The 111,554-nt window shown below is 71.1% G+C and carries 110 protein-coding genes and 1 riboswitch (1 of these 111 running past the window's edge); of the genes, 60 read left to right on the top strand and 50 right to left on the bottom strand.

Annotation, left to right across the window (positions count from 1 at the left end):
• The first annotated feature begins 665 nt into the window (after nucleotides 1-665).
• Entirely contained in the window at nucleotides 666-872 is a 207-nt protein-coding gene (locus AB0C19_RS24415; RefSeq protein ID WP_357188930.1) for a hypothetical protein, read from the top strand.
• Nucleotides 873-1,070: 198 nt separating this feature from the next.
• A complete protein-coding gene (locus tag AB0C19_RS24420) occupies nucleotides 1,071-1,565 on the top strand; it encodes a DUF6228 family protein (RefSeq protein WP_357188932.1) in 495 nt (164 codons plus the stop codon).
• Between the two features lie 87 nt (nucleotides 1,566-1,652).
• On the opposite strand, the gene AB0C19_RS24425 is transcribed toward AB0C19_RS24420, so the two are convergent.
• The 7 genes from AB0C19_RS24425 to AB0C19_RS24455 all read right to left on the bottom strand — a co-directional run bounded on the left by AB0C19_RS24425 (nucleotide 1,653) and on the right by AB0C19_RS24455 (nucleotide 7,784).
• Complete coding sequence (locus AB0C19_RS24425) at nucleotides 1,653-1,805, bottom strand: hypothetical protein (protein WP_357188933.1); 153 nt, start codon at nucleotides 1,803-1,805, stop codon at nucleotides 1,653-1,655.
• A 129-nt stretch (nucleotides 1,806-1,934) separates the two neighbouring features.
• Complete coding sequence (locus AB0C19_RS24430; protein ID WP_357188935.1) at nucleotides 1,935-3,200, bottom strand: glycosyltransferase; 1,266 nt, start codon at nucleotides 3,198-3,200, stop codon at nucleotides 1,935-1,937.
• 8 nt (nucleotides 3,201-3,208) lie between these two features.
• Entirely contained in the window at nucleotides 3,209-3,829 is a 621-nt protein-coding gene (locus tag AB0C19_RS24435) for a tetratricopeptide repeat protein (protein ID WP_357188937.1), read from the bottom strand.
• A complete protein-coding gene (locus AB0C19_RS24440) occupies nucleotides 3,829-4,176 on the bottom strand; it encodes a hypothetical protein (RefSeq protein ID WP_238687486.1) in 348 nt (115 codons plus the stop codon). The genes AB0C19_RS24435 and AB0C19_RS24440 overlap by 1 nt, the downstream gene beginning before the upstream one ends.
• Complete coding sequence (locus tag AB0C19_RS24445; protein ID WP_357188939.1) at nucleotides 4,131-5,495, bottom strand: hypothetical protein; 1,365 nt, start codon at nucleotides 5,493-5,495, stop codon at nucleotides 4,131-4,133. The genes AB0C19_RS24440 and AB0C19_RS24445 overlap by 46 nt, the downstream gene beginning before the upstream one ends.
• Before the next feature lie 684 nt (nucleotides 5,496-6,179).
• The gene (locus AB0C19_RS24450) at nucleotides 6,180-7,055 is read right to left on the bottom strand and encodes a patatin-like phospholipase family protein (protein WP_357188941.1); all 876 of its coding nucleotides are present in this window, start codon (nucleotides 7,053-7,055) and stop codon (nucleotides 6,180-6,182) included.
• Nucleotides 7,056-7,139: 84 nt separating this feature from the next.
• On the bottom strand, nucleotides 7,140-7,784 hold the full coding sequence (locus AB0C19_RS24455; protein ID WP_357188943.1) for a class I SAM-dependent methyltransferase: 645 nt from the start codon (nucleotides 7,782-7,784) through the stop codon (nucleotides 7,140-7,142).
• A 71-nt stretch (nucleotides 7,785-7,855) separates the two neighbouring features.
• Between AB0C19_RS24455 and AB0C19_RS24460 the strand changes: the two genes are divergently transcribed.
• A complete protein-coding gene (locus tag AB0C19_RS24460; protein WP_357188945.1) occupies nucleotides 7,856-8,263 on the top strand; it encodes a VOC family protein in 408 nt (135 codons plus the stop codon).
• Nucleotides 8,264-8,294: 31 nt separating this feature from the next.
• Nucleotides 8,295-8,843: a DUF4240 domain-containing protein gene (locus AB0C19_RS24465; RefSeq protein ID WP_357188947.1), complete on the top strand. Its 549-nt coding sequence runs from the start codon at nucleotides 8,295-8,297 to the stop codon at nucleotides 8,841-8,843.
• A 15-nt stretch (nucleotides 8,844-8,858) separates the two neighbouring features.
• On the opposite strand, the gene AB0C19_RS24470 is transcribed toward AB0C19_RS24465, so the two are convergent.
• Nucleotides 8,859-10,307, bottom strand: coding sequence for a hypothetical protein (locus AB0C19_RS24470; protein ID WP_357188949.1), 1,449 nt, complete (start codon nucleotides 10,305-10,307; stop codon nucleotides 8,859-8,861).
• Nucleotides 10,308-10,610: 303 nt separating this feature from the next.
• Entirely contained in the window at nucleotides 10,611-11,228 is a 618-nt protein-coding gene (locus tag AB0C19_RS24475) for a pyridoxamine 5'-phosphate oxidase family protein (protein ID WP_357188951.1), read from the bottom strand.
• 166 nt (nucleotides 11,229-11,394) lie between these two features.
• Between AB0C19_RS24475 and AB0C19_RS24480 the strand changes: the two genes are divergently transcribed.
• The 3 genes from AB0C19_RS24480 to AB0C19_RS24490 are packed head-to-tail and all read left to right on the top strand — an operon-like array spanning nucleotide 11,395 to nucleotide 13,564.
• A complete protein-coding gene (locus AB0C19_RS24480; RefSeq protein WP_210783963.1) occupies nucleotides 11,395-11,898 on the top strand; it encodes a DUF2231 domain-containing protein in 504 nt (167 codons plus the stop codon).
• Nucleotides 11,898-12,449 carry an Hsp20/alpha crystallin family protein gene (locus tag AB0C19_RS24485; RefSeq protein ID WP_357188954.1) on the top strand — a complete coding sequence of 184 codons (552 nt, stop codon included), beginning with the start codon at nucleotides 11,898-11,900 and terminating at the stop codon, nucleotides 12,447-12,449. Before AB0C19_RS24480 ends, AB0C19_RS24485 begins: the two co-directional genes overlap by 1 nt.
• Nucleotides 12,450-12,457: 8 nt before the next feature.
• Nucleotides 12,458-13,564 carry a glycosyltransferase family 9 protein gene (locus AB0C19_RS24490; protein WP_357188956.1) on the top strand — a complete coding sequence of 369 codons (1,107 nt, stop codon included), beginning with the start codon at nucleotides 12,458-12,460 and terminating at the stop codon, nucleotides 13,562-13,564.
• A 1-nt stretch (nucleotide 13,565) separates the two neighbouring features.
• On the opposite strand, the gene AB0C19_RS24495 is transcribed toward AB0C19_RS24490, so the two are convergent.
• A complete protein-coding gene (locus AB0C19_RS24495; RefSeq protein WP_357188958.1) occupies nucleotides 13,566-14,444 on the bottom strand; it encodes a glycosyltransferase in 879 nt (292 codons plus the stop codon).
• Nucleotides 14,441-16,276, bottom strand: a complete 1,836-nt coding sequence (gene rfaE2, locus AB0C19_RS24500) for a D-glycero-beta-D-manno-heptose 1-phosphate adenylyltransferase (protein WP_357188960.1) — start codon at nucleotides 16,274-16,276, stop codon at nucleotides 14,441-14,443. The genes AB0C19_RS24495 and rfaE2 overlap by 4 nt, the downstream gene beginning before the upstream one ends.
• 154 nt (nucleotides 16,277-16,430) lie before the next feature.
• Between rfaE2 and AB0C19_RS24505 the strand changes: the two genes are divergently transcribed.
• Both AB0C19_RS24505 and AB0C19_RS24510 read left to right on the top strand, forming a co-directional pair.
• Complete coding sequence (locus AB0C19_RS24505; RefSeq protein ID WP_357188962.1) at nucleotides 16,431-16,973, top strand: type 1 glutamine amidotransferase domain-containing protein; 543 nt, start codon at nucleotides 16,431-16,433, stop codon at nucleotides 16,971-16,973.
• A 196-nt stretch (nucleotides 16,974-17,169) separates the two neighbouring features.
• Nucleotides 17,170-18,846, top strand: a complete 1,677-nt coding sequence (locus tag AB0C19_RS24510) for an MDR family MFS transporter (protein ID WP_357188965.1) — start codon at nucleotides 17,170-17,172, stop codon at nucleotides 18,844-18,846.
• Nucleotides 18,847-18,910: 64 nt separating this feature from the next.
• Here AB0C19_RS24510 and AB0C19_RS24515 read toward each other — a convergent pair whose 3' ends face one another.
• Nucleotides 18,911-19,543, bottom strand: coding sequence for a TetR/AcrR family transcriptional regulator (locus AB0C19_RS24515; protein ID WP_357188968.1), 633 nt, complete (start codon nucleotides 19,541-19,543; stop codon nucleotides 18,911-18,913).
• Between the two features lie 125 nt (nucleotides 19,544-19,668).
• Here AB0C19_RS24515 and AB0C19_RS24520 point away from each other — a divergent pair, with 125 nt between their 5' ends.
• Nucleotides 19,669-20,703 carry an aldo/keto reductase gene (locus AB0C19_RS24520; RefSeq protein WP_357188971.1) on the top strand — a complete coding sequence of 345 codons (1,035 nt, stop codon included), beginning with the start codon at nucleotides 19,669-19,671 and terminating at the stop codon, nucleotides 20,701-20,703.
• Nucleotides 20,704-20,738: 35 nt separating this feature from the next.
• Here the strand turns inward: AB0C19_RS24520 and AB0C19_RS24525 are convergent, their stop codons facing one another.
• Nucleotides 20,739-21,230 (bottom strand): NUDIX domain-containing protein, encoded by a 492-nt coding sequence (locus tag AB0C19_RS24525; RefSeq protein ID WP_357188973.1) that lies wholly within the window; start codon nucleotides 21,228-21,230, stop codon nucleotides 20,739-20,741.
• 71 nt (nucleotides 21,231-21,301) lie between these two features.
• Here AB0C19_RS24525 and AB0C19_RS24530 point away from each other — a divergent pair, with 71 nt between their 5' ends.
• Nucleotides 21,302-22,936, top strand: a complete 1,635-nt coding sequence (locus AB0C19_RS24530; protein ID WP_357189177.1) for a fatty acid--CoA ligase — start codon at nucleotides 21,302-21,304, stop codon at nucleotides 22,934-22,936.
• A 183-nt stretch (nucleotides 22,937-23,119) separates the two neighbouring features.
• On the opposite strand, the gene AB0C19_RS24535 is transcribed toward AB0C19_RS24530, so the two are convergent.
• The 6 genes from AB0C19_RS24535 to AB0C19_RS24560 form a co-directional block, all read right to left on the bottom strand.
• Nucleotides 23,120-24,130, bottom strand: coding sequence for an NADPH:quinone reductase (locus AB0C19_RS24535; protein ID WP_357188976.1), 1,011 nt, complete (start codon nucleotides 24,128-24,130; stop codon nucleotides 23,120-23,122).
• A gap of 28 nt (nucleotides 24,131-24,158) precedes the next feature.
• A complete protein-coding gene (locus tag AB0C19_RS24540; RefSeq protein WP_357188979.1) occupies nucleotides 24,159-24,812 on the bottom strand; it encodes an HAD family phosphatase in 654 nt (217 codons plus the stop codon).
• 32 nt (nucleotides 24,813-24,844) lie between these two features.
• The gene (locus AB0C19_RS24545) at nucleotides 24,845-25,672 is read right to left on the bottom strand and encodes a hypothetical protein (RefSeq protein ID WP_357189179.1); all 828 of its coding nucleotides are present in this window, start codon (nucleotides 25,670-25,672) and stop codon (nucleotides 24,845-24,847) included.
• Between the two features lie 189 nt (nucleotides 25,673-25,861).
• The gene (locus AB0C19_RS24550; RefSeq protein WP_357188982.1) at nucleotides 25,862-26,533 is read right to left on the bottom strand and encodes an FKBP-type peptidyl-prolyl cis-trans isomerase; all 672 of its coding nucleotides are present in this window, start codon (nucleotides 26,531-26,533) and stop codon (nucleotides 25,862-25,864) included.
• Between the two features lie 146 nt (nucleotides 26,534-26,679).
• Nucleotides 26,680-27,318 carry a DUF4241 domain-containing protein gene (locus tag AB0C19_RS24555; RefSeq protein WP_357188985.1) on the bottom strand — a complete coding sequence of 213 codons (639 nt, stop codon included), beginning with the start codon at nucleotides 27,316-27,318 and terminating at the stop codon, nucleotides 26,680-26,682.
• 75 nt (nucleotides 27,319-27,393) lie between these two features.
• Nucleotides 27,394-28,419, bottom strand: coding sequence for a Ku protein (locus AB0C19_RS24560; RefSeq protein ID WP_357188988.1), 1,026 nt, complete (start codon nucleotides 28,417-28,419; stop codon nucleotides 27,394-27,396).
• Between the two features lie 85 nt (nucleotides 28,420-28,504).
• On the opposite strand from AB0C19_RS24560, the gene ligD (AB0C19_RS24565) reads away from it, so the two are divergent.
• Entirely contained in the window at nucleotides 28,505-29,446 is a 942-nt protein-coding gene (gene ligD / locus AB0C19_RS24565) for a non-homologous end-joining DNA ligase (protein WP_357188991.1), read from the top strand.
• A complete protein-coding gene (ligD, locus tag AB0C19_RS24570; protein ID WP_357188994.1) occupies nucleotides 29,436-30,350 on the top strand; it encodes a non-homologous end-joining DNA ligase in 915 nt (304 codons plus the stop codon). The genes ligD (AB0C19_RS24565) and ligD (AB0C19_RS24570) overlap by 11 nt, the downstream gene beginning before the upstream one ends.
• 83 nt (nucleotides 30,351-30,433) lie before the next feature.
• Here ligD (AB0C19_RS24570) and AB0C19_RS24575 read toward each other — a convergent pair whose 3' ends face one another.
• Both AB0C19_RS24575 and AB0C19_RS24580 read right to left on the bottom strand, forming a co-directional pair.
• Nucleotides 30,434-32,740 (bottom strand): esterase-like activity of phytase family protein, encoded by a 2,307-nt coding sequence (locus tag AB0C19_RS24575; RefSeq protein ID WP_357188997.1) that lies wholly within the window; start codon nucleotides 32,738-32,740, stop codon nucleotides 30,434-30,436.
• A 54-nt stretch (nucleotides 32,741-32,794) separates the two neighbouring features.
• Nucleotides 32,795-33,847 (bottom strand): hypothetical protein, encoded by a 1,053-nt coding sequence (locus AB0C19_RS24580; protein WP_357189000.1) that lies wholly within the window; start codon nucleotides 33,845-33,847, stop codon nucleotides 32,795-32,797.
• Nucleotides 33,848-33,990: 143 nt separating this feature from the next.
• Between AB0C19_RS24580 and AB0C19_RS24585 the strand changes: the two genes are divergently transcribed.
• The 4 genes from AB0C19_RS24585 (at nucleotide 33,991) to AB0C19_RS24600 (ending at nucleotide 36,329) form a co-directional block, all read left to right on the top strand.
• Nucleotides 33,991-34,743, top strand: a complete 753-nt coding sequence (locus tag AB0C19_RS24585; RefSeq protein ID WP_357189002.1) for a TIGR03089 family protein — start codon at nucleotides 33,991-33,993, stop codon at nucleotides 34,741-34,743.
• A gap of 39 nt (nucleotides 34,744-34,782) precedes the next feature.
• Complete coding sequence (locus AB0C19_RS24590) at nucleotides 34,783-35,028, top strand: toxin HicA (protein ID WP_357189006.1); 246 nt, start codon at nucleotides 34,783-34,785, stop codon at nucleotides 35,026-35,028.
• The gene (locus tag AB0C19_RS24595) at nucleotides 35,028-35,372 is read left to right on the top strand and encodes a toxin-antitoxin system HicB family antitoxin (protein WP_327036526.1); all 345 of its coding nucleotides are present in this window, start codon (nucleotides 35,028-35,030) and stop codon (nucleotides 35,370-35,372) included. The genes AB0C19_RS24590 and AB0C19_RS24595 overlap by 1 nt, the downstream gene beginning before the upstream one ends.
• 237 nt (nucleotides 35,373-35,609) lie before the next feature.
• Entirely contained in the window at nucleotides 35,610-36,329 is a 720-nt protein-coding gene (locus tag AB0C19_RS24600) for a hypothetical protein (protein ID WP_357189010.1), read from the top strand.
• Between the two features lie 104 nt (nucleotides 36,330-36,433).
• Here the strand turns inward: AB0C19_RS24600 and AB0C19_RS24605 are convergent, their stop codons facing one another.
• Nucleotides 36,434-36,805, bottom strand: a complete 372-nt coding sequence (locus AB0C19_RS24605; protein ID WP_357189013.1) for a DUF4267 domain-containing protein — start codon at nucleotides 36,803-36,805, stop codon at nucleotides 36,434-36,436.
• An 89-nt stretch (nucleotides 36,806-36,894) separates the two neighbouring features.
• Between AB0C19_RS24605 and AB0C19_RS24610 the strand changes: the two genes are divergently transcribed.
• Complete coding sequence (locus tag AB0C19_RS24610; RefSeq protein ID WP_357189016.1) at nucleotides 36,895-37,470, top strand: TetR/AcrR family transcriptional regulator; 576 nt, start codon at nucleotides 36,895-36,897, stop codon at nucleotides 37,468-37,470.
• 109 nt (nucleotides 37,471-37,579) lie between these two features.
• Here the strand turns inward: AB0C19_RS24610 and AB0C19_RS24615 are convergent, their stop codons facing one another.
• Entirely contained in the window at nucleotides 37,580-39,259 is a 1,680-nt protein-coding gene (locus AB0C19_RS24615) for a DNA repair helicase XPB (RefSeq protein WP_091395299.1), read from the bottom strand.
• A gap of 172 nt (nucleotides 39,260-39,431) precedes the next feature.
• On the opposite strand from AB0C19_RS24615, the gene AB0C19_RS24620 reads away from it, so the two are divergent.
• Nucleotides 39,432-40,310 (top strand): L,D-transpeptidase family protein, encoded by an 879-nt coding sequence (locus tag AB0C19_RS24620; RefSeq protein WP_357189020.1) that lies wholly within the window; start codon nucleotides 39,432-39,434, stop codon nucleotides 40,308-40,310.
• 97 nt (nucleotides 40,311-40,407) lie between these two features.
• A complete protein-coding gene (locus AB0C19_RS24625) occupies nucleotides 40,408-40,644 on the top strand; it encodes a hypothetical protein (protein ID WP_091395293.1) in 237 nt (78 codons plus the stop codon).
• Nucleotides 40,645-40,674: 30 nt separating this feature from the next.
• Here AB0C19_RS24625 and AB0C19_RS24630 read toward each other — a convergent pair whose 3' ends face one another.
• Nucleotides 40,675-43,158: a helicase-associated domain-containing protein gene (locus tag AB0C19_RS24630; protein WP_357189023.1), complete on the bottom strand. Its 2,484-nt coding sequence runs from the start codon at nucleotides 43,156-43,158 to the stop codon at nucleotides 40,675-40,677.
• Nucleotides 43,159-43,241: 83 nt separating this feature from the next.
• Between AB0C19_RS24630 and AB0C19_RS24635 the strand changes: the two genes are divergently transcribed.
• Nucleotides 43,242-43,865 carry an HAD hydrolase-like protein gene (locus tag AB0C19_RS24635; protein ID WP_357189026.1) on the top strand — a complete coding sequence of 208 codons (624 nt, stop codon included), beginning with the start codon at nucleotides 43,242-43,244 and terminating at the stop codon, nucleotides 43,863-43,865.
• A gap of 27 nt (nucleotides 43,866-43,892) precedes the next feature.
• Nucleotides 43,893-44,279, top strand: coding sequence for a cold shock domain-containing protein (locus AB0C19_RS24640; protein ID WP_124816498.1), 387 nt, complete (start codon nucleotides 43,893-43,895; stop codon nucleotides 44,277-44,279).
• Here the strand turns inward: AB0C19_RS24640 and AB0C19_RS24645 are convergent.
• Nucleotides 44,240-45,088 carry a 1,4-dihydroxy-6-naphthoate synthase gene (locus tag AB0C19_RS24645; RefSeq protein WP_357189029.1) on the bottom strand — a complete coding sequence of 283 codons (849 nt, stop codon included), beginning with the start codon at nucleotides 45,086-45,088 and terminating at the stop codon, nucleotides 44,240-44,242. The two genes, AB0C19_RS24640 and AB0C19_RS24645, sit on opposite strands and share 40 nt — an antisense overlap.
• 630 nt (nucleotides 45,089-45,718) lie before the next feature.
• On the opposite strand from AB0C19_RS24645, the gene AB0C19_RS24650 reads away from it, so the two are divergent.
• On the top strand, nucleotides 45,719-46,588 hold the full coding sequence (locus tag AB0C19_RS24650; RefSeq protein WP_357189032.1) for a helix-turn-helix transcriptional regulator: 870 nt from the start codon (nucleotides 45,719-45,721) through the stop codon (nucleotides 46,586-46,588).
• 43 nt (nucleotides 46,589-46,631) lie between these two features.
• Here the strand turns inward: AB0C19_RS24650 and AB0C19_RS24655 are convergent, their stop codons facing one another.
• Both AB0C19_RS24655 and AB0C19_RS24660 read right to left on the bottom strand, forming a co-directional pair.
• The gene (locus AB0C19_RS24655; protein WP_357189035.1) at nucleotides 46,632-47,282 is read right to left on the bottom strand and encodes a futalosine hydrolase; all 651 of its coding nucleotides are present in this window, start codon (nucleotides 47,280-47,282) and stop codon (nucleotides 46,632-46,634) included.
• Nucleotides 47,279-48,880, bottom strand: a complete 1,602-nt coding sequence (locus AB0C19_RS24660) for an MFS transporter (RefSeq protein WP_238659646.1) — start codon at nucleotides 48,878-48,880, stop codon at nucleotides 47,279-47,281. Before AB0C19_RS24660 ends, AB0C19_RS24655 begins: the two co-directional genes overlap by 4 nt.
• An 88-nt stretch (nucleotides 48,881-48,968) precedes the next feature.
• Between AB0C19_RS24660 and AB0C19_RS24665 the strand changes: the two genes are divergently transcribed.
• Complete coding sequence (locus tag AB0C19_RS24665; RefSeq protein ID WP_357189039.1) at nucleotides 48,969-49,808, top strand: DUF3027 domain-containing protein; 840 nt, start codon at nucleotides 48,969-48,971, stop codon at nucleotides 49,806-49,808.
• Nucleotides 49,809-49,843: 35 nt separating this feature from the next.
• On the opposite strand, the gene AB0C19_RS24670 is transcribed toward AB0C19_RS24665, so the two are convergent.
• Nucleotides 49,844-50,089, bottom strand: coding sequence for a DUF2530 domain-containing protein (locus AB0C19_RS24670; RefSeq protein ID WP_091395273.1), 246 nt, complete (start codon nucleotides 50,087-50,089; stop codon nucleotides 49,844-49,846).
• A gap of 88 nt (nucleotides 50,090-50,177) precedes the next feature.
• On the opposite strand from AB0C19_RS24670, the gene AB0C19_RS24675 reads away from it, so the two are divergent.
• The 5 genes from AB0C19_RS24675 to thpR all read left to right on the top strand — a co-directional run bounded on the left by AB0C19_RS24675 (nucleotide 50,178) and on the right by thpR (nucleotide 54,764).
• Nucleotides 50,178-51,656, top strand: coding sequence for an NCS2 family permease (locus AB0C19_RS24675; RefSeq protein ID WP_357189043.1), 1,479 nt, complete (start codon nucleotides 50,178-50,180; stop codon nucleotides 51,654-51,656).
• Nucleotides 51,657-51,769: 113 nt separating this feature from the next.
• A complete protein-coding gene (locus tag AB0C19_RS24680; protein ID WP_030486369.1) occupies nucleotides 51,770-52,219 on the top strand; it encodes a MarR family transcriptional regulator in 450 nt (149 codons plus the stop codon).
• 72 nt (nucleotides 52,220-52,291) lie between these two features.
• The gene (locus tag AB0C19_RS24685; protein ID WP_357189047.1) at nucleotides 52,292-53,575 is read left to right on the top strand and encodes an MFS transporter; all 1,284 of its coding nucleotides are present in this window, start codon (nucleotides 52,292-52,294) and stop codon (nucleotides 53,573-53,575) included.
• A gap of 87 nt (nucleotides 53,576-53,662) precedes the next feature.
• A complete protein-coding gene (locus AB0C19_RS24690; RefSeq protein WP_357189050.1) occupies nucleotides 53,663-54,172 on the top strand; it encodes a hypothetical protein in 510 nt (169 codons plus the stop codon).
• 13 nt (nucleotides 54,173-54,185) lie between these two features.
• Entirely contained in the window at nucleotides 54,186-54,764 is a 579-nt protein-coding gene (gene thpR, locus AB0C19_RS24695; RefSeq protein WP_357189053.1) for an RNA 2',3'-cyclic phosphodiesterase, read from the top strand.
• Here the strand turns inward: thpR and AB0C19_RS24700 are convergent.
• The gene (locus tag AB0C19_RS24700; protein WP_357189056.1) at nucleotides 54,734-55,501 is read right to left on the bottom strand and encodes a helix-turn-helix domain-containing protein; all 768 of its coding nucleotides are present in this window, start codon (nucleotides 55,499-55,501) and stop codon (nucleotides 54,734-54,736) included. The two genes, thpR and AB0C19_RS24700, sit on opposite strands and share 31 nt — an antisense overlap.
• 239 nt (nucleotides 55,502-55,740) lie before the next feature.
• Here AB0C19_RS24700 and AB0C19_RS24705 point away from each other — a divergent pair, with 239 nt between their 5' ends.
• Complete coding sequence (locus AB0C19_RS24705; protein WP_357189059.1) at nucleotides 55,741-56,406, top strand: DUF4097 family beta strand repeat-containing protein; 666 nt, start codon at nucleotides 55,741-55,743, stop codon at nucleotides 56,404-56,406.
• A gap of 15 nt (nucleotides 56,407-56,421) precedes the next feature.
• On the top strand, nucleotides 56,422-57,252 hold the full coding sequence (locus tag AB0C19_RS24710) for an alpha/beta fold hydrolase (protein ID WP_357189062.1): 831 nt from the start codon (nucleotides 56,422-56,424) through the stop codon (nucleotides 57,250-57,252).
• Between the two features lie 54 nt (nucleotides 57,253-57,306).
• Here the strand turns inward: AB0C19_RS24710 and sepH are convergent, their stop codons facing one another.
• The 3 genes from sepH to AB0C19_RS24725 form a co-directional block, all read right to left on the bottom strand.
• A complete protein-coding gene (gene sepH / locus AB0C19_RS24715) occupies nucleotides 57,307-58,386 on the bottom strand; it encodes a septation protein SepH (protein WP_196920761.1) in 1,080 nt (359 codons plus the stop codon).
• Between the two features lie 186 nt (nucleotides 58,387-58,572).
• Nucleotides 58,573-59,700 (bottom strand): phosphoserine transaminase, encoded by a 1,128-nt coding sequence (gene serC, locus AB0C19_RS24720; protein ID WP_357189066.1) that lies wholly within the window; start codon nucleotides 59,698-59,700, stop codon nucleotides 58,573-58,575.
• Nucleotides 59,701-59,926: 226 nt separating this feature from the next.
• Nucleotides 59,927-61,033: a citrate synthase 2 gene (locus AB0C19_RS24725; protein ID WP_091395245.1), complete on the bottom strand. Its 1,107-nt coding sequence runs from the start codon at nucleotides 61,031-61,033 to the stop codon at nucleotides 59,927-59,929.
• A 280-nt stretch (nucleotides 61,034-61,313) separates the two neighbouring features.
• Here AB0C19_RS24725 and pdxH point away from each other — a divergent pair, with 280 nt between their 5' ends.
• The 7 genes from pdxH (at nucleotide 61,314) to AB0C19_RS24760 (ending at nucleotide 67,452) form a co-directional block, all read left to right on the top strand.
• The gene (gene pdxH, locus AB0C19_RS24730; protein WP_357189181.1) at nucleotides 61,314-61,943 is read left to right on the top strand and encodes a pyridoxamine 5'-phosphate oxidase; all 630 of its coding nucleotides are present in this window, start codon (nucleotides 61,314-61,316) and stop codon (nucleotides 61,941-61,943) included.
• Nucleotides 61,940-63,238: an MFS transporter gene (locus tag AB0C19_RS24735; protein ID WP_357189070.1), complete on the top strand. Its 1,299-nt coding sequence runs from the start codon at nucleotides 61,940-61,942 to the stop codon at nucleotides 63,236-63,238. Before pdxH ends, AB0C19_RS24735 begins: the two co-directional genes overlap by 4 nt.
• A gap of 18 nt (nucleotides 63,239-63,256) precedes the next feature.
• Nucleotides 63,257-64,186, top strand: a complete 930-nt coding sequence (locus AB0C19_RS24740; protein ID WP_357189073.1) for an aldose 1-epimerase family protein — start codon at nucleotides 63,257-63,259, stop codon at nucleotides 64,184-64,186.
• Nucleotides 64,186-64,788 carry a nitroreductase family protein gene (locus tag AB0C19_RS24745; protein ID WP_091395235.1) on the top strand — a complete coding sequence of 201 codons (603 nt, stop codon included), beginning with the start codon at nucleotides 64,186-64,188 and terminating at the stop codon, nucleotides 64,786-64,788. The genes AB0C19_RS24740 and AB0C19_RS24745 overlap by 1 nt, the downstream gene beginning before the upstream one ends.
• A gap of 187 nt (nucleotides 64,789-64,975) precedes the next feature.
• Nucleotides 64,976-65,281, top strand: a complete 306-nt coding sequence (locus AB0C19_RS24750; RefSeq protein WP_030329612.1) for a type II toxin-antitoxin system VapB family antitoxin — start codon at nucleotides 64,976-64,978, stop codon at nucleotides 65,279-65,281.
• A 44-nt stretch (nucleotides 65,282-65,325) separates the two neighbouring features.
• Entirely contained in the window at nucleotides 65,326-66,489 is a 1,164-nt protein-coding gene (locus AB0C19_RS24755; RefSeq protein WP_357189078.1) for an acyl-CoA dehydrogenase family protein, read from the top strand.
• 99 nt (nucleotides 66,490-66,588) lie between these two features.
• Entirely contained in the window at nucleotides 66,589-67,452 is an 864-nt protein-coding gene (locus tag AB0C19_RS24760; RefSeq protein WP_357189081.1) for a DUF4230 domain-containing protein, read from the top strand.
• A gap of 165 nt (nucleotides 67,453-67,617) precedes the next feature.
• On the opposite strand, the gene AB0C19_RS24765 is transcribed toward AB0C19_RS24760, so the two are convergent.
• Entirely contained in the window at nucleotides 67,618-67,827 is a 210-nt protein-coding gene (locus AB0C19_RS24765; RefSeq protein WP_030486383.1) for a PspC domain-containing protein, read from the bottom strand.
• A gap of 396 nt (nucleotides 67,828-68,223) precedes the next feature.
• On the opposite strand from AB0C19_RS24765, the gene AB0C19_RS24770 reads away from it, so the two are divergent.
• The 10 genes from AB0C19_RS24770 to AB0C19_RS24815 all read left to right on the top strand — a co-directional run bounded on the left by AB0C19_RS24770 (nucleotide 68,224) and on the right by AB0C19_RS24815 (nucleotide 81,799).
• On the top strand, nucleotides 68,224-69,594 hold the full coding sequence (locus AB0C19_RS24770; protein ID WP_357189085.1) for an L-serine ammonia-lyase: 1,371 nt from the start codon (nucleotides 68,224-68,226) through the stop codon (nucleotides 69,592-69,594).
• Nucleotides 69,595-69,666: 72 nt separating this feature from the next.
• On the top strand, nucleotides 69,667-70,494 hold the full coding sequence (locus tag AB0C19_RS24775) for an ABC transporter permease (RefSeq protein WP_357189088.1): 828 nt from the start codon (nucleotides 69,667-69,669) through the stop codon (nucleotides 70,492-70,494).
• 1 nt (nucleotide 70,495) lies between these two features.
• Nucleotides 70,496-71,242 carry an ABC transporter ATP-binding protein gene (locus AB0C19_RS24780; protein ID WP_238683795.1) on the top strand — a complete coding sequence of 249 codons (747 nt, stop codon included), beginning with the start codon at nucleotides 70,496-70,498 and terminating at the stop codon, nucleotides 71,240-71,242.
• Between the two features lie 26 nt (nucleotides 71,243-71,268).
• A complete protein-coding gene (locus tag AB0C19_RS24785) occupies nucleotides 71,269-73,299 on the top strand; it encodes a DUF5941 domain-containing protein (RefSeq protein WP_357189183.1) in 2,031 nt (676 codons plus the stop codon).
• A gap of 14 nt (nucleotides 73,300-73,313) precedes the next feature.
• Nucleotides 73,314-75,524, top strand: a complete 2,211-nt coding sequence (locus tag AB0C19_RS24790; protein ID WP_357189092.1) for a bifunctional glycosyltransferase family 2 protein/CDP-glycerol:glycerophosphate glycerophosphotransferase — start codon at nucleotides 73,314-73,316, stop codon at nucleotides 75,522-75,524.
• A 126-nt stretch (nucleotides 75,525-75,650) separates the two neighbouring features.
• A complete protein-coding gene (locus tag AB0C19_RS24795) occupies nucleotides 75,651-76,949 on the top strand; it encodes an ABC transporter ATP-binding protein (RefSeq protein ID WP_357189096.1) in 1,299 nt (432 codons plus the stop codon).
• 93 nt (nucleotides 76,950-77,042) lie between these two features.
• A complete protein-coding gene (locus AB0C19_RS24800; RefSeq protein WP_238683792.1) occupies nucleotides 77,043-78,041 on the top strand; it encodes a hypothetical protein in 999 nt (332 codons plus the stop codon).
• 61 nt (nucleotides 78,042-78,102) lie between these two features.
• Nucleotides 78,103-78,567, top strand: a complete 465-nt coding sequence (locus AB0C19_RS24805) for a DUF4442 domain-containing protein (RefSeq protein WP_357189100.1) — start codon at nucleotides 78,103-78,105, stop codon at nucleotides 78,565-78,567.
• A 59-nt stretch (nucleotides 78,568-78,626) separates the two neighbouring features.
• Nucleotides 78,627-79,430 (top strand): beta-phosphoglucomutase family hydrolase, encoded by an 804-nt coding sequence (locus AB0C19_RS24810; RefSeq protein WP_357189103.1) that lies wholly within the window; start codon nucleotides 78,627-78,629, stop codon nucleotides 79,428-79,430.
• Nucleotides 79,427-81,799: a glycoside hydrolase family 65 protein gene (locus AB0C19_RS24815; protein WP_357189106.1), complete on the top strand. Its 2,373-nt coding sequence runs from the start codon at nucleotides 79,427-79,429 to the stop codon at nucleotides 81,797-81,799. Before AB0C19_RS24810 ends, AB0C19_RS24815 begins: the two co-directional genes overlap by 4 nt.
• Before the next feature lie 73 nt (nucleotides 81,800-81,872).
• Here the strand turns inward: AB0C19_RS24815 and AB0C19_RS24820 are convergent, their stop codons facing one another.
• Entirely contained in the window at nucleotides 81,873-82,067 is a 195-nt protein-coding gene (locus AB0C19_RS24820; protein ID WP_091395197.1) for a hypothetical protein, read from the bottom strand.
• Nucleotides 82,068-82,260: 193 nt separating this feature from the next.
• Here AB0C19_RS24820 and AB0C19_RS24825 point away from each other — a divergent pair, with 193 nt between their 5' ends.
• Nucleotides 82,261-82,911 carry a dienelactone hydrolase family protein gene (locus tag AB0C19_RS24825; protein ID WP_357189110.1) on the top strand — a complete coding sequence of 217 codons (651 nt, stop codon included), beginning with the start codon at nucleotides 82,261-82,263 and terminating at the stop codon, nucleotides 82,909-82,911.
• Nucleotides 82,912-82,914: 3 nt separating this feature from the next.
• On the opposite strand, the gene AB0C19_RS24830 is transcribed toward AB0C19_RS24825, so the two are convergent.
• A complete protein-coding gene (locus AB0C19_RS24830; protein WP_357189114.1) occupies nucleotides 82,915-84,015 on the bottom strand; it encodes an AI-2E family transporter in 1,101 nt (366 codons plus the stop codon).
• Nucleotides 84,016-84,216: 201 nt separating this feature from the next.
• Here AB0C19_RS24830 and AB0C19_RS24835 point away from each other — a divergent pair, with 201 nt between their 5' ends.
• Nucleotides 84,217-84,399 carry an antitoxin gene (locus tag AB0C19_RS24835; RefSeq protein WP_091395189.1) on the top strand — a complete coding sequence of 61 codons (183 nt, stop codon included), beginning with the start codon at nucleotides 84,217-84,219 and terminating at the stop codon, nucleotides 84,397-84,399.
• Between the two features lie 70 nt (nucleotides 84,400-84,469).
• On the opposite strand, the gene AB0C19_RS24840 is transcribed toward AB0C19_RS24835, so the two are convergent.
• Nucleotides 84,470-85,075, bottom strand: coding sequence for a hemerythrin domain-containing protein (locus AB0C19_RS24840; protein ID WP_357189117.1), 606 nt, complete (start codon nucleotides 85,073-85,075; stop codon nucleotides 84,470-84,472).
• Between the two features lie 84 nt (nucleotides 85,076-85,159).
• Here AB0C19_RS24840 and AB0C19_RS24845 point away from each other — a divergent pair, with 84 nt between their 5' ends.
• Nucleotides 85,160-86,563 carry an FUSC family protein gene (locus tag AB0C19_RS24845; protein ID WP_357189120.1) on the top strand — a complete coding sequence of 468 codons (1,404 nt, stop codon included), beginning with the start codon at nucleotides 85,160-85,162 and terminating at the stop codon, nucleotides 86,561-86,563.
• 10 nt (nucleotides 86,564-86,573) lie between these two features.
• On the opposite strand, the gene AB0C19_RS24850 is transcribed toward AB0C19_RS24845, so the two are convergent.
• The 8 genes from AB0C19_RS24850 to eccB form a co-directional block, all read right to left on the bottom strand.
• Nucleotides 86,574-87,218, bottom strand: a complete 645-nt coding sequence (locus AB0C19_RS24850) for a C39 family peptidase (protein ID WP_091395184.1) — start codon at nucleotides 87,216-87,218, stop codon at nucleotides 86,574-86,576.
• A 223-nt stretch (nucleotides 87,219-87,441) separates the two neighbouring features.
• A complete protein-coding gene (locus tag AB0C19_RS24855; RefSeq protein WP_112639689.1) occupies nucleotides 87,442-87,849 on the bottom strand; it encodes a TIGR03618 family F420-dependent PPOX class oxidoreductase in 408 nt (135 codons plus the stop codon).
• Nucleotides 87,850-87,880: 31 nt separating this feature from the next.
• Entirely contained in the window at nucleotides 87,881-88,222 is a 342-nt protein-coding gene (locus AB0C19_RS24860; protein ID WP_357189124.1) for a YkvA family protein, read from the bottom strand.
• A gap of 33 nt (nucleotides 88,223-88,255) precedes the next feature.
• Nucleotides 88,256-89,074: a hypothetical protein gene (locus tag AB0C19_RS24865; RefSeq protein ID WP_357189127.1), complete on the bottom strand. Its 819-nt coding sequence runs from the start codon at nucleotides 89,072-89,074 to the stop codon at nucleotides 88,256-88,258.
• Between the two features lie 156 nt (nucleotides 89,075-89,230).
• Complete coding sequence (locus tag AB0C19_RS24870; protein WP_357189130.1) at nucleotides 89,231-89,551, bottom strand: hypothetical protein; 321 nt, start codon at nucleotides 89,549-89,551, stop codon at nucleotides 89,231-89,233.
• A gap of 244 nt (nucleotides 89,552-89,795) precedes the next feature.
• The gene (locus AB0C19_RS24875; RefSeq protein WP_357189133.1) at nucleotides 89,796-91,091 is read right to left on the bottom strand and encodes a hypothetical protein; all 1,296 of its coding nucleotides are present in this window, start codon (nucleotides 91,089-91,091) and stop codon (nucleotides 89,796-89,798) included.
• The gene (locus tag AB0C19_RS24880) at nucleotides 91,084-91,494 is read right to left on the bottom strand and encodes a hypothetical protein (protein ID WP_357189136.1); all 411 of its coding nucleotides are present in this window, start codon (nucleotides 91,492-91,494) and stop codon (nucleotides 91,084-91,086) included. Before AB0C19_RS24880 ends, AB0C19_RS24875 begins: the two co-directional genes overlap by 8 nt.
• Before the next feature lie 46 nt (nucleotides 91,495-91,540).
• Complete coding sequence (gene eccB / locus AB0C19_RS24885) at nucleotides 91,541-93,133, bottom strand: type VII secretion protein EccB (RefSeq protein WP_357189138.1); 1,593 nt, start codon at nucleotides 93,131-93,133, stop codon at nucleotides 91,541-91,543.
• A 163-nt stretch (nucleotides 93,134-93,296) separates the two neighbouring features.
• Between eccB and AB0C19_RS24890 the strand changes: the two genes are divergently transcribed.
• Complete coding sequence (locus AB0C19_RS24890) at nucleotides 93,297-94,484, top strand: type VII secretion protein EccE (protein ID WP_357189140.1); 1,188 nt, start codon at nucleotides 93,297-93,299, stop codon at nucleotides 94,482-94,484.
• Nucleotides 94,485-94,503: 19 nt separating this feature from the next.
• On the opposite strand, the gene eccD is transcribed toward AB0C19_RS24890, so the two are convergent.
• Complete coding sequence (eccD, locus tag AB0C19_RS24895) at nucleotides 94,504-95,901, bottom strand: type VII secretion integral membrane protein EccD (RefSeq protein ID WP_357189142.1); 1,398 nt, start codon at nucleotides 95,899-95,901, stop codon at nucleotides 94,504-94,506.
• A 166-nt stretch (nucleotides 95,902-96,067) separates the two neighbouring features.
• On the opposite strand from eccD, the gene eccCa reads away from it, so the two are divergent.
• The 3 genes from eccCa (at nucleotide 96,068) to AB0C19_RS24910 (ending at nucleotide 100,851) form a co-directional block, all read left to right on the top strand.
• Entirely contained in the window at nucleotides 96,068-100,033 is a 3,966-nt protein-coding gene (eccCa, locus tag AB0C19_RS24900; protein ID WP_357189144.1) for a type VII secretion protein EccCa, read from the top strand.
• Nucleotides 100,034-100,238: 205 nt separating this feature from the next.
• The gene (locus AB0C19_RS24905) at nucleotides 100,239-100,547 is read left to right on the top strand and encodes a WXG100 family type VII secretion target (RefSeq protein ID WP_030329557.1); all 309 of its coding nucleotides are present in this window, start codon (nucleotides 100,239-100,241) and stop codon (nucleotides 100,545-100,547) included.
• 25 nt (nucleotides 100,548-100,572) lie between these two features.
• Nucleotides 100,573-100,851 (top strand): WXG100 family type VII secretion target, encoded by a 279-nt coding sequence (locus AB0C19_RS24910; RefSeq protein WP_030329555.1) that lies wholly within the window; start codon nucleotides 100,573-100,575, stop codon nucleotides 100,849-100,851.
• 86 nt (nucleotides 100,852-100,937) lie between these two features.
• On the opposite strand, the gene mycP is transcribed toward AB0C19_RS24910, so the two are convergent.
• A complete protein-coding gene (gene mycP / locus AB0C19_RS24915) occupies nucleotides 100,938-102,167 on the bottom strand; it encodes a type VII secretion-associated serine protease mycosin (protein WP_357189147.1) in 1,230 nt (409 codons plus the stop codon).
• Between the two features lie 50 nt (nucleotides 102,168-102,217).
• Nucleotides 102,218-102,553: a MarR family winged helix-turn-helix transcriptional regulator gene (locus AB0C19_RS24920; RefSeq protein ID WP_266303812.1), complete on the bottom strand. Its 336-nt coding sequence runs from the start codon at nucleotides 102,551-102,553 to the stop codon at nucleotides 102,218-102,220.
• Between the two features lie 227 nt (nucleotides 102,554-102,780).
• Between AB0C19_RS24920 and AB0C19_RS24925 the strand changes: the two genes are divergently transcribed.
• On the top strand, nucleotides 102,781-103,518 hold the full coding sequence (locus tag AB0C19_RS24925) for a carbonic anhydrase (protein ID WP_357189149.1): 738 nt from the start codon (nucleotides 102,781-102,783) through the stop codon (nucleotides 103,516-103,518).
• A gap of 56 nt (nucleotides 103,519-103,574) precedes the next feature.
• On the opposite strand, the gene AB0C19_RS24930 is transcribed toward AB0C19_RS24925, so the two are convergent.
• Complete coding sequence (locus AB0C19_RS24930) at nucleotides 103,575-104,594, bottom strand: hypothetical protein (RefSeq protein ID WP_357189151.1); 1,020 nt, start codon at nucleotides 104,592-104,594, stop codon at nucleotides 103,575-103,577.
• Nucleotides 104,595-104,598: 4 nt separating this feature from the next.
• Nucleotides 104,599-104,729, bottom strand: a riboswitch (cyclic di-AMP (ydaO/yuaA leader).
• Nucleotides 104,730-104,895: 166 nt separating this feature from the next.
• Entirely contained in the window at nucleotides 104,896-106,266 is a 1,371-nt protein-coding gene (locus tag AB0C19_RS24935; protein WP_357189153.1) for a YibE/F family protein, read from the bottom strand.
• 362 nt (nucleotides 106,267-106,628) lie between these two features.
• Between AB0C19_RS24935 and AB0C19_RS24940 the strand changes: the two genes are divergently transcribed.
• On the top strand, nucleotides 106,629-108,656 hold the full coding sequence (locus tag AB0C19_RS24940) for a heavy metal translocating P-type ATPase (protein ID WP_357189155.1): 2,028 nt from the start codon (nucleotides 106,629-106,631) through the stop codon (nucleotides 108,654-108,656).
• Between the two features lie 7 nt (nucleotides 108,657-108,663).
• Here the strand turns inward: AB0C19_RS24940 and AB0C19_RS24945 are convergent, their stop codons facing one another.
• Nucleotides 108,664-108,960, bottom strand: a complete 297-nt coding sequence (locus AB0C19_RS24945) for a metal-sensitive transcriptional regulator (protein ID WP_030329541.1) — start codon at nucleotides 108,958-108,960, stop codon at nucleotides 108,664-108,666.
• A 94-nt stretch (nucleotides 108,961-109,054) separates the two neighbouring features.
• Between AB0C19_RS24945 and AB0C19_RS24950 the strand changes: the two genes are divergently transcribed.
• The 3 genes in view from AB0C19_RS24950 to AB0C19_RS24960 are tightly spaced (at most 13 nt apart) and all read left to right on the top strand, a layout consistent with a single transcriptional unit that may run on beyond the window.
• Nucleotides 109,055-109,264 carry a copper ion binding protein gene (locus AB0C19_RS24950; RefSeq protein ID WP_357189157.1) on the top strand — a complete coding sequence of 70 codons (210 nt, stop codon included), beginning with the start codon at nucleotides 109,055-109,057 and terminating at the stop codon, nucleotides 109,262-109,264.
• 13 nt (nucleotides 109,265-109,277) lie between these two features.
• A complete protein-coding gene (locus AB0C19_RS24955) occupies nucleotides 109,278-110,228 on the top strand; it encodes a hypothetical protein (protein ID WP_357189159.1) in 951 nt (316 codons plus the stop codon).
• A 12-nt stretch (nucleotides 110,229-110,240) separates the two neighbouring features.
• A protein-coding gene (locus AB0C19_RS24960; protein ID WP_357189161.1) for a heavy metal translocating P-type ATPase crosses the window boundary here: on the top strand, nucleotides 110,241-111,554 show its 5' portion. It continues 933 nt past the right edge of the window; the window shows 1,314 of its 2,247 coding nt (coding positions 1-1,314); it begins with the start codon at nucleotides 110,241-110,243; the stop codon falls past the right edge of the window.

Genomic DNA, 111,554 nt, shown 5'->3' on the forward strand with positions numbered 1-111,554 from the left:
ACACCCCCCGGATCATCCGAACGACAGGGGCAGGAAGTCATACCGGGCCGGGCGACCGAGGGTCCCCGGCTGGGGACGATCAAAAAGGTAACGGGCACGCCTCGTTGTTCACGGTCAGTGACGCGAGCAGTCTGCGGGCGCGTATCACCTTCAGGTCGGTGAGGACGTCTTGATCGTGCAGCCCGAAGGGTGCCCCGGGGCGGGACCATCAGGCGTCGGCGAGGAGGACTTGGTGGTGCGCGGCGGTGGTGGCCAGGACGATGTCACCGCCGACGGTGCGGACCGCGCGGGGGACCGCCCGCAGTGCGTCATCCGAAAGTCAGCGGGTCGTCAGCGAGCGCCGTGCCACATGGCGAATCTCAATCGTGCTTGACAGCACGACCGCTACGTCTGACCCACGCGGCACGGCACACACTCGCTGCTAGGTCAGGTCACTCTCCCTCCGACGGGGGTCGGCGCGGGTCGCCGGCCGAATGGCTGTCGACAGCAGCGATGACAGCAACCGCGCCGGACGGCGGCACGCTGACGTGGGCTGGCATGGACGAGGCTCCGAGCGTGCGGCCGTTCCCGGACGAGGGCGGACGCGCTGCACAGAGCTTGTAAGCGAGGCGTCAGCCCGGCCCGTGGCTGTTCCGGGCAGTTAAGGCGTCGGGGATCCTGGTCAGGTGGACAACCAGAACCTCGACGAGCTGATTCGGGCCGGGCGCAACATACAAGCGCTTGCAGTGATCCGCGAGCAGTTCGGCTGCAGCCTGACAGAGGCGATTGACGTGCTGAGCGAGCATCACCTGCGGTTGAAGGCCGAGCAGCCAAGCGAGCAGCCGAACCAGCGATCGTCGACGGACGATGACGAACCCGGACACCAGGTGTAGCGCGAGGACTAGGCGGCGAACCAGCGCCGGGCAGCCGACTCGTAATGCGTAGGTCGACGGTTCGATTCCGTCAGGCGGCTCCACTGAAAGGCCCAGGTCACCGGCTTGATCGCCGATCATGACCTGGGCCTTTTCTATTCCGAGAGCGCAGCCGTTGCTGGACGGGTGCGGACGCGACGCACAGGGCTTGCAGACAAGATGTCCCTGGCTCAGCCGGGAGGCCGGGCCACCGCCGACATGGGCATAATGCGAGTCACTATGAGCGAACCGTTCGTCCTTCAGAGGTCTGACGACCAGCGCTGGCTTGTTCATCCTCCGCAAGATCCGTACGGCGACGGCTACGTCTACACGATCGCGACGGAGTTGCACGAGCTGGGCATGACAGCATCGACGATTGCCAAGATCGATGGGCTGTACGAGCCTGCGGACTCGACGCTGCCCGGGTTCGTGGAGAGGCTCGCGGCCGACTGGGAGGGTTGGAGCGGCACCCGTACCTGGACATCGATGGAACGCCAGCTCGTGATCGACGCTCGGCACGACGGTCGAGGCCACGTGTCACTGGGGGTGACTCTTCGAGCTGCCGGCCCCGACTGGGACGACACGGCCTGGTCCGCCAGAGCGGTCTTCGTCCTCGAAGCAGGGGAGGAGCTGACCCACTTTGCCGGCGACCTCACACACTTCCTCCGCACATAGCAGCGGTCGCACCAGATCGTTCCTACCGCAGCATGTCGGCGTCGCCCGTTTCCTGATCGACAGCCACCCGCAGCGGCCACCCAAAACTCACGACGTGGCAAAGCCGCACCCGGTCGCTGTCGTCACCTGCTCGATGGTCGCATCCTGCACGCTCGGCGGTTCGCGCAGATCTTGACGCTCGGCGAGGCGGCCGGCCAGGAATCGCATCGCGATCTGGACCGCCTCATCAGTGTCGACCACAAGAAGACAGTACGTAGTGGAAGACCGCGTCGGTGCCCGACGACCTGTCGCTCGGGGCAACGGCGGTACCCGTGGAGCCGACCGGGATCGCCTGAGCGGCGGACGCCGTCCGTCAGTGTCCGCCCGATATCAGATGTTCAACAGGCCGCCGTTGCGCACGGCGTCGTCCTTGATTGCTATCAGATTCGCCGAAACGTACGGGATGTTGTGCGCCTTGTGCCATTCACTCGGGAAGTACGTGACCAGCCGCGACGCCTGGAATCGGCATTCGATTTCAGGTACGAACCGCGAATATCTGGCGTCCGTGAAGTACCAGAAGGAGTTCTCGTTGTAAAACGCCACGTGTGTTGGGTCCTGGTAGGCGCCTCGACCGTCGGTGCTGGGGGTCAGCGACAACAGCATCCCGTTCGGTGCGAGCAGTCGGTACAGCTCGTTGAACAGCGCGATCTTGTCCGGGATGTGTTCCAGGAAGTCCACCGCCCGAATGACTCCGACGCTGTTGTCCGGCAGGTCGACACCTTTTCTGATGTCGCAGACAATGTCCACACCCGACCCGTCGTGGTAATCCAGCCCGAGATACCCTTCCGGCTTGTTGTGCGCGGAGCCCAGGTCGAGGGCCAGAAGTCCCTGCCGACGTGACCAGGCCAGCACGTTGTGTTGAATGTTCCGGTCGTAGATCTCCACCGTGCGCTGCTGGATGCGAGCGTTGACATCTGGGATGCGCTGCGTGTTCTTGGCATGCATGCGTTGGAGGTACAGGCACTTCTGAATGTGATGGAACTCGCTCACCTGGTACATCCGAGCCATGAGGTCGGCATCGTCCGCAACGTCGAGCGACTCGTCGTACCCGCCGACCTTCTCGTAGATGTCCCGACGGAATGCCCGTACGTGGTTCGGTGCGTACCAGATGTAGCTAACGTTGTGTGGCGTCGGCGGCAACGCCCGGCAGACCAGCACCTCGCGGCCGTCCACCTTGTCGTCGTAGTGCCGCCAGCCGAACGAACTCGCGAAACGGTCCTCAGAGCGGCCGCCGTCCTCCTGGATCTGCGCGGTGTCGCTGTAGACGAACCCCACCTCCGGGTTGGCGTCGAAGGCGTCGACGATCTCTTGCAGGCAGTCGCTGCTGAGCAGGTCGTCGTCGTCAAGCTCGACCAGGATGTCACCGGCGGCCTCGGCGCAGGCGTACCCCTTCACGGCACCGACGCCGTTCAGGTTGTCCTGGACAATGAGCCGGATACGGTCGTCATGCCTCTCGGGCCGCCAACGCGACCCCTGATTCAGGACGACCACCCATTCCCAGTCGACGAAGGTCTGCGCAACGAGCGATTCGAAGCACTCGTCGATGAAGCGGGTGCGGTTGCTTCCAGTGAAGACCGTTACGCGAGGTGTGCGCATGGAGCCAATCACCTACCCGCTGGAGTCGAGGACTTAGAGGTAGGGGTCGGGCGGTACTTTGCTGGAACCGCTGAGGTGAGCCCCTTGTCCAGACGGATCGCCGTCTTGAACGCGTCCCGCGCTGTCGCGTCCTCACCGGACTGGGACAGCATCATGCCCAGTCGCAGGTAGGCGGTCGACGCCTTGTTGTCGATCGACACGATCTTGCGATAGATGTCTATCGCCGTGGTCGGTGCCCTACCTTCCAGGACGATGGCCTTGTTGTAGAGGGCCGGCTTGTAGTTGGCGTCGGCCTCCAGCGCCTTGTCGTAGTTGCTGATCGCCTCGTCGGCCTGGTTGCGGGACTGGGCGATGTAGCCCAGGTTGAACCAGGCGAACTTGTTGTCGGCCTCGGCGTCCAGCAGTTTCTCGAAGGTGGCCTTCGCCGCGTCGAAGTTACCGGCCTGGCCCTGCTCAAGACCGAGCTTGAGCAGATCAGCCGGCGTTTCGGTGCCGCCGTTCGTCTTGTCGGTGCTGCCGGCGTTGTTCGTCTGCGGCTTCTCGGCAGGCTTGTCGCTGCTGCATGCCGTGACTCCGGTCAGCAGGACCGCGCCGCAGGCGAGCGACCCGAATATCTGACGCATGTTCATTACTCCTCCTCGACCGTAACGGGGCTGTTCGACCTGCTGTTCGGCCGGTTGGCCTCGCTACTGTTGGACGTCGCCCGGCCCGACGTGTTGGACGGAGCCCCCAACATCAGCGGTGTGGCGAGTGAAATGCAGGAGACCCAGATATCGGCGCCCCCGCCGGTGAAGGTGAACTGGTAGCCGCTGGTGGTGAGCGGCTGGATGAGCACCGGGTTGACGCCTGCACCCGAGAGTTGATAGCCGGTTCCGACAGCAATGTCTCCAGGCTCGCAGCCGAAATCGACAGGGGTGTCTGCGATCACGGTCAGCGGGCCCTGAATGTAAGCGGCCTGGATTCCGTTGCCAGCCACGCCCTGCGTGCCTTGGGCGCCCGTGGCGCCCTGCGGTCCTGGCACCCCCTGAAGTCCCTGCGCCCCCGTGTCTCCCTGGGCCCCCTGTGCACCTTGGGCGCCCTGGAAACCCTGGGCACCGGTCGCGCCCTGGGCGCCTGCGTCCCCCTGAGCACCTTGAGCGCCTTGGAAGCCTTGCGCTCCTGCGTCGCCTTGCGCGCCCTGGGCGCCGGTGGCGCCTTGGAAGCCTTGGAAGCCTTGGACGCCTTGTGCGCCTGTGTCGCCTTGCGGGCCTTGTGCGCCGGTGGCGCCTTGGGCCCCTGCGTCGCCTTGTGGGCCTTGGGCGCCGGTGGCGCCTGCGTCGCCCTGCGGTCCCTGAGCGCCGATGGCGCCTTGTGCGCCTGCGTCGCCCTGCGGTCCCTGAGCGCCGGTGGCGCCTTGTGCGCCTGCGTCGCCCTGCGGTCCCTGAGCGCCGGTGGCGCCTTGGAAGCCTTGAGCACCTTGTGCGCCCGCGTCGCCTTGCGGGCCTTGAGCGCCGGTGGCGCCTTGAGCGCCTGCGTCGCCCTGAGCGCCGGTGGCGCCTTGAGCGCCTGCGTCGCCCTGAGCGCCGGTGGCGCCTTGAGCGCCTGCGTCGCCCTGAGCGCCGGTGGCGCCTTGGAAGCCTTGAGCACCTTGTGCACCCGCGTCGCCTTGCGGGCCTTGAGCGCCGGTGGCGCCTTGAGCGCCTGCGTCGCCCTGAGCGCCGGTGGCGCCTTGGAAGCCTTGAGCACCTTGGGCGCCCGCGTCGCCTTGCGGGCCTTGGGCTCCGGTCGCGCCTTGGGCGCCTGCGTCGCCTTGCGGGCCTTGGGCTCCGGTCGCGCCTTGGGCGCCTGCGTCGCCTTGCGGGCCCTGAGCGCCGGTGGCACCTTGGGCGCCTGCGTCGCCCTGAGCGCCCTGAGCGCCGGTGGCACCTTGAGCGCCTGCGTCGCCCTGAGCGCCCTGAGCGCCGGTGGCACCTTGAGCGCCGGTGGCACCTTGAGCGCCTGCGTCGCCCTGAGCGCCGGTGGCGCCTTGGAAGCCTTGAGCACCTTGTGCGCCCGCGTCGCCTTGCGGGCCTTGGGCTCCGGTCGCGCCTTGGGCTCCTGCATCGCCCTGAGCGCCGGTGGCACCTTGAGCGCCCGCGTCGCCCTGCGCGCCGGTAGCGCCTTGAGCGCCTGCATCGCCCTGAGCGCCGGTAGTGCCTTGGAAGCCCTGCGCGCCGGTAGCGCCTTGAGCGCCCGCGTCGCCCTGTGCACCTTGGGCTCCGGTAGCACCTTGAGCTCCTGCGTCGCCCTGGGCACCCTGGGGGCCTTGAGCGCCATGCTTGTCGTGCGGGTAGTCGCCCTTGTCCTTGTCGTGGCCACCCCAGGGGCTCTGCCAGCCCTGCGGACCGTAGTCCTTCTGCCCATCGGGGTACTGGTCCCACGAATCGCCGGGTCCGTCGCCGTCTTGGCTGACTGTTGACCAGAACCCGCCGTGCTGGCCCAGTGGACCGGGCGTACCGATGTGTGCGTCCTGTGCGGACGGCTTCGTTTCCACCGGCTGCGCTGCGGCTACGGGCCCACCGGTCATCCCGACCACCAGTAGGGCGGAGCTGAGCCCTGAAGCGGCCCGGCCATGGTTCCGGCTGCGTCGCAGCCGTCGGTTGTTACTCATGACCCCTCCAGAGCCACCCGATGCACCCAGGGCTACCTGCTAGTCACCTGGCGTCGTTCAATGGGCGAGTCGTAGCGTATTCGACTGATTGATCGGTCGAGAGGGGTTTTGGTGGGATCTGGGTGCATTTAGGAGAAGGCGGAACTTATTTGCGATAGAGGGCATAAAGCCTGGCCATCGCGTTGTGGACCGCTGATCCAAAGACTTGTCACGTTCGACGGTGAATGACCGCCACGACCCGAAGGTTTGTCGGGGCCTTGGGTTGGACTGCGGTAGGCGGCGGCGTCCGTGCGGAAAACCGCCACCGCGCCGGCCGGTACGGAGGACGGCACGCGGAGGCCTGGGGGGTGTCAGCCTCGTGCTTCTCGCCCTGGCATTGTCTCCGCGAGTGCGGCGGCCACCCGGGACGCCTCGCGTCGGCCCTGATCGCGGGCTGCGGCCACGAGTGCGGGCACGACGGATCGGTCCATCACGCTGGTCCCCTGCGCTCGTTTGGAGGCCGGGTCCCGGAGCAGCAACTCCACCCGGCGACCGGTTCCCAGCGCGGCTCGCTGCTTGTCGATGCGTGCCCAGGGTCCGATCGCGGCGGTGCTCGGCGCGAGGGCGATGACGGGGCCGCTTCCGGGGGCGAGGTCGAGGTTGACTGTCGACCGCATGCCGCCGTCCATGTAGCGGCGGTCGCCGATGCTGACCGGGGCCGCGGAGATCGGCATGGCGCAGCTCGCGGCGACGGCGTCCACCAGGGGGACGCCGTCGTGCCGGGTGATGGTGCGGCTGGCGCCGGTCTCGGTGTCGACGACCACGATGCGAAGGCCCATGTCGTTCGGCCAGGAGTGGTTGGGCAGGCGGGCTTCGGCAATCCGGCGCTGCCGGGACGGGTCGTCGATGCGTGCGCCGAGGGCGAGTCGGCCGAGGCGGCGAGCGGCCTGCTCGGGGCTGCGCGCGAACAGTTGTGCCCGCGCGAGCCGAAGCAGGTGGAGAGGGCCCAGTGCGGGTGAGGTTTCGTGGGCGACGCCGCCGCGCTGGCGCTCGAAGAGTTCCGCGAGGGGGGTGCCGCTGCCGAGTTGGGCGCCGACAACGGCACCGGAGCTGGTGCCGATGACGACAGCCGAGGGAGCCACCGTCACTCCCTCGTCCGCGAGCCCGGTGAGGATGCCGACCTCCCAGGCGATGCCAGCCACTCCACCACCACCGAGCACCCAGACGGGCCGCACGTCGTCCGTCATCAGTCGCCTCATTCGACGTCGAATACTGCTAACACTGTACGCAATTTAGGCTGACTATGACGAGGAAGAATTGACAACGGGCGATCAGGGCTCCCGTCGTCCGACGAGGATGCCGCCGAGCCGGCTCTCCGCCGAGGCGACTGTCGTCTGCGAGTCGACAGTGAAGCCGCTCTTGCGTAGCCAAGCCGCCACCTGGGTTGGTTGCCGACGATGGACGCGCACGTTCATCGGGTGCCCGCCGTAGCCCTCGGTCTTGACTGTCGTTCCGTCGCCCACGTGGAAGCCGAGCAGCAGCGGGCCACCGGGGCGCACCACCCGCCGGAAGTGGGCCAACACGACGCCGACCTCGTCGTCGGGGATGTGGATGAGGGAGTACCAGGCGACCAGTCCGGCGACCGAGCCGTCGGCCAGTTCGAGGTCGGTCATCGAGCCGACCTCGAACCTCAGCTCCGGGTGGTCACGGCGGGCCACGTCGATCATTCCGGGCGAGAGATCGATCCCGAAGGCGTCGACGCCGAGCGTGTGCAGGTAGGCGGTGATTCGACCCGTGCCGCAGCCCACGTCCGCGACCGGCCCGCCGCCGGCACCCTGTACGAGTTCGGCGAACGATGCGAGGGCGGCTCGTTCGTACGGTGCCTCCGCCAGGAGGTCACGTACCAGGTGCGCGTAGCTGACCGCGACCGTGTCGTAGGAGGTGCGAGTCGCTGTCAACCAATCGTCTACGGTCACGAGTCCAACGCTAATTCAGCGACACACTGATGCCTGACCGTGCCGGACCGACAGTTTGGAGGCGTCCACCCATGACTTTTGCGCCGGTGATCGTGAGTTTGCCCATCGCCGACCGGGCCACCTCCTACCGCTTCTATCGCGACGGACTCGGCCTCGACGCGGTGGGTGAGTTGGCCGACGACGGCATCCCGGAACCGTTGCAGTTCGTCATCAACGACGGGCTGCGGCTGATGCTCATCCCGACCGGTGGCTTCGGTTGGGTGATCGGCCGGCACGAGGTCGCCCCGAGGGGCCAGAGCGAGTGCCTGTTCAATCTTGGTATCGCTTCGCCGACCGAAGTGGATGCGCTCGTCGAGCGGGCGCGCGCTGCCGGCGCCGAGGTCATCACCGAGGCGACAGACCAACCCTGGGCGTACGCGGGTGTCTTCGCGGACCCGGACGGCCACTTGTGGATGGTGTCCGCCGATTCGAAGTCCTGAAACTGTCGGCGGTGGTCGATATGTTCCGAGGGTGACCGTGACCACCGATGCCCCTGGAACGCTACCCACCCCCGCTGACGAGGCCCGGCTGTGGGCGCTCATCGAGGCGGCCTGGGCCGAGTTGGGCGCCGAGCCCTTGGCGCTGCGGCAGGCCCTCGTCGAGCGCGACCCCGCCGGCGACGACGGCGATGACGGCCCGCCCTACGCGATCGAAGCCTGGCTTGATGCCTTCCTGGACCACCTCGGGCAACTGACCGCCGAGCTGACCGGGCAGGAGTTGACGGATCTCGACCGGGTGGTGGAGCGCAAGCTGTACGACATCGATCGGGAGGACATCCACGAGGTGACCGACGGGTCGGACGACGGCTTCCTCTACGCCCGAGGTTTCATCGTGGCCCTGGGGCGGTCGTACTACGATGCGGTCCTCGCCGACCCCGCGATGGCGCTGCTGGACGCCGACTGCGAAGGCATGTGCTACTTCTTCGCGCACCTGCACAACGACCGGTTCGGTTCGTGGCCGGAGACCGGCTCCGGGATCTCCCGGGAGTCGTTCGGCAATCGGGTCGGCTGGTCCGCCTGAACGATGCCATCCGCCTCAGCCCGGTTTGCGCTGCTGGGGTGGGGCTGCTTCCGTCGCCGGCAATTCGATCCGGCGGAGGCTGACCACCGAGACACCCGGCGGAGCGCTGGTATACCGCTCCAGGTTCTCCAGCAGGCCCTTGTGCCGCGCGTGTGCTTTGCAGACGCTGTCCAGATACTCCTGCCGGATCCGCGCGGTGCCCATCACGATGCCCTGGCGTGCCCGGTCCACCTGTTCCTGCCGCCCGGTGTAGATCCACACGACGTCGGGCACCACGGTGTCGGCCGGCACCGAAAGCCCGGTGGTGAGCACCGTGCGGTGGTAGTTGCCCTCACGTTTGTCCAGTTCGATGAGTTGCTCTCCCCGTACCAGGATCAGGATTCCGTCGAGAGCTGCCGGCGCAGCCGCGTCCGGCTCGGCATTGAGGAACAGCACCTGGATTTCGGGTTCGTCGCCGCTCGCCAGGTCCTGGTAGCGGATACGGCCCGGTCCGGTGTTGTCGGTGCAGACACTCCACGTCCGGCGCCAGCCGTTCAGGGTGGCCCGGCAGTAGTCGACGCCCTCCCGAGCGGGCCGACCGAGCAGGTCGCTGACCGTTTCGGGCGCGACCAGTGAGCCGTACGCGAAGATCCCGTACGTCGCCGGCTCGTCGAAGCGATCCCAGCCGCGCCAGTCGCGAGGCCGTCGGGTCAGGTCCGGTTCGATCGGCACCGCCCTACCCTCGTGGAAATCCTTGCCCAGCGCATAGCTGTGCTGGTCGTGGACGCTGATGTTCAACCCGGCGACCCTGGCTTCCACCACCACGAAGATGTGGTAGGTGCGGCTGTCGAGCTGCCGGCCCTGCACACTCGTCGCCCGCCCGTCGCGCAGAGGCGCCTTGAGCGGGATCCAGAGGGTCAGCGGCATGCACGAGTCGACCCGAGGCCACACCCGTTCCTCCACCTCGGTGGCCTCCGGGCTGAGCACCTGGAGCTGCTCGCGTTTGAAGAAGGTGCTGCCGTCGATGAGCGACGTGGAACGGAAGGCCAGGTAGGCCCGTGCCCGGATGTCGCTCAGCGCGACGCCGTGGATCTTCTTGTAGAAACGGATCGCGATGATCCCGTCCGTGCTGACCTGCACCGGCCCGGCGGTGTCCGAGCGCAGCTCGGCGAGGCTGGACAGACTTCCCTTGGACCGCCAGGTGAAGAATTCGGTGGCGAAGATCCGGATCATGACGATGCCGATGATCGCGGCCGGGGTGACCGCGCCGAGAAGGCTCGCCAGTGTGGCGAGGAATTCGTGCCAGGTGTTCCCGTTCTGCCGGGGAAAGTCCTCCGCACCGAGGAGCGACCGAGCGGTCGCCAGCCAGGTCTGCGGGAAACCTTTCGGTCCGCCACGGTCGGTCGGCTCGGGGCCGGCGGTGAGCATCGCGGCAACGGTGAAGGCCGCCGAGACGGTCGCGACGAAAAGGACCAGCACCGTCACCAGCTGCCAGGCTGAGGCACGAGCGACCCAGAAGCGGCCGGCCCTGCGGATGACGGGGTGCGACCCAGGCCAGTTCGTCCTCATTGGACCCCCTCCCGTGGGGGTCCAGCGTAGGCATGCGAGCGTCATCGGTGAGTGTCATTCAACGGACATGTCGCTCGCGACGACATCGCCGCGGCCGCGGCGCTGCCGGCTCACCGCACCATAAGTGGGCGGGCGGAGCGTTACGCCTTCTCAAGCACGATCAAGTGGGTACTCCAGCCAACGCCGTGACAATCGAGCCCTTCCGGTCGTGCAGCGGGATCAGACGTAGATCTTCGTGGCGTACGCGTGGCCGTAGTGCCGTTCCAGGTCTTCGAGGCTCTCCGTCGGTGCCTCGACCTCCTTGATAAGGCGTGCCCGGGACGGCAGTGCCTCGGGCTGCCAGGTCTCCGGCCGCCACAGCGCGGACCGCAGGAACGCCTTCGCGCAGTGGTAGAAGATCTGCTCGATCTCCACCACCACGGCGAGCACCGGCCGGTGCCCCTTGACCACCATGTCGTCGAACCAGGGCGCGTCGCTGACCAGGCGGGCCCGCCCGTTGATCCGCAGCGTGTCGGTCCGTCCGGGGATCAGGAAGAGCAACCCGATGTGCGGGTTGTCGAGGATGTTGCGGTAGCCGTCGGCCCGCTTGTTGCCGGGCCGCTCGGGCAGCGCGATGGTCGTGTCGTCCAGCACCAGGGCGAACCCGGCCGGGTCGCCCTTGGGCGAGACGTCGCAGCTGCCGTCCGCGCCGGCCGTGGCCATCAGACAGAACGGCGAGGCACCGAGCCACTCGCGGTCCCGCTCGTGCAGCCGCGTGCGTTCCTTGGTGGCGGCCCGCGCGTTCGGCACGCCGAGAAGCGCGCGCAACTCCTCGTGCGAGGTGATCTCCACCGTCACGTTGGTCCTCCCTCAGCCGTTGACCCGGTGGCGGGCACCACCGTCGTCAGCCTAGGCCGCCGTGACCAGCGCGAGGTTTGTGCCTGGTTGCCGGGGGTACGGCCTCACCCGACGCGCTCGCCGCACGAGACCGTTCCGCAGGACGCCGACCAGTGGAGGCCGGGAGATGGAGAGCCGACTCAAGGTGCTGGGTCACCCAGTCCATCCGATGCTGGTGATGTTCCCGGTCGCGCTGCTGGCCACGGCTGTGCTGTTCGACGTGGTGGACACCGTCGGCGGTCCCGACTTCCTCGGCGAGGTCGCGTACTGGAACATCACCGTCGGCCTGATCGGCGGCCTGCTCGCCGCGGCGGCCGGCACGTTCGACCTGCTGGCGATCCCGACCGGCACCCGCGCGAAGCGGGTGGGTCTGCTGCACGCGGGCGCCAACGTCGCGGTGATCCTGCTCTTCGCCGCCGTGTGGGCGGTGCGGCTCAATGCTGATTCCCGGGCCGCCGGCGGGGCACTGGTCGCCATCGAGGTGGTCGCGCTGGCGATTCTCGGCATCAGCGCCTGGCTCGGTGGTGAGCTGGTCGACCGGCTCGGTGTGGGCGTCGACAGTGACGCCGGCCTGGATGCGCCCAGCTCACTACGGCCGCCGACGGCCACCCAGCGGATCGGAGAGGTGTGATGAGCGAGCAGCAGTTTGGCGGCTTCGGCCGGGGGTGGCGCGGCGGCCGGCAGCAGGGCTGGGACCCGATGGGGGAGTTGCAGTCGCTGCGCTCCGAGTTGAGTCGCCTGGTCGGTGGTCGCGGCGGGGCGTCCGACGTCGAGTTGACCGAGACCTCGGACGGCTGGGAGGTCGTCGTCCGGTTGCCCGGAGTGGCGCCGGAGGAGGTGGCCGTCGAGTTGGACGACCGCGAGTTGTGCGTGCGGGCCCGCTCGGAGGCGGAGGTCAACGCCGACCACGGCATCCCCGGAGGCTTCGAGACGCGCGGCTTCGAATACCGGGTCAACCTGCCGGCGCGGGTCGACCCGGACACCATCGACGCGGTGATGGACCACGGCCTGCTCCGGGTTCGGCTGCCGCGGGCGACCCGGCCCGCGCCGCGCACCATCACCGTCGGCCGCACCGGGCCGCGCTCCGGCGACCTTTCCACTGGTACGTCGATGCCGGCCGATCCCGCAGCGGACCGGGAGTTGCACCGCCCGGACACCGCCGGCGAGATCGACCGGCCGTAGCGGGCCGGATGGTCACCTCGTCCGTGCTCGGCCCGACCGCCGAGCGCCTTCCCGACGTGCGGCGGATCGCCGTGCTGCGCGCCAACGCGCTCGGTGACTTCATCTTCGCCCTGCCCGCGCTGGACGCGCTGCGGAGCGCGTACCCCTCGGCGGAGATCGTGCTGCTCGGGGCGCCGTGGCACGCGAAGCTCTGGCGCGACCGGCCCGGCCCGGTGGACCGGGTACTGGTGGTGCCGCCGGCTGCCGGCATCCGTACGCCGGAGCCGGGCGAGCCAGAGTCGTCGATCGACGACTTCGTGGCCGCTGCCGCCGGTGCGGAGTTCGACCTGGCGGTGCAGATCCACGGCGGGGGTGCGAACTCCAACCCGTTGATCAGTCGGCTCGGTGCCCGGTTGACGGTGGGCCTGCGCGCCGACGACGCGCCGCCGCTGGACCGGTGGCTGCGCTACGTCTACTACCAGCATGAGGTGATCCGCTACCTGGAGGTGGTGGCGCTGGCGGGAGCGCCGGCCATCACCATCACGCCGACGTTGGCGGTGACCGACGCCGACCGGGCCGAGGCCGCCCGGGTGCTCGGCCCGGCAAGCCGTCCCCGGGTGGCGTTGCATCCGGGTGCCACCGACACCCGCCGCCGCTGGCCCGCCGAGCGCTTCGCCGAGGTGGCCCGGGCGCTGCACGAGGACGGCTACGAGGTGCTGGTCACCGGAACGCCCTCCGAGCAGGAGGTGGTGGACCGGGTCGTCGCCGCGGCGCAGGTGCCGGTGCGCCCACAGGTGGGCACGCTCAGCCTGGGCGGGCTGGTCGGCTGCTACGCCGACTGCGCGTTGGTCGTCTCGAACGACACCGGCCCGCTGCACCTGGCCGCCGCGGTGGGCACGCCCACCGTGGGCATCTTCTGGGTCGGAAACCTGATCAACGGGGCCAGCCCGCTGCGGGCCCGGCATCGGCCGATCAGCTCGTGGACTGTGCACTGCCCGGTCTGCGGGGTCGACTGCACACCGGGCATCTATCCGCACCGGCCCGGCGACGGCGACTGCCCGCATCGGGACTCGTTCGTGACCGACGTACCGGTGATCGAGGTGCTGGAAGCCGCCCGGGAGTTGCTCACCCGGTAGTTCAGGCCGGCTGCGGGGTGTCCTCCTCGGCGAGGACTACCTCCCACGCCTCCACGTCCCGGTCGGTGACAGTGGTGGGGGACTCCAGGTGGTACGCGCCGCTGGGCAGGATGCCCGCGCCGCCGTGGCGGGACAACACGGCGAGCTGCGCGGCCACGTCCTCGCCCTGGTGCTTCTCCTGCACCCGACGCCAGAAGTCGAAGCCGCCGGCGTCGACGAGCTTGGCCCGGTCGTAGAGCACGCACCCGCCGATCCAGGAGACCTTGTACGCCCGCCACGCGCCCGGAGGCAGCGCCAACTGCTCGGTGATGTGCAGCAGGTTCGCGGCCGAGTGGATTCGGGCCCGGTTCCACTCCGGAGTGTCGGGTCGGATCCGCTCCGGTGTGGGCGGCCCGGCCCACTCCTCGTAGTGACAGTGCGATTCCGGCCGCACGTCATCGGTGTACGAGAGCCCGTGCACTCCGTTGCCGACGAACCCGCAGCCCAGCTCACCGATCGCGGTGACCAGTCGGTGCAGCGCGCCCGGTTCCAGCCAGATGTCGTCGTCGAGGCTGAGGACGTACCGGGCAGCCGAGGCGGCGAGCAGGTACGCCCGGTGTTCGGCCAACCCTCGTCGGGGCAGCCGGCGGGTCAGCAGCACCGGGTGGCCCCTGTGGCGCAGCGCCCGGACCATTGTGGCCGCGGCCGGGTGCGTGTACGCCGGTTCCCCGTCCGACTGGTCGCTGACGACCACGCCGAAGCCGGGTACCCCGTCCTGGGCGGCGAGCCCGCCCAGGGTGACGGCCAGCTCGGCGGGCCGGTTCCGGGTCGGAATCAGCACGTCCACCAGCCGGTCGGCGCGGAACTCCTCCGGGGTGCCGAGGTCGAGGGGGCGGTTCACGACGCCTGGGTGCGGGTGGGCAGCGACGGGTCCGGTTCCCGGTCGTCGATGTGTGGCGACGGGTCCTGGCTGTGCGACCGGATCCGCTCGATGATCGCGGAGGTGGACCGGTCCGGCACGTACCCCAGGGTGCGCACCTGGCCGCCCAGCCGGCGCACCAGCGGCGCCTCCGGCACCAGCTCCGGCGGATAGTCGCCGCCCTTGACGTACACGTCCGGTCGGACCGCCTCGATCAGCGCGGCCGGTGAGTCCTCCTCGAAGACCACCACGTGGTCCACGCAGGCGAGCGCGGCGAGCAGGGCCCCTCGGTCCTCGACCGGGTTGACCGGCCGGTCCGGGCCCTTCAGCCGTCGTACGCTGCCATCCGAGTTGACCGCCACGATGAGCAGGTCACCCAACGCGCGGGCCTGCTCCAGGTAGCGCACATGCCCGCGATGCAGCACGTCGAAGCAGCCGTTGGTGAAGACCACCGACCGTCCCGCCTCGCGGTACTCGGCGACGATCGCGTCCAACTCGTCGCCGCCGACCAGCGCGGGGTGGCTCGTGGTGTCGGTCGGCTGGTCCAACGCGGCGAGCAGGTCGTCCCGTCGGCACACGCAGGTGCCGGTGTCCGACACGGTGATGGTGGCCGCGAGTTGGGCAAGTTGGGCGGCGGTGGGCAGGGGCGCGTCGGCGGCCAGGGCCAACGTCATCGCCGCCAGGTACGCGTCGCCGGCACCCACGGCGTGGCTCGCCGGCACCGGAGTGCTGTGGCTGCGTCGTGGCTCCCCGTCGGCGCCGCCGACCACGGCGCCCTCGGTGTCCAGGGTCACCGCGACCACGTCGGCACCGGTGTGCGCACGCAGTTCGGCCAGCCGCGACTTGGCCAAGACGGCACGGTCGACGCCCTCTCCGGCCCGGGTGTTCACCGTTACGCCGGTGCCGGTGACGCTGAGCCCGTCACCGGTGAGGGCGACCCGTCCCTCGCCCGGGGTGGGCTCGCCGACCGGCCCTGGGCGGTCGGCCCGGGTCAATTCGACGGCGGTGTCCTCGGCGCGTACCGCCCCCGGGGCCGCGCCAGCTGTCATCTCGGATGGTCCGTCGACGGGTTCGCCGTCCGGGTGTTCCAGGTGCAGTTCGGTCCCGCCGGTCGGTCGGGTCGTACCGCCCGCGCGGGCCAACAGTCGGGTCGCCTCGGCGAAGCTGGGGGTGACCACTGTCGGCGCGAGGCCCCGCCAGTCGGCCAGGTCGTGGGCGTCCAGCGCGACTGTGGCGTACCGCTGGCGGTTCTCGACCAGCCACGCGCGGACCGGCGCGGGCAGCGCGCCCAGGCCGTAGTCGCAGACCACCAGGGTCGGGGCCTCCCCACCGGCGGCGGCGCGCAACTCTTCGGTGGCGCAGCTCAGGGCGGTGAGCAGCCGGCTCACCCCGTCGTGGTCCAGGGCGTCCTCCGGGTCGCCGGAGTCCTCACGCAGCAGGATCTGGTTGCCGGCCAACATCCGCCGCTTGACCGGTGTGGGTCGCCCGGGCTGGTTGACGGTGCGGTCCCAGACGCTCGCGCGGTCCAGGCAGTCGTGCAGTTCGTCCCCGGCGACGTCGGCACCGACCGGTGCCACCAACACAGCCCGGCCGCCGAGGGCGGCGACGTTGACGGCGGTGTTCGCGGCCCCACCGGCGGCGGAGATCCGCCGACGCAGGGTCAGGACCGGGGCGGGCGCCTCCCGGCAGAGCCGGTCGGAGTCGGCGAACCGCCATTCGTCCAACATGGCGTCGCCAACGATCAGGACTGGGCGTCCGAGCCAGCTCTCCACGACGGTGGCGAACCGGCGCTGCTCCGCTGCTGCTCCTGCCATGCCTCCCCGGGTCCCCAGCGGCCTGGCGGACAAACCTGCGCGGTGTCTGACCTGTGGCTACGTCACCGGCATGCCCTCCGTGCCCGGATGGGCCGTTTCGGACGTTCGGTGTCGGGAAGGGAATTGAGGTACCCCGGAAAGGAGATGTACCGAGATGGCAGCGACATTGCAGGGCAAGCGGATCGCCTTCCTGGCCGCCGACGGCGTCGAGGAGGTCGAGTACGTCCAGCCACGCGAGGCGGTGGAGACCGCCGGCGCGACGGCCGAGCTGGTCTCGCTGAAGCCCGGCTCCATCCAGTCCTTCAACCACCTGGACCACTCCAGGACGTACGACGTGGACGTGACAGTCGACAAGGCCGACGCCGCCGGCTACGACGCGTTGGTGCTGCCCGGAGGGGTGGCGAACCCGGACTTCCTGCGGGGCGACCCGGACGCGGTGCGGTTCGTGAAGGCGTTCTTCGACGCGGGCAAGCCCGTCGGGGTGATCTGTCACGGCCCGTGGACGCTGATCGAGGCGGACGTGGTGCGCGGCCGGCGGATCACCTCCTGGCCGACACTGCGTACCGACCTGACCAACGCCGGGGCCACCTGGGTGGACGAGGAGTGCGTCACCGACGGCAACCTGACCAGCAGCCGTAAACCCGACGACCTCCCCGCCTTCTGCGCAGCGATAACCACAACCTTCACCACCCCCTGACCCCAGCCACCCTCCCCCGGGGCCCTTGCCCCGGTGATCAAGAGGTTTGCGTCATGACGCACGGCGTTCCTGACGCAAACCTCTTGATCAACGCCAGGAGGCGGGAGCGCGGGAACGCTGGCGGAGCGGGTGCGGTACGGGGTTGGTTTTTTGGTGGTTCGGCGCATGTTCTGCGGGTGGCGGGATAGAAGGCCACATGACCACCGAAGCCTCAGACGCGCCGGTGCTGAACCGTCGGCAGATCCGGTTGCTCATGTTGGGCCTGATGACCGGCATGCTGCTGGCCGCACTCGACCAGACCATCGTCGGTACGGCGCTGCCGACCATCGTGGGCGAGCTGGGCGGGATCAACCACTACTCCTGGGTGGTCACCGCGTACCTGCTCGCCTCGACCGCGTCGACGCCGCTCTACGGCAAGATGGCCGACCTGTACGGGCGTCGGCCGGTCTTCCTCTTCTCGATCGGCACGTTCCTGCTCGGGTCGTTGCTGGCCGGGCTGTCGCAGAACATGACCCAGCTGATCGTCACCCGGGGTATCCAGGGTCTGGGCGCCGGTGGTCTGCTGACGCTCGCGTTCACCATCATCTCGGACGTGGTGTCACCCCGGGAGCGTGGTCGGTACCAGGGCCTGTTCGGCGCGGTCTTCGGGATCTCGTCGGTCGCCGGGCCGCTGGTGGGTGGTTACTTCGCGGAGACCGACTGGCGGTGGATCTTCTACATCAACGTGCCGCTGGCGATCCTGGCCATCGTCGTCTGCTACCACGTGATGCGGTTGATCCCGTTCGAACGTCGGGACCACTCGATCGACTGGCTCGGCGCCGGCCTGCTGGTGGCCGGGGTGAGTTCGCTGCTGCTCGCGCTGAGCTGGGGCGGCAACGAGTACGCCTGGGGCTCCGGCGTGATCATCGGGCTCTTCGTGGCCGGCGTGGTGCTGGGGGTGCTCTTCGTCCTCCAGGAGGCCCGGGTGGCCGAGCCGATCCTGCCGCTGCGGCTGTTCCGGAACGCCACCTTCGCGTTGGCCAACTCCGCCCTGCTCATCATCGGTCTGGTGATGTTCGGTTCGATCATCTTCATCCCGCTGTACCTGCAGATCGTGAAGGGTGCCTCGCCGACACGCAGCGGTCTGCTGATGCTGCCGATGATGGCCGGCATCATCATCACCTCGATCCTGACCGGCCGCGCGATGACCCGGATCGGCCGCTACAAGTGGTTCCCGGTGGCCGGTTCGGTGACGCTCCTGGTCGGCATGTTCCTCTTCACCCAGTTGGAGGTGGCCACCTCGCTCTGGGTGGCGTTCGGGTACATGGTGGTGATCGGCGTCGGCCTGGGCCTGTGCATGCAGTCGCTGATCCTGGCGGTACAGAACGCGGTTTCGGTACGCGACCTGGGTGCCGGCACCTCCTCGGCGACGTTCTTCCGGTCGCTGGGCGGTTCGTTCGGTGTGGCGATCCTCGGCACTGTGCTCTCGTCCCGGCTGACCGGCGGGCTCGCCGACCGGCTGCCCGGCGCGATCGCGCAGCTCCCGCCGCAGGAGCAGGCCGCGGTGGCGGCGAGTGGTGGCGCCAACATCTCGATCAACGATCCGGCCACCATCCTGGCCCTGCCGGGGCCGGTGCGTGCGGCCATCCAGGGCGCCTTCGTCGACGCGCTGGACATGGTCTTCCTGACCGCCGGCCTGATCGCGATCGTGGCGGTGGTGGTCACACTGACGCTGCCCAACACGCAGCTGCGGGGTGCCGGCCCGAAGGGTGCCACCGGTGGCGCCGACCCGCTCGGCGGGGAGGCCCCGGCTCCGGGCGGCAAGCCGTTGACCCGCGAGTCGAAGGAGGAGGCCGCCGCCGACATGGAGGCCAAGTCCCAGACGATGATCTGAGCGTCTCGACGCCGACCGCCCCGGACCGCTCCGGGGCGGTCGGCGTCAGCGGAGCCCCGGGTGGTCAGGCGGGGCGGCGGTAGGCGCCGTACCACCAGGTCGCGGCCAACTCCCGGGCGGCTGCCGCGTCGGTATCGGGGTCGGCCGAGGTCGTGCTGACGTGGTCGGCGAGGAAGCGGTCGCCGCCGACCACTATCAGCCGGCTGGCCGTCGTCACGTCCAGGCCGGCGGGGGTACGCCCGGCCTGCTGCTCGATCCGGAGCACGTCGACTGTGCGGGCAACGAACCGCTCCAGCCCGGCCGCCCAGTACTCCCGGACCACCTCGTCGTACGCGGCGACCTCGCTGACCGCGGCCAGCACCGGGGCGTACGTCCGGTATATCCGGATCACGTCGGCGAACACCTCGGTGAGCCGAGCGAGCGGGTCGCCAGGGCCACCCGGGTCCCATTCGCCGGTGCGGTCGAACGAACTCTCCCGCATGGTGCCGGCGAGGCGCATGAGCAGTTCGGTCTTGTCCCGGAAGTGGGTGTAGAAGGTCGACCGCGCCACGCCGGCCTCGGCGGCGATCCGCTGCACGCCGAGGTCGGTGAAGCGGATCCCCTCCTTCAGGAGCCGCTCGGTGGCCGCCAGCACCCGCGCTTCGACGGCCGCGCGTCCGTCGGGGTTGCGCGGGCGGCGGCGGGTGATCGAGGGCATAGCCGGAATCCTAGGTGGCCGGGGGTCGGGGCGGCGACGTACGCTCGTTGCCGGACACAGTGTCCGACATAGTGACCACGGAGTGCCTGACCTCGGCCTCCGACCCACCATGAGGAGCAACACACGTGAAGTACCGACTGCTGGGCACCACCGGGGTGTACGTCTCGGAGATCTCGCTCGGCGCGATGACCTTCGGCGGCAGCGGGCACCCGCTCTGGGGCACCCTGGGTGGGCTGGCGCTGCCAGAGGTGCAGCGGCTGGTGGACACCGCGCTGGACGCGGGCGTCAACTTCGTCGACACCGCCGACGGCTACAGCGACGGCGAGAGCGAGGAGCTGCTCGGCAAGGCGCTCGGCAAGCGGCGTCGCGACGTCGTACTGGCGACGAAGGTGCACTCCCGGACGGGCCCCGGCCCGAACGACGTAGGCACCTCCCGGCTGCACATCATGCAGAACCTGGAGGACAGCCTGCGCCGACTGGGCACCGATCACATCGACCTGTACCAGATCCACAACTTCGACCACATCACTCCCATGGAGGAGATGCTGCGCGCGCTCGACGACGCGGTCCGGCAGGGCAAGGTCCGCTACATCGGCGCCGCGAACTTCGCCGCCTGGCAGATCTCCAAGGCGCTGGGTATCTCCGCCCGGGAGAAGTTGGCCGGGTTCGTCTCGGTGCAGGAGTACTACTCGCTGCTGGGTCGGGACGTGGAGCGCGACGTGGTGCCGATGGCGCTCAACGAGGGTGTCGGGCTGACCGTCTGGAGCCCGCTCGCCGGTGGTTTCCTCTCCGGCAAGGTCAGCCGGGACGGTGCCGTCGCCGACAGTGGCGCGCGGAGCGCCCAGCCCGGTTACGCCAGCTTCACCCCGTTCGACCCGGAGTACGCCTTCGGAGTGGTCGACGTGCTCAAGGGTGTCGCCGAGCGGCACGAGGTGAGCCCGGCCCGGGTGGCCGTCGCCTGGCTGCTGTCCCGACCGGCCGTGACCAGCGTGATCGTCGGTGCCCGCAAGCACGAGCAGTTGGTCGACAACATCGCCGCCTCGGATCTCACGCTGACCGAGCAGGACCTCACCGAGCTGGACGAGGCCACCAAGCTGCCCGTCGCGTACCCGAACTGGATCCAGGAAGGGTTCTTCGCCGGGCTCCGGCTGCCGCAGTGAGGCACGGCCCCGGGGTCGGTGACCCCGGGGCCGCCCTACTTGAGGATGAGCCGGTTCGTCTGCTCGAAGACGTCCAGGTCGGCAAGGGTCTCGATGACCGAGGTGGAGAGTGGGGCGGGAAACCGGTCCCGGGGGAAGAAGCCGGCGTCGGTGGTCTCGTCGGTGACCCGGGCCAACTGCCCGTCCCACTCCTCCACCTTGAACGCCGTCGTGAACACCTGGTACGTGTGGCCGTACATGTTGGTGCTCGTCCGGTCCGGGCCGGTGTAGAGGGCGAACGCGCAGACCCGCAGCGCGCGCAGCCCGGTCTCCTCGCGGACCTCGCGTACCGCGCAGTCGGCGATCGACTCGCCCAGCTCCATCGCGCCGGCCGGCATGGCCCACTGGCCGTTGTCCGAGCGTTTGATCAGCAGGATGCGTCCGGCGTCGTCGTTGACCACGGCACGGGCGCCGACGAACATCAGCGTCCGGTCCCCGGCGAGCGCGCGCAACTGCCCCACGTACGAGTCGGCCCAGGAGATGCTCACCTGCGACAACTTACGGGGGTTCCCAACGTGTGACCGCCGACACTAGCTTGTTACCCATGCGTAGCACGATGATGGACGCCCCTCTGCAGATCTCCCGGATCCTCGACCACGGTGCACTGGTACACGGCACGGCCGAGGTGGTCACCTGGACGGGCGCCGAACCCCGTCGGATGACGTACGCCGAGGTGGGCCGGGCCGCCGCCCGGCTGGCACACGGGCTGCGCGACGAGTGCGGGGTGACCGGCGACGAGCGGGTCGCGACCTTCATGTGGAACAACAACGAGCACCTGATCGCCTACTTCGCGGTGCCGAGCATGGGCGCTGTGCTGCACACGCTCAACATCCGGCTCTTCCCCGACCAGGTCGTCTACATCGCCAACCACGCCGAGGACCGGGTGGTGCTCGTCGACAGCACGCTCATCCCGCTGCTGGCCCGGGTGATCGGTGAGCTGACCACTGTGCGGCACGTCGTGGTGGTCGGCGGTGGTGACCCGGCGCCGCTGGTGGCGGCGGCCGGCGACCGGATCACGGTGCATCACTGGGACGCGTTGCTCGCCGACCGGCCCGACACGTACGACTGGCCCGAGGTGGACGAGCGCGACGCCGCCGCGCTCTGCTACACCTCGGGCACCACTGGCAACCCGAAGGGCGTGGCCTACTCGCACCGGTCGATCTATCTGCACTCGTTGCAGGTCTGCATGCCGGAGGGTTTCGGCCTCGGGCCGACCGACCGCGAGTTGGCCATCGTGCCGATGTTTCACGCCATGTCCTGGGGCCTGCCCTACGCGGCCTTCCTCTCCGGCGCGTCGCTGATCATGCCGGACCGGTTCCTCCAGGCCGCGCCGATCGCCGAGATGATCGCCGCCGAGCGGCCCACACTGGCCGGCGCGGTGCCGACCATCTGGACCGACCTGCTGGCCTACCTGGACACCCACGACGTGGACACGTCCTCGCTCGGTGAGGTCATCGTCGGAGGCTCGGCGTGCCCGCCGGCGCTGATGCACGCGTTCGACGAGCGGCACGGAATCGACGTCATCCACGCCTGGGGAATGACCGAGATGTCTCCGCTGGGGTCGGTCTCGCGTCCGCCGGCCGGTGCGACCGGTGATGAGGCCTGGCGCTACCGCTACACCCAGGGGCGGGTGCCGGCGGGCGTGCAGGCGCGGATCGTCGGCCCGTCGGGCGACCCGATGCCCGCCGACGGCACGGCGGTGGGCGAGTTGGAGGTCCGAGGGCCGTGGGTGACCGCCCGGTACGTCGGTGACGACGCCCCGGACGAGGAGAAGTTCCGCGACGGCTGGCTGCGGACCGGCGACGTGGGCACCCTCTCACCGGACGGGTACATCAACCTGACCGACCGTGCCAAGGACGTGATCAAGTCCGGTGGCGAGTGGATCTCGTCGGTGGAGTTGGAGAACGCGCTGATGGCCCACCCGGCGGTGCTGGAGGCGTGCGTGGTGGGGGTCCCGGACGAGCGGTGGGACGAACGTCCGCTGGCCACGGTTGTGGTCCGGGAGGGCGCTTCGGTGACCGCCGAGGAGTTGCGGGACTTCCTGGCCGGGTCGGTGGCGCGCTGGCAGTTGCCCGAGCGCTGGGCGTTCATCGACACGGTGCCGAAGACGAGCGTCGGCAAGTTCGACAAGAAGGTCGTCCGTTCGCGGTACGCCGAGGGTGAGCTGACTGTCCGGGAGCTGACAGCCCCGTAACGTTTTCCCCGGCACTGTCGCCTGTTGGGGCGGGAGTACTCCTAAACCCTCCCCAGGGGCGGCCCCGGCGTTCGCACCGCGCCGGGGCCGCCCGCTCCACGCGGGGTGACCCGCACCGTCATTGTTGCGAAAGTTGTTCGCTTCTGTCCTGCTGACGGGGAAATCGGGTGGTCAGCGACCCGATCAGGCATCGCTGGTCGTGATGAGCACCTTGCCCACAGTCGAGTCCTCCACCGCCTGGTGCGCAGCGGCCGCCTCCGCCAGCGGGTAGTAGTGCAGCGGCAGACCGGCTTCCGCGCCGACCCGGATGCCACCCTGGCTCGCCGCCGCCGCCACGTCCTTCACGCCCTGCGCCTTGGCCGCCTTCGGCTCGGTGTAGACCAGCACGAACTGCCAGCGGGCGTTCGGCGCCATCATCGCCCGGATCGGGATGCTCACCTCGTCCCCGCCGTTGTCGGCGTACATGCAGACCGCGCCGCCGTGCCGCAGCACCCGTACGTCGACCGAGGCGTTGCGGGCGGGGGAGACCTCCACGATCGTGTGCACCCCGTCGGGGGCGATCTTGCGGACCTCCTCGACCACGTCCTGCTCCCGATAGTTGATCACGAAGGAAGCGCCTGCCGAGGCCGCGAGCTGTGCCTTCTCCGCGCTGCTCACAGTGGCGATCACAGTGGCGTCGGCCCACCGGGCGAGCTGGATCGCGGCGTTGCCGACAGCGCCCGCGCCGCCCTGCACCAGCACCGTGTGATCCGCCAACGCGCCGGCCCGCAGCGTGTCCGGCATGAACTCGCCGGCGGTCAGACAGCGGTGCGCGGTGAGGAACGGGATGCCCAGGGCCGCGCCCAGCTCGAACGGGGCGGCGCCGAGGCGTACCGCCTGCCGGACCGGCACCAGCGTGTACTCCGCCGTTGTGCCCCACTGTCGCTGCCAGGCGGCCTCCCAGACCCACACCCGCTCACCGATCAGGTCGGGGTCGACCCCGTCGCCGACAGCCTCGACCACCCCCGCGCCGTCCTGCCCGGGGATCTGCCACCCGTTAGGCGGGGCGTTGCGGCGGGACTTCCAGTCGGTCGGGTTCACCCCGGAGACCGCCATCCGCACCAGGACCTCGCCCGCACCCGGCTCCGGCACCGGCCGGTCGACCAGATCGAGCACCGAAGGGTCGCCGTTGCGCTCGTACACGATGGCCTTCATCCGTGGTCTCTACCCGGCTCGACCCCTGTCAACCCAGCTCGTCCACCAACTCCGGGGTCAGCTCACCGATCGCGTTCAGCGTCGCCGCCGCCAGCCCGGCGGCGTCCGGATCGAGCGGGTACGAGCCGTGCGGCACCGCCACCACCCGCATCCCCGCCGCCGCGGCGGAACGCACCCCGTTGGACGAGTCCTCCACCGCAGCACAGCGGGTCGGGTCGACGCCGAGACGCTCCGCCACGCTCAGGTACACGTCCGGTGCGGGCTTGCCCCGCTCGGTCTGCTCGGTGGAGAGGGTCGCGCCGAACGCGTCGGTCAGGCCGGTCGCCGCCAGCGCCGCCTCGATCAGCCGGGTCGGCGACGAGCTGGCCAACCCGAGCGGCCACCGCGCGGCCAGCCGGCGGACGACCTGATCGGCGCCGTCGATGAGGGGTACGTGGTCCCGGTAGCGTCGGGTCATCTCCTCGACCACCTCGACGGCGACCTGCTCGGCGGTGCGGTCGACGCCCAGCTCTCCGCTGAGGTAGTGGGCCCACTCCCCGGTGCTCATCCCCATGAGTCGGCGTTGCGTGTCCGGTTGCCACGTCCCGCCGTGCGCCGCCACGTACGCCCGGCGGACCTCCTCCCACACCGGCTCGGAATCCACGATCACGCCGTCCAGGTCGAAGACCACCGCATCAGTCACGGACCCATCCTGCCCGACCGGTGGGTGCCCGGTCAGCCGGGCAACGCGGGCAGACCGAGCGGGCTGCCCTCGGGAAGCAGTGTGTGACCGGACCGGGCGATGGGCTCCAGCAGCTCCCGGAGCCGGTCCGTGTCGTGGACGCCGAGCGCCTGCCACGGGTGCGCGGCGGCGCGGTCGGTGGCGTCCTCGATGGCCTGGAACTCGGCCCGGGCGTGGTCGGTGGCCGCGCCGCCCCCGGTCAGCCAACCCCGCTCGATGAGCCGCTCGCGGGCGGCCTGCCACTGGTCCTCGGACCAGCCTCGGCCCAGCAGGTACTGCGGCGACGAACCGTCCAGCGCGACCCGCCCGGTCAGCGTCTCCACCGGGTCCAGGCCGGCGGCCACCAGCGCCGCCACGTGCCCGTCCCCCCGGTGCTCGCGCAGCGTGGTGGCGGCCTGCCAGAGCCGCGCCAGTGGGTATTCGCCGGCCGGGAGGGCCGCGTTGGCAGCGCCGAGAACCCGGCCCGCGGTCTGCGCCGCCGAGGCGGCCCGCTCCAGCAGGTCGGCGGCCTCCACCAGGTGCGACTCCGGAAGCTCGTAGGTCAGCTCGGCGAGCGCCTGAACGGCACCGGTCAAACGGGCGCGCAGCGCCTCCTGCGGGGTGGCCAACCGCCACACCGCCGGCAGCGCGCGAGCCACCATCGGCGGTGCGAAGTTGAAGAAGGCGGCGATCACCGGGGCCGCCTCGGCGGCGCCCAGCGGCGCGGCCCGGCCGGCGAAGTAACCGCGCCAGTAGCCGCGCAGCCCTACCGCCTCGTACGCGGCCCGGGCCCGGGGGTGCAGATAGGTGACGGTGTGCACCGGCTCGAAGTACGACCACATCGACCGGGCAGTCCGCCCAGGCTCGTCCAGCGCCGTCACATGCACCTCCGCGTCCCGGTTCCGGATGCTCACCCCGGGCGGCGAACCGCCCGGGGTGACGCCGAACCTACTGCCGCAGGGTGACGGGCCGGAAGCCCCATGTGAACAACTCCATCGCGTCCCGGCGACAACCGGGACGACGTGGACAGGTCACTGGGCGGCGAGCACGTCCACAACGAAGCGCAGCGGACCGGTGGGACGTCCACCGGCGGCGGCCTCGTCGTTGCCGTACGCCAGCTCGCCCGGGATGTCGAGCTGCACCCGGCTGCCCACAGTCACCCCGACCAGACCCTGGTCCCAGCCGGGGATGACCTGGCCGACGCCGATCGGGAAGGTGGCCGGCTGCCCGGCCTTCCAGGAGGAGTCGAACTCCTTGCCGTCCTTGAAGAACACCCCCACGTAGTTGGTGGTGATGTTCTGGCCCTTCTGCACTGCCGGACCCTTGCCCTTGATCAGCGGGGTGACGGTGAGCTTCTTGAGCTCACCGGTGCCCGGCGTCACCGTCGGCTTGGTGCCCAGCGCCGGGTCGGAGCCCTCGGGCAGCTGCGGAGCGGGGGGCGCGCCAGCCTCGTCGGGGGCCGGGGCGGAGGCGGACGGGGTCGCATCGGCCTGGTTCTTGGGCTTGTCGTCGCCCCCGCCGATCGTCACGAAGACGCCGATCAGCACCCCGACCACGGCGACGGCGGCGAGGCCGCTGGCCCACGCGTTGCGCTTGCGCCTCGCGTCGGCGGCCTTCTTCTCCGCCAACTGGGCGGCCAGGCGGCGCCCCGACTTGGTTGCCGGGCTCTGGTCCGGGCCCGTCTGCTGCGTCCGCTCGCTCACGTCGTCGACTCCCTGCTGCGAAGTGTGGCCGGCACCCGGTGCCGGGGGGAAAGCCGACGCACACGGTACCCGCACCGCGGCCTACCGTGCCCGCCGCCGACGCCTCGGATCGCCCAGCGCGACAGTTCCGGGGCTTTCCCGGGCGGTTATTCCGGGACGACCATGAAGTCGGTCACGAACGACGTGATCCGTCCGTCGGCGGTACGGCCGATCCAGGTGCCGTAGCAGCCGTCGCCCCAACCGGTGGCCACTGTGACGACGTTGGCACCGCTGGCCTCGTCCAACACGGCGGTGATCAGCCCCGGGACCGGGGACGAGGGCAGCTCGGTCGGGATGAAGACCTCCTCGACCCGGTCCTCGTCCCAGGTCTCCAGGACGGCGAGCGCTGTCGGATCGGCGAGGGTGCCGACGCCGGCGTCCACTCCGTAGCCGAAGTAGTCGTCCGCGCCGAGCGTGGCGACGTCCTGGTCGCCCGCGACGGCCGGCTCCCAGCGGATCGTCGGCTCGGCTGAGACGACCAGTTCCAGCGCGGCGACCCGCCGGTCCACCTCGGCGTCCTCCCGGAGCACCACAGCCACCCAGGCGCGCGCGGGATGCCGCCCCGGCGGCACTGTCACTGTGAACGGCTCCGCCTCCGGGCAGACCAGCGGGTCACACCCGACCACACGGCCGGTCGGCAACACGATGTCGCCCACCGGGTGAACCTCGATCAGGTACCCGCCGTGCTGGTCGGTGAAGCGGGCGCCGGGCGTCAGTAACCGGTCCAGATCAGGGGTGTACGGCATGGGGGCTCCTCCGGTCGCCAGCGGCCGGCGGAGCGTACCCGGCGAGGCGGACACCGCCGCCGCTGCCGTACCCGGTCAGGCGCTCTTGCGAGGTGCGGTCTTGCGTGCGGCGGTCTTCTTCGCCGGCTCCGCCTTCTTCGCGGCGGTCTTCTTGGCGGCGGTCTTCTTCGCCGGCTCCGCCGCCTTCTTCTCGGCCGTCTTCTTGGCCGCGGCCTTCTTCGCGGGTGCCTTGGCCGCCTTCTTCTCGGCTGCCCTCTGCGCCGACCGGGCCGACGAGATGGGCGTCGGCTCGCCGCCGCCACCACCGCGGGCGGGCTGCTCGCCACGAGCCGCCTTGGCACGCTCCACCGAGGCCTTCAACGCTGCCATCAGGTCCACCGCCGCAGCCGGGGCCTCCTCGACCTCCTCCGGCTGGACGACCTCCCGACCCTCCACCTTGGCGTCGATGACCTCCTGCAACGCGGCTCGGTAGTCGTCGGTGAAGACGTCCGGCTCGAACTCGCCGGTCATCGAGTCGATCAGAGAGCTGGCCATGGCCAGCTCCGGTGGGCGCACCTTGAGGTCCTCGTCGAGGAAACCGAAGTCCGGTGTGCGGATCTCGTCCGGCCAGAGCATGGTGTTGAGCAGCAGCACACCTTCGCGGACCCGCAGCGTGGCCAGCTGCTCCCGCTGGCGCAGCGCCACCTTGACGATGGCCACCCGCTCCGAGTCGATGAGCGCGTCGCGCAGCAACACGTACGGCTTGGTCGCCGCGCCCTCCGGCTCGAGGAAGTACGCCTTGTTGTAGAGGATCGGGTCGACCTGCTCGGCCGGCACGAACTCCAGCACGTCGATGGCACGGGAGCTGGTCAGCGGCAGGTCGGCGAAGTCCTCGTCGGTGAGGATCACCATTTCGCCGCCGCCGATGTCGTAGCCCTTGGCGATGTCGTCGTAGGTGACCTCTTCGCCGCAGACCGAGCAGGTGCGCTTGTAGCGGATTCGACCGCCGTCCTCGCGGTGCACCTGGTGAAACCGAATGTCCTTCTCCTCGGTCGCGGAGTAGAGCTTCACCCCGATCGAGACGAGCCCGAACGACACGGCTCCCTTCCAGATGGCACGCATCCTGCGCTCCCTTCCCCGGTATCGACCATGCTCGCATCCGAAAGAACCGGACGCGAGGTGTTCGGGCTGCTACTACAGTCGGGTCGTGCCCGGCGCGCCGCTCAAGCCGATGCTCGCGATGACCGGGCCGCTCCCGGCGGGTGACGGCTGGGCCTACGAGTTCAAGTGGGACGGCGTCCGCGCCCTGGCCGACATCTCAGGTGGCGGTCAGCACCTGTATGCCCGTTCCGGCGTGGAGATCACCGCCGCGTACCCGGAGTTGGCCACCCTGCCCGAGCAGGTCGACGACGCGCTGCTCGACGGCGAGGTGGTGCTGCTCGGCCAGGGCGGGCAGCCGTCGTTCACCGCGCTGGCCGAGCGGATGCACGTCCGGGATCGGGCCAAGGCGGCCCGGTTGGCAGCGGTCATGCCGGTGACGTACATGATCTTCGACCTGCTCCGGCTGAACGGCGACGACCTGACCGGCTGGCCGTACGAGCGCCGCCGGGAGGCCCTCGAGGCGCTCGCGCTCGGTGGCCTCCGCTGGGCGGTGCCGCCGATGTTCGCCGACGGGCCGGCCACCTACGAGGCGGCCGGGGAGCACGGCCTGGAGGGGGTGATGGCCAAGCGGGTCGGGGCCGTCTACCGCCCGGGGGTGCGTTCGCCGGACTGGGTGAAGGTCAAGCTGGAGGTGACCGGCGACTTCGTCATCGGTGGTTGGCGACCGGGCGCGCGCCGCATCGGCGGGCTACTGGTCGGGGTGCCCGGCCCGGACGGCCGACTGATCTACCGGGGTCGGGTCGGCGGTGGCATCGGCGCGGCCATCGAGCGGCAGCTCCTCGCCGAGCTGGAGCCGCTGCGCTCCGGCGTGTCACCGTTCGCGCCGGGGATGCCGCGCGAGGATGCGCGGGGCGCCATCTGGGTAACACCCCAGGTGGTGGTGGAGGTGAAGTACGGCCAGCGCACCCCTGACGGCCGGCTGCGCTTCCCCCGGGTGCTGCGGTTGCGCCCGGACAAGCCTCCCGAGGAGGTCGACGATGCCGGGTGAACGGCTACGGGTGGACGTCGAGGGCCGCGCGCTGGAGTTGTCCAACCTGGACAAGGTGCTCTACCCGGCGGCCGGGTTCACAAAGGGTGAGGTGATCGACTACTACACCCGAATCTCCCCGGTGCTGCTGCCGCACCTGCGGGACCGACCGGTCACCCGGATCCGCTTCCCCAACGGGGTGGACGACAAGTCGTTCTTCGAGAAGAACACGCCGGCCGCGACCCCGGACTGGGTACGGGTGGAGAACCTGCCAGCGCCCGGGTCGACGAAGGGCCGGGAGACCATCGACTACGTGGTCGCCGACGACCTGCCCACACTGGTCTGGCTGGCCAACCTGGCCGCCTTGGAGCTGCACACACCGCAGTGGAAGGTGGGCGAGCACCCGGACATGATGGTCGTCGACCTGGACCCGGGCCCGCCGGCCGGGCTCGCCGAGTGTTGCCCGGTGGCGGTCCTGATGCGCGACCGCCTCGCCGACGACGGCATCGAGTCGTACCCGAAGACGTCCGGCAAGAAGGGCATGCAGCTCTGCTGCCCGATCGCCGGCACCCAGCCGTCCGACCTCGTCTCCGACTACGCCCGGCGGATCGCCCAGGAGCTGGAGAAGGCCCACCCGAAGCTGATCGTGTCGAAGATGGCGAAGAACCTCCGACCGGGCAAGGTCTTCATCGACTGGAGCCAGAACAACGCGGCGAAGACCACTGTTGCGCCGTACTCGCTACGCGCCCAGTCGGTGCCGTCGGTGTCGACGCCGCTGACCTGGGACGAGGTCGAGGCCGGCGCGCGCGGCCGGAAGCCGGCCGTCCGCCAGTTCACCGCCGCCGAGGTCCTGGCCCGGGTCGAGGAGTACGACGACCTGCTCGGCCCCCTGCTCGACGGCGGCCCGGAACTGCCCACCCGCTGACGGGACCGACAACGGTCGGCGGACGCGAAGCAGCGCGGCCCGGCGTCCACGTTTGTGGACGCCGGGCCAGGTCGGCTGCCGGATCAGCGGCGGCCGAAGACCTTGCGGCTGGAGCCGAGGCGCAGCAGCACCGTCTCGCCGGTGGCGTCCTTGACCCCGTCGTTGTCGGTGATCGCGTACACCTCGCCGTTGCCGGCCACTGTCAGACCCTCCAGCTTCTCCTGCGTCCATCCGTTTGTGGCGCGCAGCGCGGGCAGCACGTCGACGGCGAGCGTCTTCGGCAGCACTGTCAGCGGCCCGGTGGCCGCCGCACCGGGCAGTGGCACCGTGTAGATCCGCTTCACAGCGGCGGCCGGGCCGTTCAGCTTGTCCCGTTCGATGACCGCGAGCCGGTCGCCGACGACGGTGATCTCGGAGAGGCCCATCCAGTCGCCAGCCACTGTGGTGGTCCCCAACTGGTAGCCGAACCAACTCCAGGTGCCCGCCGCGACGTCGTAGCGGCCGAGCCGGACGATGCCGACCGGGTCGGTGCTCAACTCCCGCTGCACGGCCACCCAGACGATCTCCCGGCCCTGCCGGTCGCTGGTAGCGGTGACGCCCTCCAGGCCCTGCTTGCCGAGGCCGGCGGCGACCTCGGCGGGCAGTGCGACGGTCTGCCGGGTCACCCCGGCGGCGTCGAGCCGGACCAGCTTGTTCTCCGCGCCCTTGGCACCCTCCACGGCGAGCCAGAAGCCGCCCTGCGGGCGGGCGAAGATGCCCTCCGCGTCGTATCCGACCGGAGCGCCGGCCGCGTCCCGCACCGGCAGTGCGCCGGTGATCACGGCCGGCGTCCGCTTCGCGTCGATGTTGAGGATCCGGGTCTGGCCGTACGCCGCGTCGGTGACGCTGTAGAGCTGGTCCCGCTTGCCCGGTGCGGCGCTCAGCGCGCCGAGTGCTCCCCAACCGGTCGGGGTGCCGGCCCGGTCGGTGCCGGAGACGATGCTCGGGAACGCCGGGGTGGTCCTGCCGAGTTGGAAGAGCGACACCGAGGCCCGGACGTTGACGGCGGCGTCGTCCTCCTCGCTGGAGACCGCGAGCAGCCCGCGCGACGGGATGGGCAGCAGCCCTTCCGGCCCGTTGGTGGTCGGCAGCACCTGCCGGAAGACCGGCCGGGTGGGGTCGTCCAGGTCGTAGACGGCGACGAAGTTGCTCCGCTCCGAGCCGACGAACGCGTACCGGACGCCGTCGTACTCGGCGACGGCCACGCCCTCCGGCTCGGTGCCCTTCTTGCCGGCCCGGTCCTCGTTGTGCAGCCCGTATGTGACGGCGAGCCGCTCGAAGGTGTTGCCGGCGTCCCAGGCGACGCGTCCGCTGCGGCTGTCGAAGACCGACCAGCCACGGGTGCCGCCGTGCCAGTCGCCCTCGTTGGCAGTGGCGAGATAGCGGTCGTCGACCCAGGCCACCGCGTCCGGCTCGCGCGGCACGTCGGTGATGCCGCCGGTCAGGTCGATGACACCGTCCTTCTTGGTGTCGATGCCGCTGATGGTGGCGGTGCCGGCGCTGAACACAGTGGTGAGCCGGCCGGTGGGTAGGTCGATCAGGGCGACGCCGTTGTTCTCCTGGAGCGTCACTGCCAACTGGTTGCGGCTGTTGATCGAGACGTACTCCGGCTCGGGGTCGGTCGGCGCGGCGAGACCCGCCTGCACCAGCGCGGGCAGCGCACTGCCGTCGGCAGCGGTCAGCGCGGCCGGCCGCAGCCGCCAACCGGCCGGAGACTTCCCGGCCAGGTCGACGATCTGCACGAACCCGGCGGGTGCCTGGGGCAGGTCGCCCTCCTCACCGCCGGGTGGGGTGGCCTCCTCGTCGCGCTCGTTCTCGATGGCGATCGCGGCGTACCGCTTGTCAGTGCTGATCGCTATCGAGTCGGGCTGACCGCCGAGATCGAAGCTGGCCACCCGCTCGCGACTGGCCAGCTCGATCACGTCGAGGCGGCCGGATGGCGCTGTGTAGCTGGCGCTGGTGTTCACCACCACCAGCACGTACCTGCCGACCACGGCGACCGAGGTCGGCTCGTCCTCGGCGTTGCCGAGCTGGGACAGGGAGAGCGTGCCGAGGCCGCGGGGCCGGTCGGCACGGGAGATGTCCAGGAAGCCGATGCGTCGGGCCAGCGCGTCGGTGTGGATCAGGGTGCGGCCGTCCTCGCTGACCGCCGAGATCTCGGCGACCGTCGCTGTCGTCGGATCCTCGCCGGCCGGACGGTTCTGGAACACCGGGTACGTGGCGACCCGGTCGAAGGCGAGCGACAGGCCTGGGTGGTGGTGCCCGCCGGCCGAGGCGGGGGTGGCCCCGGTCAGGCTGGCGGCGGCGACACCGGCTGCGGTGAGCGCGGTGAATGCTCTTCTGAGTGTCAAGGACTTCCTCCGTTAGGTCGTACCCGCACGGAGGCTGACAGTTGTCGGGGAGCGTCAGCTTGCGCCAACATGAACAGTCGGCGAAGCACTGCGCAGCCGCCACCAGGCTCCCACGACCAGGGTGACCGTGATGACGGTGACGGCGACGTCGCCGGCCAGGGCCGCGGCCGGGCTCGCCGGAGAGTACGGCGGCACCAGGTACGCGAACGCCGCAGCGACGACCAGGCCCGCGGTGCCGGCAACGAGCACGTGCCGCTGCCCCCAACCGTTGTGGGACGACCAGTAGGCGATCAGCCCTCCGGCAATGGCGGAGAGCGACAAAGCGATGATCATCCCCGGCCAGCCGGGCGTCAGGTCGGAGCCGAGGCGGACGAGGACGACCGGCAGAGCGACCCAGAGGGGGTTCGGCACCCGACGGGCCCGGCGCGGGTGGGCGCGGCGCCAACGAGGGAGCAGGGCCGTCGCGACGAGGGCGAGGACCAGCAACGCCGCGACGGTGAGCTGGAGTGGGCTGGCCAGGAAGCCCTTGTCACCGTTGATGTCGGAGAAGATGAACAGGCTGCCGAGCAGGTAGATCAGACCGACGACAAGGAGACCGGGCCGGCCCAGCCACGGCCGGTGACGGCGGTCCGGCCCGAGGAACGACTCGATGAGCACGATCGGCGCGCAGATCGTCAGCACGATGTGGTTGCCCACGTAGTCGAAGGCCTGTCGGAGGCTGAGATCGAGCCCCGGCACCAGCGTCGCCTCGGCGGCGGCCCGGGTGTCGGCGTACTGGGTGTCGTCGAGGAAGTCGGGGTTGAACAGTGACTGGTCGACCAGCCCGGCCTGGAGTACGCCGAACGCGGCGGCGAGCAGCACGATGGTCGGCCAGCCCGCGCCGAGGTGCCGCGCGGTCTCCCGGATGAGGAGCGCCGCGCCGCCGTACATCGGGCCCAGGAAGATCAACACCGGCAGGAAGTCGTCGATGGCGAAGCCACCCCACGAGCACTCGGCCGCCCACGGTGCGAGCAGCAGCAACGCGATCACCGGCAGGAGCCGCCGACGCAAAGGCAGACGGTCGGCGGCGGGGTGGTCGGCGCTGACGGGGTCGGGTCCGGTCGGCATGGCGCTCCTTGGCGGCGTCTCGGGGATCGTTTCCTGCACCCTGCGCGGGTCACCTGGTCACCCGATACGGCCATCGGCCGAGGACCGGTGCGACCAAAGTCGTTGCGTACTGTGGTGTCGACGTCGACCCGGGGAGCGTGGAGATGCAGCCAACCGTCACTGCCGACCTGGCGGCCCGGCCCGTCGAGGCCGAGCGTCCGCTGCTCAGCTACCGCGACGAGGCGACCGGCGAGCGCGTCGACCTGACGGCGCAGCAGGTCGGTCAGTGGGCGGCACGCAGCGCGAGCCTGCTGCGGGACGGCTGCCGACTCGGCCCCGGCAGCCGCGTAGCGGTCCTGCTGCCGCCGCACTGGCGTACCGCAGCGGTGTTGTTGGGCGCTTGGGCCTCGGGCCTGGCGGTGTCGTTCCGACCGCGCGCCACAGCGGGCCTGGCGGTGCTCGAACCGGGCGGCGACCGGCCGTTCGACGCGGTCTTCGTGACGCCGGAGCGGCAGGACGACTGGCTGGAGGACGTGCCGGACGCGCCGCACCGCTACCTCGTCGGCACCGGCCCGGGGCGGCTGGACGACGTGCCGTTGGGCTGGTTGGACTGGTCCGCCGAGGTGCTGCGGCACGGTGACGGCGCGCCCGACCACACCGCCATCCACCCGTCGGATCCGGCCACCGCGGACGGCACCACCTACGGTCAGTGGGGCGCGCTCGCCCAGGAGTTCGCCACGATGCTGGACCTGCGCGCTGGCGACCGCCTCCTGGTCGACGCCGCCGAGACCGAGCAGCCGCTGAAGTGGTTGCTCGCGCCGCTCTCGGCCGGCGCGTCAGTGGTGATCAGCGCCAACCTCGACACGGCGCGGCGGGACGCAGTGGTCGCCGCCGAACAGGTGACCCGGGTCCTCTAAAGAGTGGAGTACTGGTACTGCGGGTAGTACCATTACTGGGTGCCCTCGATAGCCAGGCTTGTCGAAGCGACGCGGCAGAGTCAGCAGAACATCGCCTACAACGATCTTTATCGGGTGTGCGAGCACTACTTCGGGAAGCCGCGGCAGACGGGCACCTCGCATGCCGTGTTCCGGATGCCGTGGACCGGTGACCCACGCGTCAACATCCAGGACGACAAGGGCAAGGCCAAGGCGTACCAGGTCCGGCAGGTTCTCAAGGCGATCGACAAGAAGGAGGCCATGTGATGCAACCCGACGCCCGTCCCGAGATCACGCACTACACCTACCGTGTCACCTGGTCGGTCGATGACCAGGAGTTTGTCGCCACCTGCGCCGAATTTCCGTCGCTCTCCTGGCTGGCCCCCACGCAGGTGGAGGCGCTGCAGGGCCTTCAAGGTCTGTTGCAGGAGGTGATCGCCGACATGCAGGAGCAGGGCGAGGCGGTGCCGCAGCCGTTCGCGGAGCGAAGCTACTCGGGCAAGTTCAACCTCCGTGTCGGAGAGAGCCTGCATCGCGAGCTCGCCATCGAGGCCGCCGAGGACGGGATGAGTCTCAACCAGTACGTCCTTCGTAAGCTCCGCGCCGCCTGAGCGGTCGGACAGCGCATGTCCTGCCCGCGCCTCGAAGGACGCTGTTGATCAAGCGGTCAGGTGCGCCTTACGCCGGCTCGGGCCCGCTCTGGGTTCCAGGCGGTGCGCGTCTCGTCACTCGTCAGGTGGAGGCCATCCGTTCCGCCCGCTCTCACATTTTTCCTGCTCCTACGCTTCGCCGAAGGCACGCGCGCGATCAGTGCGCCGGCCACTGTGCACGTCGGCGGAGGAGGCATGGTGTCGAGGCGTACCCGTCGGACTCTGGTTTCGGCGGTGGCCGGCGCTCTGTTCGCCCTCGGGGTGGTCGCGCCCGGTCCGGCGGCGGCGCCGCTGCCCCGCGCGGCGCAGGCCGACGGTCCCACGGTCCCCGATTCGCGGGAGCCGCGCCCACCGCTGCTCCCCGCCGACTTCCAGGGCACCGGCCGGTACATCGTGCGGGACCTCGGCATCGACGTGCCGTTCTCCTGGCAGGGCCGCGACGGCAACAGCCAGATGACCGCCGGTGGCCCGGACCATCCGATCTGGTTCACGAACCTGATCTACGAGAACACGCTCTACACGCTCACCTACAGGTGGCCGAACATCCCGCTGTTTCCGCCCCGCGCGTGCAGCAAAGTCCCGGGGTTCTTCAACCGCCAGATTTTCAACGACAAGCTGAAGACCGCCCGCTATGTGGGGCCCGAGATTCTGCAGGGTGAGAAGGGCCGGCACGTGGACCACTGGCGGGTCGGGGTGGTCGGCGGTTCCACGGTGCCGGGGGAGTTCTTCCGGTTCCCGATCTCGCTCGGCGACATCTACGTCGACCAGCACGACCCGAGCCGGTGGTGGCAGGTGTTGCAGTTCGGCCTGCAGAACCTCTTCGACCCGGAGCTGGACGAATGGTTCACCATGGACACCTTCGACCACCGCCCCGGCGAGGTAACCCTCCCCGACCGCTGTCCACCCCCCACGTCGTGACCCATCGACTCCGTTGATCAAGAGGTTTGCGTCATCATCAGGCCGATCGATGACGCAAACCTCTTGATCAACACGGGTGGGGGCGCGGCCGGCGATCTTGGCAGCTACAGGGCGAACAGCAGGGCGGCGCCCAGGAGGACGACGAGGGCGGTGGCGAAGTGGATGCCGAAGGCGACAGCCTTCGTGCCGCCGTTCCGTAGCACGATGACGGTGTCGCCCAGCGGGACGAGCGCGACGATCAGCATGAACCACGCGACCGCGTCGGCGGTCGTGAAGGCGATCAGGGCGAGGCCGAGCAGCCCGAACGTGAGGTCCTTGAGCCCTTTGACAGTCAGGTAGGCGGGGTCGCCGTCCGGGCGGGCCGGCACGCCGTACCCGGCGGCTGCGGCCTGCGGCACCAGCAGGAAGCGCGCGCCGATGAAGGCGACGAAGAGGCTGAGTACGACGGCGAGCCCGTAGGCGAGGGGTGACAGCATGAGTTCGCTCCAATTCCTAGCACTGCTAGATATGAGAGCGACGCTAGCAGAGCACCGACAGGATCGCTAGCGGTGCTAGGGTTGCTGTCATGTCGACACAGGCGCGCCGGGAGCGTGAGCGGGCTGAACGGGAGCAGGCGATCATCACCGCGGCACGGGACCTGGCGTTGGCCGAAGGCTGGGACGCGGTAACCACCCGACGGCTCGCCGCCGAGATCGAGTACAGCCAGCCCGTCCTCTACAGCCACTTCAAGGGCAAGGACGCCATCATGGCGGCGGTAGCCGTCGAGGGCTTCGCCGAGTTGGCAACCGCGCTGGTCTCGGCCCGAGCCTCCGCCGCCGACCCCCGGCAGGCGGTCGCCGACGTGGCAGCCGCGTACGTCGCGTTCGCCCAGCAGCGGCCCGCGATCTACGACGCGATGTTCACCCTCGCCGTGGACCTGCCGTTCGCCAGCCAGGACGTGCCAACCGACCTGGCCCGGGGCTTCGCCGAGTTGGCCGAGACGGTGCGCCCGGTCGCCGCGGACGACGACCTGGAGACGGTCACCGAAACCTTCTGGGCCGGCCTGCACGGGCTGGTCACGCTGATGCGCAGCGGCCGGCTCCGCCGCGCCGACCACGACCGCCGGCTCGCGGTCCTGGTGGACCGCTTCTCCCCGCGCTGATCGACTCGGCTTTCAGGAAACCGGGGCATCAGAGCGCCCTGGACACCGCGACTTCCTGGAAACCGAGTCGATCAAGGCCGGGAAACCGAGCCGATCAAGGCGAAAAGGGTCAGTCGACGGTCGGTAGCTTCGGGCCGAGGACGTCGTCGGCGTCGACGATCGTGTACGCGTACCCCTGCTCGGCGAGGAAGCGCTGCCGGTGCGCCGCGTACTCGGTGTCGATCGTGTCCCGGGACACCACGGTGTAGAAGTGCGCCTGTCGACCGTCGGCCTTCGGTCGCAGCACCCGACCCAGCCGCTGGGCTTCCTCCTGGCGTGAGCCGAACGTGCCGGACACCTGGATCGCCACCGCAGCCTCGGGCAGGTCGATCGAGAAGTTGCCGACCTTCGAGATCACCAGGGTCCGCAACTCACCGGACCGGAACGCGTCGAACAGCCGCTCCCGCTCCTTGTTCGTGGTCGAACCCTGGATGATCGGCGCGTCGAGGTACTCGCCGAGCTGGTGCAGCTGGTCGATGTACGCGCCGATCACCAGCACCTGGTCGTCCGGGTGCCGGTCCACCAGCGCCTTGACCACTGGCAGCTTGGTGCGGGCGGTCGCCGCCATCCGGTAGCGCTCCTCGGCCTCCGCCGTCGCGTACGACATCCGCTCCGCGTCGGTCAGTGTCACCCGGACCTCGGTGCACTCGGCCGGGGCGATCCAGCCCTGCGACTCGATGTCCTTCCACGGCGCGTCGTACCGCTTGGGCCCGATCAGGCTGAACACGTCACCCTCGCGGCCGTCCTCGCGTACCAGAGTCGCGGTGAGGCCCAGCCGGCGGCGGGCCTGGAGGTCCGCTGTGAACCGGAAGATCGGCGCGGGCAGCAGGTGCACCTCGTCGTAGACGACCAGGCCCCAGTCGCGGGCCCCGAAGAGGTCAAGGTGGGTGAACGCGCCGCCGCGCCGCGAGGTGAGCACCTGGTACGTGGCGATGGTGACCGGGCGGATCTCCTTGCGCTCGCCGGAGTACTCGCCGATCTCCTCCTCGGTCAGCGAGGTGCGGGCGATCAGCTCCCGCTTCCACTGCCGGCCGGCGACCGTGTTGGTGACCAGGATCAGTGTGGTCGCCTTCGCCTCGGCCATCGCCGCCGCGCCGACCAGGGTCTTTCCGGCGCCGCACGGCAGCACCACCACTCCCGACCCGCCGGCCCAGAACGCCTCCACGGCCTCCCGCTGGTACGAGCGCAGCGTCCACGGCTTGCGCCCGTCCTTGCCGGCCTCGGCCAGCTCGATCGGGTGCGCCTCACCGTCGACGTAACCGGCCAGGTCCTCCGCCGGCCAGCCCAGCTTGAGCAGCGCCTGCTTGAGCCGCCCACGCTCGGACGGGTGCACCCGGATGGTGTCGTCGTCGATCTTGTCGCCGAGCATCCCGGCGAGCTTCTTACTCTTGGCCACCTCGATCAGCACCAGCCGGTCCAGTGCGCGCAGCACCAGCCCGTACGCCGGGTCGTTGGCGAGCTGAAGCCGGCCGTACCGGTCCATCGTCTCGGCCACGTCCACCAGCAGCGCGTGCGGCACTGGGTAGCGGGAGTACTTGAGCAGCGAATCCACGACACCCTCGGCGTCGTGCCCCGCCGCGCGGGCGTTCCACAGACCCAGCGGCGTCAGCCGGTACGTGTGCACGTGCTCCGGCGAGCGTTCCAGCTCCGCGAACGGCGCGATCGCCATCCGGCAGGCCTGCGCGTCGGGGTGGTCGATCTCCAGCAGCAGGGTCTTGTCCGACTGCACGATCAGTGGTCCACCGCTCACGCCAGCGTCCTCTCCTCGGTTGGCCGACCCGCCGGAACGGGTCGCTTACCCGCTGCTGGCCGACCATCCAGTGTTGCACGATGCGGGACGGCGGAAGAAAGATGCTCACCGGGCGCAACCGTGATGGCACTCACGAACGTCTAGTAAAGGGACGACTGTCTGGGGAGGGCCCATGAAGCATGTCCGGATCACTTCCCGGCTGGTCGCCCTCGGGGTGGTCGTGCTGGTCGGCGCGGGAGCGTGCGCGTTCGATCCGCAGTCCGGCGGGAGTGGTGGCGGGGGAGCCGCCCCAGCCGGTGCGGCGGAACAGGCAACGGGGGCGGGCGACACGCCCGAGCCCGACCAGCACGGCCGGCCCACGCCGGCCTCGCCCACCCCGAAACCCTCCCGGAAACCCACGCCCAAGCCGACCCGCCCGGCACCCACCACGACCCCCGGCACCGGTACGCCGACCGTCGCCGGTTGCCCCCAGGGGCAGCACCAGCGGGCGGTGGAGACCCACCTGGCCCGGTTGGGCGGGTTCGGGGCCGTGACAGTTGACGGTCGGCAGTCCGCCGCCGACTGCGCGGCGATCAAGAAGTTCCAGAAGAGGTACGGCATTCGCCCCGTCGAGGGTCGCGCCGGACCAACCACCCTCGACGTCGCCCAGCGCCTCGCCACCACCGACACGACCCGCTGCAAGGCCGGCACCGGCACCACGTTCTGCGTGGACCTGACCCGGCAGACCGTCTGGGCGCTCCGCGGCGGCAAGGTGATCATGGCACCGACGGTGACCCGCACCGGCATGTCCGGCTACCGCACCCCGGCCGGCACGTACGCCGTCAACTACCGCAACCCCAAGGAATGGTCCAACCCGTACGAGGTGTGGCTGCCCTACTGGCAGCACTTCACCCAGGGGATGGGCTTCCACGAGACCACCACCTACCTGCACGAGAAGTCGATCGGCTCGCACGGTTGCGTCAACCTGCTGCACGCCGACGCCGTCCGGATGTGGGAGCTCGGCAAGGTCGGCACCCGGGTGGTGCTGATCGGCCGGCGCCCCGGCACCTGAGTGACACGGAGCGAATCGCGGCGATAACCCCCTGTCCGACCAGACTTTCGAGTGTCACCCTTGGAGTCCAGGGCCGGACCGGGCGGGGAGGCTGGGCATGACGGTCGACCGTGACGTGATCGCGGAGCACGAGCACGCACCACCCGACGAGGTGTCCCGAGCGACGGTGATCGCGTACGCCGTCGCGGCGACGCTCCTCCTCGGGTGGTTCCTCTTCGGCTGGCTGGTGCTGCAGCAGGGCTTCGTCGACTCGGTCGGGGAATCCGCCGGGGCCGGCTTCGCGCTGCTGCTGATCATCTCGGTGGTCGGCACCGTACGCCGCAGCCGCCGCTGACCGACGGCGCCCGCGCGGTGGCGCCATCGATCAGTCCGCCACCACCGCCGCAGTGATCCGGTGCAGGGCGAACGTGTGCAGCATCTCGGTCCGTTCGTCCTCGGCCCGCAGATAGCCGGCACCGATCGAGACCGGCTTGAGCAGACGTGACGCCGTCGCCCCGTGCGCGTCGACGTAACCCACCCAGACCAGCGCCTTGTCCCGGACCGCCTGCTGGAGCACCGCCAGGGCCTCGCTGTGGGTGTGCGCCGGCACCGGGCCGCCGCCCAACCCGGGCGCGCCGCCGCGCACCACCGCCGGCGCCCGTCGGGCGGCCCGCGCTGCCGCGTCGCCTCGCCGGATGTGCTCCACCACGCCGAGCAGCCGGGGCATGGGCAGCTTCGGGGCGGCCAGCGGGTCGATCGTCCGGGTGGTCACCGACACCCGGGGCGGGGCCCGCCGGATTCGCGGCCGGGCCAGCACCGTACTGCCGGTGCCGTCCTCCTGCACCGGGGCGTACCCCGCGTCGCGCAGCGCGCCCAGCAGCCGACCAACCTGGTACTGCGTACACAGCACCGTCGGCGCGAGCCGGCGCAGCGCCAACGACTCCAGCCGCCGGTCGGCCAACACCTCGCTGATCAGCGTCTCGTCGTCGCTGCGCAGGTACGCCCCGGCCAGGCCGACCCGCAGCCCGCCGTGCTTACGGGCCACGTCGTCGATCAAGTAGGTGAGCCCCTGCGGCACCGGGGTACGTGACCGACGCCGGAACACGTCGTGCAGGTCGTCGGCCGTGTAGCCGGAATCCAGGGCCCGCCGCACACTCGCCGTGGTCACCCGGTGCACGCTGGCCCCGCCGGCCGACTCCAGCTCGGTCATCGCCTCCAACTCGACGGCGAGCGCCGGCTCGGGTGGGCCGGGCACCACCACTGTCAGGTCGGCCTGCACCAGGAAGTGGTCGACAGGCGCGGGCAGCAGGGCGTCCAGCGCCCGCGCGGCACTGGACGGGTCGCCGCTCTCGACGTCGGCGTGCACACCCAGCGGGTCGTCACCCCGCTCGTCGGTCGACGTCAGGTCCCCCAACAGCAGCCGACCGTACGAGGTGAGCGCCCCCAACCCCGTCACGCCCAGCTGTGCGGCCTCGGCCAGCACCTCCCGGTGGGCGGCGTCCCGGCCCCGGCTGCGACGCGGAGCCCGCCAGTCCAGCAGCTCCTGCACCTCCTCGGGGGTGGGCGCCGTCGCCGGCTCCAGATCGGCGAGTACGCCGAGCACCGCCCGTCGGGTGGCCGGCACGCTGGCCCGTTCCGCCTCGGCGGAGAGCGCGGTGATCGGCCGGTCCCGGTCGTCACGGCGGCCCACCAGCCCCACCTGCCGGGTCATGGTCAGCCACGCTCGGGCGAGCTGCTCCCACCGTTGGGCCAGCGAAGCGGCCCGCCACACCTCGTACCCGCCGGTCGGCAGCACCTGCTGATCCGCCCCGTACCGGCCGGTGGTAGCACCGGGCATCTCCAGCTCACCGAGGAGCCCCGCCGCGTACGCGACCTCCAGCAACAGCGCTGTGGTCGGTTCGTCCAGCCCGGCGGTACGCGCCAACCGGCGCAGGTCCCGTACACCGATGCCACCCGAACGCAGCACCGGCGCGGGCTCGTCGCCGAGCTGCTCCAGCAGCCCTTCGGTGTGCCGGACCACCTCCATGCTCTGCCCGGCCCCGGCCGAGTCGACCGCCTTCGGCTCGCGCGGCGTGGCGGCCACCGGCGGTGGGCTGGTACGCAGCGGCCCGAGGGGGCCGCTGTCGCGGCGCAGCAGCAGGCCGACCTCGCGGGGCAGCTCCACAGTTCCGCTGGCAGTGGACGAGCCGGTCGTCGCCGGGACCAGCAGTCGGTTGTCGACGAGCCACCGCACCGGGGAGCCGGTCGGCGCGCCCCCGTTTGTCGGGTCGGAGAGGACCGGGTCCGCCGCGCCGAGCGGCGGCGCCTGCAACGCCCCCGGCGGCACGCTGCCCACCGGCGGGCCGGCCGCCAACCGGTCCAGGATCGCCCGGGCCGAGGGCGGGGCGGCGAGCACCGTCCGTCGGAGCTTCGCCGGGTCCGCGCAGAGCGCCGCAGTGCGCGGGTCCAGCTCCGCGGCCGGTCGGCCGAGCCCAGCGGGGTACGGGGAGACTTCGTCCACGGCGGGCAGCACCTGGAGCGCGTGCTCCGGGCCGTACAGCAGGAAGAGCGCACGCAGTCGGCCCACGGCGGCCCGGACGGCCGTCGGAGCCGGCGGTTGCGGCCCCGAGGTCGCCATCGCGAGCACTGTGTCGGTGGCAGTGGTGGCGTCGTCCGGGCTCCGGGTGAGGCGGGCGGCGTCGAGGATCTGGAGGGTGAACTGGTCCAGACCGTCCAGCGCGCGGGCCACGGAGACCCGGGACTGGGCTCGGATGGCCAGGGCGGAGACGTCGGCCGGCACGGGCACGACGAGGTCGGGCCGCAGCTGGAGGAGCGCGGCCAGTGACTCGTCGGGCAGCGACCGCAGGTGGTCGGCGAGTGAGGTGGTCATCGTCTTTCCACGCTAGCCCGGCACCGGGCTTCCGCGCCCCTCGGACGTCCGGTCGACTGGGAGTAGCCGGTACGTTTCTCGACATGCCCGCACTGACCGTCGGATTCGACCTCGACATGACCCTGGTGGACTCCCGCCCCGGCATCGCCGCGGCGTACCGGGCGCTGACCGCGAGGACCGGTGTGCCGGTCGACGCCGAGTTGGCGGTGTCCCGGCTCGGGCCGCCGCTGCGTACCGAGATCGCGCACTGGTTCCCGCCGGAGCAGGTCGAGTCGGCCGTGCGGGTGTATCGCGAGCTGTACCCGGCGTACGCGATCACCCCGACGCTCCTGCTGCCCGGTGCGGGAGACGCCATCGAGGCGATCCGTACGCGGGGTGGCCGGGTGCTGGTCGTCACGTCCAAGATCGGCCGGCTGGCCCGGTTGCACCTGGACCACCTCGGTCTCGCTGTCGACGAGTTGGCCGGCGACCTGTTCGCCGAGCAGAAGGCGACCGCTCTGCGGGAGCACGGCGCGACCCACTACGTCGGTGATCATGTCGCGGACATGGTGGCGGCCGCAGCGGCCGGGGTGCCCGGCATCGGTGTGGCAACCGGTCCGTGCTCCGCCGATGAGCTGCGCGCGGCCGGGGCGGAAGTGGTGCTGGACGAGCTCACCGAATTCCCAGCGGCGCTCGACCGGATGATCCAGCTAGCCTTGGAGCAGTAGCGGCTCAAGTGAAGCAGGGGTTTTCAGGTGCCTACGGGTCGAGTGAAGTGGTACGACACGGCCAAGGGATACGGCTTCGTCACGAGTGACGAGGGCGGCGACGTGTTCCTGCCCAAGGGGGCGCTGCCGGCGGGTGTCACCGACCTCAAGGGTGGCCAGCGGGTCGACTTCAGCGTGGTGGACAGCCGCCGGGGCGCGCAGGCCATGGGGGTCAAGCTGCTGGACGCGCCGCCGTCGATGTCGGAGCTGCGCCGCAGGCCGGCCGAGGAGCTGCACGGCCTGGTCGAAGACATGATCAAGGTGCTGGAGGCGAAGGTCCAGCCGGACCTGCGCCGGGGTCGGTACCCGGACAAGAAGTCCGCGCAGAAGATCGCTCAGCTGGTCCACGCGGTGGCCCGCGAGCTGGAGGTCTGAGGCACCAGGCCGGCGGTGGCGGCCCGGTCGAGCAGTGCCGCCACCGCGGCGAAACCGGCCTCGCCCAGGTCTGCGGTGAACTCGTTGACGTAGAGGCCGATGTGCCGGTCGACCACGTCGAGCTCCATCTCCTGGGCGTGCGCCAGCACGTACTCCCGGCTGGCCGCCGGGTCCGCCCAGGCCTGCCGGACCGACTCGCGGACCCAGCCGGCCGCGGCCTCCGGGTCGACCGCCCCGCGTCGGGCCAGGATCGCGCCGAGGGGGATGGGCAGGCCGGTGTCTGCCTCCCACCATTCGCCGAGGTCGACAAGCGCGCTCAGGCCGTGCCGGTGGTAGGTGAACCGGGCCTCGTGGATGACCAGCCCAGCGTCGTAGCGCCCAGCCGCCACGCCCGGCATGATCTCGTGGAACGGAACCACCTCGATCCGGGCCGGCGGTCGCCCGGCCGACCAGAGCCGGAACAACAGGTACGCGGTGGTCCGGTCGCCCGGCACCGCCACCGTGGCGCCGGTCAGGTCGGTGCGGTCCGGCCCGCCGTCACTGTCGCCCCGGGTGAGCACCAGCGGACCGCAGCCGCGACCGAGGGCGCCGCCGCAGGGCAGCAGGTGGTAGTCGTCGAGCAGCCAGGGCAGCGCCGCGAAGCTCACCTTCACCAGGTCGAACGCACCCCGCTCGGCCGCCGTGTTGGTGACGTCCACGTCCGCATACGTCACCTCGACCGGCGGCGCGCCGGGCACCCGCCCGTGCACCAGCGCGTGGAAGACGAACGTGTCGTTGGGGCAGGGCGAGATCGCCAGGGAGAGCGCCACACCCTCACGGTAGCCCCGCCCTCCGCCCGGGCTCTGTGCCCACCCCACGACTGTGATCCGCGTCCGTGCCGCGCAGCCTTGGATCTGCGGCTGTGATCTGCGGCTGTGATCTGCGGCGGGGCGGCCGTACGAGCTGCGGCGGACGGCGCCGGTTGGAACAACGCGTGGAATCGACTGGTCGAGCAGGGTGGGGCACCCATCCCGGTCTCCCTTTGGAGCTGATGTCGTAAACGAATCGCCGGGAGTCGCGACAATGGCCCGGCGCTGGAGCAAGGGTGCTAGCTCAGAGCCCAACCCCAGCCCCAACTCCCGGCCCCAACCCCCGGCCCCAACCCCCGGCCCCAACCCCCGGCCCCAACCCCCGGCACCGGCACCGGCCCCAGCCCCGGGCCCGGCTGCGGCCCCAGCCCCGGGCCCGACCCCAGCCCCGGCCCCAGCCCCGACCCCAGCCCCAGCCCCGGCCCGGCCCTGGTTGCCCGGGGCCCCGAGACGGTGGTGATGCCGCAAACGATTCAGCTCCAAAGGGGTCGAGGGAGTAGGTCATCCACCGGTCGGCGAGGTTGTCCACAGCGTTATCCACAGCTCGGCGCAGGGTGTTGATAGCTCGCTGACCAGCCGGGAACATCGCCTGTGACCGAGGCGAGTGACCACACCGACGAGGCCGGCGGAGCCGATCTCGGGCAGGCGCTCCGCGCGCTGCGTCGGCGGGCCGATCTGAGTCAGCGGCAGTTGGCCGAGAAATCCGGGGTGCCGCAGCCGACGCTTGCCCGAATCGAGTCGGGGCGGGCGCTCGATCCCCGATTCCGGACAGTGGAACGCCTCGTCCAGGCGGCGGGTGGGACGTTGGCCGTTGGCGTCCCACCATCCATCTCCGGCGTCACCGAACTCACGCCGGTTCCGCACGACGACATGCGCGACGAGGCGGGCCGCCGATACCCGGCTCACCTGGACGTCTGGCCGGTCCACGAGCCTCGGGACTGGCCCGGTGCCTGGTGGGCGGAGTGGTACCGGTTGCCACCCGAGCGGTATCCGCTCCCGCTGCCACCGGCCGCGTACGAGCTGAACCGGCGCTATCGCGACAATCGGCGCTGGGCTGCCGAGGTCCGGCGGACTGCGCAGGTGCGTCGGGTGATCAGTAGCGACCTGCCGGCCACCTGCTGGCGATATGTTGCCGAGCTTCCCGACGGCAAGCTGGTTGGTGAGCTGCGGGCCCATGAGCGGAGCCCATTCCTGGAGTACGGAGAGTGGCATCCGCACCTGCCGGAGCGGGAGATGGTGCTCGACGGCGTGCTTGTCGACGCCCGGTACCGGCGGTTGGGGCTCGGGCGTCGGCTGGTCACCGCGCTGGTGACCGGGATGCGCGAGGCGGGCATCGACAACGCGGCGGCTATCGCCGAGGGATCCGGCACCGACCTGCTGCGCGCGTGCGGCTTCGAGGCCGAGGCACGCCGCCCCACCGCACTGCGCCTGGGCCACCCGGGCAAACGCTACTTCTCCTGACCGTCGTCCGTTCAGCGCAGCGCCGGGTCAGCGCAGCGCCGGGTCAGCGCAGCGCCGGGGCTGCCGCGGTCAGGGCGGCCAGGGCTTCGCGCAGCCGCCAGGCGTCCCGGTCGCGGGGGCCGATCGGGTTGGAGATGGTGCGCAGTTCGGCGAAGGGAACCCCGGCCTGCGCTGCGGCGACCGCCACGCCGTACCCCTCCATGGCTTCGGCGACCGCTTCCGGATGCCTCCGGCGCAGCTCGTCGGTGCTGGCCGTGGTGCCGGTGACGGTGCTGACAGTGAGCACCGGGCCGGCCGTGGCCGTCGGCAGGGCCGCTCGCAGTGCCGCCAGCAGACCCGGGTCCGTCGGAACCCTGCTACCCGCACCGAGGAGCGCGGGCGGCATGCCCAACTCGTCGACCGGTATGAAGCCGTCGGGCGACTCGGCGCCCAGGTCGGCGGCGATGCTGGCGGTGCCGAGCACCGTGTCGCCGACCTCGGCCCGCCCGGTGAAGCCGCCGGCCACGCCGGCGCTGACGACAGCACGGTACGGGCGGCCGGCGGCCTCGGCCAGCGCCAGCAGCCGGGCGGTGGCGGCACCGGCGACGGCCGGACCCACACCGATCGGGGTGACCGTCACGGTGGGGTCGGTCAGCCCGGCGCGGACCGCGTCCGCCTCGGCAGGAACCGCAGTCACCACCAGCAGACCGGTCACGAGAGTGAGCCGGGGGACTCGCGGCGGGTTTCGTCGTCGGCCCCGCCACCCGGGCCGCCAACTGCCGACGACGGGCGGTAGATGTGGTAGCCCGGCGGGGCGAGGCTCGGGTCGTCGTACTGCGGTGAGCTGGTCTGGGCCGGCGCCGGTGAGGTCGGTGTGGGGTCCCCGGGCTCGTCCGCCGGCTCGTCCTCGGTCAGTTCGTCGTCACCGAGCGGTCGGCCGGCAAGCTTCTCGCCGCGCAGCCGGGCCGCGGCCAGCACACCCCGGATCGCGGCCAGTACGCCGACCCCGGCGGCCACGGCGATGCCCATCCTGCCATCGAACGGCACCAGCCCGAGCCCGCCGCCGGCGACGAAGGCGAGCATCAGCACCGTCTCCGAGTGGGCGAAGGAACTGGCCCGTAACCGTTCCGGGATGCGCTCCTGGATCGAGGCGTCCACGGCCAGCTTCGCTATCCCGCTGGCCAGCGCGGCGACCAGGCAGAGCAGGGCGACCATCAGCAGCGAGAACTGGATGACGGCGAGCACCGCCACCCCGGCCACGATGATCATGCTGCTGGACTGGATGGCGGTCGGCCGGTGGATGCGCAGTCGGGTGCCGATGGCGGTGGCCAGGAAGGTGCCGACCGCGAGCGCGCCGCCGACCACGCCCAACGCCCACTCGGCGCCCAGATCCCGGCCGAACACGACTGTGGTCAGGTCGCCCTTCTTGATCGCGAAGGCGAGGAAGAGCAGCAGGAAGCCGTAGAGCGCGCGTAGTGTCGCCGCGCCGATCAGGGTGGCGATCACCAGCCGGCCGGACGGTCGGCCCCGGCCCAACGGCCGGTCGCCACGGCGGCGGCCCAGCGCGCGCAGGGGCCGGGGGACCCGCTCCGGTGGCTCCGAGTCGGCCTTCGGCGGCAGCCGCAGCGAGATCACCATGCCGACCAGGAAGATCAGCGATGCGACCCGTAGCGGCCACTGCGGCCCGAACCAGAACGCGGCCAACCCGATCGGTGCCACCAGCGCACCCGCGACGGTGCCGTAGACGCTGGCCCGGGCACCTACCTGGGACAGGCCGAGCCCTTCCGGCAGCAATCGGGGCACCGCCGCGGAGCGGGCCACGCCGTACGCCCGGGAGAGCGCGAGCACCCCGAACGCGGCCGGGTAGAGCCCGAAGCCGTGGATGTAGTCGGAGATCAACCAGGCCAGGAAGGCGCGGCCGAGCATCGTCGCGGCCAGGGCGTACCGCCGGCCGTGCCGGAAGTGGTCCAGCAGCGGGCCCACCACCGGGGCGAGCATCGCGAACGGCACCATGGTCACCAGCAGGTAGAGCGCGACCTTGCTGCGGGCCTCGCCGAGGGGCACGTTGAAGAAGATCGTGCCGGCCAGACCGATGGCGATCAGGGTGTCACCGGCGCAGGAGAGCGCGTGCAGGTCGAACAGGCGAACCATGCCGACCTCGCCGCCGGCACCCCGGGCGCGGGCCCGACCGGCTCGGCGGGTCACCCAGCGGCCGCTGCCCACCGAACCACGCAACAGCAGACGGATGGCGCGAATGCCGGTGCCGACGGTCCGCCCGAGGACGGAACGCCCGGAGCGGGAGTACGACGGCATGTGCACCATCCTCGCCCATCTGATCCGGGTACGCCGCACCACCGCTGGGAAAGGTTCCCCGGGAGTCCCTGTCACCCCTGCGAGGCGCATGGGGAACAATGGTCTGGTGACCAGGCCCGCCTCCACCCGTGCCGCCCGTCTCGACCAGGTCTGCGCCGCCGCCGTCGAGGTGGCCCGCGCTGGCATCACCGAGGTGGACGCCGACGATGTCGGCGACCACCTGCAGGTCGTTGCCGAGGGCGATCGGCTGGTCACCCACTACTTCGAATGTCGCCTCGCCGGCTACAACGGCTGGCGCTGGGCGGTCACCGTCACCCGGGTGCCGCGCAGCAAGACGGTGACCATCTGCGAGACGGTGTTGCTGCCCGGCCCGGACGCACTGCTCGCGCCCGGCTGGCTGCCCTGGCAGGAGCGGCTCAAGCCGGGCGACCTGGGGCCGGGTGACCTGCTCCCGACCTCGCCCGACGACGATCGACTGGTCCCCGGTTACCTGCTCTCCGACGACCCGGCGGTCGAGGAGACGGCATGGGAGTTGGGCCTCGGGCGGGCCCGCGTGCTCTCCCGGGAGGGCCGCATCGACACGGCGCAGCGCTGGTACGAAGGTGACCACGGCCCCGCCGCGGCCATCTCGTCCGCCGCTCCGTCCGCCGCCCGCTGCGGCACCTGCGGGTTCTACCTGCCGCTGGCCGGTGCGATGCGGCAGGCATTCGGGGCGTGCGGCAACTTCTACGCCCCCGACGACGGGCGGGTGGTGAGCGCCGACCACGGTTGCGGCGCCCACTCCGAGACGTTGATCGAGGCGGCCGAGACCGCCGTCGACGAGCTGCCCACTGTGTACGACGACAGCGCGGTGGAGGCCATGTCGGTCAGCCGGGCGCCGGGCTCGGTGGAGGCCGCTGAGCCGGCGGAGCCGTACGGCCACTCCTGATCGTCCGCGCCGGAGTGCGTCCGGGCGCGGCCAGCTCACCTCGCCCGGCGGCGTCGTCTGTTGGCGTCGTGCCGCATCATCACGGCGAGGCCCGGGAAACCCCACAGGAAACCGGCGAGGCAGGTCCAGAGCCAGTTCTGGTGACCGTGGTCGGTCAGCCAGCCCCGGAAGAAGATCAGCAGGACCAGCCCGGCCACCGCCCACGCGATCAACCCGGCGAGGGCGAACGGCACCATCGGCGGATCCAGTGGTGCGGGCCGCGGTGGCTGCTCGTTCGGCATTCGGCAAGCGTACGGGATCTACTTCCCCTGCCCACCGACGATCTGGGACGATGCGCGCGACAACTGGAAGATCACCTGCGAGGACCTGATGGCAGTAGCGCCGCCCGAGAACGGCACACCTCCCAACCCCGCTCATCCGCGTAACGGTTTCGACCGTTTCTTCGAGATCTCCGCCCGTGGCTCGACGGTGAGCCGTGAGGTACGCGGTGGCCTGGCGACCTTCTTCACGATGGCGTACATCGTGGTGCTCAACCCGCTGATCCTGGGCGGCGCAGTCGACGGTGACGGCAAGAGCCTTCCGATTCCCGCGCTGGCTGCCGCGACCGCGCTGGTCGCCGGCCTGATGACCATCCTGATGGGTGTGGTTGGCCGGTTCCCGCTGGCGCTCGCCGCCGGCCTGGGTGTCAACGCCCTGGTGGCGTACGAGATCGCACCCGAGATGACCTGGGCAGATGCGATGGGCCTGGTGGTGATCGAGGGTCTGATCATCGCGGTGCTGGTGCTGACCGGTCTGCGGACCGCTGTGTTCCGCTCGGTGCCGACCCAGATGAAGAGCGCGATCGGGGTCGGCATCGGTCTGTTCCTGACCATCATCGGCCTGGTGGACGCCGGCTTCGTCCGGCGCATCCCGGATGATGCCAACACCACGGTTCCGGTCGGCCTGGGCATCGGCGGCAAGCTGGTGAGCTGGCCGATGCTGGTCTTCGTGGTGGGCCTGCTGATCACGCTGGTGCTGGTGGTCCGTCGGGTGAAGGGCGCGATCCTGATCGGCATCCTCGCCTCGACGGTGCTCGCGGTGATCGTGGAGGCGGTCGGCAACATCGGCCCGTCGTTCGTCAACGGTCAGCCCAACCCGAAGGGTTGGTCGCTGAACGTGCCGGAGCTGCCGAAGTCGGTGGTCGACCTGCCGGACCTGTCGCTGCTCGGCAAGTTCAACGTGCTGGACTCGTGGGGCCGGGCCGGTTGGCTTGTCGTGCTGATGTTCATCTTCACGCTGTTGATCACGGACTTCTTCGACACCATGGGCACGATGGTCGCGGTCGGCCAGGAAGGTGGCCTGCTCGACGAGCAGGGCACCCCGCCGAAGGCCAAGGAGATCCTGCTTGTCGACTCGATCGCGGCGGCGGCCGGCGGTGCGGCCAGCACCTCCAGCAACACGTCGTACATCGAAAGCGCCGCCGGTGTCGCGGAGGGTGCGCGGACCGGCGTGGCCAACCTGGTCACCGGCGCGCTCTTCCTGCTTGCGATGTTCCTGGCGCCGCTGGTCGTGATCGTGCCGTTCGAGGCGGCGTCGACGGCCCTGGTGGTGGTCGGGTTCCTGATGATGACAGCGGTGCGGACGATCGACTGGTCCGACTACGAGATCGCCATTCCGGCGTTCCTCACCATTGTGTTGATGCCGTTCACCTACTCGATCTCCAACGGGATCGGCGCTGGTCTGATCACCTTCGTGGTGGTCAAGCTGGCGCGGGGCAAGGCCCGGGAGATCCACCCGTTGCTGTACGGGGTGGCCGCGCTCTTCGTGCTGTACTTCCTGCGTGGGCCGATCGAGTCCCTGGTGCTGTGAGCGCGTCCGGGCGGGGAGTCGATCGGGATTCCCCGCCCGTACCATCTGAATCCCCTCGTGAGCCTGGTCATAACGGATGTCGTTAGCCATGCTCATTAGTTAAGCTAACTACTGTGACGGAGCGGACGGTGACGGCGGAACGCGTGCCACCGGCGCAGCTGGCTCCCCAGCTGCGTGATGCGATCACCCGACTCAACCGGCGGGTCCGACAGGCCCGGCCGGTCGGCGATCTCACGGTCACCCAGGTCTCCGCGCTCACCAGCCTGCGGCTGGCGGGCGCGATGACACCCCGGGAACTGGCCGACGTTGAGCGGGTGCAGCCGCCGACGATGACCAAGATCGTCGGAAAGTTGGAGGACCGCGGCCTCGTGCGGCGGACACCCCATCCGACCGACGGGCGGCAGGTCATCCTCGCGGCGACCGAGGGAGGACAGGCCGTGCTCGACCAGTTCGAGCGGGCCCGCGACGAGTGGCTGGCCCACCGGCTGGCCGCACTCGACGAGGACGAACGGGAGACCCTGCAGAGGGCCGCCGAGATTCTTCAGCAGCTCGCTCGCGCCTGAGCCGCGCCCGCGCCACCGGGTCCGTGCCGTCACGTGTCGATGACGCGTACGTCCGGAGGAGGCGCACCAAGAGTGCAGGCGAAGCTGAGCACGATGTTCCAGTCCCTACAGGTCCGCAACTACCGCCTCTTCGCATCCGGGCAGCTGATCAAGTTGATCGGCGTCTGGATGATGTTCATCGCCCAGGACTGGCTCGTCCTCGAGCTCTCCAACAACTCGGCGACCGCGCTCGGCGTGGTCACCGCCTGCCAGTTCACCCCGGTGCTCCTGCTCACCCTGCTCTCCGGCCGGCTCGCCGACCGGTACGACAAGCGGGTGCTGCTCTTCGCCGCCAACGCCTTCTGGAGCCTGCTGGCGCTCGGCATGGCGGTGCTGGTCCTCACCGACCTGGTGCAGCTCTGGCACGTCTTCGCCTTCGCCGCGTTGCTCGGCACGGCCAACGCGGTGGAGACCCCGGTCCGGCAGGCGTTCGTCTCCGAACTGGTCGGCACGCCGCTGCTGCCCAACGCGCTGTCGCTGAACGCCGCCGTGTTCAACTCCGCCCGGATCGTCGGCCCGGCCGTGGCCGGCCTGGCCATCGCCGCGTTCGACGTGGGCCCGGTCTTCCTCTTCACCGCCCTCAGCTCGGTCGCGCCCCTGGTCAACGTCGTCCGGATGCGGACGACCGAGCTGCACCGCGACGCCCTGCTGCCCCGCGACGAGCGGGCGTCCGCCCGGGTCGTCGACGGGCTGCGGTACGTGTGGCGCCGCCCCGACCTGCTGCTGCCGATGGCGATCATGTCGGTGATCGGCATGTCGCTGTTCAACTTCCAGCTCACCCTGGCCGCGTTGGCGAAGACGGTCTTCCACACCGGTGCCGCCTCCTTCGGCCTGTTCAGCACTGCGCTGGCCGTCGGCGCGCTCGGCGGCGCGCTCAGCGGCACCGGTCGGCGTAGCCGCCCGTCTGTGTGGCTGGTGCTCGGCGCGGCGATCGCCTGCGCAAGCTTCGGCACCCTGGTCGGCCTCTCCTCGGCGTACTGGCTGGTGGTGGCGCTGCTGGTGCCGACCGGCTTCTGCATGGTCTTCTTCGCCCAGGCAGCCAACCAGCGGATCCAGATGGGCGTCGACGCGGCCTTCCGGGGACGGGTGATGGCCCTGTGGGTGCTGGTGTTCCTGGGCACCAACCCGGTCGGCGCGCCGCTGATCGGCTGGGTCGCGGAGCACTACGGTGCCGGTGCCAGCATCTGGATGGGTGGGCTCATCTCGCTGGCCGCCGCGCTGGTCGCCCTCACCTGGCAGCTGCGCCACTCCGGTGCCCGGCTGCGGTTCCGGGTGCTGCCGATGCCCCGCTTCTACGTCACCTCCACCGACTGCTGAGGTTTACCGCCGGCGCCGGCCGCGTCCGGTTGCGCGGATGCGGCCAAACCGCTGGCGGGGTGGCACGGTGGGGCTTAGCGTCGATACGTGGGAGTCGGACGCGCGCTGATGCTGGCCCTGGCGTTCCTCGCCGTGGCCACGCTGCCGGCAGCGTTCGCCCTGCTCTTCTGCTACGACGAGATCCTCGACCGGGTGGTCTGCGGCTGGTCCGAGTGGCGTGACCGGCGCCGGGAGAGGCGCACGATCGCCCGTCTCGACCGGGCCATCGAAGCCGACGCGCTGACCCGGGACATCGACCTCAGCGAGTTCGACAGCGCTGACCGCCGGCCGCTGGAGCAGCTCGCCGCCGACCTGCGCCGTCTCGGCGGTCAGCGGGTCGGCGGCAGCGGTCGCTCGATGGTCTGGCACAGCGCACTGCTGCAGGCGTACGACGACCGGCTTCGCCTCGCCTGCCGCGCGCTCGGCATCGCCGAGCACCTCGCCGAGCTCGAGGGCGTCGACCAGGAGATCGAGCGGGTCCGGGTGGAGGGCGTGCTGCATGCCGCCGGGCTGGCCCTTCCGGCGGCCCGAGCCGGGCTTCGGCAGCGGCACCGCTGAGCGGACGCACGCTGTGCGACTCTTCGTCGCGGTCCGCCCGTCCGTCGAGGCCGTCAACCATCTCGCCGCACAGGTCGCGCGTCTGCGCGTCGCTGCGGCGGCCGCCGCCGGCGTCAGTGTCCGCCTCGCCGACCCGGCCGACCTGCACCTCACAGTGGCGTTCCTCGGTGCGGTCGAGTCTGCCCGGTTGGTCGAGGTGGACAGTGCGCTCGGCTTGGCCGTCGAGCGGTTCCGGAACGGCCGGGACGCCGTGCCCCGGTTGAGTCTCGGCGGTGGCGGCCGGTTCGGCCGGGGCCGATCCACAGTGCTCTGGGTGGACCTGCGGGGGGAGGTCGAGGCGTTGCACGTGCTTGCCGGGCTGATTCGGTACCGGCTGAGTTACGGCCGGCTGCCGTACGACGAGAGGCCGTTTCGGCCGCACCTGACCGTCGCCCGGCCCGGCGACCGGATGGACCCGGCCGACGTCGAGGCCGACCGGGTCGGCCTGGACGGGTACGAAGGGCCATCGTGGCCGGCATCGGAGCTGCTGCTGGTGCGCAGCCACCTCGGCGGCCGACCACGCTACGAACGGATAGCCGCCTGGTCGCTGTGACCCGGCGGCACGTGGCTGGTCGCGCTGGACGGCCTGCTGCGAAGAACCTCGCGGGCCTGTTCGGCGGCACGGGTGATGCTCTCGCTGATGAAGTCGAGGAAGCGGGCGATGTTCTCCAGACGAACGGCGGCTGGGGTGTGCGCGCCGAGGAGGGCGACACCCTGGCGTGCGGTAGCGACGAGATGGTCATTGGCCCGAGCGCTGGCGATCGTCGCCTGGAAGAAGAGTTCGTCGTCGACGACGTAGCGGTCGCGGCGGCGATCGTCGCGTTCGCGGCGGACGAGGCTCTGGCTCTCCAGGAAGGTGATCGCCTTGGAGATCGACGCCGGGCTGACCTGGAGGCGCTGGGCGAGCTCGGACGCGGTGAGACTGCCCGAGTCGGTGAGGAACAAATTGGCCAACACTCGGGCCCCCATCTTGTTCAGACCGGAGGCCATGAGGACTGTGGTGAACACCTCCTCGTAGTCGGCCATGGCCTGGGCGTCGCGTCCGTCTGGTCGATGGGCAGCCTCGGCGCCACGTGAGGGGGCGGGCTTGCGCCGGTGGGCGCGGCGCTCGGTCGCGTGGTGGGCCAGATCGGCGCGGTAGCCGGTGGGGCCGCCGTTGCGCATCACCTCGCGCGTCACGGTCGAGGTGGGGCGGTGGAGGCGTCGGGCGATCTCGGCGTAGGGGAGGCTGTCGGCCAGCCCCAGCGCGATCTGCTGGCGCTCCTGCTGGGTGAGCCTGCCTCCTGGCATCGCGATCTCCCTCGTGGTCCCCGTAGGGCGGCGGCCCCAGACCCCGCCACCATAGCGTTAACCCACACATCAATGCAACGACGACAGGGAATGCGTTGCGTTAGGTTCAGGGCGGTTGCAACAATCCCATCGCTATGAACAGCCAGAACGCTGTCCTGCTGCAACAGGATTGTTGCAAAAACTGGAAAGCAACGTAGCGTTTCCCACATCGGAAACAAGCGCCGACCTGGGAGAGCACGATGCAGACGTTCGACACCCCCGCCCCCATCTCCGCCGTCCTGGACATCCCCGCCGGACGCATCCAGCTCATCGCCGCGGACCGCGCCGACACCACAGTCGAGGTCCTCCCGGCCGACCCCGCCAAGAGCAGCGACACCACTGCCGCCGACCAGACCACAGTCGCCTACGCCGACGGCGTCCTGCGAATCACCACCGCACGTCCCATCAACAAGCCCTTCGGCCCCTCCGGCTCCCTGGAGGTCACCGTCCGGGTGCCCGCCGACTCCCGTATCGAGGCCAGGGCCGCCAGCGCCGAGCTGCGGGGCGTCGGCCGCCTCGGCGACGTCACAGTCGACGGGGCGTACCGGCAGATCAAGATTGACGAGGCCGCCAGCGTTCGCCTCACCGCCATCGACGGTGACGTCGAGATCGGGCGGCTCAACGGACCCGCCGAGATCAGCACCGCCCGAGGCGACATCACTGTCGCCGAGGCCGTGCGTGGCACTGTCGTCCTCCGCACCCAGTCCGGCGACATCTCGGTCGCGGCGGCGGCCGGCGTCTCGGCCGCACTGGACGCCGGCACCGGCCACGGCCGCGTCAGCAACGCCCTCAAGAACGACGGCACCCTCGAGCTCGACATCCACGCCAGCACCATGCAGGGCGACATCATCGCCCGCAGCCTCTGAAAAGGACGGATCGAGATGACGAACAACAGCGTGTCCTCGGCCAGTTCGGCGTGGACCGGCATGGTGCCGGTCGACGACACGGCCCTGGCCGTCACCGACACCGGCGGCCCCGGCATCCCAGTGGTCTACCTCAACGGCCAGTTCGCCACCCAGGGCTATTGGCGGCGGGTCATCACCGAGCTGGGCACCGAATTCCGGCACATCACCTACGACGAGCGGGCCCGTGGCAGGAAGTCGAAGCGATCAGCCGACTACTCGTTCGAAGCGGCAGTCCGGGACGTCGACGCCGTTCTCGCAGCTCGGGGGGTGGCCCGGGCGGTGCTGGTGGGCTGGTCCTACGGAGCGGTGGTCGGGGCGCACTGGGCCAACCGGAACCCGGAACGGGCCCTGGGCGCGGTCCTGGTCGACGGTGCGTTCCCGCACGACTGGCTCGACGAGGCCATGGCGCAGCGGATCCGCAAGATGTTCCGACGGATGAACCTGTTCATGCCGCTGCTGCGCCCGACCGGCCTGACCCCACGGATGAACGCCGGCCAGATGGCGGACAGCAACATCGAACTGGGCGAACTCTCCCGCGAGCGCGAACTCGGCCCGGTGCTGGACACCATCACCGTCCCGGTTCGGTACGTGGTCGCCTCGGGAACATCCCTCGGCAGTCGCGGGGACGAACAGGAGCAGATCCGCGCCAGCCTCGACACGGTGACCGCCCGCAACCCGCACATCACCATCGGGGCGAAGGTCGCCAGCAACCACGGTGCGATCCTCAAGAAGGACTTCCGCGCCGTCGCCGAGGCCGTACGCGGGGTCGCCGCCCCTCATCGCGAAGACGCCGGAGACATTCGGTGAGATCCGAACGCGCGCGTTGACGGGTGACGCGAGGTCACCCGTCAACGCCCAGCGTCAGGAAGATTCGCGGGCGGCCGGGCCGCTGCCGAAGAGCACGTCGTCCCAACTCGGCAACCGCTTGCGCGGCTTGCCGTTGGCGTCGGTGGACTCGCCGCCGGCGGCCGCCGCGGCGCCCGTCCGGCGGGGCCGCAGCACCGCCAGCGACGGCACGGCCGGGACCTCCTTGGGCGCGTCCGAATCGTCGTCGAAGGCCGAACCCTGGCCACCGCCGAGCAGCGCGGCGGCACCCCCACCGACCGGCCGCTGCCGGGGCGCGTCCGACCCGGCCAGGGCAGCCGGGGTACGCGGCTCCAGCCCGCGACCCGACGAGGCGCCGAGCGGGCGGTCCAGGGAGGCGAGCAGGGCGTCACGGCCGGCCCGGATCGGATCACGGCCAGGACGCGGGTGCTCGGACGCCGCCGGCAACCCGTGCCCGCCACGACTCGGCTCACCACGCGACGGACCAGGCAGGGCATGCCCGCCGCGCTCCGGTGCCGGCTCCTGGCCGAGGATCGGCGTGGGTCGCTCGGCGCACAGGTACTGCGCCATGTCGTCGTGCGGGGCGACCGACTGCCGGGTCTTGTCCAGATCCCAGATGGCCTGAGCGGTGGCCTTGCCCGACGGCCAGGTGGCGATGATCCGCCAGGTGCCGTCGTCACGCCGGTACGCGTCCCAGGAGATCTTCTCGGTGTCGATGCCGTGCTGGCTCAGCCGACCGTTCACCACCTCGGCGAGCGGGGTGGGCTTCTCCGCGCCCTTGAGGCGGGTGCGGCGGGCGTGCTGGGCGAGCATCGCCCGCTCCTGCAACACCGGGCCGGCGTAGCGCAGCACCCGGTCGACAGGCACCCCGGCGATCCGGGCGACATCCTCAGCGGACTCACCGGAGCGGATGCGGGCCTGAATGTCCCGAGGAGACAGTGACGGAACCGGGTCGGCCGCGGTCGGCGCCACAGCGAGCGGCGGCGCACCGGGCTCGGCGTGCAGCGCACCGGAGATCCGTTCGTCGATCGGCAGGGCGAGCAGCCGCCCGACCTCGTCGGCGAGAACCAGGGCATGGCCGTCCTCGGAGAGGGCGACGAAGCGTACTGGGCGCATAGCGTTGCCTCCGTCCCGCTTCGCTGGCCGCACGCCACGAGTCGGCCACCCAGGCGTCTCGGACCACCGTACGCGCATCTGCCTCGGGGTGGGGGAAGCGACACCCCGCATGTCGTGACTGAGCTGCGGCGATGATCACGGTCGGTGTCCGTGGAAGCCCCAACGGACACCGACCGTGACCGAACGTCAGAGTCGCTCGACCACGTAGTCGATGGACGCGGTGAGCGCCTCGACATCGGCCGGCTCGACGGCCGGGAACAGCGCCACCCGCAGCTGGTTGCGACCGAGCTTGCGGTAGGGCTCAGTGTCCACGATGCCGTTGGCGCGCAGCGCCTTGGCGATCGCCGTGGCGTCCACCCCGTCGGCGAAGTCGATGGTGGCGACGACGTTGGAGCGCAGCGCCGGGTCGGTGACGAACGGGGTGGCCACGCTGGACCGCTCGGCCCAGCCGTAGACAGCGGCGGCGCTCTCGGCGGTGCGCTTCGCCGCCCAGGACAGGCCACCCTGCGCGTTCATCCAGTCGGTCTGCTCGGCGGCCAGGAAGATGGTGGCCAGCGCCGGGGTGTTGTAGGTCTGCTCCAGCCGCGAGTTGTCGATCGCGGTGACCAGGTCGAGGAAGGCGGGGATGTAGCGCCCGGACGCCTTGATCTCGGCGGCCCGGTCCAGTGCGGCCGGAGACATCAGAGCCAGCCAGAGACCGCCGTCGGAGCCGAAGCACTTCTGCGGGGCGAAGTAGTAGACGTCGGTCTCGCCGACGTTGACCTCCAGGCCACCCGCACCGGAGGTCGCGTCGACCAGCAGCAGCGAGCCCTCGTCGGCACCGGCCACCCGGCTGATCGGGACGGCCACACCGGTCGAGGTCTCGTTCTGCGGGGTCGCGTACGCGTCCACGCCGGACTCGGCGACCAGGGTCGGCGCGCTGCCCGCGTCGGACTTGCGGACGGTCGGCTCACCGAGGAACGGGGCGTCCTTGACCGACTTGGCGAACTTGGCGCCGAACTCGCCGAAGCTGGCGAACTGGGCCCGGTCGCGAATCAGGCCGAAGGTGGCGACCTCCCAGAACGCGGTGGTGCCGCCGTTGCCGATGACCACCTCGTAGCCCTCGGGCAGCGAGAAGAACTCGGCGATGCCGGAGCGCAGCCGGGCCACCTGGTCACGGACCGTCTTCTGCCGGTGCGAGGTGCCGAGGTAGGTGGTCGCGACCTCGGCGAGAGCGGACACCGCCGCCGGGCGGACCTTGGACGGGCCGCAGCCGAAGCGTCCATCGGCGGGCTTGATCTCATCGGGAATCCGGATGATCGGTGCGTCAGCCACGGTCTTGAAGATCCTTCCGCAAGGGCGAGGGCGGGCCCGGCGACACTGCCGGCCCTCATCCTCGCACCCGCACCGGACGGCGATGGGCGGGGTCCCGGCGGTCGGTCTGAGTCCTTCGCCACAGTCGGCTCCGGTGGCCGACGACAATGACCACCCTCCGACGCGCGACGTAGACAAGGGCCCCTCCCCGACGCCCGGCGTCGGGGAGGGGCCCTTGTCTACCAGCTCAGACGCCGTGCGGGATGGCCGCCCAGCCCTCGACGTCGGACGGCTTGCGGGTCTCCGGGCCCATGTAGCGGGCGGACGGGCGGACCAGCCGCTGCAGGCGCTTCTGCTCCAGGATGTGCGCGCTCCAGCCGCCCATCCGCGCGCAGGTGAACATCGAGGTGAACATGTGCGCCGGCACCTCGGCGAAGTCCAGCACCACTGCCGACCAGAACTCGACGTTGGTGGCCAGCACCCGGTCCGGGCGGCGGGCCTGAAGCTCGGCCAGTGCCGCCTTCTCCAGCGCCTCGGCGATCTCGAAGCGCGGCGCGCCCAGCTCCTTGGCCGTACGCCGGAGCACTCGGGCGCGCGGGTCCTCGGCACGGTAGACGCGGTGGCCGAAGCCCATCAACCGCTCGCCGCGGTCGAGGACGCCCTTGACGTAGCCCTCCGCGTCGCCGCTGCGCTCCACCGCCTCCAGCATGCTGAGCACGCGGGACGGGGCGCCGCCGTGCAGCGGGCCGGAGAGGGCGCCGATGCCCGACGAGATGCAGGCAGCCGCGTCCGCCCCGGTGGAGGCGACGATGCGGGCGGTGAAGGTGGACGCGTTCAGGCCATGCTCGGCGGCCGAGATGAAGTACGCGTCGACGGCCTTGACGTGCCGCGGGTCGGGCTCGCCGCGCCAGCGCTTCATGAACCGCTCGACGATGGTCTGCGCCTTGTCGATCTCCTTCTGCGGCACCGCCGGCAGGCCGAGGCCGCGGGCGGACTGGGCGACGAAGGAGAGCGCGGTCACCGAGACCCGGGCGAGATCCTCACGGGCCTGCTCGTCGGAGATGTCCAGCAGTTGGTTGAGCCCCCAGTACGGGGCCAGCATGGCGACCGCGGACTGCACGTCGACGCGGATGTCACCGGAGTGCACCGGCACCGGGAACGGCTCCGCCGGCGGCAGGCCCGGGCCGAACCGGCCGTCGACAAGCAGTGCCCACACGTTGCCGAACGACACCTGGCCGATCAGATCCTCGATGTCGACCCCGCGATAGCGCAGCGCACCGCCCTCACGGTCAGGTTCGGCGATCTCGGTCTCGAAGGCGACGACGCCCTCCAGCCCGGGTTTGAAATCAGCCATGTCGCTCTCCTGGATCTGGTCGGTGCGCCCGATCGCTCATCCGGCCCGATCGGCCGAGCGCCTCAAGGCGACCCTCAGGGATGTGTTCGGAACATACTGCCTGCTGAGTAAGGGATACGCGACCCGCTGCGACTGTGCTGCACGCGACATCCCCGGACGCGCATTCTCCGCCCGGCTCAGTGAGACTGGGGCAGGGTGGGCTGGTCAGCGCGGGAGGGTGCTGGCGGGGCCCCCGAGAAGGAGTGGGGACGTGACGGGTGACACACCCGCCCCGGCCGCGATGCGTAACGAGTACGCCGCGGACCTGGGCCTGACCGAGGCTGACCTGGCCAGCGACTGGCACACCCAGTTCGACAGCTGGTTCGCCGACGCGGTGGCCTTCGGGCTACCCGAACCCAACGCCATGGTGGTGGGCACCGCCGACTCGGCCGGCCGGCCGAGCGGGCGGACGGTGCTGCTGAAGGGGTACGACCCGGAGGGCTTCGTCTTCTTCACCAACCACCTGTCGCGCAAGGGCGTCGAGACGACTGCCAACCCGTACGCCAGCCTGGTCTTTCCGTGGTTTCCCATGCAGCGTCAGGTGGTGGTCGCCGGACGGGTCGCGCCCGTCGACCGCGCCACGAGCGAGGCGTACTTCGCCAGCCGGCCGCGCGGCTCCCAACTGGGTGCCTGGGCCAGCCCGCAGTCCCAGGTGGTGTCAGGTCGGGCGGCGCTGGAGCAGCGGTACCAGGAGGTGGCCGAGCGGTTCGCCGACCAGGCCGAGATCCCGACCCCGTCGCACTGGGGCGGGCTGCGGGTCCAACCCGAGTCGGTGGAGTTCTGGCAGGGCCGGGCCGGCCGGTTGCACGACAGGCTCCGCTTCCGTCGCCTCGACGACTGTGGCTGGATCGTCGAGCGGTTGGCGCCGTGACGGGTGTGCGGGAGACCCGGCCGCGCGCAGCGCGCCGCTGGGCGATCGACGTGCGCCCGCTGCGGGTTCCGGCGTACCGCCGGCTCTGGCTCGGCAACACGGTGGCGATGTTCGGCTTCCAGTTCACCGCCGTCGCGGTGCCGGTGGAGATGTACGCCCTGACCCGGGACTCGTTCTGGGTGGGCCTGCTGGGCGTGGCGGCCTTCGTACCGTTGCTGGTCTTCGGGCTCTGGGGCGGCGCGGTCGCCGACGCCCGTGACCGGCGTGCGGTGCTGCTCGGCGGCTCATTGTTGCTCTGGGCATCCACTCTCGGGCTGCTGCTTCAGGCGGTGCTGGACGTGGGCAGCCCGGTGCTGCTGCTGGCGTTGATGGCGTTGCAGTCGGTGGCGTTCGCGATCAGCTCGCCGGCCCGCAGCGCCATGCTGCCCCGGCTGGTGCCGGAAGACCTGGTGGCGTCCGCCACCACCCTGAACTACACGACCTTCACCGCAGCCTCGGTCGCCGGCCCGCTCGCCGCCGGCCTGATCCTCTCCGCCTCGCCGGACACCACTGTGGTCCTGCCGATCGCCTACGGGCTGGACGCGGTGCTGTTCACCGCGATGCTCTGGGCCGCGCTGCGGCTGCCCGCACTCCCGCCCGAGCCCACCGCCGACGGCCAGGCCCGCCGTGCCGGTCTGGCCAGCGTCGTCGACGGGTTCCGCTACCTGGCCACCACACCGGTCCTGCTGCTGTCCTTCGGGGTGGACCTGATCGCGATGATCCTCGCCATGCCGCGTGCCCTCTTTCCGGAGATCGCGCACGAGCGGTTCGGCGGCGGTGGCTCGGTCGGTCTGCTCTACAGCGCCATCGCGATCGGCTCGATGATCGGCGGGTTGACCTCCGGCTGGATCGGCCGGCTCCGCCGCCAGGGGCTCGGCCTGGTGCTCGCTGTGGTCGGCTGGGGCCTCGCTATCGCCGCGGCCGGGTTGGCCCACCAGCTCTGGCTGATGGTCGTGCTGCTCGCCGTGGCCGGCGCCGCCGACCTGATCAGCGCGGTGCTGCGTCAGTCGATGCTGCTGGTCTACGCACCGGACCGGATGCGCGGCCGACTCCAGGGCGTGAACACGGTAGTGGTGGCGGGTGGCCCACGCCTGGGCGATCTACGCGCCGGCACCATGGCCGCCGGGTTCGGTGGCGGGGTGGCCTGGGTGGCCGGTGGGCTCGCCTCCGCGGTGCTCGTGGTGGTGCTCGCTGTCGCGTTCCCGGCGCTGCTGCGCTACCGGGCGGCGGCGGCGTCGAGCGACAACCGGACCTGACCGGTTAGGGTCGCCGACATGGAAAGCCCCGATCAGCGCCCGTTCTCCGGCGCCCAGTGGACCATCTCCGCCGCCGGCCACGAGGCCGTCATCGTGGAGGTCGGCGGTGGGCTCCGGACGTACCGGCACGACGGCGTCGACCTGCTCGACGGGTACCAGACCGACGAGGTCTGCCCCGGTTGCACAGGGCAGGTGCTGGCACCCTGGCCGAACCGGATCCGCGATGGTCGCTACTCGTTCGACGGGCGGACGCAGCAGCTTTCGCTGACCGAGCCGGAGCGGCACGTGGCCATCCACGGGTTGGTCAACTGGGTGCCGTGGCAGTTGCTGGAGCAGTCGGCGGACGCCGTGACTGTCGGCTACGACCTGCCGCCGCAGCCCGGCTACCCGTGGCCGCTGCGACTGCGCAGCCGGTGGAGCGTCGACGCGGACGGGCTGCGCGCCGAGCACGAGGTGACGAACATCGGCGGGGAACTGGCCCCGTTCGGCTTCTCCGTGCACCCGTACCTGCAACTGCCGGGCGTCGCCGTGGACGACCTGGTGTTGCGGCTGCCCACCCGGAGCCGGGTGCTGGTGGACGGTCGGTTGCTGCCGGTGGGGGTGACCCCGGTGGCCGGCACCGAGTACGACTGGACCAGCCCTCGCCGGATCGGCGCGGCTGTGCTGGACTCCTGCTTCGGCGACGTGATCTCCGACGCCGACGGTGGTTCGTCGGTGAGCCTCACCGCGCCGGACGGTTCGGCCGCTGTGAGCATCTGGGCGGACGCCGAGTTCGGCTGGTGGCAGGTGTTCACCGGGGACGCCCTCACCGGCGAGCGGCACCGCCGCTCGGTGGCGATCGAGCCGATGACCTGCCCACCGGACGCGTTCCGGTCGGGCAAGGATCTGCTCACCCTCAAGCCCGGCACCACCTGGCGAGGTGCCTGGGGCATCCGCCCCGGCGCCTGATGGAGTTCGCCGAGGTCGTCCGCCGTCGGCGGATGGTGCGCAACTACGACCCGGACCGCCCGGTCCCGCCCGACGTGGTGGACCGGTTGCTCGACCACGCGGTCCGCGCGCCGTCGGCCGGCTTCGCCCAGGGCTGGGGTTTCCTGGTGTTGGAGGAGTTGGCCGATCGGGACCGGTTCTGGGCCGCCACCACTCCCGATGGCGGTGGGCGGGAGCGCTGGCTCGCTGGCATGCGTCGGGCGCCACTGATCGTGGTGCCGCACGCCAACGAGTCGGCGTACCTGCGGCGGTACGCGGAGCCGGACAAGGGTTGGACCGATCAGTCCACGGACCGGTGGCCGGTGCCGTACTGGCACGTGGACGCCGGATTCGCTGCGTTGCTGATGCTGCTCACCGCTGTGGACGAGGGGCTGGGGGCGTGTTTCTTCGGCATTCCGCCGCAGCGGCTCGCCGCCTACCGGGACGCATTCGGCGTGCCGGCGGAGTACCAACCCATCGGTGCCGTCACAATCGGTTACCGCGCAGCCGACCATCGGTCACCATCGTTGCGCCGTGGGCGTCGCCCGATGGACGAGGTCGTGCGGCGCGGCCGGTGGAACTGACGCGGACGTCCCGTTCGTCCGGTTGAGGATCGGACGAGCGATAGCGAAACTGACATCAGGGAGCAGAACGTAGCGTGCGCTGGGCCGCTAGGCTGGCACGGTCATCGGTGCCGCGCCGCGCGGTGCCCGCCGCGGCCCGGCTCGGCGCCGTCGGTCGGCCCGGCCACGGGGAGGGGAGCGTGCCGTCGTGATCTTCAGAGCGGTTCGGGACGGGCGTCCCTATCCGGAGCACAATCTGACGCTCAAGCAGTGGGCGGAGATCCCGCCAAGGCCACTGCGCCTGGATCAGATGATCACCACCAAGCGCGAGCTGGCGCTGGACAAGCTCCTCGCCGAGGATTCCACCTTCTACGGTGACCTCTTTCCGCACGTCGTGCAGTGGAACGGCGGGCTCTACCTGGAGGACGGGCTGCACCGGGCGCTGCGCGCCGCCCTCCAGCAGCGCAACCAGATCCACGCGCGGGTGCTGGTGCTCTCCGAGCCGATCGAGTGACGAGCCCTTCTTTCCCGCGCTGAACCTTCGTTAGGGTGGCGTCCATGACCGCTGCGCTGGACCTGCTCGACCTGGACCCGTCGCTCAGCGAGGAGGAGCGGCAGATCCGCGACGTCGTCCGTCAACTCGTCGACGACCGGGTGCGCCCACACGTCGCCGACTGGTACGAGGACGGCAAGGTGCCCGCCCGGGAACTGGCCCGCGAGTTCGGCAAGCTCGGCCTGCTCGGCATGCACCTGACCGGCTACGGCTGCGCCGGCGCCTCCGCTGTCGCCTACGGGCTGGCCTGCCAGGAGCTGGAAGCCGGCGACTCCGGCCTCCGCTCGCTGGTCTCCGTGCAGGGATCGCTCGCCATGTACGCCATCTGGCGCTACGGCAGCGAGGAGCAGAAGCAACTGTGGCTGCCGTCGATGGCCACCGGTGAGGCGATCGGTTGCTTCGGCCTGACCGAGCCGGATCACGGATCCGACCCCGCCTCGATGGCCACCCGGGCCCGCCGCGACGGCGACGACTGGGTGCTCACCGGCGGGAAGATGTGGATCACCAACGCCCCGATCGCGGACGTCGCGGTGATCTGGGCGCGCACCGACGAGGGCGTACGGGGCTTCGCCGTACCCACTGACACCCCCGGCGTCACGACCCGGGAGATCCGCCGCAAGATGTCGCTGCGCGCGTCGGTGACCGGCGAGATCGTGCTCGACGACGTCCGGCTCCCGGCCGACGCCCAACTGCCCGAGGCGGTCGGGCTCAAGGCGCCGCTGAGCTGTCTCACCGAGGCCCGCTACGGCATCGTCTGGGGCGCTGTCGGCGCGGCCCGCGACTGTCTGGAAACCACACTGGCGTACGCGACCACCCGCACCCAGTTCGGTCGCCCACTGGCCGGCTTCCAACTCACCCAGGCCAAGCTCGCCGACATGGCCGTCGAGTTGGTGAAGGGGCAACTGCTCGCGCTGCACCTGGGCCGGCTCGCCGACGCCCAGCGGCTGCGGCCCGAGCAGGTCAGCGTTGGCAAGCTGAACAACGTGCGGGAGGCCCTGGCCATCGCCCGGCAGTGCCGCACCATCCTCGGCGCCAACGGTGTCTCCGGTGAGTACCCGGTGATGCGGCACGCCAACAACCTGGAGAGCGTGCTGACCTACGAGGGCACCTCCGAGATCCACCAACTGGTCATCGGGCAGCGGCTCACCGGGCTCTCCGCGTTCGCCTGACCTGCCCTTTTGTCGCTTCCTGGCGCTCGCCGCGCGACTGTCGTATCGGGGCCGTACCGTCATTGACAGACGACGTGTCTGACGAGGACGGTGAGCGTGATGGCCCGCGACGCTGGCAGCAACGAGCCCACGAGAGAGTTCCCCGGTTACCCGACCGGTGACGATCTCAAGGCGCGGTCGACCGCGACACCCGGGTGGACCACTGATACGCCGGGTGAACCCGTCGAGCCGGCCGGTCCCGGTGGGCCTGCTGGCCCCGGTGGGCCTGCTGGCCCCGGTGGCCCGACGAGCGGTGGCGATGGCCCCGTCGGTGGGGGTGGCGGTGGGGCGGCCCGCGGTCTGCTCCTGCTGCTCGGCGCCGCCGCGCTGGCCGTTGTCGTGCTACTCGGCATTCAGGCGACCGGCATCCTGCCGGAGTTCCGCAACCCGTTCGCCAAGGAGCAGACCGACCGCAGTCAGCCACCGCTGCTGAAGTCGATCCAGGACCTCAGCCGCTACGTGGCGGCGGAGGGCAACTTCCAGGTCGTGGTCGACACGCAGAACGACCGGCGCAACGTTCCGGACTTCCTGCTCAACGAGCGCACCCTGTTCGTCGGGGCCGGCAGTGTCGAGGCGTACGTCGACTTCACCAAGATCGCTGAGGGCGCCGTCGTCCAGTCCGCCGACGGCAAGTCCGTCGAGATCAAGCTGCCCGCGCCGCAGCTCGGCGAGACCAACCTCGACATGGAGAAGAGCTACGTCTTCGCCGAGCAGCGCGGTCTGCTCAACCGGCTCGGTGACCTGGTCGGCAACGACCCCAACCGGCAGCAGCAGGTCTACAAGCTCGCCGAGGACCGGATCACCGCCGCCGCCCGCGATAGCGGGCTCTCGGCCCGAGCCGAGGAGAACACTCGCAAGATGCTGGAGGGGCTGCTCCGCTCCCTCGGCTACCAACAGATCACTGTCACGTACGTAGCTCCCTGACCTGCCCCCGTACGCCGAAGCGCCCGCCCCGACGTCCGTCGGAGCGGGCGCTTGCGTGTGATGCCCGGCGGGTGGGCCTGCGGCCCCCAATCCGCTCCCCGGCCGCCGAGTTGCCGGATCTGGAATGCCAGTGGGGCCGCGATTACGTCAGGTGCGCCGGGCGGGTCAGTGGCCGGTGGACGCCAGGTAGCGGTCCTCGTTCGGCATCAGCACCCACAGGATCAGGTAGACGATCACCTGCGTGCCGGGCAGCAGCAGCGACAGCAGGAACAGCAGCCGGACCATTCCGGCCGACATGCCGAACCGCCGTCCGAGGCCGGCGCAGACACCGGCGATCATGCGCCCCTCGCGGGGCCGGACCAGTTTGCGACTCATCGTCGTACTCCCACTCTGCGGCGGTGCGCCGCGTCTGCAATCCACGGTAGAAAGGGATGACCACCTCGCCCTCGGTCCCGAGGAGGAGCGGCAACCCGTGGACCCGTAGGTGCTTTACCCGGGCAGCCCCCCGCTGACGCCTCCACGACCGCCCGCGCCCGACCGCGGCGCTGGGCAGGGCAGGGCGGGGGCGGCGCCGGGCGGGGGACGGTGGTCGGGTGTTCACGTCCCGGACCGGGTGGGCGGTGAGCTGGGCGGGTAGGCTGGCTGATCGGCCTCCCACACCCCGGAGGGCCGGCACCCCATACCCCGGACGGTTACGAGCGGGGCCGCCAGATCGGCGGTCACGACCCGGCCGGGTCCCGTACGCCGGGACGACGGCGAGGAAGCGCAGCCATGATCAGTGTTTTCGACCTCTTCAGCGTCGGTATCGGGCCGTCCAGCTCACACACTGTGGGGCCGATGCGGGCCGCGCGGACGTTCGTCGGCGGGCTGAAGGCCGACGGGCTGCTCAGCGACACGGCGCGGGTGCAGGCCGAGCTGTTCGGCTCGTTGGGTGCCACCGGGCACGGCCACGGCAGCGGTCCGGCGGTGCTGCTCGGGTTGGCCGGCGAGTCGCCGGAGACTGTCGACACTGACACCGTCGGTCCTCGGGTCGAGCGGATCCGGGCCGAGCGGCGGATCAACATCCTCGACGCGCACGAGATCGACTTCGACCCGGATCGGGACCTGACGCTGCACCGCCGCCGGTCGTTGCCGTACCACCCGAACGGGATGACCTTCGTGGCGTACGACGGGGCCGGCGCCGTGCTGCGCAGCCGCACCTACTACTCCGTCGGTGGCGGGTTCGTGGTGGACGAGGCGGCGGCCGGGGCGGACCGGATCAAGCCGGACAGCACCGCGGTGCGGTACCCCTTCCTGACCGGGGCGCAACTCCTCGAGGTCACCACCCGCACCGGGCTGTCGATCAGCGAGGTGATGCTGGCCAACGAGCGCTCCTGGCGCAGCGAGGCGGACATCCGGGCCGGTCTGCTGGAGATCTGGCGGGTGATGCAGGAGTGCGTGCAGCGCGGCTGCGAGCGGGACGGCGTACTCCCCGGGGGGTTGAAGGTTCGGCGGCGCGCGGCGGAGCTGCGGCGCGGCCTGGAGGCGGAGGCCGGTTCGGTCGACCCGCTGCACGTGATGGACTGGGTGACGCTGTTCGCGCTCGCTGTCAACGAGGAGAACGCCGCCGGCGGCCGGGTGGTCACCGCGCCGACGAACGGTGCGGCCGGGATCATTCCGGCGGTGCTGCACTACTACACCCGGTTCGTGCCGGACGCCGATGACGAGGGTGTGGTGCGGTTCCTGCTGACGGCGGGCGCGATCGGTGTGCTGTTCAAGGAGAACGCCTCGATCTCGGGCGCCGAGGTGGGCTGCCAGGGTGAGGTCGGTTCGGCGTGCTCGATGGCGGCGGCGGGGCTGGCCGAGGCGCTCGGTGGCACCCCTGAGCAGGTGGAGAACGCGGCCGAGATCGGGATGGAGCACAACCTCGGGTTGACCTGTGACCCGGTGGGTGGCCTGGTGCAGATCCCCTGCATCGAGCGGAACGCGGTGGCTAGCATCAAGGCGATCACGGCCGCCCGGCTGGCGCTGCGCGGCGACGGGGTGCACAAGGTGTCGCTGGACAAGGTCATCAAGACCATGCGGGAGACGGGCGCCGACATGAAGGTCAAGTACAAGGAGACGGCGCGTGGCGGTTTGGCCGTCAACGTGATCGAGTGCTGAGTCCGGTCGATTCGGGGCAATCGTTCACCGACTGCTAACCTGTCGTCCGTTTCAGGAGGCGGGAGGCTCGCGGTGACCTCTGGCGTCGCGGCGTTGTGGTCGCACCGCAACTCGCTGCGCATCCTGGTCAGGCGGGATCTCGCGGTCAAGTACCAGCAGTCGGTGCTTGGCTACTTCTGGTCGTTGATCGAGCCGCTCGGCATGGGCGCCATCTACTGGTTCGTCTTCGGGGTGCTCTACTCCTCCGACACCGGTCGGCACCTCGGTGAGGCGGCCGAGTCGTACCCGTTGTTCCTGATCACCGGCATCTTCGCCTGGATGTGGACCAGCTCGGCGCTGAGTGAGGCGACGAACGCGCTGACCGGCCAGTCCCGGCTGATCACCACGATGAACGTGCCGCGTCAGGTCTTTCCGATCGGCAGGGTCACCGGCCGGTTCGCCGAGTACGCGGCCGGCCTGCCGATCCTGATCGCCATCGCGGTGATCTACGCGGTGCACGGTCGGATCCACACCGGTTGGTCGCTGCTCTCTCTGCCGCTGGCGGTGGCCGTCCAGGCCGTCCTGCTGACCGGGCTCGCCCTGCTGCTGTCCGCGTGGAACGTGCTGATGCGCGACGTGGAACGGCTGATGCGGCTGATCATCCGGGTGCTCTTCTACGCCACGCCGATCATCTATCCGCTCAGCCTGGTCCGAGAGTCCGGGCTGCCCGGCTGGTTGAAGGTGGTGTACGAGCTGAACCCGCTGGTCGGGATCTTCCAACTGCACCACGCGATCTGGTATCCGGACGAGTTCCCGGACGCCCGGCTGCTCGCCACCACGATCGTCGGCAGCGCGCTGGTGTTGGCCGCCGGTTGGTGGTCGTTCCGCCGGTTGGAGCCCGCCGTGCTCAAGGAGCTCTGAGGTGGCCGCGCCGATCATCGAGGCCGACGGCCTGGGCATTCGGTTCGTCCGCAACCGTCGCCGCCAGCTACGGCTGCGGGAGCTGTTCATCCACCGGGGCGCCCGTGGCGCGTTGCCCGGCCAGTTCTGGCCGTTGCGGGACGTGTCGTTCACCATCGAGCCCGGCGAGACGGTCGGCGTGATCGGACGCAACGGCACGGGCAAGAGCACACTGCTGCGGCTGATCGCCGGGGTGCTCATACCGGACGAGGGCGGCATCCGGGTGCACGGCGCGGTGGCGCCGTTGCTGGAGTTGTCCGCTGGTTTCTCCAACGACCTGACCGGGCGGGAGAACCTGCACCTGGTCGGTGGGCTGCACGGACTGTCGACGAGCTACCTGAAGCGGCACTTCGACGAGATCGTCGAGTTCGCCGGTGAGCAGGTGGAACGGGCCATCGACACGTCGGTGCGGCACTACTCGTCGGGGATGAAGGTGCGGCTGGGCTTCGCGATCATCTCGCACCTGCCGCATCCGATCCTGCTGATGGACGAGGTGACTGCGGTCGGGGACGCGGAGTTCCGCAAGAAGTGTTACGCGACTATTGATCGTCTGCTCGGGGAGGGGCGCACGCTGGTGCTGGTGTCACACAACGAAAAGGACCTGACCCGGTTCTGCCGTCGGGGGTTGTACCTCGACGCGGGCCGGTTGACTCTCGACGGCACCATCGCCGAGGCGCTCGACGCGTACCACGCCGCGGTCCCGCGGTGACGCTCGCGATCGTGCTCGCCGCCGGGATGCCCGCGGCGGGCCTGACCACTGCGACCGGTGAGCCGCTGGCCGACCGGCTGGCCGCCCAGTTGCGCCTGGCCGGGGCGGACGAGGTGCGCTTCGCCGCCAACCTCGACGAGCTGTCCGACCTGGTCACCGGCGCGACCGCCCCGGTGCTGATCACCGGCACGGACCTGGTCGCGCACACCGCCGTACTGCGGCACCTGGCCACCAGCCCGGTGGGCCCCACAGTGGCGCTGGTGCTCGGCGACCCGCCGGTGCCCGGTCGGACCGCTGTACGCGAGGAGCGCGGCCAGGTGGTCGACGCCGGCGCGTTGGATGCCCTCGACGGGGCCGCCACCGGCGTGTTCGGCGGCGCGCTGCGGGTAGGCGTGGACGACCTGCCGACCCTCGCGGCCGCCGCCCGGGCCGCCGCGTCCGGGATGCTCCCCGTCGCCGCCCCGATCGGCCCGGCCGGCGACGTGGCGCCGCTGCCGGCGACCGGCGGAACCGGCTCCGGAGGGTCGGTAGCGGCCGGTGGCCCCGGGTCCGCCGTGGACCGGCTCTTCGCGGGTCTCGCGGCGCTCGGCACCCTGATCTTCGCCCAGCGGGTACGCCTGCTCGTCGCCCACCGGGTCGAGGACCAGGCCGGGCTGACCGCCGCCGAGGCGACGGTGACAGCTGTCGACGAGGACCGGGCCGAGCTGCGGCTGTCGGTGAAGGAGAAGGACGACTTCTTCTCCACCTACTTCGTCAGCACCTGGTCGCCGTACGTGGTCCGGCTCTCGGCCCGGCTCCGGCTCACCCCGACCGGGGTGACGGTGATCTCGGTGCTCTTCGCGTTGGGCGCGGCGGTGCTGTTCGGGGTCGGTGGGCGGCCCGCGCTGGTCGGTGGCGCGGTGCTGCTCTACCTGGGCTTCGTGCTGGACTGCGTGGACGGCCAACTGGCCCGCTACACCCGGCACTTCAGCGCCTGGGGTGGCTGGCTGGACACCATGGCGGACCGGGCCAAGGAGTACCTGGTCTACGCCGGGCTGGGCTTCGGCGTGAGCCACGCCGGGCTGGGCAACGGGTGGGCGCTCGCGATCGCCGCGATGACGTTGCAGACCGTCCGGCACATGACCGACACCTGGTACGGGGTGCTGCACGACGAGGCAGCCCGTCGCCCGCGTACGGCGACGAACGCCAGCGGCGGGATCGGTGACCGGCTCAACGCGGCGTCGACACGTGTGCAGGCGGACACCGGGTCGGTGTCGTACTGGCTGAAGCGGACGGTGGTCTTCCCGATCGGTGAGCGGTGGGCGCTGATCGCGCTGACGGTGGCGCTGTTCAACCCGCTGGTCAGCCTCATCGCCGTGCTGGTCTGGGGGGTGCTGGCGTTCGCGTACACCGGGGCGCTGCGGACGCTGCGGGCCCGCTGGATGTGGGTGCCGGTGCTGGACACTGTCGACGCCACACTGCACCGCGACGACGGACCGCTGGCCCGCTGGTTGCCTGTGGTCCGCCCGATGGGGCCGCTGACCCTGGCGGTGGTCGCCGCGCTGGGCCCGGCGGTGCTGCTGGTCGGGGCGCTGCTGAGCGACGCGCCCGGGGGGCTGCGCTGGGCGGTGCCGGTGGCGCTGCTGGTGCTGCTGGTCGGCGGCCTGGGCGCCGGGGCGGCGCACAACGGTCCGCTGGACTGGCTGGTGCCCGCGGCGTTGCGGGCCGCCGAGTACCTGTTCGCCATCGCGGTCGGGGTGGTCGGCGGAGCGCCTGGCTGGCTGATCTTCGGGTACGTCTTCGTGCTCACCGTGCACCACTACGACCTGACCGCCCGGCTGGAGAAGCGACAGGCGGCACCGCCCCTGCACGCGGCGACGCTGGGCTGGGAGGGGCGCTCGGTGCTGCTGGCCCTCGCGGCGATCGCCGGTATTGCGGGTATCGGACTGGCTACACTCGGTGCGTACCTTCTCGTGGTTTTCGTGGTGAGCGTCGTCCTGGCCTGGTTCGTGCGACCGGCCCGTAGCGCGCGGGCGTCGGTGGCGCCGGCGGGCGCTGGAGGTGCCGCGCCGCGCTGACGGAGGGCGGCCGGATGACTCTGATCAGCTTCGTGGTGCCGGCCTTCCGGGTGCAGGGATACCTGCGGGAGTGCCTGGACTCCATCCTCGGTCAGCCGGAGACCGACATCGAGGTGATCGCCGTCGACGACTGCTCGCCGGACGCCAGCGGCGACATCATCGACGAGTACGCGGCCCGAGACCAGCGGGTGCACTCGGTCCGGCTGTCGGAGAACGTCGGCCTCGGTCCGGCCCGGAACATCGGGCTGGACCGGGCCGTCGGCGAGTACGTGTGGTTCCTCGACGGCGACGACTGGCTGGCGCCAGAGTGCCTGACCGAGGTCGCCGAACGGTTGCGGTCCACCCGCCCGGACGTCCTGCTGGTCGACCACGTCCGCACCCACTGGAACGACACCGCCACCCGCAGCGCGATGGCCGAGGTGTTTCCGGAGTCGCCCGGCCCAGGCACCTTCCGCCTGCGGGACCGGCCGCAGGCGATGCACCTGCTGCACACCGCGTGGAACCGGCTGGTCCGTCGGGAGTTCCTCGCCGACCTGGGGCTGCGCTTCGCGCCCGGCTGGTACGAGGACGTTTCGTTCAGCTACCCGGTGCTGATGGCCGCGCACCGGATCGGCGTACTGGACCGGGTCTGCGTCAACTACCGCCAACGCCGCGCCGGCGCTATCACCCGGACCCGGGGTGACCGGCACTTCGAGGTCTTCCCGCAGTGGCACCGGGTCTTCCACCTGATGGATTCGTGGGGGCCGGCGACCGAGGCCCTGCGTCCGGCGGTCTTCGAACGGATGATCTGGCACTACCTGACAGTGCTCGGTAACGGCCAGCGGATCGCGCCGGAGTTGCGGGAGGCGTTCTTCGCGCAGATCACCGCCGACTACGAGCGTTGGCTGCCGGCCGGCGGCTATCCGGTACCGGACGGGGTCGAGGGGATCAAGCACAAGCTGGTCGCCTCCGGCCGGTGGCGCACCTTCAGCGCGTTGCGGGCCGCCAGCCGAGCCCGCGACGCCGCCCGCCGGCGGGCCCGCACCGCGCGCCGCACTGTCGGCCCGGTCGCCCGGCGCGGTGCCCGGCTGACCCGGGACGGGCTGCTGCGCGAGTACTACCGGACCGAGTTGCGGCGGCCGGTCGACCCGACGCTCGCGGTGTACGCGGCGTACTGGTACCGGGGTTACTCCTGCAACCCGGCGGCCATCTACGAGGTCGCCCGCCGGTTGGCGCCGGGGGTGCGCGGGGTGTGGGTGGTGCGCCGGGACCGGGTGGACACCGTGCCGGCCGGAGTGGAGTACGTGGTGGCCGGCACGCCGGCGTACTACCGGGTGCTCGCCCGCGCCCGATGGCTGGTCAACAACGTCAACTTTCCGGACTTCGTCCGCAAACGGCCGGAGCAGGTGCACGTGCAGACCCACCACGGCACGCCGGTCAAGGTGATGGGGCTGGATCAACAGCGTTACCCGATCGGTGCGGGCCGGATGGACTTCGCCGGGCTGCTGCGCCGGGTGGACCGCTGGGACTACAGCGTCAGCGCCAACAGCTTCTCCACCCAGATGTGGGACCGGGCGTACCCGGCCACGTACACCACGCTGGAGGTGGGGTACCCGCGCAACGACCGCCTGGTCACCGCCAGCCCGGCCGAGGTGCGCCGACTCCGCGCGGAGTTCGGCCTCGACCCCGACGAGCCTGTCGTCCTGTACGCCCCGACGCACCGCGAGCACCTGCCCGGCTACCGGCCGCCGTTCGACCCGGACCGGTTCGTCCAGGCGCTGGGTGACTCGGGCCGGTTGCTGATGCGCAGCCACTACTTCCACGACCGTGATCGACGCCTCGGCCAGCCGAGGGACTGGGAGCGGGTTCGTGACGTCAGTGGCCATCAACGGGTGGAGGATCTCTACCTGGTGGCGGATGTGCTGGTCACCGACTACTCGTCGGCCATGTTCGACTATGCCGTGTTGGACCGGCCGATAGTGCTCTACACCCCGGACTGGGAGGCGTACCGGCTGGCCCGGGGGGTCTACTTCGACGTCACCGCCGAACCGCCGGGCGCTGTAGCATCCACTTTCGACGATCTGCTCGACCTGTTTCGTACCGACGGGGTGCGCTCGGACGCGGCGACCAAGGCCCGCGAGCATTTCCGGGCCCGGTTCTGCACGTTGGACGACGGGCGGGCGGCGGAGCGGGTGGTGCGGCAGGTGTTCCTCGGGGAGCCGGGCGAGCGGTCCACGCGCTGCTGATCGCGGTTTCTGTCGTGTAATAGCAGTGTCATCGATCGAACATGAGACGTTTACCCGATGTCACAAACCCATGATCCTGGTCACAGTCTTGTGGGGTTCGGTCGACGCGCGCTGGGGGGGAAGACGGTGAGCACCGTCACGCTCAAGGATGTGACCAAGGTTTTCCGGGATGGCACGCTGGCCGTCGACAGCATCAACCTGGATGTGAACGACGGCGAGTTCATGGTGCTGCTTGGGCCGTCCGGGTGCGGCAAGTCGACTGTGCTGCGGATGATCGCCGGGTTGGAGGAGCCGACCACCGGCGCGGTAATGCTCGACGGGGAGGTGGCGAACGACCTGCCCCCACGGGACCGCAGGATCGCCATGGTCTTCCAGGACTTCGCCCTCTACCCGCACATGACAGTTGGCGACAACATCGCGTTTCCGCTGCGGCTGGCCGGGGTCGAGCCCGAGCCGCGGGGCGAACGGGTCAGCGACGTGGCGAGCGCGCTGGGCATCGGTGACGTGCTGGCCCGCAAGCCGGGTCAGCTCTCCGGCGGGCAGCGGCAGCGGGTGGCGATGGGGCGCGCGATCGTCCGCCGGCCCGGCCTGTTCCTGATGGACGAGCCGTTGTCCAACCTGGACAGCGGCCTGCGGGCCGAGTTGCGTGCGGAGATCTCCGGCCTTACCCGCGAGCTGGGCGTCACCACCGTCTACGTCACGCACGACCAGGCCGAGGCGCTCACCATGGCCGACCGGGTGGCCATCATGCGCCGCGGCGTGCTCCAGGACGTGGGCACACCGACCCAGGTCTACGGCAGGCCGGCGACGCTCTACGTGGCGGCGTTCCTGGGCAGCCCACGGATGAATCTGCTGGAGGCGTCGGTCTACGTCCATCTCGACCGGTACGTCACCCTCAACCTCGGTGACCAGTCGCTCTACCTGCCCTGGAACGACATCCGCAGTCGGGCGGTGGCGCACTACCACGGTGAGCGGATCGTGGTCGGCATGCGAGCCGAGGCGCTCACTCCGGTCGCACCGGACAGCCCCGGCGACGTGCTGCGTGGGCGCATCCGCTACCTGGAGCACCACGGGCACGAGTCGTTGGCGTTCCTCGACATCGGCGCGACAGCGATCGTGGTCGACGAGATGGGTGCCCCGCTCGAACCGCCGCCGGTCGGCCAGCGCGGCCTGCGCCGCTTCGGCTCGGTGATGCAGCGGCTCACCGGCAAGCCGGTGGAGGCGCAGGAGGCCCAGGCCAGTGGCGTCCAGACCAGCGTGCTTCCCGATCCGGGCCGGCACCACCGCCGCCCGGCGGAGTTGGCGGTGCGGCTGGCGCCGTACCCGGCGGTCAGCGCCGGTCACCCGCTCGCCGTCTCGGTACGGATGGACGCGCTGCACTTCTTCGACGAGCGCGGTGACCGGATCGACGTGGGTTGGCGCTGACGACGTACCCGGACGGGGTGGCGGGCCCGCCACCCCGTGCCCTACCGTCTGCCCACCAGTCCACTGTGAAAGACCACCGAGAGGGGTGCACCCGTGTCGGGTGACCGTCCCAGCCCGCTCGTCATCGAGCGCATCCTGCGGGATCGCGAGAGCATCTGGCAGCAGATCGTGGCCGAGCGTGACCTCAACGCCCTCACCGGGCGGATGCTGACCAGCTCCGCCATCGCGTTGGCCTGCTACGGGGCGGTGCTGGGCTTCTTCCACAGCCCGCTGATGGCGCTGACCTCGGCGCTGAAGCTGCCGCTGCTGTTCCTGGTCACCCTGGTCATCTGCCTGCCCACGCTCTACCTCTTCAACCTGGTCTTCGGCGCCCGGCTCTCGGTGCGGCAGTCGTTGGCGCTGGTGATGGTGGCGATCACTGTCACCTCGATGCTCGCGGTGGCGTTCGCGCCGATCAGCCTCTTCTTCCTGATCACGGCCAACGACTACGGTTTCTTCAAGCTGCTCAACGTATCGATCCTGACCCTGTCGGCGCTGGTCGGGTTACGCTTCCTGACCAGCGGGATGCAGGTGCTCAACGACAACGGGCTGCTCGCGCCCGAGGCCGCCAAGGTCACTGTCGACGAGCGGGCCAGCGCCCCGGCGCCGGTCCAGGCCGTGCCCGCCGCGGTGCCCGCCGGGCCGTCTCCGGCCGCCGGTCAGAGCGCCGAGCCGGTCGCCGTGCCGGCCGGGGCCGCAGTGGCCGAGTCGACAGCGAACGGTGCCGTGACCACCGCGACGGCTCCGGCCCAGGTTCCGACGCAGTGGGCCGGTCAGCCGGCGGGTGCCTCGTTCCCGCCCGGCATGCTGCCGCCCGGCTACGTGGCGCAACGCCCGTGGGACGGCCGTACGGCCCGACGCGGTGAGCCGACGCAGCGGCCGGCCAGCATGACCCTGCTCTACATCTGGATCCTGCTCTTCGGTTTTGTCGGCACCCAGCTGGCGTGGACGTTGCGCCCGTTCTTTGGCGACCCGGGGCAGGATTTCTCCTTCTTCCGCAGCATCGACGGCAACTTCTACGCGGAGATCCTGCGCATCATCGGCAACCTCTGACCGTGCCCTGACGGCGAAGTCGCTGGTTGCCGGCCTGGTTACCGGTTAGTAACGTCAGGCCATGACTATCGACTCCCGCCAGGTGGCGGCCGGCATGCTGGAAGCGGTGCCGTTCGCTCGTACGCTCGGTATCGAGTTCGTCGAGGTGGCGCCCGAGGCGGAGGGCGGCGTGCGGGCAGTCGTCCGGCTGCCCGACTCGCCGGCCACCCACAACCACATCGGGGGCCCGCACGCCGGCGCCATGTTCACCCTCGGCGAGACGGCCTCCGGCGCGGTCGTGCTGGCCGCCTTCGGGCAGCTGCTCGACCGGGCCGTGCCGTTGGCCGTCCGGGCCGAGATCGCCTACCGGAAACTCGCCATGGGCCCGGTGCTGGCCACCGCGCGACTCGGCCGGCCGGCGGTCGAGGTGACCGAGGAACTGGCCGCCGGTCGGCGCCCGGAATTCCCCGTCGCTGTTCAGATCGCCACCGAGGACGGCAAGCCGACCTCGGAGATGACAGTGATCTGGACGCTGCGACCGAACTGAAATGCCTCAGGGCGGCCGAAACGGGTTTGCGGGCCCAGCAGGGTGGATAGATTCGAACCGTGCTGGGCCTACCTGCTCACGTGACCGCCTGTCTCTTCGATCTGGACGGTGTGCTGACGCAGACCGCCCGCGTACACAACGCCGCCTGGACGCAGACGTTCGACGAGTTTCTCCGCCAGCGCGCCACGGTCTCCGGCGAACCGTTCCAACCGTTCGATCCGGGCCCGGACTACAACCGCTATGTCGACGGTCGCCCCCGGGCCGACGGCGTCCGGTCGTTCCTCGCCTCCCGCGGGATCGTGCTGCCCGAGGGCGGCCCGGACGACCCGCCGGAGGCGGAGACCGTCAACGGCCTGGGCAACCGCAAGAACGTCCTGCTGCTGCAACGTCTACGGACCGCCGGCGTCGAGGTCTACCCGGGCTCGGTGCGGTATCTGAAGGCGGCGGCCGCCGCCGGGCTCCGCCGAGCCGTGGTCACCGCCAGCGCGAACGGAGGTGAGGTGGTCGCCTCCGCCGGGTTCGAGCCGCTGCTGGAGGCCCGGGTGGACGGGCTGGTCGCCCGCGCGCAGGGGCTGCGCGGCAAACCACACCCCGACACGTTCCTCGCCGGGGCCAGGGTGCTCGGCGTCGACCCGACGCAGGCCGCCGTCTTCGAGGACGCGCTCTCCGGGGTGGCCGCCGGCCGCGCCGGTGGCTTCGGCTACGTGGTCGGCGTCGACCGGGTCGGGCAGGCCGACGAGTTGCTCGCCCACGGCGCCGACATCGTGGTGACGGACCTCGCCGACCTCATCGACAGCGCCGATCCACCGGCACCGCACCGCACCGCGACCGACCCGCTCGCCGCCGAACGAGGCTCCGGATGATTCGGGAGCGCGCCTATCCGGTCGAGCCGTGGCACGTCCGGGAGACCCGGCTGGACATGGACGTGCTGGCCCAGTCGGAGTCGGTCTTCGCGCTCTCCAACGGGCACGTCGGCCTGCGGGGCAACCTCGACGAGGGCGAACCGCACGGCCTGCCCGGCACCTACCTCAACTCGTTCTACGAACTGCGTCCGTTGCCGTACGCGGAGGCGGGCTACGGCTTCCCCGAGTCCGGGCAGACCATCGTCAACGTCACGAACGGCAAACTGATCCGGCTGCTGGTCGACGACGAACCCCTCGACGTGCGTTACGGCGAGCTGATCGCCCACGAGCGGATCCTCGACCTGCGGGCCGGCACGCTGCACCGGGAGCTGCACTGGCGCTCGCCCGCCGGCCGGGAGGTCAAGGTCCGCAGCACCCGTCTCGTCTCGTTCACCCAACGGTCCGTGGCCGCCATCAGCTACGAGGTGGAAGCCGTCGGCGGCCCGCTGCGGCTGATCGTGCAGTCCGAGTTGGTGGCGAACGAGTCGCTGCCCGCGCAGAGCAAGGACCCGCGGGTCGCGGCGGTGCTGGAGTCGCCGCTCCAGGCCGAGGAGGAGCTGACCACCCCCGACGGCGGCCAGCTGATCCACCGCACCAAGGTCTCCGGTCTGCGGGTCGCCGCCGCCATGGAGCACGAGGTGCACGGCCCGGACCACACCACCATCGAATCCGAGGGCTACCAGGACTGGGTGCGCACCACGATCGCCTGCGTGCTCCAACCCGGCGAGAAGCTGCGGGTGATCAAGTATCTGACGTACAGCTGGTCGAGTCGCCGCTCCCTGCCGGCGCTGCGCGACCAGGTCGGCGCGGCACTCGCCGGTGCCCGCCTCGACGGATGGGACGGGCTGCACCGGGAGCAGCGCAACTACCTCGACGCGTTCTGGGACGCCTCCGACGTGCTGGTCGAGGGCGACCCGGAGGTGCAGCAGGCGGTCCGGTTCGGGCTCTTCCACGTGTTGCAGGCCGGCGCGCGGGCCGAGCAGCGGCCGATCTCGGCGAAGGGGCTGACCGGCCCCGGTTACGACGGTCACGCCTTCTGGGACACCGAGATGTTCGTCCTGCCGGTGCTCACGTACACCCAGCCGAGCGCGGTACGCAGCGCGTTGCAGTGGCGACACAGCACGCTGGATTCGGCGCGGGAACGCGCCGAGACGCTCAACCTCCGGGGCGCGGCATTCCCGTGGCGCACGATCGGCGGCCCGGAGTCATCCGGGTACTGGCCGGCCGGAACGGCAGCCTTCCACATCGCCGCCGACATCGCCGACGCCGTGCGCCGCTACGTGATGGTCACCGGGGACACCCAGGTGGAACGGGAGATCGGGCTGGAGCTGCTGGTGGAGACCGCCCGACTGTGGCGCTCGATCGGCCACCACGACCGGCACGGGCAGTTCCACATCGACGGTGTCACAGGCCCGGACGAGTACACCGCAGTGAAGAACGACAACGTCTACACCAACCTGATGGCGCAGCGGAACCTGCTCGCGGCCGCCGACGTGGTCATGCGCTACCGGGACGAGGCGTTCCACCTCGACGTCACCGACGAGGAGGCCGCGAGCTGGCGGGACGCCGCCACTTCCATGCACATCCCGTACGACGAGGAGCTCGAGGTCCACCAGCAGGTCGAGGGTTTCACCCGCCTCCAGGAATGGGACTTCACGCACACACCGGCGGAGAAGTACCCGTTGCTGCTGCACTACCCGTACTTCGAGCTGTACCGCAAGCAGGTGGTGAAGCAGGCCGACCTGGTCCTCGCCATGCACTGGCGGGGGGACGCCTTCACCCCCGAGGAGAAGGTGCGCAACTTCCTCTACTACGAGCGCCGCACCGTACGCGATTCGTCGTTGTCGGCCTGCACCCAGTCGGTGCTCGCCGCCGAGGTGGGCCACCCCGAACTCGCGCACACCTACCTGCGTGAGGCCGCGCTGATGGACCTGCACGACCTCAACGAGAACACCCGCGACGGCGTACACATGGCGTCGTTGGCCGGCGCGTGGCTCGCCCTGGTCAGCGGGTTCGGCGGTCTACGGGACCACGACGGCGAGCTGTCCTTCGCCCCCCGGCTCTCCAGCCGACTCAGCCGGTTGGAGTTCTCACTCCAGTGGCGGGGGTTGGCGCTGCGGGTGGATGTCCGACCGCACCAGACGACGTACTCGCTGCGCCACGGCGGCCCGGACGACGTGGTGGAGCTTCGCCACCATGACCAGATGCTGCGGGTGACCTGCGACGAGCCGGTGACGGTACCGGTGCCGCCGGCCGAGCCGTCCGGTCCGCCGCCCGAGCAGCCACCGGGCCGGTCTCCGCTGCTGCGGTTGCCCGAACGCGAACAGTGACGGGCGGGGCGGGAGTCTCCCCGCCCCGCCCGCCCGCGCTGTGGGTCATGACCGGCTCGCCGGCCCAGGTGGCTCAGACCGGCTCGCCGGTCGACGGACGTCCGATCGCGTCCCGGGGCGCCGCCGCCTTCGGGTCGTCGGGCAGCCGGGCCGAAGCGGCCTGGTCTCCGAAATCCTGGTCCCCGACGTCCTGATTGCGCTCGGCGTCCTGTTCACGCTGGGTTCGCTCGGTCAGCTGCTGCTGCCGGGAAATCTGCTGCTTGGCCATGGCGATCCTCGCGATCCGTCGGGGCGCGGCTGCGCCGACACGGTCTGCGGTCGCTCGTCGCGTACCCGACGCCCCAGCGGGCAAACGCGGCCCGGCGGCGTCCCCACGGCCCGCGGTGACGCGGTCGCGGCGTGCGTGCCCGGCGGCGGGCGGGGTACCCGGCGGACCACCGGCGAGCACGCGGAGGTGGGGCATGGACGAGCAGCGCAGCGTGACCATTCCGATCGGGGACGCTCACGTCCCCGCCGACCTGACGCTGCCCGCCCAGCCGGTCGGCGTGGTGCTGTTCGCGCACGGCAGCGGCAGTTCCCGGCACAGCCCGCGCAACGTGGCGGTGGCCCGGACGCTGAATGGCCGTGGGCTCGGCACGGTGCTGGCGGACCTGCTCACCCCCGCCGAGGACGAGGTGGACGCCCGAACGGCCGAACTGCGCTTCGACATCGGGCTGCTGGCCAGCCGGCTGGCCGGGATCGTCGACTGGCTGGCGGTGGAGCGTCCTGCCGGCGATGTGCCGATCGGTCTGTTCGGGGCCAGCACTGGTGCTGCCGCTGCCCTTGTCGCGGCGTCGTCCCGCGCCGATCGGGTGGCCGCCGTGGTCAGCCGCGGTGGTCGGCCGGACCTGGCCGGGAACGCGCTGGCCCAGGTGCGTACCCCCACGTTGCTCCTGGTCGGCGGGCTGGACGAAGAGGTGATCACGCTCAACGAGCGGGCGCTGGCCGAGTTGGGGCAGGTCGGCGAGCTACGGGTGATCCCCGGCGCCACCCATCTCTTCGAGGAGCCCGGCACCCTTGAGCAGGTCGCCGATCAGGCTGGCACCTGGTTCACCACGCACCTCGGTCGGTAATGCTCAGTCTGCGGGCAGGAGAGCCGAGGCCGAGCGGCGCTGTTGCACGGTGTCGATGACGCGCCAGAGGACGGCGGTGATCGGGACGCTGACGAAGGCGCCAGCGATGCCCGCGATCAGCGTGCCCGCGGTGACCGCCACCAGGATCACCGCCGGATGCAGTCGGACCTGCCGCTTCATGACCAGCGGCTCCAGCAGGTTGCCCTCGATCTGCTGTACGGCGATCACCGCCGCGAGGGTGAGCAGCGCTGTGGTGGGACCGTTCGCGGCCAGCGCCACCAGCACCGCCACCGCACCGGCCACAGTGGCCCCGATGATCGGCACGAACCCGCCGAGGAACGTGATCAACGCCAGCGGCAGGGCGAGTGGCACCCGCAGCACCACGAGAGCCAGCCCGATGCCCAGCGCGTCGATCGCCGCGATGAACATGGTGCCCCGGCTGTACGCGCCCAACGTCTGCCAGCCGTTGCGGCCGGCCTCGGCCAGCACGGGTTGGTTCGGGCCGGACACCCGGGACAGCACCCAGTGCCACATCGACCGGCCGTCCTTGAGCAGGAAGAAGAGCAGCACCAGAGCCAGCAGTGCGGAGCCGAACACCTCGGTGGCGGTCCGGGCACCGGCCACCGGGTCCGGAGAGCTGCCACTGAGCCCTTCCCGGGCCTGGTCGACCAGCCGGTCCAGCTGTGCCTCGCTGACCGGCAGGGTGGACGTCACGAAGTCGCGGCTGCGTTCGACCCCCTGCGTCAACTCCTGGCTGAGCTGATCGAACTGGCTGGCGGTCAGGTTCCACACCAGGGCGCCGACGCCGACCAGGATGCCGAGCAGCAGCAGTACGGTGCAGAGCGCGGCCAGCGCCGCCGGCAGGCGCAACCGGCGCAGTAGCAGCAGGACCGGGTCGAGCAGCGCGGTGAGGAAGATGGTGGCGGCCAGCGCGATGGCCAGCGGCGCCAACAGGACGGCGATCTGGCCGAGCAGGTAGAGCCCCGCGGCGATCACCACAAGGCAGGCGCTCCACAACACCGCCGTCCGGACCAGCCACGGCAGCGCCGCCCAGGTCTGGCGCGGCCCGGGGCCGCCTGTCGGTGCGGGTTCCTCTGCGGCCATGTCGGTCCTCCTCGATGTCGACGAGGTCGGTACCCGGTCGGCGGTTCCCCGACACCAGTATCGCTGGCCGTCGCCCGGGCGGATCGTACGTCGGTCGGAGTGACGTGGGCGGGTGTTCGCGAATCACGTCCGAAGCGGCGGCGTTTGCGTGGTCCGGCCGAGGGAACGCGAAGGGGACGGACCGGACTGAGGAGGAACGCCGTGGGTGACTTCATGGACAAGGCCAAGGACTTCGCGGACAAGCACGACAAGCAGGTCGACCAGGGTGCGGAGAAGGCCGGCGACATGGCCGACAAGCGCACCGGCGGCAAGTACGGCGATCAGATCGACAAGGGCGTGGACCAGGCCCAGGCGCGCACCGGTGAGGGCGACCAGGTCCGCTGACCCGGCGCGTTCCTCCCGGGCCGCCGAGCCGTCGGCGACCCGGGAGTGCCGGGCCCGGATGATGCGCGGGTCAGCGCTGTTGCTTGTCGCGTAGCTCGTCCATCGAGGTCGGCCGGCCGCTCAACGCGTCGCGCAACCGGTCGACCAGACCGATGCCGGGGGCGAGTAGTTTGTTCGCCGGTGGGTGCTCCGGGCTCCCCGGATGTGGCCGGGTCGGCCCGATCTCCTTGATCGTCGTCACCCGGGCAGCGATCTCGACCAGTTCCTCCCGGGCCGTCGCCGCGCGCAGCCGGGGAAAGAGCTCCTTCTCCTCTTCCGCCACGTGGTGTCGGACGGTGCTGGTCAGGTGGGCGAGCAGCTCGTCGAAGCGGGGGTCGGACGGGTCGGCTGACTCCAACTCCTTCATGGTCCGCTCGGCGTCGGCGTGCTCTGCGATCTCCCGGTCGGCGATCTCGTTGCCGTCGGGCAGCACCTTTCGGACGATCGGATACACGTACGCCTCCTCGGCCACCGAGTGGCGGACGAGTTCGGCGATCACCACGTCGGCGAGGCGTCGGCGGTGCTCGGGGGTGCCCTGCCGGGTCGCCAACTCGACGAGGACTGCCTCGATCTCACGATGATCGGACACCAGGATGTCGACGACGTCGTGGTCGTCGGTGGTCGGTGGATTGGTCATGTCACGGCCCCTTACCGGTTGCGGATCGGTGGGAGGTGTGTGGCTCTGGTACCCGCACGGGGCTGCACAAACCTACGGTTGACGATGCGTCCGACGAGGTCGGTGGTGCTGGCGGTGGCGGTGGTGCCCGGCCGTCACGATTGCCCTGCCGCCGCCGGGGTAACCGCCGCCATGGCCGACGACCGCCCAACCGCCGACCGCGATCAGTCGCGGTTCGATGAGACCGCCGAGCGGACGGTCCGGCGGGTACGGCACCGTGGTGGGCAGGCCGGCCGGATCCGGGCCCGGCAGTGGGAGGTCACCCTGGTGATCTCCATCCAGGCCGGGCTGGCCGCGGCCATCGCCGCCCTGCTCGCCAAGAATCTGCTCGGCCCCGGATCACACGTGTTCGCTCCCGCCGCCGCCGTCGGTACGATCGCCACCGCCATCGGGCAGCGGGCCCGCCGGACCTTCGAGCTGTTGGGCGGCGTTGCCCTCGGCATCGTCATCGGGGACACGCTGCGATTCCTGCTCGGCTCGGGTCCGTGGCAGACCGGCGTGGTGGTGGCGCTGGCCATCGCCGCCGCACTGCTGGTGGCGGGAAAGGGTGGTCCGCTGGTCGGTCAGGCCGGCGGTACCGCAGTGCTGATCGCCACGCTGGCACCGATGGAGCGTGGCCTGGAGGTGCCCCGGATCTTCGACGCTCTCGTCGGTGGGGCAGTCGGCTTGGTCGTGGTCGCGCTCCTGTTGCCGATCAACCCGATGCGGGTGCTGGACCGCGCCGCGGCACCGATCTTCACGATCCTCTGCGAGCAACTCGCCGAGCTGGCGCGGGCGCTGCGCGAGCGCGACGGCGCCGGGACCTTGGGCGTCCTGGAGCGGCTCCGCGGCACCGACGACGACCTTGGCCGGTTGCACGACGCGCTCAGCGGCGCCGAGGAGGTGGTGACGATCGCCCCGGTGCGCTGGCATCGTCGGCAGCAGTACCACAGCTACGCCCGCAGCGCGGGTCACCTGGAGCGGCTGCTGCTGGACACCCGCGCCATGGCCCGCTGGTCGACCACCGCACTGCAGTACGACGAGCCGATTCCGCCGGAGCTGCCGGATTCGATGGGCCGGTTGGGTCAGGCGGTGGCAGAGATGCGGGTGGAGTGCAAGGTCGGTGACGACCCCCGACGTACCCGCCGGTTGGTCGAGGAGTGCGCAGAACTGGCCGGGCGGGCCTCCGCGAGCGGGGTCAAATCCTTCGGGGAATCCCTTGTCACCGGACTGCGTACCGCGGCCAGCGACCTGCTCCGTGCCGCCGGTAACGAACCCGAGGACGCCAACCGGATCGTGCGCCGCGCGGCCGGAGCCGGCGAGGCGGAGATCCACCCGCCGGTCCGCCGACAACTGCACCGGGCCCGACCGACGCGAGCCGCCCGAGCCCGTCGACGCGCGCACCTCGCCGCCCGGGCCCGTAACGACGGACGGGTCGGCCTCCCCGCACGGGAGAGGCCGGCCCGGTGAACCGTCATGCTCAGGAGGAGTAGCCGCGCTCGGCGATCCAGTTGGCGACCTTCGGCAGGCTCATCCAGTACTCGCCCAACGCCGGGTCGGCCGGGTCGGCGACCCGGATCGTGTCACCACCGTCGCGGTAGCCGACGAGGGTCAGGTAGTGGCCACCCTCGTACGAGTGCGGGTTGCCGTCGGTGTCCACCGTCGTGCCCTTGATGTTGGCCACCACCGGGCGGCCGGCGTCCACCGCCGCCAGCACGTCACGGCGCAGCTGCTCGACCTGGTCGGGGCGGGCCACCGAATCACGGATCTCCGTGGTCCGGTACTTGCCGCCGGTCAGCTCGTTCAGCACCCGAGTGGTGTCCAGGGCCGAGGGGGTACCCGCCTCGGTGGTGCCGAGCAGCCGGGCCACCTCGTCCTGGGACAGCGCCTTGCCCTGAGCGGACAACGCGATCCGGGTCGCGGCCGGGCCGCAGTAGTAGAAGTTCGGCTGGGCCTGGTAGTCGACGCCGAGGATCCGCTCGGCGTGCCTGTCGTTCTGGCTCGACGAGGCCGGGGCGGCCTGAGCCGGGGCGGCCTGCGCGGCCACCGCAGGGCCGAGGGCGCAGCCGCCGGCGACCAGCAGGCCGACGACGGACAGACCGCTCTTCTGGACGATCGGGTTCATTGTCGAGTCTCCGTTCGGGGGTTGGCGCCTCCGGCCAGCGGAGGGCGGCAGCACCGGGAATGGCGCTCGGCGCAACACGTGGGCCGACCATCGGTGGTCTCGGCCCTGGGCGTACCGAGGGCGTAACCACTCTGCTCCACGGAGAATTCCGCCGGCAGCGGGCACCGGGGTAGTGCGGCATCCCTGCCCGACCCGAACCGGTCAGCGGGGACACACGGTCAGCTCAGAGGCTGCCCAACAGCCTTGTCACGGTGATCTCGATGACCACCCGCTCCGGATTCGGACGTGGTGTCCGATACCGCTCGGCGTACCGCCGCTCCGCCTCCGCCACGGCGGCCGGATCCGACCGCAGCACCGCGCGACCCTCGATTGTCAACCAGCGGCGGCCATCCACGTGACACACCGCCACCGCTGCGCCCGCCGCGCCGGCAGCCGCCACCTGACGGGCCTTTCGGGAGGCGCCGGAGGTGATGACCCGGGCCAGGCCGGCCGCCGGGTCGAGAGTCACCCCGACCGGTACGACGTGCGGGGTGCCGTCCGCCCGGAGGGTGGTCAGCGTCGCCAGGTGTCGTTCGGCGCAGAAGGCGACAACCCGCTCATCGTGCACGTCCAACCGATGATCGCCCGTCATGCCCGTCCCCTGTCCGCCGAACCGACCCCGATCATGGCACGCGGCGGCGCACCTGGCCCTGATCAGTCGGGGCGTCCGGCTGACCGGGTAGTTGGCGACCCGCCGCCCGACGTTTGTGCACCAGCCGGGTCAGGTAGATCAGGGCGGCGGCCAGGACACCCATGTCATCCAGGTAGATCGGGTCCGGCAGCACGTCGACCGGGAAGATCGTGTAGATCAGCGCCCCGTAGAAGGCGACCTTGCCGCCCGCGCCGAGCCCGGTCAGCATCCGCCGGGTACGCACCACCCGCACCGCCAGCACCACGGCACCGACCAGTGTGGCGAGCGCCAGGATGCTGGCGATCACCACGAGGACCCACGCCTGTCGGGACATGCCGTCACGCTAGCCCACCCGAGCCCGCGCGGCTCAGAACGCGGGCACCGTCGCACGACCGCGTGCTGTCACCTTGTTCTCCCGGGTCTGCTCGACGTTCTCCCGAGGCTGCGCGCCCACCGGTCGGGCAACCTCGCTCAGCGGCAGCACCGACGCCGACTCGGCGACCCGTCGGCCGGTCGCGGCGTGCGCCTCCTCGCGCAGACTGCGCGCCGCGGCCACCGCCAACTCCGCCGCCCGCCACGCGGTCTGTTCCCGCTCGCGGGCTGCGGCGTGCCGGGCCGCCAGATTGTCCCGGATCGCCCGCTGGAGCACCAGCTCCTGCTCGACCGGGTGCAGTCGCGGGTCCCAGCCGTCGCGGTGCGCGAAGACGTCGCTGAGCTGCTCCACCGACAGCTCCCGCCGCCAGTACGCATCCAGTGCCGCCCGGTGCAGGTAGCGCTCGCGGTCGGCGTACTCGGCGGGGGTCCGTGCGGTGTGCGGCAGCGGCATCGCCGCCGCCGCGTCGAGCCGCCGTACGCCGGCCTCGGCCGCCTCGTAGGTCAGCCAGGCCGCCTCGACCGCCTCCTGCGCGGCCACCCACTCCGCCCGGCGGCGCCGCACGGTGGTGGTCGCCCGCTCCGCCGCCACCGCGACCTCCTGCGCGTAGCGGCTCTGCTCCCGCTCCTCCTGGGCCTGCTCAAGTTGGCTCGGCATGGCGGCGCGGCGGATCCGGGAGCCCGGGTCGAAGCGGAGCCGGCCGGGCCGCAGCAGGAGAGCGGAGACAGCGACGGCCACCACCCCGAGCAGGCTCAGCCAGATGACGGCGGCCCGGGAGAGGTCTGGCAGGACGGCGGAGAGGATGGTTTGCATGATCAGCACCTCGCGGTCGAAGGCGGGTATCGACGGGCGGCAGAAAGCCCGGTAGCACCGGTCGGCTCGGTGGCGGGATGGTCCCGTCGACGGCAACCTCAGGCGCCGTGCGGGAGGATCAGCCGGGATCGGGCCCCGGGGATGGCCGGGCCTGGCTCAGCGGGCGGGCGGGCCGCGTCGTGCAGGAGAGCCACGGCCGGGATCGATGGCCGGGACGTGCACCGGGCCCGCCGCGACCGGACCGGTCGCCGTGGCGGTATCGAGCGTGCCAGCCGGCGGGGCCTCAGCGGGCTGGGCGGCCCGCTGACTGGCCGGGCCGGCGTCGGGGCGGACACTCGCCACCTGGCTGCTCACGGCACTGGGCCGCAGCTGCGTGGGGGCGGGCGGTGGGGTCGCGGCGAGAGCGGCACCGAGGCCGACCGCGAGCACCAGCGCGGTGACCGCCAGGCGGGTCAGTTCCCGCAGTGACCGCAGCACAGCCCACCTGGCTGGGCGGACAGACGCTGCGGACGACACCCGACCAACCTATCGCCCGTCCTGGCCTACCGCAGCACGGCGATGGACGGCGCAGGCGTGACCACCACCACCATGCGCACTGTGGACGCCGTCGGTCGGGACCGGGAACGGCAGTGCCCCCGACCGGATCGGGTCCGATCGGGGGCACCGTGCATCGTCGGGGCGGCACCGCCGGTGGTGCGTGCGTGCCGGCGGCAGGCCGTAATCAGTCGCCGGTGCCGAGCACCGGAGGCGCGGCCTTGTCGTCGCCCTGCCACACCATCTCGTCCTCGGTCAACCAGGTCAGCCGCTCGTCGGAGTCGTCGTCCTGCGCTCGACCCTGCCCGCCGAGAACACCGGGTCGGCCGCTGCCGGACCCCGGTCGGGCGTTGCCGCCGGCCATGGCCGGGCGTCCGCCGCTCCCACCGCGCTGGCCGTCGATGCTGCGCCCGACCCCGTTGGCGGCGCGGGTCTCCGTCGCGGCCGCACCACCGCCGGTCGGTCGAGTCGAGGTGGGGGGCGCGTTGCCCGAGCCCGCGAGCGCGCCGCTGCGCAACACCCCGCCGGCCGGTGAACCGCCCTGTGCTCCGTAGAGCAGGCCGGGACCGGTGCTCGCCGCAGTGGGCGCGCCGGCCGGCCCGGACAGCCCGACCAGCCCGGCGGCACCACCACCGAGCAGCGCGCCGCCGACGAGTGGGTCGGCTCCGGCGAGGGAGGTGCCGCGGTCAGCAAGGTCGCCGCCAGCGCCGATCGGCGTGGCGCCGACAGCCGGGCTGCCACCGGTGCCCGAGCCGACCTCGCCCGTGGTCGAACCGTCGCCCGGCAGTTGGGTAACGCGGTCGGGCGACGAGATGGTCGCGTCGCCGGTGCGCGCGGTGTCCGCGCCGGTGTTGGGACCGCCGGAGACCCTGGCGATGGCCGAGACACTCTGTGGCGTCGTCGGATCCTTGCGGGCGGTGGTCGGAGTGTCCGGGTCCGGCGGGGGCGGCTCGACCACCCGGTCGTAGGCGGAGAGTTCGTAACTGTTGGCCAGGCCGGCCACCAGGTTCACCATCCGCTGGTGGGCCTTCTCCTGCTCGGCCTTGTCCTGCTGGTGACCCGCGATGCCGCCGACGATCAGACCGGTCAGACCGAAGGCGGCGCCACCCTTGATCGCACCACCGATCGCCTTGTCGTTGTCGTCGGTCTCCTCAGGGCTCTCGGCCTGCTTGTGGGCGACGCGCAGATGGTCGGCCATCATGGTCAACCCCTGCTTGATGCCGGCCATCCCTTCACCCAACGCGTCGGTGTGGGCGACGATGAAGCTGAGTCGCCGGTGGAACTCCCGACCCGCCGAACCCGTCCACGTGTTGCTGAGCTTGTCGAGGTCGCCGCTCAGCTCCCGGCCGAGGCCGTCGAGGATGCCCTTGAGCTCGGCCCACTGGGTGGCCACGCCCTCGATCTGCTCCGGCTTGCCCGCCATCAGGCCGTCGTACAGCTGCTGGTGGCTGTTGCCCTGGTAGCGCTGGGTGTATTCAGACACGCCCGTCCTCCTTCGGCTGCAACACGCGGTCGACAGGGGTCAGCGCGGCGGTGACGTCGTCGGCGTTGGCCGCGTTACGGGCCTCGGCGGTGCGGTAGTTGCTCAGGATCGTGCTGGTCGCCTGCTGCGCCGCCAGCACCGCCTGCCGGATTCGTTCGGCCTGCTCGACATAGGACTGGTGGACCTCGCTGTAGCGACGCGCCTTGTCGGTGGCGTCGAAGAACGAGCCCAGCGCCGGAGGACGGCACTGCATCTCGGTGTTGAGCTTGCGCAGCACCGACTCGGCCTGGCTCAACCGCGACGCCAGGTGCTCGTGGAAGTCCTCAAGGGACAACAGGTCGACTTCCGTACGCCCGGCCATGGCAACATCCCCGTCGTTCTGGTTGACAACCGTCAGCGACATCCAGGTTAGTCCACCAGTGCGACTCCGGGCGACCCGTCGAAGCCGCTCAGCCGTCGGCGCCGGTCGATCCCGTTGACCCCCCGCCGGTTCCGCCGCTCGACGGGGTGCCACTGGCCGACCCCGACGGTGTCGACCCCGACGGTGGCGCCGCGGACGGCGTGCCCGAGGGCGGCACCGCGGATGGTGAGCCCGACCTCGGCGCGGCCGACGGTGGTGCGGACGGCGCCGGCCCGTCGGCAGTGAAGACGGCGAACGCGTCCTCGCGGTCCAGAGTCGGCCCGGTCGGGATCAGTGCGAGCAGCGAGCCGGGCACCGCCAGCGGGGTGATCCCGCCGTAGCCGAGCACGTCCAGCGTCGCCGCCGAGCCGAGCGGATACCGGATGCCCTGCGGGCTGATCAGGTAGATCGTCGACCCGGCGGCGCCGGACCCGCTGGTCCCGGCACCGGGTGAGGCCTGCGCGATGACACCCTTGCCGCCGGGCAGCAGCACCGCCTCGGCGGTGCGTACGGCGTCGCGCCTGGTCTGGCGCACGGGCACCAGGCCCGGATCGCTGTCGGTCAACTCGGTCGGCACCCGGTCGAAGACCTCCAGTGTGGTGGTCGGCGGACCGCCCGCGATGCCCTTGCGGTACGTCGCGCACAGCGTGGTCTGACCGGGCTGGGCCGGGTAGAGGGCGGGCATCGTCGGGGGCACACCCTCCTCCTCGATCCGCCGCTCCTCGAACGCCTCGCTGGCCTGGTTCGGTGTGATGTCGGTGATCCGACCGCCGTTGCTGACGAGCAGCAGAGCGGTGATCTCACTGATCGAGACGAGAGCGTCCCGGGTCAGCACGTAGTGCCGCCCGGCGGCCTTGAACACCGAACCGACGTCGTGCGTCTGCCCGGCCACCGTGCGACTGCTGGGCTCGCCCTCACCGGGCAGCGACGGCCGGCGTAGCGGTGGCCCGGCCGGCACGGCGTTGAGCAGTTGCTGCCCGACCTGGAGTCGCTCGGTGCCGGCCATCCGCAGCGCCGTGATCGTGCGGGACGGATCGAGCAGTTGGAGTCGGGTGTTGTTGGTGACCAGGTACCGCTGGTCGTTCACCGAGACCAGCACCGCCCGGTCACCCAGCGGCGTGCCGCCGGGCAGCGCGCGATCGATCACCAGCCGGGTGCTGGACCGCTGCCTGTCGACCGGGTCGGGTACGTCGCAGACCGACCACGGCAGCCCGGTCAGCGACTTGCGGTCCGGCAGAGCGTCCGGTGCCCCGACGATGCCGACGGTGACGCCGCGGGGCCGGTCCCGCAGCGACGCCTGGGACATCGTCCGCACCTGGGCACTCGCGTCGTTCACGATGAGGCGCGCCGAGGTGTAGTTGAGCGTCGGGTGCAGCTTGCCCTCGATGAACACGTACGTCGCGCCGGTCTCCCGTTCGATGACCAGGGTCTGGTCGTCCAGCGGCGCCGCGCCACCTGTCAACTGGCCGTAGGCACCCACCCCGCCGAGCACGATGGCGGCGGTGAGGACACTGCCGAAGACGGCCATGCCGAGACGTCGCATCGGCAGGTTGGTGGTCTCCGGATCGCCCGACAGCAAGGCGGAGACGATGCGGCGGGTGACGAAGCGGTACGCCTGCACCTGATCGCGGCGGGTCCGCATGACTTACCTCCGGCGGGGTGGATCCGCGACGATCAGGGTCGGGGTGCCGTCGCGGACTTCCCTACGATAAGGGGCCGACGGTGGTTCCTTGGGACCGCCGCTCGTGGCCGGCACCGGAGGAGACCCGGCGCAGAGTCGTACCGTCCAGGAGGGACAGTCAGCGATGACGCAGGTTCAGGCGCCACCCGTCCGAGCGGTCACGGACCCTGTCGACGTTCCGACCCGGCCGGCGCCCCCGGCCGAGCGGCCCGGCCGTGGGCGGGTGGGCCCCGTGCTGGTCGGGCAGCTCGTCGTACTGGAGTTGTGCGTGGTCGGCGTCTGGGCCGCCACGGCCGGGCCCAGCTGGGTGCTCGCCGCGGCGGGCGCCGCGGCGCTGCTGGTCGCCCTGGCGGCCTTCGCCCGTCGGGGTGGTCGCTGGTGGTTCGAGGACCTGCTGCTGCGCCGGCGGTTGCGGCGACGCGGCGAGCGGGCGTCGGCTGCGCTGGCCAGCGGTACGGCGACCGACCCGAGGTTGGCTGCGCTCGCTCCTGAGCTGAGCGTCATCGAGCTGACCGACCGAGGCACCCGGCTCGGCATCGGGCGTGACGACCAGGGCTGGTTCGCCGCGGTCGCCCTGCAGTCCGCGACCGGTGCGGCGGTCGGCTCCGTCGACGCCGCCGCTGTGGACCGCGCGCTGCGGGTGCTCGCGGATTTCAGCGCCCCGGTCTCCCGGGCCCAGGTCGTCGCGCACACGTTGGTCTGGTACCCGGCACCCGGTGCGCCGCCGGCTGCCCACCGGACCGTGTGGGTGGCGGTGCGGCTCACCGTCCGGGACGCCCGGGTCGAGGCGGTGAGCCGGGGCGGCGGGTTGACCGGCGTCCATCGGACGGTGGCGGCCGGGATCGGCCGGCTCGGCAAGGCGCTGACCTCGGCGGGGCTGGCCCATCGCCCGCTGGGCCGGGAGGAGCTACGCGCGGCCATCGTCTCGGCCGCCGGTCTGGACCTGGTGCCCGAGGCGCCGGCGGAGAGTTGGCGTGGGTTGCGGGGCGGCGGCTGGACGCACCGCTGCATGGCGCTGCGGGGCCGCTTCGACGCGCCGCTCGGTCCGCTGGTGGACGCGATCACCGCGACCTCGGCGCCGTCGCACACGGTGGCCGTGACCGTCTCGTCGGACGGTCGGGTGGCGGCACCGCTGCTGCGGGTCGCGGCGATGGACAACCACGTCGAGGCCCTGGTCAAGGTGGTTCGTGAGGTCGCCGACCGGGTGGGCGCGTCCACCCGGCCGATGGACGGTCAGCATGCTCCGGGCGTCTACGCGACCGCTCCGGTCGCATCGGCGATGGGCGTCGCCACCGGTCCGCGGTCGCGCTGACCGGGCCGGCGGCGCACGGTCAGGGTCGGAGGTTGACGATCCAGCCGTAGAGGCCGCAGACCCAGAAGGCGAGCGGCACCAGCGAGATGATGAGCAGGATCTCGGCGATGTCGAGCAGGCGGCCCCAGACCGGCGAGATGCGCTTGCCGGCGACGGTCAGACCGTAGATCAGGCTGATCACCGCAGCGAGCACCAGACCGCCCAGGATCAGGCCGAGCCGGACCGGCAGCGACCCACCGGCGAAGGTGGTCGCGGCGGCCAGGCCCAGACCCACGGTGCCGGCCAGCAGCACCGGGGTGCGCTGGGCCCGGCCCAGGAGGGGGCGGGCCCGCAGCAGCGCCAGCAGGGCCAGCACCAGGCACAGCAGCACCGCGGGCAGGCGGCCGTCCAGGGCCAGTACGAGTTGTGCGCCCAGCACCAGCAGCGAGACCGTCCACAGCAGACCGGTGAGGAACTGGTCGGCGCGCTCACTCTGCTGGAGCACCTGCCGGCCGTCCACCGACTCGCTGTCGGTCTTCAGGTCCTCCGGGCCGGTCGGAATCGACGGCACCGGCAGTCGGGCCAGCCGGTAGGCCATCATCGGCAGCGCCGGCACCACGCCGAACGCGACAGCCGCGACCACCGCGGCGGAGGCCGCCGCGTCCAGGCCGAGGGCCAGGCAGAGCACAGCGCCCAGGCCGGTCGCTGCCGCGACACCGATCGCCGCGAAGAAGAGGGGGTACCGGTCGCCGACAGCCAGCACTGCCACCGCGCCGGCCACCACCGCGGCGGTCGCCGCGAGAAGGACATGCGGACTGGCCAGGTCGGTCAACGATCGATCGCCGGCGAGCAGTAGCAGGCCGCCGGTGGCCGCGTGCACCAGACCGACCAGGGCCAGCACCGCGCCGATGCCGCTGTCACCGGCGGCCCTGGACAGCACCGCCGCGCCCACCAGCAGCGCCACCGCGACCAGCAGCGCGGCCAGCGCGCCGGGCAGGTGCGGCGGACCTGCGAAGAGGGCTGCCAGCGCGCCGGCGCCGAACGCCGCCGCCGCGAAGACCACAGCGAAGGAGCGGGTCGCGCCTACCTGCCACGCGCCGGGGCGCTGGTTGGTAGCGGTGGCGACCGCGTCCACCACGTCGTCGAAGACGATCTCCGGCGCCGCGTCGGACCGGGGGTTGAAGTAGAGCACCTCACCGTCGCGGACGCTGAGCTGCGCCGCGGTACGACCACCGTCGAGGGGCGCGCCGCCCAATCGGGACAGTGCCCATCCGCCGTGCCGCGCACCCTCGTCGGCCATGTCCTCACCGGCATAGCGCAGCAGGGTGGGGAGCAGGTCGGCCAACGGCACGTCCGACGGCAGCGCCAGATCCATCCGGGTACGCGGAGCCACGATGGTGATCCGGCTGAGACCACCGGTCGCCGTCTTCGTCGCCACAGTGGCCTCCAGGTGTGCGTCTGTGATCGGCTGACTGGAATGCTGCGGTCCGGGTCCACCGCGCACACGGCAGATTACCTACGATGACGGCACGTACGATGCCCACCCGCGGGCGGTGTTCCGCGGGCGGCACGTCATCAGGGCCGCTTCTGGGGAGGAGACAGCCGTGAGCACTGTGGTGTTCCGCCGGCTCACGCGTCAGCCGGGGCCGGCCTTACCGCGCGGCGAGGTGCTGCTGGAATCGCCTCCCGAGCTGCCCGAGCCGACGCCCCGCGGGATGGGGCAGCTGCTCATGATCCTGCCGATGTTCTGTGGGGTCGGCGCCATGGCGTTCCTCTACGCCGGCAAGGGCGGCGGCATGATGACCTACGTCGCCGGTGGTCTGTTCGGTGTCTCGATGCTCGGCATGGCGATCGGCTCGCTGGCCAACAGCGGTGGCAAGGACAAGGCGGAGCTGAACGCCGATCGCCGCGACTACATGCGCTACCTGGCGCAGATGCGCAAGCGCACCCGGCGTGCCGCCGAGCAGCAGCGGGCCGCGATGGCCTGGCGGCACCCGGAGCCCGACGCGCTCTGGTCGATCGCCGCGTCCCGGCGACTCTGGGAGCGGCGGATCACCGAGGACGACTTCGGCGAGACCCGGATCGCCCTCGGCCCGCAGCGCCTTGCCGTGGAGATCGTCCCACCGGAGACGAAGCCGGTGGAGGACCTGGAGCCGATGAGCGCCATCGCGCTTCGCCGGTTCGTCCGGGCACACTCCACGGTGCCGGACCTGCCGACGGCGCTGTCGGTGCGCGCGTTCAGCCGGGTGGTGCTGCGCGGCGACCGTGAGCCGGTGCTCGACCTGACCCGGGCGGCGCTGGGGCAGCTGGCCACCTTCCACGCACCTGACGATTTGGTGATCGCGGTGGTCGCCGCACCCGACCGGCAGTCGTCCTGGGGCTGGGTGAAGTGGCTGCCACACGCCCACCACAGCGGTCGTACGGACGCGGCCGGCGCGCGCCGGCTGGTCTTCGCCAGCCTGGCCGAGGCCGAGGCCTCGCTCGTCGCCGAGCTGGCCGGGCGGCCTCGGTTCGCGCCGGAGGCCAAGCCTCTGACCACCGCCCCGCACCTGGTCGTGGTGATCGACGGCGGGGAGATCTCGCCGACCTGTCAGCTGGTTGGCCCGGGGCTGCTCGGCGCCACAGTGATCGACCTCTCCGGGACTGTGCCGCGCGACGCCGGCCGCTGGCTGCTCTGCCTCGACGTGAACGACGGAGGCTCACTCGACCTGGTCCGGGGCAGTTCGTCGTCGACGCTGGGCCGGCCCGACCGGCTCAGCGCCGAGGCCGCCGAGGGGCTGGCCCGACAGATCGCCCCCTTCCGGCTCTCCCAGCAGCAGACCGGCGGCGACGAGCCGCTGGCCCGCAGCACGGAGCTGCCGGATCTGCTCGGCGTCGGTGACGCCGCGGCGGTGGACGTGCAGAACACCTGGCGCCCGCGTGGGCACCGCGACCGGCTGCGCATCCCGCTCGGCGTCGGCCCGGACGGCAACGTGGTCGAGCTCGACTTCAAGGAGTCGGCGCACGAGGGCATGGGCCCGCACGGTCTGGTGATCGGTGCGACCGGCTCCGGCAAGAGCGAGCTGCTGCGTACGGTGGTGGCCGCGTTGGCGGTGACCCACTCGTCGGAGGAACTGAACTTCGTCCTGGTCGACTTCAAGGGCGGCGCGACCTTCGCCTCGCTGGAGGCGCTGCCGCACACCAGCGCGGTGATCACCAACCTGGCGGACGAGCTGCCACTTGTCGACCGGATGCGCGACGCGCTCGCCGGCGAGATGGTGCGCCGGCAGGAGCTGCTGCGGGCGGCCGGCAACTACGTCTCCCGCTTCGAGTACGAGAAGGCGCGCTCGGCCGGTGAGCCGCTGGCGCCGATGCCCAGCCTGCTGATCATCTGTGACGAGTTCAGCGAGCTGCTCGCCGCCAAACCGGACTTCATCGACCTGTTCGTGATGATCGGCCGGTTGGGTCGGTCCCTCGGCGTGCACCTGCTGCTGGCCAGCCAGCGCCTCGAGGAGGGCAAGCTGCGGGGCCTCGACACGCACCTGTCGTACCGGATCGGTCTGCGGACGTTCTCCGCCGTGGAGAGCCGGATCGTGCTCGGCGTACCGGACGCGTACGAGCTGCCGAACGCGCCGGGCCACGGCTACCTGAAGACGGACACCAGCACCATGCTGCGGTTCCGGGCCGCGTACGTGTCGGGGGCGTACCGGGCGCCGGGGCAGCAGGCCTCCGCCTCGCAGGCGCTGGTGCAGCGCCGGATCGTGCCGTACGGTCTCGATTTCGTTCCGGTGCAGGTCCCGCAGGTGCCGGTTGCCACCGCTCCGGAGCCGGAGCAGCCGGCCGACGGCAAGGCCGTGGCGATGCTCGACGTGCTGATCGACCAGCTCAAGGGCCGGGGCCGCCCGGCCCACCAGGTGTGGCTGCCGCCGCTGGCCGACCCGCCGGGCCTGGGTGAGCTGCTCGGCCCGCTGGCGGTCGACCCGACCTACGGGCTGTGCACCGCCTCCTGGCCCGGGCGCGGGCGACTGACAGTGCCGGTCGGCGTGGTTGACCGCCCCTACGAGCAGCGCCGGGACCCGATGATGGTGGAGCTGGCCGGGGCCGGCGGCAACGTGGTCATCGTCGGTCGGTCGATGAGTGGCAAGAGCACGATGCTGCGTACGCTGCTCGCCTCGCTGGCGCTCACGCACACGCCGCGGGAGGTGCAGTTCTTCTGTCTGGACTTCGGCGGGGGTGCGCTGCGCAGCATGGAGCGGTTGCCGCACCTGGCCGGGGTGGCGGGTCGGCGCGACGTCGAGGCGGTCCGCCGGACGGTGGCCGAGGTGGTCGCCGTCCTGGACGAGCGGGAGGCTCGTTTCGCCCAGCACGGCATCGACTCGGTGGCGAGTTACCGCCGTCGTCGTGCCGCCGGTGAGTTCGCGGACGACCCGTTCGGCGACGTGTTCCTGGTGGTGGACGGGTGGAACACACTGCGCCAGGAGTACGAGGAGCTGGAGCAGACAATCACCACGTTGGCCAACCGGGGCCTCGGCTTCGGTGTGCACGTGGTGCTGACCGCCGTACGGTGGGCGGAGATCCGGATCAACATGCGGGATCTGCTCGGCACCAAGTTGGAGCTGCGCCTCGGCGACGCGTCCGAGTCCGAGATCGACCGTCGGGCGGCGAACAATGTGCCGGAGAAGTCGCCCGGTCGCGGCCTGACCCGGGACAAGCTGCACTTCCTCACCGCCATCTCGCGGATCGACGGTCGTCGCGACATCGACGATCTGAGCGAGGCCTCGCTGTCCCTGGCCGGGCACGTGGCGGCGAACTGGCCGGGTCGTCCGGCGCCGAAGGTGCGGTTGCTGCCGCGCCGGCTGCCGGTGGCGGAGCTGGCCCGGATCATCGACCGGTCGGCACCCGGCCTCCCGGTCGGTGTCAACGAGTCGGCACTCGCGCCGGTCTACCTGGACCTGGCCAACGAGCCGCACCTGACGGTCTTCGGTGACGCGGAGTGCGGCAAGACCAATCTGCTGCGCCTGATCGCCAGGGGGATCACCGAGCGGTACACGCCGGCGCAGGCCCGGCTGGTGATCGCCGACTACCGGCGTGGCCTGCTGGGGGCGGTGGAGGGTGACCACCTGCTCGACTACGCCCCGTCGAACCAGGCGTTCGCCCAGGGGCTCGGGTCGATCCGCAGTGCGCTGTCCAACCGACTGCCCGGCCCGGACGTGACGACCGCCCAGCTCCGTGATCGGAGCTGGTGGAAGGGTCCGGACCTGTACATCCTGGTGGACGACTACGACCTGGTGGCCTCTGGCGGTAGCAACCCGCTGAGCGCCCTCCACGAGCTGTTGCCACAGGCCCGCGACATCGGTCTGCACCTGATCGTCACGCGCCGGGTCGGTGGTGTCTCCAGGGCGCTGTACGAGCCGGTGCTGCAACGGCTGCGCGAGTTGGACTCGCCGGGCCTGCTGATGTCCGGAAACCGGGAGGAGGGCGCGGTCTTCGGCACGTTGCGGCCGAGCCCGCAGCCGCCCGGCCGGGGCACCCTGGTTCGCCGTCGTGATGGCCAGCAGCTGATTCAGACCGCCTGGTCCGAGCCGACCTGAGCGCTGTCGGTCGTTCGGTAGGGGGTGGTGAGCCGTTCCGGTCCGATTCACCACCATCCATCGAACGTCACCGGTCAGGGCTGCGAGGGCTGGACACGTTCCGCTACGGTCTTCACAGGAGTGTCCGTCGGTGGGGTGTTGCTGCCTTGCCGCGGGGGAGGGGTGCGGCGAAGCCGCCACCACAACAGACGGAAGGGTGTGAAGCATGGCGTTCGAGGTCGAAGCTGCGACTCTGCATACCGCCGCGAGTGACGTGCGGTCCACGCGCAGCGAGGTCGACGGCGAGCTGAAGAAGCTGTGGAACGTCGTCGATGACCTGGCCATCGCGTGGAAGGGTCAGGCGTCCACGGGCTTCCAGTCGCTGATGACGCGCTGGAACGAGGACACCGTCAAACTGCTGACGGCGATGGACAGCATCGCTGACCTGCTCGACAAGTCGGGTACGACGCACCAGGTCAACGACGAAGAGCAGCAGCAGATGCTGGACAAGTTCCACTCTGCTCTCAACCCGTGATCCGTAGCCGGCAGAGGAGGAAATCGTGACGATCAAAGTTGACTATGCGGTCCTCGAGAGCAGCAACCAGCAGATGCAGGCCATCTCGAAGACCCTCGAGGAAAAGCTTGACACGCTGCGGTCGATGCTGACCAAGCTGCACTGGGACGGCGAGGACCGGGTTGCCTACGAGCAGCACCAGGCGAAGTGGGACGCGGCGGTCCGGGACATCAACCGGATCCTGAACGAGATCGGCGGTGCCGTGGGCATCGCCCGCGAAAACTACCTCACCACGGAGATGAGCAACTCCAAGGTGTGGAGCTGAGGCATTCGCACGAGCGGCTCCGGTCCGGTTCGCCCGGCCCGGAGCCGCTTTGTGTTGGGCGTCGGCGCTGGGCTGCGGTGTGCCGCTCAGTCGGCGGTTGGCGCGTCGGTGCGTCGGCCGGGGCGCCAGTCGCGTCGGCGGCCGAGGGCCATGATCGGTCGCGCTACCAGCAGCAACACGGCGAGTAGCCCGCCGATGACCGCCGCCCAGATCGCGGCGGGGCGCTGCCAGCTCAGCGGGTCGTCCCGCACGGCGGGCGCCGGGAGCGCGCCGGCCGGCGGGTTCGCCCTGGTGCCGAGCAGGCTCGACACTGCCCGGTACGGGTTGACCATCCCGTACCCGATGTCGGCGTTCTGACCCTCGGGTGGGTTGTCCGCGGTACGTTTCACCCGATCCGCGACCTGCTGCGGGTCGAGACTCGGGTAGGCGGCCCGGACCAGCGCGGCCACTCCCGACACGTACGCGGCGGCGTAGCTGGTGCCGCCCTCCGGCACGGTGCGGTAGCCGCTGTTTCCGGGCGCCGGCCCGACGATGTTCATCCCGGGTGCGGCGATGTCGACGTAGTCGCCGCTGATCGAGGTGCCGACGTGGCCGCCCTGCTCGTCCACACCGCCCACCGCGATCACGCCGGGGTACGCGGCCGGGTAACCCGGCAGGTTCTGCGAATCTTCCGACCGGTTGCCCGCGGCGGCGACCAGCACCACCCCCTTGGCCAGCGCGCGCTCGACGGCCTCCGTCAGTTCGGGGCGGGGGATCGTGGTCAGGGACAGGTTGATCACGTCGGCGCCCTGCGCGACCGCCCAGTCGATGGCCGCGGCGATCTGCGCGGGGAGTTGCGGGTTGTTGACCGCGCCGAGCTGCGGCAGAACCCGGATCGGCAGGATGCGGGCGGCCGGGGCGATGCCGCTGAAGGGGACGACAGTGCCCTCCCGGCCCGCGATGATGCCGGCGATCAGCGTGCCGTGCCCGGCCTCGTCGCACTGGCCCTGCCGGGCCGGCAGGCCGTTGAAGTCGCGACCCTCGAGCACCTGCCCCTTGAGGAGCGGGTGGGCGGCGGAGACTCCGGAGTCGATCACGGCAACCGTGATCCCGGCGCCCCGGGACAGCGGCCAGGCCGAGGACGGCTCCAGCCGGCGCAGCGCCCACGGCATCTGGGTCAGGCTGTCGGTGCCGGTGGGACCGCAGAGGGGCGGCGCGGCGGTCGCGGGGGAGGGTGCCACCAGGCCGGCGCCGAGCAGGACCGCCAGCGTTCCACTGAGGACGCCGCGAAGGGCACGGCGGGACGGGGTCGCGCTCAACGGCGGGCATTCGCGCACCCGCAAAGGTTACCGCCGTGACCGTCGGTCAGCGGCCCCGGTGACCGGGGTCAGGCCCGGGGCTCCGCCTTCGCTGTGGGAACGTCGGCGAACAGCGCGAGCAGGTCGCCGACCTGCCGGTCGGCCTCGGCGGGGTGCCGGAACCGGCCGGCCGGGTTGAGGGTGTATTCGTTGCGGCGCCCGACCCTGGTGCGGTGCAGGTAACCGCCTGCCTCCAGGTCGGCGACGATCGCCTGCGCGGCCCGTTCGGTCACCCCGACCTCGGCCGCGACGTCGCGTAGCCGGGCGGTCGGGTCGCGGGCGATGGCCAGCAGCACGTGCCCGTGGTTGGTGAGGAACGTCCAGTTCCGCCCGCCGCCGGTGTCGTCCGTCACCGTGCTCGCCATCGTGTGACCGCCTTTCCGGATGTCCGCCTGCCCTCGCGAGAGTCTGGTCCGCGCTGCCCTGGGAAGGTTGCCCAGGGGGTGGCCGGAGTCAACGTATGAAATCTAAATCACGCATACCTTGACGCATCTTACGGTGCGTGTGACGGTGGAGCACGAGCCAGCGCCCGCCCGCCCGGCCGGCGGAAAGCCGGCTTGACCAGGCCAGATGCGTCGAGACGAGGTGCGGGATGAGTCATACCGGGAGCTCCGGAGGTCAGCCGGGTCCGCAGCGGACCACCGACCGGGCCACCGCGCTCAGCGAGCCGACCCGGGCGTACGCCGAGCTGGTCGCCGGCAACCGGCGCTTCGTCGATGGCGCCCCACGCCACCCCAACCAGGATGCCGGGCACCGGGCCGCCGTGGCCGACGGGCAACACCCGTTCGCGGTGATCGTCGGCTGTTCCGACTCGCGGCTCGCTGCCGAGATCATCTTCGACCGGGGTCTGGGCGACCTGTTCGTGGTTCGCACCGCCGGGCACACCGCCGGCCCCGAGGTGCTCGGCAGCGTCGAGTACGCGGTGACAGTGCTCGGCACCCCGCTGGTGGTGGTGCTTGGCCACGACTCGTGCGGTGCGGTGCAGGCCGCCCGGGAGTCCGCCGCGACCGGAACCGCGCCGAGCGGTCATCTGCGCGCTGTGGTCGACGCCGTGCTGCCCAGCCTGCGCCGCGCCGAGGCCGAGGGCGTGGACGACATCGACGGCATCGTCGACATCCACATCGCCCAGACCGTCGAGACGTTGCTCGGGCAGTCTCCCGTGCTGGCCGACGAGGTGGCGCGGGGGCGGTGCGCGGTGGTGGGGGTGTCCTACCGGCTGGCCGCCGGAGCGGTGCGCCCGGTGGCCGCCGTGCCAGCCGGCTTCGCGACGTTGGCGACAGCGGCCGGATCGCCCGAGTCGACCGACCCGGCCGCGCCTGCCACAGTCTGACGCGACGAGGGCCGCTCCGCGTCACGCGGAACGGCCCTCGACGGGAATCGTGCGGGTCAGAGCAGCGACATGTGGACGTGGTCGGTGTGGTTCGACGGCCCGCTGTACGAACTCCAGCCGGTGGCCGGGAACCAGATCTGCCGGTTCCAGATCACGTAGTAGATGCCGAGCCGGTCGGCGTTACGGATGAGGAACGCGGCGACGTTGTTGCCGTACGTCCGGGTGTCGTTGTTGTGCCACGGGGAGAACCCGCTCTTCTGTAGCGACCAGTCGCAGGCGCGGCCCTTCGGGTGCTCCCACGGCCCACCGGGGCGGTAGCAGCCGACGAACCGGTTGAAGCCGGCCGCCTTGACCTCCTTGTACGCGTGCAGCGTGCGCGGCGTGACGCAGCCGGACGTGGTGGGGTCCTTCTCGCTGCACGACTGCGGCTTCCAGTCACCGTCGGCCGTGCGACCCGGGCCGATCTTCGCGACCTTGGAGGTGGCGTCCACCAGGCCGCCGGTGAAGCCCTTCCCGCCCACGAGGGAGAGCGCCTTGTCGGCCTCGCTCTTGCGCTTCGCCATCAGGGCCGTCTGCTTCTGCTGCTCCCGAACCTCGGTGTCGAGGGCCAGCTTGGCCTGCTCGGCGCGGGCCTTCACCTCGTTGACCTCGGAGAGCTTCTTCTCGTTGACCATGTTCATCTCGTCGAGCAGCCCGGCGCGCTGGACGAACGAGTCGGGAGCGTCGCTCTCCAGCAGCATCGCGACCGCGCCGATCCGGCCGGTCCGGTACGCCTGGGCGGCGATCTGCCCGACCTGCGGGGCCAACGCGTCCAGGTCGGCCTTGGCCCGGTTGACCTCCGCGGCCAACTCGCCCTGCCGCTTCTTGGATTTGTCCAGCTTGGACTTTGCGGCGGAGTAGTCGCGGTTGGCCTGCTCGATGACGTCGTTGAGCAGCTTGGGCTCGCCGTCCTCCTCGTGCCCGGACGGTGTGGGGTTCGTCGGGGCGGCGTGCGCCGGCAGCGGCCCGGCGAGCACTGTCAGTGCGGCGATCACGGCCACCACGGGTGTCAACCAGCGGCGTAGGGGTGCCGTCACAATGTTCCCTTCCGTCGACCGCCGACCGGGTTAGCTGACGGGTTCGGGGCGGAAGTGGCCCCTACCGCTGACGCGGATTCACCCCAGGTACCTGGGTCCCCGGCTCGCCGGTTGGCGATTGGGCGGTGGCACCGCAGGCGCCGCTTCGCGCCTTCATCGGTGACCGGCAGCGAGGTTACCCGAGAGTCGACCGGCTGAGCTACGCCTGGATGCCGACCAAAAGCGTCATTTCGCCATTGCGTTGAGTGACCAGTGACGCGGTTCTCAGGGTGGATGCCCGATCTGGTCACGCTGAGGAGTGTCACCATGCCGTATCAGTGCTCCTGTTCGACTCCGGCCACCGGTCGGTGGCCTCGGATGGGGGTGCGGTCCGCGTCCGGTCCGGCTCGTCGGAGCCGGCCGTTCGCGGTGAGCTGAGTGCGGCCAGAGCCTCGCTGCGGTCCGGCTGGGGCCGGGGCGCGGGAGCGCCGGTGGACGGCGTGGCATCGCCGCGCCCGGCGGCGGTCACCACCGCTGCCAGCCCGGTGGTCAACGGCACGGCGGCGATCAGACCGAGGGTGGCGACCGCGCTGCGGACGATCTCCTGCGCGAGGAACTCACTGGTGAGGATCTGCCCGATCGGCCGCGAGTCGGCGGTCAGCAGGAGCAGCAGCGGCAGTGACGCGCCCGCGTACGCCAGCACGATGGTGTTGACAGTGGAGGCGATGTGCGCGCGGCCGACCCGGGTGGCGGCACGGTACAGCTGCAACCGGGACAGCCCGGGGTTGGCGTTCGCCAGTTCGGTGACGGTGGCTGCCTGAGTGACAGTCACGTCGTCGAGCACGCCGAGTGATCCGATGATGATCCCGGCGAGCAGCAGACCGTGCAGGTCCACGTCGCCCTGGAACATCGACAGGGTGGTGGCGTCCTCGCTGCCGAAGCCGGTGAGGTGGGTCGCGGCCGTGGCGATGGTGGCGAGCACGCCGGTCAGCACCAGGCTGCCCAGTGTGCCGAGCACCGCTACCGAGGTCTGTGCGGTGACCCCGTGGGTCAGATAGAGCACCACGAACATGATCAGGGCCGCGCCGACCACCGCCACCAGCAGCGGTGACCTGCCCGCGCTGATGCCCGGCAGCACGAAGGTGAGCAGGATGGCGAAGCTGGCGGCCAGCCCGGCGAGCGCGGCCAGACCTCGCCACCGGCCGAACGCGACGATCGCGGCCGCGAAGACCACCGCCAGCCACACCATCGGGGTGCCGCGTTGGTGCTCGGCGATGTTCCAGTTGCTGACGGCGGGATCGATCGGATCGGCCAGCTCGACCAGGACGACCTCGTCGCCGACCTCGACCCGGGGCGCGCCCGGCCCGTCCGGCACCGGTGTCCGTACCTGCTGGCCGGCGGTCGGCCCGTCGTCCACCCGGACGTCGACAGCGCCGCACCGCCCGTCGCCGACCCTTGGTGTGCCCTCCGGAACCGACGGCGCCGGCGGGCACGGCTCGCTCACCACCCGGGTGACAGTCCCGGGGTAGCGCGGCACGTCCGCACCACCATCGGTCTGTGGTGACCCGCCGCGAGGCCAGAGCAGCACCGCGGCCAGCACTGTGGCGACGAAGAGAGGTACCACAGTCACGACGAGGATCCGTCGCACCCGTGGTGGGGCGGACGGAGCGGGGTGAGTGTGGTCGGCGGCCAAGGCGAGACTCCCAACGATCCGGTGCGGGATACGGGTCAGCGGGCCGGGCGGTTCACCGTTGCGGTGGAAACGCGGCCGACGGCGGGGCGGATCGCTGCCTGACGACCGCTTGATCACAGACGGTCAGTGCTCGGCCCGGTCGGCCGGGGGCGACGCCACGACGTGGCGGCGCCGGTGCCCGACTGTGCGGCGGCATACGGAGAGCCATCGCGGGAGATGCTAGCCAGCCCTCCTGGGGGTTGCAGGTCGTGGCGGAGTGTCGGGCGGCCGAACCGCTCGCGTGGCGGTCTCCGGGGCGGCATGTTGGAGCCATGCCCGCTCCGTCACCGCCCGACCCCGATCGCCAGCGACGCGCCGGACCCATGCCGCACGAGAAACACGCCGGGCACGCCGCGCACGACAAGCACGCCGGGCACGATCCGGCGATGTTCCGCCGCCGGTTCTGGGTCTGCCTGGTGTTGACCATCCCGGTGGTGCTGACGAGTCGTCTCGTGTCGGATCAGCTGGGCCTGTCCGGGAACGACGTCCCCGGTCGGGCCTGGGTGGGGCCGGTGCTCGGCTCGGTGGTGTTCTGGTGGGGCGGTTGGCCGTTCCTGGTTGGTGCGGTTCGGGAGGTGCGGGACCGGGCGCCCGGGATGATGCTGCTGGTCGCGATGGCGATCACCGTCGCGTACGCCGCGTCGCTGGCGACCAGCGTCGGCGCCTTCGACCTGGACTTCTGGTGGGAGTTGGCCGCGCTGGTCACCATCATGCTGCTCGGGCACTGGCAGGAGATGAAGGCCATCGGGCAGGCCCGGGGAGCGCTGGCGGCGCTGGCCGCGCTGTTGCCGGACGACGCCGAACGGGTGGCGGCGGACGGGCGGGTCGAGGAGGTGCCGGTGACCGGTCTGCGGATCGGCGACGTGGTGCTGGTCCGGCCGGGGGGTCGGGTGCCGGCGGACGGCAGGGTCGTCGAGGGCCGCGCCGAGCTGGACGAGTCGATGATCACCGGGGAGTCACGGCCGGTCGCCCGGTCGACGGGCGACCGGGTGGTGGCCGGCACCGTCGCCACCGACTCGGCGATCCGGGTGCGCGTCGAGGCGTTGGGTGAGCAGACCGCCCTCGCTGGCATCCAGCGCATGGTCGCGCAGGCCCAGGCTTCCGGTGGGCGAGCCCAACTGTTGGCCGATCGGTTCGCGGCCGCGCTGTTCTACCTGGCCACCGGCACCGCCGTGCTGACGGTGCTGGTCTGGACCGCGCTCGGTCAGCCGGACGAGGCGGTGGTCCGTGCGGTCACCGTCCTGGTGATCGCCTGCCCGCACGCGCTGGGTCTCGCCATCCCGTTGGTCGTCGCGCTCTCCACGGCGCTCGCCGCTCGGTCCGGGATTCTGGTCAAGGACCGGTTGGCCCTGGAGCGGATGCGGACTGTCGGCGCGGTGCTCTTCGACAAGACCGGCACGCTGACCCGGGGCGAGCACGGGGTGACCGATCTGGTGACGGCGTCCGGCGTCGAGCGGGACGAGCTGCTGCGGATCGCGGCCGGTGTCGAGTCGGAGAGCGAACATCCGTTGGCCCGGGCGATAGTGGCGGCGGCAGGCCGGGCCGGCCCGGCCCGGGCGGCCGGGTTCCGGTCGTTGCCGGGCCGCGGTGTGCAGGCGACGATCGACGGTACGGAGTATGCGGTGGGCGGGCCGGCGCTGCTGCGCGAGCTGGGCCTTTCGGTCCCGGCGGAGCTGGAAGCGGCGACCGGGCGGTGGTCGGCGCGGGGTGCCGCGGTGTTGCACCTGGTGCGGCTACCGGACGCCGTGCTCGGTGCGTTCGCGTTGACCGACGAGGTGCGTCCGGAGGCCCGGCGTGCCGTCGACGAGCTGCGAGCCGAGGGTGTCCGCACCATCGCCATGATCACTGGTGACGCTCGGTCGGTGGCCGAGGCGGTCGCGGCCGACCTCGGCTTCCGACCTGGCGTCGACGAGGTCTTCGCCGAGGTGCTGCCGGCGGAGAAGGACGATCGGGTGGCCGAGCTGCAGCGGCGGGGGTTGGTGGTGGCGATGGTCGGTGACGGGGTGAACGACGCTCCGGCGCTGGCCCGGGCGGACGTGGGTATCGCGATCGGCGCGGGCACGGATGTGGCAATCGAGTCCGCCGGTGTGGTGTTGGCATCCTCGGACCCGCGTGGGGTGGCGGCCGTGGTCCGGCTGTCCCGGGCGTCGTACCGGAAGATGCGACAGAACCTGGCCTGGGCGGCCGGCTACAACGTGGTGGCGCTGCCGCTGGCCGCCGGGGTGCTGGCCTGGGCCGGCGTGGCGTTGAGCCCGGCGCTGGCCGCGGTGCTGATGTCGGCGTCCACCATCGTGGTGGCGCTCAACGCGCAGTTGCTGCGCCGGGTCCGTCTCGACCCCGCGCCGGACTGAGCGCTTGTCAGCCGCGCTTCATCAGCCGGCCGACCGCCGCCATCATCTCGGTGGCCATCTCGTCGGCCCGGCCCTCGGCGGCGCCCTCGTGCATGCAGTGCCGGGCGTGCCCGTCGAGCAGCCCGAGGGCCACCTTGTCGAGGGCGGCCTGGATGGCGGAGATCTGGGTGAGCACGTCGATGCAGTAGCGGTCGTCGTCGACCATCTTCTCGATGCCCCGGACCTGCCCCTCGACGCGGCGGAGCCGCGCGAGCAGCTGATCCTTGCTGGCGGTGTATCCGCGGATCGGGGTGGGTGCCGTCATGTCGACAACGATAGCGTACCCCCAGGGGGTATGGTACGGTCGGTTCTGTTGAGATACCCCCACCGGGTACCGGTACCCCGAAGGAGACGAACCGATGGTCGACACGACGTACCAGGTGCAGGGCATGACCTGCGGGCACTGTGTCAGCGCGGTCAGCGCCGAGGTCGGTGCCATCGCGGGCGTGCGTGACGTCAAGGTCGACCTCGAGGCCGGCCGCGTCACCGTCAGCAGCGATCAGCCGCTGGACACCGCGACTGTTCGAGCCGCAGTCGACGAGGCCGGCTACGACCTCGTCGACGCGTGATCGGCGGGCCGGCGTGCGCACCGTGACGAGACTGGCCGGGTTCGCCGTCGGCCTGGCGGCGATCTTCGGCACGACGTACGGGATCGGCCGGGTGGTCGACCGCGCCCCGGTGGTCGAGGGCCGGCACGACGGCGATGCCGCTCCTGCGACGGGCGAGCACGACGAGACGGCCGACCGGCTCCCCGGCGGGCTGCTCGTCTCCGAACGCGGCTACACCCTCGAACCGGTCGACGCCCCGGCCGACGAGTTCGCCTTCCGGATCGCCGGCCCGGACGGCCGCCCGGTCACCCGGTACGACGTGGCGCACGACAAGCAGATGCACCTGATCGTCGCCCGTCGGGACCTCTCCGGCTTCCGTCACGTCCACCCCGAGCTGGCCCCGGACGGCACCTGGCGGGTCGACACCCCGCTGGCCGGCCCCGGGCAGTGGCGGGCGTTCGCGGACTTCGCCCCGACCGGGGGTGAGCCGCTGACCCTCGGCGTGGACGTGACAGTCCCCGGCGAGTTGACCGAACGGCCGCTGCCCGCCCCGGCGACCAGCACCACAGTCGACGGCTACACGGTCACACTGACCGGCACGCCGCAGCCCGGCCGCACGTCGCCGCTGACACTGACCGTCAGCCGGGACGGGCAGCCGGTCACCGACCTGGAGCCCTACCTGGGCGCGTACGGGCACCTCGTGGCACTACGTCGGGGTGATCTGGCGTACCTGCACGTGCACCCGGACGGGACGCCAGGCGATGGGCGCACCCGGCCCGGTCCGGCCGTCACCTTCCTCGCCGAGGTGCCCTCGGCCGGCAGCTACCGGCTCTACCTCGACTTCCAACACGGCGGGCGGGTGCACACCGCCGAGTTCACAGTGGTGACCGGCGGTGCCCCGACCGGAGCAGCAGCCCCCACCCCGAGCGGGCCCGCACCGACCGGCGGGGCCGACCACGGCACCCCCGGGCACGGACACAACTGACGGGACCAGACGATGACCACCACCAGCAGACCGCTGCCCGAGGCGCCGAACCGGATCGAACTGGCTATCGGCGGGATGACCTGCGCCGCGTGCGCCGCCCGGATCGAGAAGAAGCTCAACCGGATGGACGGTGTGAGCGCCACCGTCAACTACGCCACCGAGAAGGCGACCGTCCGGTACGCCGACGGCGTCACGCCTGACGACCTGATCGGGACGGTGCAGAAGACCGGTTACACGGCGGCGCTGCCGGCCCCGCCCAGCGCCGAACCCCCGGTGGACCCGCTGCGGGGGCCGCGTACCCGGCTCTGGGTGTCGGTGGCCCTGAGCGTGCCGGTGGTCCTGCTGGCCATGGTCCCGGCCTGGCAGTTCGACTACTGGCAGTGGTTGTCGCTGACCCTGGCCGCCCCGGTGGTGGTCTGGGGTGGGCTGCCGTTCCACCGGGCCGCCTGGACCAACCTGCGGCACGGCGCGGCCACCATGGACACCCTGGTGTCGCTCGGCACCCTGGCCGCGTTCGGCTGGTCGCTCTGGGCGCTCTTCCTCGGTGACGCGGGGATGCCCGGCATGACGCACCCGTTCCGCTTCGACATCACCCGGACCGACGGCGCCGGCAACATCTACCTGGAGGCGGCCGCCGGGGTCACAGTGTTCATCCTGGCCGGCCGCTACTTCGAGGCCCGGTCCAAGCGGACCGCCGGCGCCGCCCTACGCGCCCTGCTCGACCTCGGCGCCAAGGACGTGACGGTGCTGCGTGACGGCGTGGAGACCCTGATCCCCGTGGACCGGCTCGCCGTCGGTGACCGGTTCGTGGTCCGCCCCGGGGAGAAGATCGCCACCGACGGGGTGGTGGACGAGGGCACCTCCGCTGTCGACGCCAGCATGCTCACCGGTGAGTCGGTGCCGGTCGAGGTCGCTCCGGGTGACGGCGTGGTCGGCGCCACGATCAACGCGGGTGGGCGGCTGATCGTCACTGCCACCCGGGTCGGCACTGACACCCAGCTCGCCCGGATGGCCGACCTGGTGGAGCAGGCGCAGAGCGGCAAGGCGGCAGTGCAGCGGTTGGCGGACCGGATATCAGGGGTCTTCGTGCCGATCGTCATCACCCTCGCCGTCGGCACGCTCGGCTGGTGGCTCGGCACCGGGGCCGGCCCGACCGCCGCGTTCACCGCCGCCGTGGCCGTGCTGATCATCGCCTGTCCGTGCGCGCTCGGCCTGGCCACCCCGACCGCGCTGCTGGTCGGCACCGGTCGGGGCGCCCAGCTCGGCGTGCTGATCAAGGGCCCGGAGGTGCTGGAGTCGACCCGCCGGGTGGACACCGTGGTGCTC

It is taken from the genome of Micromonospora sp. NPDC048842 (assembly GCF_040649935.1).
Classification (GTDB): Bacteria; Actinomycetota; Actinomycetes; order Mycobacteriales; family Micromonosporaceae; genus Micromonospora; species Micromonospora hortensis.

What these genes read in the sequence shown, in the direction of transcription:
- AB0C19_RS24635 (WP_357189026.1), top strand. Translation starts at nt 43,242, where the DNA reads ATGCCCGCACTGACCGTCGGATTCGACCTCGACATGACCCTGGTGGAC.
- AB0C19_RS24905 (WP_030329557.1), top strand. Translation starts at nt 100,239, where the DNA reads ATGGCGTTCGAGGTCGAAGCTGCGACTCTGCATACCGCCGCGAGTGAC.
- AB0C19_RS24585 (WP_357189002.1), top strand. Translation starts at nt 33,991, where the DNA reads ATGCAGCCAACCGTCACTGCCGACCTGGCGGCCCGGCCCGTCGAGGCC.
- AB0C19_RS24725 (WP_091395245.1), bottom strand. Translation starts at nt 61,033, where the DNA reads ATGGCTGATTTCAAACCCGGGCTGGAGGGCGTCGTCGCCTTCGAGACC.
- AB0C19_RS24765 (WP_030486383.1), bottom strand. Translation starts at nt 67,827, where the DNA reads ATGAGTCGCAAACTGGTCCGGCCCCGCGAGGGGCGCATGATCGCCGGT.
- AB0C19_RS24660 (WP_238659646.1), bottom strand. Translation starts at nt 48,880, where the DNA reads ATGCCGTCGTACTCCCGCTCCGGGCGTTCCGTCCTCGGGCGGACCGTC.
- AB0C19_RS24445 (WP_357188939.1), bottom strand. Translation starts at nt 5,495, where the DNA reads ATGGCGCTCAAGGCCCCCAGGGTGCCCAGGGCGACGCAGGAGCTCAAG.
- AB0C19_RS24665 (WP_357189039.1), top strand. Translation starts at nt 48,969, where the DNA reads ATGGGGAACAATGGTCTGGTGACCAGGCCCGCCTCCACCCGTGCCGCC.
- AB0C19_RS24595 (WP_327036526.1), top strand. Translation starts at nt 35,028, where the DNA reads ATGCAACCCGACGCCCGTCCCGAGATCACGCACTACACCTACCGTGTC.
- AB0C19_RS24825 (WP_357189110.1), top strand. Translation starts at nt 82,261, where the DNA reads ATGGACGAGCAGCGCAGCGTGACCATTCCGATCGGGGACGCTCACGTC.
- AB0C19_RS24420 (WP_357188932.1), top strand. Translation starts at nt 1,071, where the DNA reads ATGTCCCTGGCTCAGCCGGGAGGCCGGGCCACCGCCGACATGGGCATA.
- AB0C19_RS24830 (WP_357189114.1), bottom strand. Translation starts at nt 84,015, where the DNA reads ATGGCCGCAGAGGAACCCGCACCGACAGGCGGCCCCGGGCCGCGCCAG.
- AB0C19_RS24845 (WP_357189120.1), top strand. Translation starts at nt 85,160, where the DNA reads ATGCGTCCGACGAGGTCGGTGGTGCTGGCGGTGGCGGTGGTGCCCGGC.
- AB0C19_RS24755 (WP_357189078.1), top strand. Translation starts at nt 65,326, where the DNA reads ATGACCGCTGCGCTGGACCTGCTCGACCTGGACCCGTCGCTCAGCGAG.
- AB0C19_RS24560 (WP_357188988.1), bottom strand. Translation starts at nt 28,419, where the DNA reads ATGCGTGCCATCTGGAAGGGAGCCGTGTCGTTCGGGCTCGTCTCGATC.
- AB0C19_RS24620 (WP_357189020.1), top strand. Translation starts at nt 39,432, where the DNA reads ATGAAGCATGTCCGGATCACTTCCCGGCTGGTCGCCCTCGGGGTGGTC.
- AB0C19_RS24485 (WP_357188954.1), top strand. Translation starts at nt 11,898, where the DNA reads ATGAGCGAGCAGCAGTTTGGCGGCTTCGGCCGGGGGTGGCGCGGCGGC.
- AB0C19_RS24430 (WP_357188935.1), bottom strand. Translation starts at nt 3,200, where the DNA reads ATGCGCACACCTCGCGTAACGGTCTTCACTGGAAGCAACCGCACCCGC.
- AB0C19_RS24820 (WP_091395197.1), bottom strand. Translation starts at nt 82,067, where the DNA reads ATGGCCAAGCAGCAGATTTCCCGGCAGCAGCAGCTGACCGAGCGAACC.
- sepH (WP_196920761.1), bottom strand. Translation starts at nt 58,386, where the DNA reads ATGCGCCCAGTACGCTTCGTCGCCCTCTCCGAGGACGGCCATGCCCTG.
- AB0C19_RS24865 (WP_357189127.1), bottom strand. Translation starts at nt 89,074, where the DNA reads ATGCAAACCATCCTCTCCGCCGTCCTGCCAGACCTCTCCCGGGCCGCC.
- AB0C19_RS24950 (WP_357189157.1), top strand. Translation starts at nt 109,055, where the DNA reads ATGGTCGACACGACGTACCAGGTGCAGGGCATGACCTGCGGGCACTGT.
- AB0C19_RS24480 (WP_210783963.1), top strand. Translation starts at nt 11,395, where the DNA reads ATGGAGAGCCGACTCAAGGTGCTGGGTCACCCAGTCCATCCGATGCTG.
- AB0C19_RS24920 (WP_266303812.1), bottom strand. Translation starts at nt 102,553, where the DNA reads ATGGCGAGCACGGTGACGGACGACACCGGCGGCGGGCGGAACTGGACG.
- AB0C19_RS24855 (WP_112639689.1), bottom strand. Translation starts at nt 87,849, where the DNA reads ATGACGGGCGATCATCGGTTGGACGTGCACGATGAGCGGGTTGTCGCC.
- AB0C19_RS24605 (WP_357189013.1), bottom strand. Translation starts at nt 36,805, where the DNA reads ATGCTGTCACCCCTCGCCTACGGGCTCGCCGTCGTACTCAGCCTCTTC.
- AB0C19_RS24940 (WP_357189155.1), top strand. Translation starts at nt 106,629, where the DNA reads ATGCCGCACGAGAAACACGCCGGGCACGCCGCGCACGACAAGCACGCC.
- AB0C19_RS24790 (WP_357189092.1), top strand. Translation starts at nt 73,314, where the DNA reads ATGACTCTGATCAGCTTCGTGGTGCCGGCCTTCCGGGTGCAGGGATAC.
- AB0C19_RS24860 (WP_357189124.1), bottom strand. Translation starts at nt 88,222, where the DNA reads ATGTCCCGACAGGCGTGGGTCCTCGTGGTGATCGCCAGCATCCTGGCG.
- AB0C19_RS24630 (WP_357189023.1), bottom strand. Translation starts at nt 43,158, where the DNA reads ATGACCACCTCACTCGCCGACCACCTGCGGTCGCTGCCCGACGAGTCA.
- AB0C19_RS24745 (WP_091395235.1), top strand. Translation starts at nt 64,186, where the DNA reads ATGGAGTTCGCCGAGGTCGTCCGCCGTCGGCGGATGGTGCGCAACTAC.
- AB0C19_RS24580 (WP_357189000.1), bottom strand. Translation starts at nt 33,847, where the DNA reads ATGCCGACCGGACCCGACCCCGTCAGCGCCGACCACCCCGCCGCCGAC.
- AB0C19_RS24925 (WP_357189149.1), top strand. Translation starts at nt 102,781, where the DNA reads ATGAGTCATACCGGGAGCTCCGGAGGTCAGCCGGGTCCGCAGCGGACC.
- AB0C19_RS24545 (WP_357189179.1), bottom strand. Translation starts at nt 25,672, where the DNA reads ATGTGGTCGTACTTCGAGCCGGTGCACACCGTCACCTATCTGCACCCC.
- AB0C19_RS24510 (WP_357188965.1), top strand. Translation starts at nt 17,170, where the DNA reads ATGACCACCGAAGCCTCAGACGCGCCGGTGCTGAACCGTCGGCAGATC.
- AB0C19_RS24460 (WP_357188945.1), top strand. Translation starts at nt 7,856, where the DNA reads ATGACTTTTGCGCCGGTGATCGTGAGTTTGCCCATCGCCGACCGGGCC.
- AB0C19_RS24700 (WP_357189056.1), bottom strand. Translation starts at nt 55,501, where the DNA reads ATGCCAGGAGGCAGGCTCACCCAGCAGGAGCGCCAGCAGATCGCGCTG.
- AB0C19_RS24770 (WP_357189085.1), top strand. Translation starts at nt 68,224, where the DNA reads ATGATCAGTGTTTTCGACCTCTTCAGCGTCGGTATCGGGCCGTCCAGC.
- AB0C19_RS24610 (WP_357189016.1), top strand. Translation starts at nt 36,895, where the DNA reads ATGTCGACACAGGCGCGCCGGGAGCGTGAGCGGGCTGAACGGGAGCAG.
- eccB (WP_357189138.1), bottom strand. Translation starts at nt 93,133, where the DNA reads ATGCGGACCCGCCGCGATCAGGTGCAGGCGTACCGCTTCGTCACCCGC.
- AB0C19_RS24490 (WP_357188956.1), top strand. Translation starts at nt 12,458, where the DNA reads ATGGTCACCTCGTCCGTGCTCGGCCCGACCGCCGAGCGCCTTCCCGAC.
- AB0C19_RS24535 (WP_357188976.1), bottom strand. Translation starts at nt 24,130, where the DNA reads ATGAAGGCCATCGTGTACGAGCGCAACGGCGACCCTTCGGTGCTCGAT.
- AB0C19_RS24450 (WP_357188941.1), bottom strand. Translation starts at nt 7,055, where the DNA reads ATGACGGACGACGTGCGGCCCGTCTGGGTGCTCGGTGGTGGTGGAGTG.
- AB0C19_RS24815 (WP_357189106.1), top strand. Translation starts at nt 79,427, where the DNA reads ATGATTCGGGAGCGCGCCTATCCGGTCGAGCCGTGGCACGTCCGGGAG.
- AB0C19_RS24945 (WP_030329541.1), bottom strand. Translation starts at nt 108,960, where the DNA reads ATGACGGCACCCACCCCGATCCGCGGATACACCGCCAGCAAGGATCAG.
- AB0C19_RS24760 (WP_357189081.1), top strand. Translation starts at nt 66,589, where the DNA reads ATGGCCCGCGACGCTGGCAGCAACGAGCCCACGAGAGAGTTCCCCGGT.
- AB0C19_RS24840 (WP_357189117.1), bottom strand. Translation starts at nt 85,075, where the DNA reads ATGACCAATCCACCGACCACCGACGACCACGACGTCGTCGACATCCTG.
- AB0C19_RS24740 (WP_357189073.1), top strand. Translation starts at nt 63,257, where the DNA reads ATGGAAAGCCCCGATCAGCGCCCGTTCTCCGGCGCCCAGTGGACCATC.
- AB0C19_RS24670 (WP_091395273.1), bottom strand. Translation starts at nt 50,089, where the DNA reads ATGCCGAACGAGCAGCCACCGCGGCCCGCACCACTGGATCCGCCGATG.
- AB0C19_RS24505 (WP_357188962.1), top strand. Translation starts at nt 16,431, where the DNA reads ATGGCAGCGACATTGCAGGGCAAGCGGATCGCCTTCCTGGCCGCCGAC.
- AB0C19_RS24530 (WP_357189177.1), top strand. Translation starts at nt 21,302, where the DNA reads ATGGACGCCCCTCTGCAGATCTCCCGGATCCTCGACCACGGTGCACTG.
- AB0C19_RS24555 (WP_357188985.1), bottom strand. Translation starts at nt 27,318, where the DNA reads ATGCCGTACACCCCTGATCTGGACCGGTTACTGACGCCCGGCGCCCGC.
- AB0C19_RS24625 (WP_091395293.1), top strand. Translation starts at nt 40,408, where the DNA reads ATGACGGTCGACCGTGACGTGATCGCGGAGCACGAGCACGCACCACCC.
- AB0C19_RS24515 (WP_357188968.1), bottom strand. Translation starts at nt 19,543, where the DNA reads ATGCCCTCGATCACCCGCCGCCGCCCGCGCAACCCCGACGGACGCGCG.
- AB0C19_RS24710 (WP_357189062.1), top strand. Translation starts at nt 56,422, where the DNA reads ATGACGAACAACAGCGTGTCCTCGGCCAGTTCGGCGTGGACCGGCATG.
- AB0C19_RS24705 (WP_357189059.1), top strand. Translation starts at nt 55,741, where the DNA reads ATGCAGACGTTCGACACCCCCGCCCCCATCTCCGCCGTCCTGGACATC.
- AB0C19_RS24805 (WP_357189100.1), top strand. Translation starts at nt 78,103, where the DNA reads ATGACTATCGACTCCCGCCAGGTGGCGGCCGGCATGCTGGAAGCGGTG.
- AB0C19_RS24785 (WP_357189183.1), top strand. Translation starts at nt 71,269, where the DNA reads ATGCCCGCGGCGGGCCTGACCACTGCGACCGGTGAGCCGCTGGCCGAC.
- AB0C19_RS24890 (WP_357189140.1), top strand. Translation starts at nt 93,297, where the DNA reads ATGACGCAGGTTCAGGCGCCACCCGTCCGAGCGGTCACGGACCCTGTC.
- AB0C19_RS24850 (WP_091395184.1), bottom strand. Translation starts at nt 87,218, where the DNA reads ATGAACCCGATCGTCCAGAAGAGCGGTCTGTCCGTCGTCGGCCTGCTG.
- rfaE2 (WP_357188960.1), bottom strand. Translation starts at nt 16,276, where the DNA reads ATGGCAGGAGCAGCAGCGGAGCAGCGCCGGTTCGCCACCGTCGTGGAG.
- pdxH (WP_357189181.1), top strand. Translation starts at nt 61,314, where the DNA reads ATGCGTAACGAGTACGCCGCGGACCTGGGCCTGACCGAGGCTGACCTG.
- AB0C19_RS24435 (WP_357188937.1), bottom strand. Translation starts at nt 3,829, where the DNA reads ATGAACATGCGTCAGATATTCGGGTCGCTCGCCTGCGGCGCGGTCCTG.
- ligD (WP_357188994.1), top strand. Translation starts at nt 29,436, where the DNA reads ATGCCGGGTGAACGGCTACGGGTGGACGTCGAGGGCCGCGCGCTGGAG.
- AB0C19_RS24675 (WP_357189043.1), top strand. Translation starts at nt 50,178, where the DNA reads ATGGCAGTAGCGCCGCCCGAGAACGGCACACCTCCCAACCCCGCTCAT.
- AB0C19_RS24880 (WP_357189136.1), bottom strand. Translation starts at nt 91,494, where the DNA reads ATGTCGCTGACGGTTGTCAACCAGAACGACGGGGATGTTGCCATGGCC.